The sequence below is a fragment of the Escherichia sp. TW09308 genome, from assembly GCF_000208565.1.
GTDB lineage: Bacteria > Pseudomonadota > Gammaproteobacteria > Enterobacterales > Enterobacteriaceae > Escherichia > Escherichia marmotae.
The window spans coordinates 1550830-1666172 of the sequence record NZ_AEME01000001.1; the positions used below are offsets into that span (position 1 = coordinate 1550830).

104 protein-coding genes, 5 tRNA genes and 6 pseudogenes (2 of these 115 only partly in view) are annotated in these 115343 nt (G+C 51.0%); 72 read left to right on the forward strand and 43 right to left on the reverse strand.

Going from position 1 to position 115343, the window contains the following annotated elements:
- Both ESM_RS0107570 and ptsG read left to right on the forward strand, forming a co-directional pair.
- Positions 1-10 carry the final stretch of a metal-dependent hydrolase gene (locus ESM_RS0107570; protein WP_000480281.1) on the forward strand. The gene continues 788 nt to the left of window position 1, outside the view, so the window shows 10 of its 798 coding nt (coding positions 789-798); its start codon lies off the left edge, out of view; the stop codon is at positions 8-10.
- Between the two features lie 294 nt (positions 11-304).
- Entirely contained in the window at positions 305-1738 is a 1434-nt protein-coding gene (ptsG, locus tag ESM_RS0107575; RefSeq protein ID WP_000475699.1) for a PTS glucose transporter subunit IIBC, read from the forward strand.
- Between the two features lie 59 nt (positions 1739-1797).
- Here the strand turns inward: ptsG and ESM_RS01000000124305 are convergent.
- Positions 1798-1953 (reverse strand): annotated as a pseudogene (locus ESM_RS01000000124305) (TonB-dependent siderophore receptor); the annotation flags it as partial.
- 286 nt (positions 1954-2239) lie between these two features.
- On the opposite strand from ESM_RS01000000124305, the gene hinT reads away from it, so the two are divergent.
- From hinT to ESM_RS0107620, 8 genes and pseudogenes are all read left to right on the forward strand, one after another.
- On the forward strand, positions 2240-2599 hold the full coding sequence (gene hinT / locus ESM_RS0107585; RefSeq protein WP_010377279.1) for a purine nucleoside phosphoramidase: 360 nt from the start codon (positions 2240-2242) through the stop codon (positions 2597-2599).
- A gap of 2 nt (positions 2600-2601) precedes the next feature.
- On the forward strand, positions 2602-2979 hold the full coding sequence (locus tag ESM_RS0107590) for a YcfL family protein (RefSeq protein WP_001225274.1): 378 nt from the start codon (positions 2602-2604) through the stop codon (positions 2977-2979).
- Between the two features lie 13 nt (positions 2980-2992).
- Positions 2993-3642, forward strand: a pseudogene (lpoB, locus tag ESM_RS1000000128350) (penicillin-binding protein activator LpoB).
- Positions 3623-4447 carry a thiamine kinase gene (thiK, locus tag ESM_RS1000000128355; protein ID WP_001516193.1) on the forward strand — a complete coding sequence of 275 codons (825 nt, stop codon included), beginning with the start codon at positions 3623-3625 and terminating at the stop codon, positions 4445-4447. The pseudogene lpoB and the gene thiK overlap by 20 nt, the downstream one beginning before the upstream one ends.
- A gap of 10 nt (positions 4448-4457) precedes the next feature.
- Entirely contained in the window at positions 4458-5483 is a 1026-nt protein-coding gene (gene nagZ, locus ESM_RS0107605) for a beta-N-acetylhexosaminidase (protein WP_000529327.1), read from the forward strand.
- Positions 5484-5505: 22 nt separating this feature from the next.
- Complete coding sequence (gene ycfP / locus ESM_RS0107610; protein ID WP_000587920.1) at positions 5506-6048, forward strand: alpha/beta hydrolase YcfP; 543 nt, start codon at positions 5506-5508, stop codon at positions 6046-6048.
- 386 nt (positions 6049-6434) lie between these two features.
- Positions 6435-7739 carry an NADH-quinone dehydrogenase gene (gene ndh / locus ESM_RS0107615; RefSeq protein WP_010377285.1) on the forward strand — a complete coding sequence of 435 codons (1305 nt, stop codon included), beginning with the start codon at positions 6435-6437 and terminating at the stop codon, positions 7737-7739.
- A gap of 227 nt (positions 7740-7966) precedes the next feature.
- On the forward strand, positions 7967-8506 hold the full coding sequence (locus ESM_RS0107620) for a glycine zipper 2TM domain-containing protein (protein WP_010377288.1): 540 nt from the start codon (positions 7967-7969) through the stop codon (positions 8504-8506).
- 61 nt (positions 8507-8567) lie between these two features.
- Here the strand turns inward: ESM_RS0107620 and comR are convergent, their stop codons facing one another.
- Positions 8568-9200, reverse strand: coding sequence for a TetR family copper-responsive transcriptional repressor ComR (gene comR, locus ESM_RS0107625; RefSeq protein WP_000179798.1), 633 nt, complete (start codon positions 9198-9200; stop codon positions 8568-8570).
- A gap of 240 nt (positions 9201-9440) precedes the next feature.
- Here comR and bhsA point away from each other — a divergent pair.
- Positions 9441-9699 (forward strand): annotated as a pseudogene (gene bhsA, locus ESM_RS01000000124315) (multiple stress resistance protein BhsA).
- 82 nt (positions 9700-9781) lie between these two features.
- Here the strand turns inward: bhsA and ldtC are convergent.
- The 3 genes from ldtC to ESM_RS0107645 all read right to left on the reverse strand — a co-directional run bounded on the left by ldtC (position 9782) and on the right by ESM_RS0107645 (position 15638).
- Positions 9782-10744 (reverse strand): L,D-transpeptidase LdtC, encoded by a 963-nt coding sequence (gene ldtC, locus ESM_RS0107635; RefSeq protein ID WP_010377295.1) that lies wholly within the window; start codon positions 10742-10744, stop codon positions 9782-9784.
- A 249-nt stretch (positions 10745-10993) separates the two neighbouring features.
- A complete protein-coding gene (gene mfd / locus ESM_RS0107640) occupies positions 10994-14440 on the reverse strand; it encodes a transcription-repair coupling factor (RefSeq protein WP_010377298.1) in 3447 nt (1148 codons plus the stop codon).
- A gap of 127 nt (positions 14441-14567) precedes the next feature.
- Positions 14568-15638 (reverse strand): acyltransferase family protein, encoded by a 1071-nt coding sequence (locus tag ESM_RS0107645; RefSeq protein WP_000810305.1) that lies wholly within the window; start codon positions 15636-15638, stop codon positions 14568-14570.
- Positions 15639-15899: 261 nt separating this feature from the next.
- Here ESM_RS0107645 and lolC point away from each other — a divergent pair, with 261 nt between their 5' ends.
- From lolC to cobB, 5 genes are read left to right on the forward strand one after another with little or no spacing between them, the layout of a single operon-like run.
- Entirely contained in the window at positions 15900-17099 is a 1200-nt protein-coding gene (gene lolC / locus ESM_RS0107650; RefSeq protein ID WP_000284703.1) for a lipoprotein-releasing ABC transporter permease subunit LolC, read from the forward strand.
- Positions 17092-17793 (forward strand): lipoprotein-releasing ABC transporter ATP-binding protein LolD, encoded by a 702-nt coding sequence (gene lolD / locus ESM_RS0107655; protein WP_001033706.1) that lies wholly within the window; start codon positions 17092-17094, stop codon positions 17791-17793. Before lolC ends, lolD begins: the two co-directional genes overlap by 8 nt.
- Positions 17793-19037, forward strand: a complete 1245-nt coding sequence (lolE, locus tag ESM_RS0107660; protein ID WP_001251382.1) for a lipoprotein-releasing ABC transporter permease subunit LolE — start codon at positions 17793-17795, stop codon at positions 19035-19037. The genes lolD and lolE overlap by 1 nt, the downstream gene beginning before the upstream one ends.
- Before the next feature lie 27 nt (positions 19038-19064).
- Positions 19065-19976: an N-acetylglucosamine kinase gene (gene nagK / locus ESM_RS0107665; RefSeq protein ID WP_000291243.1), complete on the forward strand. Its 912-nt coding sequence runs from the start codon at positions 19065-19067 to the stop codon at positions 19974-19976.
- A gap of 15 nt (positions 19977-19991) precedes the next feature.
- Positions 19992-20813 carry a Sir2 family NAD+-dependent deacetylase gene (cobB, locus tag ESM_RS0107670; RefSeq protein ID WP_000952722.1) on the forward strand — a complete coding sequence of 274 codons (822 nt, stop codon included), beginning with the start codon at positions 19992-19994 and terminating at the stop codon, positions 20811-20813.
- A gap of 138 nt (positions 20814-20951) precedes the next feature.
- Here cobB and ESM_RS0107675 read toward each other — a convergent pair whose 3' ends face one another.
- From ESM_RS0107675 to potA, 6 genes are read right to left on the reverse strand one after another with little or no spacing between them, the layout of a single operon-like run.
- Complete coding sequence (locus ESM_RS0107675) at positions 20952-21737, reverse strand: TPM domain-containing protein (protein WP_000732444.1); 786 nt, start codon at positions 21735-21737, stop codon at positions 20952-20954.
- Positions 21734-22189 carry a DUF3592 domain-containing protein gene (locus ESM_RS0107680; RefSeq protein ID WP_001516204.1) on the reverse strand — a complete coding sequence of 152 codons (456 nt, stop codon included), beginning with the start codon at positions 22187-22189 and terminating at the stop codon, positions 21734-21736. Before ESM_RS0107680 ends, ESM_RS0107675 begins: the two co-directional genes overlap by 4 nt.
- Before the next feature lie 58 nt (positions 22190-22247).
- A complete protein-coding gene (gene potD / locus ESM_RS0107685) occupies positions 22248-23294 on the reverse strand; it encodes a spermidine/putrescine ABC transporter substrate-binding protein PotD (protein WP_000759322.1) in 1047 nt (348 codons plus the stop codon).
- Entirely contained in the window at positions 23291-24085 is a 795-nt protein-coding gene (gene potC / locus ESM_RS0107690; RefSeq protein WP_000580316.1) for a spermidine/putrescine ABC transporter permease PotC, read from the reverse strand. Before potC ends, potD begins: the two co-directional genes overlap by 4 nt.
- Positions 24082-24939 carry a spermidine/putrescine ABC transporter permease PotB gene (gene potB, locus ESM_RS0107695; protein ID WP_000799418.1) on the reverse strand — a complete coding sequence of 286 codons (858 nt, stop codon included), beginning with the start codon at positions 24937-24939 and terminating at the stop codon, positions 24082-24084. Before potB ends, potC begins: the two co-directional genes overlap by 4 nt.
- Positions 24923-26059 (reverse strand): spermidine/putrescine ABC transporter ATP-binding protein PotA, encoded by a 1137-nt coding sequence (potA, locus tag ESM_RS0107700; RefSeq protein ID WP_000531593.1) that lies wholly within the window; start codon positions 26057-26059, stop codon positions 24923-24925. Before potA ends, potB begins: the two co-directional genes overlap by 17 nt.
- A gap of 249 nt (positions 26060-26308) precedes the next feature.
- Here potA and pepT point away from each other — a divergent pair, with 249 nt between their 5' ends.
- Positions 26309-27535, forward strand: coding sequence for a peptidase T (pepT, locus tag ESM_RS0107705; protein WP_000359467.1), 1227 nt, complete (start codon positions 26309-26311; stop codon positions 27533-27535).
- Positions 27536-27583: 48 nt separating this feature from the next.
- On the opposite strand, the gene roxA is transcribed toward pepT, so the two are convergent.
- A complete protein-coding gene (gene roxA, locus ESM_RS0107710; RefSeq protein ID WP_000456528.1) occupies positions 27584-28705 on the reverse strand; it encodes a [50S ribosomal protein L16]-arginine 3-hydroxylase in 1122 nt (373 codons plus the stop codon).
- Between the two features lie 75 nt (positions 28706-28780).
- Positions 28781-29506: pseudogene (locus tag ESM_RS01000000124325) on the reverse strand (ATP-binding protein); the annotation flags it as partial.
- On the opposite strand from ESM_RS01000000124325, the pseudogene pnuC reads away from it, so the two are divergent.
- A pseudogene (gene pnuC, locus ESM_RS1000000126420) lies at positions 29507-29695 on the forward strand (nicotinamide riboside transporter PnuC); the annotation flags it as partial.
- On the opposite strand, the gene zitB reads toward pnuC, so the two are convergent.
- Both zitB and ESM_RS0107730 read right to left on the reverse strand, forming a co-directional pair.
- Complete coding sequence (gene zitB / locus ESM_RS0107725; protein ID WP_000951311.1) at positions 29692-30627, reverse strand: CDF family zinc transporter ZitB; 936 nt, start codon at positions 30625-30627, stop codon at positions 29692-29694. The pseudogene pnuC and the gene zitB sit on opposite strands and share 4 nt — an antisense overlap.
- A 113-nt stretch (positions 30628-30740) precedes the next feature.
- A complete protein-coding gene (locus tag ESM_RS0107730; protein WP_000784357.1) occupies positions 30741-31121 on the reverse strand; it encodes a YbgS-like family protein in 381 nt (126 codons plus the stop codon).
- A gap of 315 nt (positions 31122-31436) precedes the next feature.
- Here ESM_RS0107730 and aroG point away from each other — a divergent pair, with 315 nt between their 5' ends.
- Positions 31437-32489: a 3-deoxy-7-phosphoheptulonate synthase AroG gene (aroG, locus tag ESM_RS0107735; protein WP_001109190.1), complete on the forward strand. Its 1053-nt coding sequence runs from the start codon at positions 31437-31439 to the stop codon at positions 32487-32489.
- Positions 32490-32662: 173 nt separating this feature from the next.
- Here aroG and gpmA read toward each other — a convergent pair whose 3' ends face one another.
- From gpmA to modE, 7 genes are all read right to left on the reverse strand, one after another.
- On the reverse strand, positions 32663-33415 hold the full coding sequence (gene gpmA / locus ESM_RS0107740; RefSeq protein ID WP_001295305.1) for a 2,3-diphosphoglycerate-dependent phosphoglycerate mutase: 753 nt from the start codon (positions 33413-33415) through the stop codon (positions 32663-32665).
- Positions 33416-33617: 202 nt separating this feature from the next.
- Positions 33618-34658 (reverse strand): galactose-1-epimerase, encoded by a 1041-nt coding sequence (galM, locus tag ESM_RS0107745; protein WP_000931379.1) that lies wholly within the window; start codon positions 34656-34658, stop codon positions 33618-33620.
- Positions 34652-35800, reverse strand: coding sequence for a galactokinase (gene galK, locus ESM_RS0107750; protein ID WP_000053403.1), 1149 nt, complete (start codon positions 35798-35800; stop codon positions 34652-34654). Before galK ends, galM begins: the two co-directional genes overlap by 7 nt.
- A gap of 3 nt (positions 35801-35803) precedes the next feature.
- Positions 35804-36850, reverse strand: a complete 1047-nt coding sequence (gene galT / locus ESM_RS0107755) for a galactose-1-phosphate uridylyltransferase (protein ID WP_000191515.1) — start codon at positions 36848-36850, stop codon at positions 35804-35806.
- Positions 36851-36859: 9 nt separating this feature from the next.
- Positions 36860-37876 (reverse strand): UDP-glucose 4-epimerase GalE, encoded by a 1017-nt coding sequence (gene galE / locus ESM_RS0107760; RefSeq protein ID WP_001265441.1) that lies wholly within the window; start codon positions 37874-37876, stop codon positions 36860-36862.
- A 260-nt stretch (positions 37877-38136) separates the two neighbouring features.
- Entirely contained in the window at positions 38137-39609 is a 1473-nt protein-coding gene (gene modF, locus ESM_RS0107765; RefSeq protein WP_000096852.1) for a molybdate ABC transporter ATP-binding protein ModF, read from the reverse strand.
- 67 nt (positions 39610-39676) lie between these two features.
- On the reverse strand, positions 39677-40465 hold the full coding sequence (modE, locus tag ESM_RS0107770; RefSeq protein WP_001147452.1) for a molybdenum-dependent transcriptional regulator: 789 nt from the start codon (positions 40463-40465) through the stop codon (positions 39677-39679).
- A gap of 128 nt (positions 40466-40593) precedes the next feature.
- Between modE and acrZ the strand changes: the two genes are divergently transcribed.
- The 4 genes from acrZ to modC all read left to right on the forward strand — a co-directional run bounded on the left by acrZ (position 40594) and on the right by modC (position 43433).
- Positions 40594-40743 carry a multidrug efflux pump accessory protein AcrZ gene (gene acrZ / locus ESM_RS0107775; RefSeq protein ID WP_000891515.1) on the forward strand — a complete coding sequence of 50 codons (150 nt, stop codon included), beginning with the start codon at positions 40594-40596 and terminating at the stop codon, positions 40741-40743.
- Positions 40744-40909: 166 nt separating this feature from the next.
- Complete coding sequence (gene modA / locus ESM_RS0107780; RefSeq protein ID WP_000113007.1) at positions 40910-41683, forward strand: molybdate ABC transporter substrate-binding protein; 774 nt, start codon at positions 40910-40912, stop codon at positions 41681-41683.
- A complete protein-coding gene (modB, locus tag ESM_RS0107785; RefSeq protein WP_000604034.1) occupies positions 41683-42372 on the forward strand; it encodes a molybdate ABC transporter permease subunit in 690 nt (229 codons plus the stop codon). The genes modA and modB overlap by 1 nt, the downstream gene beginning before the upstream one ends.
- A 2-nt stretch (positions 42373-42374) precedes the next feature.
- Positions 42375-43433: a molybdenum ABC transporter ATP-binding protein ModC gene (gene modC, locus ESM_RS0107790; protein WP_000891658.1), complete on the forward strand. Its 1059-nt coding sequence runs from the start codon at positions 42375-42377 to the stop codon at positions 43431-43433.
- Here the strand turns inward: modC and ybhA are convergent, their stop codons facing one another.
- Positions 43434-44252 carry a bifunctional pyridoxal phosphate/fructose-1,6-bisphosphate phosphatase gene (gene ybhA / locus ESM_RS0107795; protein ID WP_000213424.1) on the reverse strand — a complete coding sequence of 273 codons (819 nt, stop codon included), beginning with the start codon at positions 44250-44252 and terminating at the stop codon, positions 43434-43436.
- A gap of 154 nt (positions 44253-44406) precedes the next feature.
- Here ybhA and pgl point away from each other — a divergent pair, with 154 nt between their 5' ends.
- Positions 44407-45402, forward strand: coding sequence for a 6-phosphogluconolactonase (gene pgl, locus ESM_RS0107800; protein WP_000815435.1), 996 nt, complete (start codon positions 44407-44409; stop codon positions 45400-45402).
- Between the two features lie 41 nt (positions 45403-45443).
- On the opposite strand, the gene ESM_RS0107805 is transcribed toward pgl, so the two are convergent.
- Positions 45444-46397, reverse strand: a complete 954-nt coding sequence (locus ESM_RS0107805) for a LysR family transcriptional regulator (RefSeq protein ID WP_001516019.1) — start codon at positions 46395-46397, stop codon at positions 45444-45446.
- A gap of 183 nt (positions 46398-46580) precedes the next feature.
- Between ESM_RS0107805 and ESM_RS0107810 the strand changes: the two genes are divergently transcribed.
- The 4 genes from ESM_RS0107810 to ESM_RS0107825 all read left to right on the forward strand — a co-directional run bounded on the left by ESM_RS0107810 (position 46581) and on the right by ESM_RS0107825 (position 51640).
- Positions 46581-47633, forward strand: a complete 1053-nt coding sequence (locus ESM_RS0107810; protein ID WP_000723670.1) for a 4-oxalomesaconate tautomerase — start codon at positions 46581-46583, stop codon at positions 47631-47633.
- A gap of 75 nt (positions 47634-47708) precedes the next feature.
- On the forward strand, positions 47709-49142 hold the full coding sequence (locus tag ESM_RS0107815; protein WP_001036492.1) for an anion permease: 1434 nt from the start codon (positions 47709-47711) through the stop codon (positions 49140-49142).
- 67 nt (positions 49143-49209) lie between these two features.
- Complete coding sequence (locus tag ESM_RS0107820; RefSeq protein ID WP_000593965.1) at positions 49210-51471, forward strand: hydratase; 2262 nt, start codon at positions 49210-49212, stop codon at positions 51469-51471.
- A gap of 93 nt (positions 51472-51564) precedes the next feature.
- Positions 51565-51640, forward strand: a tRNA-Trp gene (locus ESM_RS0107825).
- Positions 51641-51735: 95 nt separating this feature from the next.
- Here the strand turns inward: ESM_RS0107825 and hdfR are convergent.
- Entirely contained in the window at positions 51736-52575 is an 840-nt protein-coding gene (gene hdfR, locus ESM_RS0107830) for an HTH-type transcriptional regulator HdfR (protein WP_000379233.1), read from the reverse strand.
- A gap of 118 nt (positions 52576-52693) precedes the next feature.
- Here hdfR and maoP point away from each other — a divergent pair, with 118 nt between their 5' ends.
- Complete coding sequence (gene maoP / locus ESM_RS0107835; protein ID WP_000841001.1) at positions 52694-53032, forward strand: macrodomain Ori organization protein MaoP; 339 nt, start codon at positions 52694-52696, stop codon at positions 53030-53032.
- A 25-nt stretch (positions 53033-53057) separates the two neighbouring features.
- On the opposite strand, the gene ESM_RS0107840 is transcribed toward maoP, so the two are convergent.
- Positions 53058-54578 carry a YifB family Mg chelatase-like AAA ATPase gene (locus ESM_RS0107840; RefSeq protein ID WP_000059010.1) on the reverse strand — a complete coding sequence of 507 codons (1521 nt, stop codon included), beginning with the start codon at positions 54576-54578 and terminating at the stop codon, positions 53058-53060.
- 350 nt (positions 54579-54928) lie between these two features.
- Between ESM_RS0107840 and ilvL the strand changes: the two genes are divergently transcribed.
- The 7 genes from ilvL to ilvA all read left to right on the forward strand — a co-directional run bounded on the left by ilvL (position 54929) and on the right by ilvA (position 61483).
- Complete coding sequence (ilvL, locus tag ESM_RS01000000124340; protein ID WP_001311244.1) at positions 54929-55027, forward strand: ilv operon leader peptide; 99 nt, start codon at positions 54929-54931, stop codon at positions 55025-55027.
- Between the two features lie 86 nt (positions 55028-55113).
- Positions 55114-55164: a peptide IlvX gene (gene ilvX, locus ESM_RS1000000128360; protein WP_001387183.1), complete on the forward strand. Its 51-nt coding sequence runs from the start codon at positions 55114-55116 to the stop codon at positions 55162-55164.
- A 2-nt stretch (positions 55165-55166) separates the two neighbouring features.
- A complete protein-coding gene (gene ilvG / locus ESM_RS0107845) occupies positions 55167-56813 on the forward strand; it encodes an acetolactate synthase 2 catalytic subunit (protein WP_001012639.1) in 1647 nt (548 codons plus the stop codon).
- Positions 56810-57073, forward strand: coding sequence for an acetolactate synthase 2 small subunit (ilvM, locus tag ESM_RS0107850; RefSeq protein WP_000983255.1), 264 nt, complete (start codon positions 56810-56812; stop codon positions 57071-57073). The genes ilvG and ilvM overlap by 4 nt, the downstream gene beginning before the upstream one ends.
- Before the next feature lie 19 nt (positions 57074-57092).
- On the forward strand, positions 57093-58022 hold the full coding sequence (ilvE, locus tag ESM_RS0107855) for a branched-chain-amino-acid transaminase (protein ID WP_000208520.1): 930 nt from the start codon (positions 57093-57095) through the stop codon (positions 58020-58022).
- Between the two features lie 63 nt (positions 58023-58085).
- On the forward strand, positions 58086-59936 hold the full coding sequence (ilvD, locus tag ESM_RS0107860; protein WP_001127407.1) for a dihydroxy-acid dehydratase: 1851 nt from the start codon (positions 58086-58088) through the stop codon (positions 59934-59936).
- 2 nt (positions 59937-59938) lie between these two features.
- Entirely contained in the window at positions 59939-61483 is a 1545-nt protein-coding gene (gene ilvA / locus ESM_RS0107865; RefSeq protein WP_000785507.1) for a threonine ammonia-lyase, biosynthetic, read from the forward strand.
- 51 nt (positions 61484-61534) lie between these two features.
- On the opposite strand, the gene ilvY is transcribed toward ilvA, so the two are convergent.
- Positions 61535-62428 (reverse strand): HTH-type transcriptional activator IlvY, encoded by an 894-nt coding sequence (gene ilvY, locus ESM_RS0107870; RefSeq protein WP_000365754.1) that lies wholly within the window; start codon positions 62426-62428, stop codon positions 61535-61537.
- Between the two features lie 149 nt (positions 62429-62577).
- Here ilvY and ilvC point away from each other — a divergent pair, with 149 nt between their 5' ends.
- Positions 62578-64053 carry a ketol-acid reductoisomerase gene (ilvC, locus tag ESM_RS0107875; protein ID WP_000024954.1) on the forward strand — a complete coding sequence of 492 codons (1476 nt, stop codon included), beginning with the start codon at positions 62578-62580 and terminating at the stop codon, positions 64051-64053.
- A 131-nt stretch (positions 64054-64184) separates the two neighbouring features.
- Here the strand turns inward: ilvC and ppiC are convergent, their stop codons facing one another.
- Positions 64185-64466, reverse strand: a complete 282-nt coding sequence (gene ppiC, locus ESM_RS0107880) for a peptidylprolyl isomerase PpiC (RefSeq protein ID WP_001140258.1) — start codon at positions 64464-64466, stop codon at positions 64185-64187.
- A gap of 86 nt (positions 64467-64552) precedes the next feature.
- Between ppiC and rep the strand changes: the two genes are divergently transcribed.
- A complete protein-coding gene (rep, locus tag ESM_RS0107885) occupies positions 64553-66574 on the forward strand; it encodes a DNA helicase Rep (protein WP_001238901.1) in 2022 nt (673 codons plus the stop codon).
- 62 nt (positions 66575-66636) lie between these two features.
- Here rep and gppA read toward each other — a convergent pair whose 3' ends face one another.
- Positions 66637-68121 (reverse strand): guanosine-5'-triphosphate,3'-diphosphate diphosphatase, encoded by a 1485-nt coding sequence (gene gppA, locus ESM_RS0107890; protein ID WP_001517408.1) that lies wholly within the window; start codon positions 68119-68121, stop codon positions 66637-66639.
- 135 nt (positions 68122-68256) lie between these two features.
- Positions 68257-69522, reverse strand: coding sequence for an ATP-dependent RNA helicase RhlB (gene rhlB, locus ESM_RS0107895; RefSeq protein ID WP_000047512.1), 1266 nt, complete (start codon positions 69520-69522; stop codon positions 68257-68259).
- A 130-nt stretch (positions 69523-69652) separates the two neighbouring features.
- Between rhlB and trxA the strand changes: the two genes are divergently transcribed.
- The 19 genes from trxA (at position 69653) to ESM_RS0107985 (ending at position 86192) form a co-directional block, all read left to right on the forward strand.
- Positions 69653-69982, forward strand: coding sequence for a thioredoxin TrxA (trxA, locus tag ESM_RS0107900; protein WP_001280776.1), 330 nt, complete (start codon positions 69653-69655; stop codon positions 69980-69982).
- 139 nt (positions 69983-70121) lie between these two features.
- The gene (gene rhoL / locus ESM_RS01000000124345; protein ID WP_001445787.1) at positions 70122-70223 is read left to right on the forward strand and encodes a rho operon leader peptide RhoL; all 102 of its coding nucleotides are present in this window, start codon (positions 70122-70124) and stop codon (positions 70221-70223) included.
- A gap of 84 nt (positions 70224-70307) precedes the next feature.
- Complete coding sequence (gene rho, locus ESM_RS0107905) at positions 70308-71567, forward strand: transcription termination factor Rho (protein ID WP_001517407.1); 1260 nt, start codon at positions 70308-70310, stop codon at positions 71565-71567.
- 239 nt (positions 71568-71806) lie between these two features.
- A complete protein-coding gene (gene wecA, locus ESM_RS0107910; protein WP_001050950.1) occupies positions 71807-72910 on the forward strand; it encodes a UDP-N-acetylglucosamine--undecaprenyl-phosphate N-acetylglucosaminephosphotransferase in 1104 nt (367 codons plus the stop codon).
- 11 nt (positions 72911-72921) lie between these two features.
- Positions 72922-73968 carry an ECA polysaccharide chain length modulation protein gene (gene wzzE / locus ESM_RS0107915; RefSeq protein WP_000193465.1) on the forward strand — a complete coding sequence of 349 codons (1047 nt, stop codon included), beginning with the start codon at positions 72922-72924 and terminating at the stop codon, positions 73966-73968.
- A gap of 55 nt (positions 73969-74023) precedes the next feature.
- Positions 74024-75154 (forward strand): non-hydrolyzing UDP-N-acetylglucosamine 2-epimerase, encoded by a 1131-nt coding sequence (gene wecB, locus ESM_RS0107920; RefSeq protein ID WP_001517404.1) that lies wholly within the window; start codon positions 74024-74026, stop codon positions 75152-75154.
- Entirely contained in the window at positions 75151-76413 is a 1263-nt protein-coding gene (gene wecC, locus ESM_RS0107925) for a UDP-N-acetyl-D-mannosamine dehydrogenase (RefSeq protein WP_000006637.1), read from the forward strand. The genes wecB and wecC overlap by 4 nt, the downstream gene beginning before the upstream one ends.
- 40 nt (positions 76414-76453) lie before the next feature.
- The gene (rffC, locus tag ESM_RS0107930) at positions 76454-77128 is read left to right on the forward strand and encodes a dTDP-4-amino-4,6-dideoxy-D-galactose acyltransferase (RefSeq protein ID WP_001145165.1); all 675 of its coding nucleotides are present in this window, start codon (positions 76454-76456) and stop codon (positions 77126-77128) included.
- A gap of 4 nt (positions 77129-77132) precedes the next feature.
- Positions 77133-78263 carry a dTDP-4-amino-4,6-dideoxygalactose transaminase gene (gene rffA / locus ESM_RS0107935; RefSeq protein ID WP_000612024.1) on the forward strand — a complete coding sequence of 377 codons (1131 nt, stop codon included), beginning with the start codon at positions 77133-77135 and terminating at the stop codon, positions 78261-78263.
- A gap of 1 nt (position 78264) precedes the next feature.
- Positions 78265-79515, forward strand: a complete 1251-nt coding sequence (gene wzxE, locus ESM_RS0107940; RefSeq protein WP_000050280.1) for a lipid III flippase WzxE — start codon at positions 78265-78267, stop codon at positions 79513-79515.
- Positions 79512-80591 (forward strand): TDP-N-acetylfucosamine:lipid II N-acetylfucosaminyltransferase, encoded by a 1080-nt coding sequence (gene rffT / locus ESM_RS0107945; RefSeq protein ID WP_000217208.1) that lies wholly within the window; start codon positions 79512-79514, stop codon positions 80589-80591. The genes wzxE and rffT overlap by 4 nt, the downstream gene beginning before the upstream one ends.
- Complete coding sequence (gene wzyE / locus ESM_RS0107950; RefSeq protein ID WP_000055110.1) at positions 80588-81940, forward strand: ECA oligosaccharide polymerase; 1353 nt, start codon at positions 80588-80590, stop codon at positions 81938-81940. Before rffT ends, wzyE begins: the two co-directional genes overlap by 4 nt.
- A 2-nt stretch (positions 81941-81942) precedes the next feature.
- Entirely contained in the window at positions 81943-82683 is a 741-nt protein-coding gene (wecG, locus tag ESM_RS0107955; protein WP_001064030.1) for a lipopolysaccharide N-acetylmannosaminouronosyltransferase, read from the forward strand.
- 202 nt (positions 82684-82885) lie between these two features.
- A complete protein-coding gene (thrP, locus tag ESM_RS0107960; RefSeq protein ID WP_000774725.1) occupies positions 82886-84271 on the forward strand; it encodes a bifunctional threonine/serine APC transporter ThrP in 1386 nt (461 codons plus the stop codon).
- A 102-nt stretch (positions 84272-84373) separates the two neighbouring features.
- Positions 84374-84450 (forward strand) — tRNA-Arg (locus ESM_RS0107965).
- A gap of 58 nt (positions 84451-84508) precedes the next feature.
- Positions 84509-84584 (forward strand) — tRNA-His (locus ESM_RS0107970).
- Positions 84585-84604: 20 nt separating this feature from the next.
- Positions 84605-84691 (forward strand) — tRNA-Leu (locus tag ESM_RS0107975).
- Positions 84692-84733: 42 nt separating this feature from the next.
- Positions 84734-84810: transfer RNA gene (locus ESM_RS0107980), tRNA-Pro, on the forward strand.
- A 146-nt stretch (positions 84811-84956) separates the two neighbouring features.
- Positions 84957-86192, forward strand: coding sequence for an anaerobic sulfatase maturase (locus tag ESM_RS0107985; protein ID WP_000941500.1), 1236 nt, complete (start codon positions 84957-84959; stop codon positions 86190-86192).
- Between the two features lie 177 nt (positions 86193-86369).
- On the opposite strand, the gene aslA is transcribed toward ESM_RS0107985, so the two are convergent.
- The 5 genes from aslA to hemC all read right to left on the reverse strand — a co-directional run bounded on the left by aslA (position 86370) and on the right by hemC (position 92804).
- Positions 86370-88025, reverse strand: a complete 1656-nt coding sequence (aslA, locus tag ESM_RS0107990; protein ID WP_000395851.1) for an arylsulfatase AslA — start codon at positions 88023-88025, stop codon at positions 86370-86372.
- Positions 88026-88705: 680 nt separating this feature from the next.
- Positions 88706-89902, reverse strand: a complete 1197-nt coding sequence (hemY, locus tag ESM_RS0107995; RefSeq protein ID WP_000921776.1) for a protoheme IX biogenesis protein HemY — start codon at positions 89900-89902, stop codon at positions 88706-88708.
- A 2-nt stretch (positions 89903-89904) separates the two neighbouring features.
- Positions 89905-91104, reverse strand: coding sequence for a uroporphyrinogen-III C-methyltransferase (gene hemX, locus ESM_RS0108000; protein ID WP_000138986.1), 1200 nt, complete (start codon positions 91102-91104; stop codon positions 89905-89907).
- A gap of 21 nt (positions 91105-91125) precedes the next feature.
- Complete coding sequence (gene hemD, locus ESM_RS0108005) at positions 91126-91866, reverse strand: uroporphyrinogen-III synthase (RefSeq protein WP_000026081.1); 741 nt, start codon at positions 91864-91866, stop codon at positions 91126-91128.
- Complete coding sequence (gene hemC, locus ESM_RS0108010; RefSeq protein WP_010377386.1) at positions 91863-92804, reverse strand: hydroxymethylbilane synthase; 942 nt, start codon at positions 92802-92804, stop codon at positions 91863-91865. The genes hemD and hemC overlap by 4 nt, the downstream gene beginning before the upstream one ends.
- A gap of 385 nt (positions 92805-93189) precedes the next feature.
- Here hemC and cyaA point away from each other — a divergent pair, with 385 nt between their 5' ends.
- Positions 93190-95736, forward strand: coding sequence for a class I adenylate cyclase (gene cyaA, locus ESM_RS0108015; RefSeq protein ID WP_000281664.1), 2547 nt, complete (start codon positions 93190-93192; stop codon positions 95734-95736).
- A 39-nt stretch (positions 95737-95775) separates the two neighbouring features.
- Here the strand turns inward: cyaA and cyaY are convergent, their stop codons facing one another.
- Both cyaY and ESM_RS0108025 read right to left on the reverse strand, forming a co-directional pair.
- A complete protein-coding gene (gene cyaY, locus ESM_RS0108020) occupies positions 95776-96096 on the reverse strand; it encodes an iron donor protein CyaY (RefSeq protein WP_000999948.1) in 321 nt (106 codons plus the stop codon).
- 47 nt (positions 96097-96143) lie between these two features.
- A complete protein-coding gene (locus tag ESM_RS0108025; RefSeq protein ID WP_010377391.1) occupies positions 96144-98171 on the reverse strand; it encodes a hypothetical protein in 2028 nt (675 codons plus the stop codon).
- 188 nt (positions 98172-98359) lie between these two features.
- Here ESM_RS0108025 and lptM point away from each other — a divergent pair, with 188 nt between their 5' ends.
- The 6 genes and pseudogenes from lptM (at position 98360) to uvrD (ending at position 103981) form a co-directional block, all read left to right on the forward strand.
- The gene (lptM, locus tag ESM_RS0108030) at positions 98360-98563 is read left to right on the forward strand and encodes an LPS translocon maturation chaperone LptM (RefSeq protein ID WP_000799886.1); all 204 of its coding nucleotides are present in this window, start codon (positions 98360-98362) and stop codon (positions 98561-98563) included.
- Between the two features lie 36 nt (positions 98564-98599).
- Entirely contained in the window at positions 98600-99424 is an 825-nt protein-coding gene (gene dapF, locus ESM_RS0108035; protein WP_001160644.1) for a diaminopimelate epimerase, read from the forward strand.
- A pseudogene (locus tag ESM_RS1000000128365) lies at positions 99421-100127 on the forward strand (DUF484 domain-containing protein). Before dapF ends, ESM_RS1000000128365 begins: the two are co-directional and overlap by 4 nt.
- Positions 100124-101020, forward strand: a complete 897-nt coding sequence (gene xerC, locus ESM_RS0108045) for a tyrosine recombinase XerC (protein ID WP_000566225.1) — start codon at positions 100124-100126, stop codon at positions 101018-101020. Before ESM_RS1000000128365 ends, xerC begins: the two are co-directional and overlap by 4 nt.
- A complete protein-coding gene (gene yigB / locus ESM_RS0108050; protein ID WP_001213593.1) occupies positions 101020-101736 on the forward strand; it encodes a 5-amino-6-(5-phospho-D-ribitylamino)uracil phosphatase YigB in 717 nt (238 codons plus the stop codon). Before xerC ends, yigB begins: the two co-directional genes overlap by 1 nt.
- Before the next feature lie 82 nt (positions 101737-101818).
- Positions 101819-103981 carry a DNA helicase II gene (gene uvrD / locus ESM_RS0108055; RefSeq protein ID WP_000383447.1) on the forward strand — a complete coding sequence of 721 codons (2163 nt, stop codon included), beginning with the start codon at positions 101819-101821 and terminating at the stop codon, positions 103979-103981.
- A 156-nt stretch (positions 103982-104137) separates the two neighbouring features.
- On the opposite strand, the gene ESM_RS0108060 is transcribed toward uvrD, so the two are convergent.
- A complete protein-coding gene (locus ESM_RS0108060) occupies positions 104138-104872 on the reverse strand; it encodes a phosphodiester glycosidase family protein (protein ID WP_228988318.1) in 735 nt (244 codons plus the stop codon).
- 191 nt (positions 104873-105063) lie between these two features.
- Here ESM_RS0108060 and ysgD point away from each other — a divergent pair, with 191 nt between their 5' ends.
- Both ysgD and corA read left to right on the forward strand, forming a co-directional pair.
- On the forward strand, positions 105064-105120 hold the full coding sequence (gene ysgD / locus ESM_RS1000000129055; protein WP_211180520.1) for a protein YsgD: 57 nt from the start codon (positions 105064-105066) through the stop codon (positions 105118-105120).
- A 151-nt stretch (positions 105121-105271) separates the two neighbouring features.
- Entirely contained in the window at positions 105272-106222 is a 951-nt protein-coding gene (corA, locus tag ESM_RS0108070) for a magnesium/cobalt transporter CorA (protein ID WP_000947160.1), read from the forward strand.
- 42 nt (positions 106223-106264) lie between these two features.
- On the opposite strand, the gene ESM_RS0108075 is transcribed toward corA, so the two are convergent.
- The 4 genes from ESM_RS0108075 to yigI form a co-directional block, all read right to left on the reverse strand.
- Positions 106265-106645, reverse strand: coding sequence for a DUF2628 domain-containing protein (locus ESM_RS0108075; RefSeq protein WP_000032592.1), 381 nt, complete (start codon positions 106643-106645; stop codon positions 106265-106267).
- Positions 106646-106659: 14 nt separating this feature from the next.
- On the reverse strand, positions 106660-107040 hold the full coding sequence (locus ESM_RS01000000124365) for a hypothetical protein (protein ID WP_001517380.1): 381 nt from the start codon (positions 107038-107040) through the stop codon (positions 106660-106662).
- Between the two features lie 94 nt (positions 107041-107134).
- Positions 107135-108025, reverse strand: coding sequence for an EamA family transporter RarD (gene rarD / locus ESM_RS0108080; protein ID WP_000380004.1), 891 nt, complete (start codon positions 108023-108025; stop codon positions 107135-107137).
- Between the two features lie 217 nt (positions 108026-108242).
- A complete protein-coding gene (yigI, locus tag ESM_RS0108085) occupies positions 108243-108710 on the reverse strand; it encodes an acyl-CoA thioesterase YigI (protein WP_001277134.1) in 468 nt (155 codons plus the stop codon).
- 165 nt (positions 108711-108875) lie between these two features.
- Here yigI and pldA point away from each other — a divergent pair, with 165 nt between their 5' ends.
- The 3 genes from pldA (at position 108876) to rhtC (ending at position 112390) form a co-directional block, all read left to right on the forward strand.
- Positions 108876-109745 (forward strand): phospholipase A, encoded by an 870-nt coding sequence (pldA, locus tag ESM_RS0108090; RefSeq protein ID WP_001259597.1) that lies wholly within the window; start codon positions 108876-108878, stop codon positions 109743-109745.
- A 131-nt stretch (positions 109746-109876) separates the two neighbouring features.
- Complete coding sequence (gene recQ / locus ESM_RS0108095; RefSeq protein WP_010377407.1) at positions 109877-111706, forward strand: ATP-dependent DNA helicase RecQ; 1830 nt, start codon at positions 109877-109879, stop codon at positions 111704-111706.
- Between the two features lie 63 nt (positions 111707-111769).
- On the forward strand, positions 111770-112390 hold the full coding sequence (gene rhtC, locus ESM_RS0108100) for a threonine export protein RhtC (RefSeq protein WP_000928833.1): 621 nt from the start codon (positions 111770-111772) through the stop codon (positions 112388-112390).
- Between the two features lie 59 nt (positions 112391-112449).
- Here rhtC and rhtB read toward each other — a convergent pair whose 3' ends face one another.
- A complete protein-coding gene (gene rhtB, locus ESM_RS0108105) occupies positions 112450-113070 on the reverse strand; it encodes a homoserine/homoserine lactone efflux protein (protein ID WP_000142511.1) in 621 nt (206 codons plus the stop codon).
- A 110-nt stretch (positions 113071-113180) separates the two neighbouring features.
- Here rhtB and pldB point away from each other — a divergent pair, with 110 nt between their 5' ends.
- From pldB to bioP, 3 genes are all read left to right on the forward strand, one after another.
- Positions 113181-114197 (forward strand): lysophospholipase L2, encoded by a 1017-nt coding sequence (pldB, locus tag ESM_RS0108110; RefSeq protein ID WP_000487633.1) that lies wholly within the window; start codon positions 113181-113183, stop codon positions 114195-114197.
- Positions 114198-114212: 15 nt separating this feature from the next.
- The gene (yigL, locus tag ESM_RS0108115; RefSeq protein WP_000285344.1) at positions 114213-115013 is read left to right on the forward strand and encodes a sugar/pyridoxal phosphate phosphatase YigL; all 801 of its coding nucleotides are present in this window, start codon (positions 114213-114215) and stop codon (positions 115011-115013) included.
- Positions 115014-115088: 75 nt separating this feature from the next.
- Positions 115089-115343: the 5' portion of a biotin transporter gene (bioP, locus tag ESM_RS0108120; RefSeq protein ID WP_001196250.1), read on the forward strand. It continues 645 nt past the right edge of the window; only the first 255 of its 900 coding nucleotides appear in the window; the start codon lies at positions 115089-115091; the stop codon falls past the right edge of the window.

The window sequence follows — 115343 nt, forward strand, 5'->3', positions numbered from 1 at the left end:
CATCTGTTGAATGAATTTTTTTTAAGCTCGTAATTAATGGGTAAAACGAGTAAAGTTCACCGCCGCAAATTGGGCGGTGGATAACCACGTTTGAAATATCTTGACATATGTTTTGTCAAAATGTGCAACTTCTCTCATGACCAGAAGTTGAAACGTGATAACCGTCAAACAAATCAACATTGAATTATTTTACTCTGTGTAATAAATAAGGGGCGCTTAGATGCCCTGTATACGGTAAGGCTCTCCCCCCTTGCCACGCGTGAGAACGTTAAAAAAGCACCCATACTCAGGAGCACTCTCAATTATGTTTAAGAATGCATTTGCTAACCTGCAAAAGGTCGGTAAATCGCTGATGCTGCCGGTATCCGTACTGCCTATCGCAGGTATTCTGCTGGGCGTCGGTTCCGCGAATTTCAGCTGGCTACCCGCCGTTGTATCGCATGTTATGGCAGAAGCAGGCGGTTCCGTCTTTGCAAACATGCCACTGATTTTTGCGATTGGTGTTGCCCTCGGCTTTACCAATAACGATGGCGTATCTGCGCTGGCCGCAGTTGTTGCCTATGGCATCATGGTAAAAACCATGGCCGTGGTTGCGCCGCTGGTACTGCATTTACCTGCTGAAGAAATTGCCGCTAAACATCTGGCGGATACAGGCGTACTCGGGGGGATCATCTCCGGTGCGATTGCAGCGTACATGTTTAACCGTTTCTACCGTATTAAGCTGCCTGAGTATCTTGGCTTCTTTGCCGGTAAACGCTTTGTGCCGATCATTTCTGGCCTGGCTGCCATCTTTACTGGCGTTGTGCTGTCCTTCATTTGGCCGCCAATTGGTTCCGCAATCCAGACCTTCTCCCAGTGGGCTGCTTACCAGAACCCGGTAGTTGCGTTTGGTATCTACGGCTTCATCGAACGCTGCCTGGTACCGTTTGGTCTGCACCACATCTGGAACGTACCTTTCCAGATGCAGATTGGTGAATACACCAATGCCGCAGGTCAGGTGTTCCACGGCGATATTCCGCGTTATATGGCGGGTGACCCGACTGCGGGTAAACTGTCTGGCGGCTTCCTGTTCAAAATGTACGGTCTGCCGGCTGCCGCGATTGCTATCTGGCACTCTGCTAAACCAGAAAACCGCGCTAAAGTGGGCGGTATCATGATCTCCGCGGCACTGACCTCGTTCCTGACCGGTATCACCGAGCCGATCGAGTTCTCCTTCATGTTCGTTGCGCCGATCCTGTACATCATCCACGCGATTTTGGCAGGTCTGGCATTCCCAATCTGTATTCTGCTGGGGATGCGTGACGGTACTTCGTTCTCGCACGGTCTGATTGACTTTATCGTACTGTCTGGTAACAGCAGCAACCTGTGGCTGTTCCCGATTGTCGGTATCGGTTATGCGATTGTTTACTACACTATCTTCCGCGTGCTGATTAAAGCTCTGGATCTGAAAACGCCGGGCCGTGAAGACGCAACTGAAGATGCGAAAGCAACCGGTACTAGCGAAATGGCACCGGCTCTGGTTGCCGCATTTGGCGGTAAAGAAAACATCACTAACCTCGACGCATGTATTACCCGTTTGCGCGTCAGCGTTGCTGATGTGTCCAAAGTGGATCAGGCTGGCCTGAAAAAACTGGGCGCAGCGGGCGTAGTGGTTGCTGGTTCTGGTGTTCAGGCGATTTTCGGTACTAAATCCGATAACCTGAAAACTGAAATGGATGAGTACATCCGTAACCACTAATCCGTAAGATGTTGGGGAGACTAAGGCAGCCGAATGGCTGCCTTTTTTATTGGCGCCAATCAGAACGGGTACGTTCCGGTAATGCTGAAATTACGCGGTATACCGTAGACGATAGAACCTTCTACGTTGGTATCATAGGTTTTATCGAACAGGTTATTGACGTTCCCCTGTAACGAGAAGTTTTTTGTCACCTGATAACGGGTGAACAGATCAACTGTCGTTTTCGGCGCGAAAGAATAATGCCAACGCAATACAGGCGGGTAACAATGGCGGCTGTGTATCCCTGTTTAATATATAAACTAAAGAGAAATCATGTTTTCGGTTCATTAGCAGGCGGAAATGGGAATAATAGCGATGTATGCGGCAGTAAAGCGATTTTTTGCTTAATAAATCGTGAGTTAAGGTTGAAAGAGCGGGTTTAACTCGACCATACTCTATACTCGCAGTGTGGCGCGGCGTAGCATGGCGCAACGCATGGCTATTATGAAAAAGGAAAATGTCGTGGCAGAAGAAACTATTTTCAGCAAAATTATTCGTCGTGAGATCCCCTCCGATATCGTTTACCAGGATGATCTGGTAACGGCGTTTCGCGATATTTCGCCGCAAGCGCCAACACATATTCTGATCATTCCTAATATCCTCATTCCTACCGTGAATGACGTGTCAACCGAGCATGAGCAGGCGCTGGGGCGCATGATCACCGTGGCGGCAAAAATCGCTGAGCAGGAAGGGATTGCCGAAGATGGTTACCGTTTGATCATGAATACCAACCGTCATGGTGGACAAGAGGTGTACCACATCCATATGCACCTGCTGGGTGGCCGTCCGTTGGGGCCAATGCTGGCGCATAAAGGTCTGTAACGATGAGAAAAGGATGCTTTGGGCTGGTGTCTCTGGCGCTGTTATTGCTGGTGGGTTGTCGCTCACATCCGGAAATTCCGGTGAATGATGAACAATCTCTGGTGATGGAGTCATCACTTCTGGCTGCTGGTATCAGCGCAGAAAAGCCTGTTTTTTCAATGTCTGACATTCAGTCTTCAGCATCCTCGACGCTCTATAACGAAAGGCAAGAACCCGTTACCGTTCATTATCGTTTTTATTGGTATGACGCCAGAGGGCTGGAGATGCATCCTCTGGAAACGCCACGCAGTGTCACGATTCCCGCGCGTTCAGCGGTGACTCTGTACGGCAGCGCCAATTATCTTGGGGCGCACAAAGTCAGACTTTATATTTATTTGTAAGGGGTGAATCTTGATGACAAAAATGAGTCGCTACGCCTTAATCACCGCGCTGGCGATGTTTCTCGCCGGGTGTGTGGGGCCACGTGAACCCGCACCGGTAGAAGAGGTGAAACCTGCGCCGGAGCAACCTGCCGAGCCGCAACAGCCAGTACCCACGGTGCCATCGGTGCCATCGGTGCCGACGATCCCGCAGCAGCCAGGGCCAATTGAGCACGAAGATCAAACCGCGCCTCCTGCACCGCATATTCGTCATTATGACTGGAATGGCGCAATGCAACCAATGGTCAGTAAGATGCTTGGGGCTGATGGCGTGACTGCGGGGAGCGTTCTGCTGGTTGATAGCGTTAACAACCGTACTAACGGTTCGCTGAATACCGGAGAAGCGACTGAAACGCTGCGTAATGCGCTGGCCAATAACGGTAAATTTACCCTTGTTTCCGCTCAGCAGCTTTCTATGGCTAAGCAGCAGCTTGGTTTGTCGCCGCAGGACAGCTTAGGCACGCGTAGTAAAGCCATAGGCATTGCTCGCAATGTCGGAGCTCATTACGTGCTTTACTCCAGTGCCTCTGGCAACGTCAATGCACCGACCCTACAAATGCAACTGATGTTGGTGCAGACGGGCGAAATATTTGGTCAGGTAAAGGTGCCGTTCAGCAGCAATAATCCCATCACGCGCGACGAATTACTGTCGCGCTATTTTCCGCAGTATCATCCCGTCGCGACGTTTAATCATGGGCTTAGCGGCGGGAGTTTTCTCATTGAATATAAGGATCAGCGTTTTGTTGTGCGTCAGCCGCACGATCCTGATGCGTCGCAGTCCGCGTTTTTACGTCAGTATCGGGTGTTATCACAATTACCTGCATACCTTGCGCCAAAGCCGCATTTATATCTTCGTGGCTGGATGGTGGTTGACTATTTACCCGGCGAGGTAAAAACGCAATTGCCAGATACCGACGAACTGGCTGGCTTGCTGTATTATTTGCATCAACAACCGCGTTTTGGCTGGCGAGTAACGTTGTTGCCGCTACTGGAACTGTACTGGCAGCAAAGCGATCCTGCGCGGCGAACAACGGGGTGGCTGCGAATGTTGAAACGTCTGCGCAAAGCGCGGGAACCACAGCCACTACGCCTGAGTCCGTTGCATATGGATGTTCATGCCGGAAACCTGGTGCATAGCGCGTCAGGGTTAAAACTCATCGACTGGGAGTATGCCGGTGATGGCGATATCGCGCTGGAACTGGCGGCGGTGTGGGTGGAAAATACTGACCAGCACCGACGGTTGGTTAATGATTATGCCGTGCGGGCGAAGATTAATCCGGCGCAATTGTGGCGTCAGGTCAGGCGCTGGTTTCCCTGGTTGCTGATGCTGAAAGCAGGGTGGTTTGAGTACCGCTGGCAACAAACCGGCGATCAACAATTTATCAGGCTGGCCAATGACACCTGGCGGCAGCTATCAATAAAACAATAAGGAGAGCAGTGTGGGTCCAGTAATGTTGGATGTTGAAGGTTACGAACTGGACGCGGAAGAGCGTGAGATTCTCGCGCATCCGCTGGTCGGAGGGCTGATTCTCTTTACGCGTAACTATCACGATCCAGAGCAGTTACGCGAACTGGTGCGTCAGATCCGAGCAGCTTCGCGCAATCACCTGGTGGTGGCGGTGGATCAGGAAGGTGGGCGTGTGCAGCGTTTTCGTGAGGGTTTTACCTGCTTACCGGCGGCGCAATCATTCGCTGCACTGCTGGGAATGGAAGAGGGTGGCAAACTGGCGCAAGAGGCGGGTTGGTTAATGGCCAGCGAAATGATCGCTATGGATATTGATATCAGCTTTGCGCCAGTGCTGGACGTAGGGCATATCAGCGCGGCGATTGGTGAGCGTTCTTATCATGCTGATCCAGAAAAAGCCCTCGCAATCGCCAGCCGATTTATTGATGGTATGCATGAAGCCGGAATGAAAACCACCGGTAAACACTTTCCTGGTCACGGCGCAGTAACTGCTGACTCACATAAAGAGACGCCGTGTGATCCGCGTCCGCAAGCGGAAATTCGTGCCAAAGATATGTCAGTCTTCAGCACGTTAATTCGCGAAAATAAACTCGACGCCATTATGCCTGCGCATGTGATCTACAGTGATGTTGATCCGCGTCCGGCGAGCGGATCTCCCCACTGGCTTAAGACCGTTTTACGTCAGGAACTGGGTTTTGACGGTGTGATTTTCTCTGACGATTTATCGATGGAAGGCGCAGCGATTATGGGCAGTTATGCTGAACGTGGGCAGGCATCACTGGATGCGGGTTGCGATATGATCCTGGTCTGCAATAATCGTAAAGGGGCCGTCAGCGTGTTAGATAATCTGTCACCGATCAAGGCAGAACGTGTTACACGTTTGTATCATAAAGGTTCATTTTCGCGACAGGAACTGATGGACTTGGCTCGCTGGAAAGAGATCAGCGCCCGTCTGAATCAGTTACATGAACGCTGGCAGGAAGAGAAAGCAAGTCACTAACCCTGGCTTATGTGAGGAAGCGATGATTATCTATTTACACGGTTTTGACTCTAACAGTCCGGGTAACCACGAAAAAGTCTTACAATTGCAGTTTATTGATCCCGATGTACGGCTGATAAGCTACAGCACTCTGCACCCGAAACACGATATGCAGCATCTGCTCAAAGAAGTGGACAAAATGCTGCAACTGAATGTTGACGAGCGCCCGTTAATTTGCGGTGTTGGGCTGGGTGGTTACTGGGCGGAGCGGATTGGTTTTCTCTGTGATATCCGCCAGGTGATCTTCAACCCTAATCTGTTCCCTTATGAAAACATGGAAGGGAAGATTGATCGCCCGGAAGAGTACGCTGATATTGCTACTAAGTGTGTGACCAACTTCCGCGAGAAGAATCGCGATCGTTGCCTGGTGATCTTGTCGCGTCACGATGAAGCGCTTAATAGCCAGCGGACATCTGAAGAGTTGCATCATTATTACGAGATTGTCTGGGACGAAGAGCAGACGCACAAGTTCAAAAACATCTCCCCGCATTTGCAGCGTATTAAAGCGTTCAAAACCCTCGGTTAAAAGCTATCATCGGTCGCATCAGGTAACCTTGCCGCTATCTGATGCGCCCCGGATTCTGTAGGTCGGATAAGGCGTCCACGCCGCATCCGACAGCCGTGCACCAATGTCTGATGTGCATCTTATCAGGCCTAACACCTCACCCTGTTTCACTCTCCCGAAGCTGCTTGAACAATAAACAAAGCACTGTGTTTTTTGATCTCATCCGGTAAATCCGATTATCTTTTCAGCAACAAAACTTGATTCACATCAATTTTGGTATGACCAATGCACCATTCATGTTATTCTCAATAGCGAAGAACATTTTCATCACTGTAACCTGCTGTTAATTAAGGGCTATGATCATAACCATTAATTAACAATTGGTTAATAAATTTAAGGAGGTCACGTTGACTACGCCATTGAAAAAGATTGTGATTGTCGGCGGCGGTGCTGGTGGGCTGGAAATGGCGACACAGCTTGGACATAAGTTGGGGCGCAAGAAAAAAGCCAAAATTACGCTGGTAGATCGTAACCACAGCCATCTGTGGAAACCGCTGCTGCACGAAGTGGCGACTGGATCGCTCGATGAAGGCGTTGATGCGCTGAGCTATCTGGCCCATGCACGTAATCATGGTTTCCAGTTCCAGTTAGGTTCTGTGGTTGATATCGATCGTGAAGCGAAAACAATCACCATTGCTGAACTGCGCGACGAAAAAGGCGAACTGCTGGTGCCTGAACGCAAAATTGCCTATGACACGCTGGTAATGGCATTGGGCAGCACCTCCAACGATTTCAATACGCCGGGTGTAAAAGAGAACTGCATTTTCCTCGATAACCCGCACCAGGCGCGTCGTTTCCACCAGGAGATGCTGAATCTGTTCCTGAAGTACTCTGCTAATTTGGGCGCCAATGGCAAAGTGAACATTGCGATTGTCGGCGGCGGCGCTACTGGCGTGGAACTCTCTGCCGAACTGCACAATGCGGTGAAACAACTACATAGTTACGGTTACAAAGGGCTGACTAACGAAGCCCTGAATGTAACGCTGGTGGAAGCGGGCGAGCGAATTTTGCCAGCATTGCCGCCACGTATCTCTGCTGCGGCTCACAGTGAGTTAACGAAACTGGGCGTTCGCGTACTGACGCAAACGATGGTGACCAGTGCCGATGAAGGCGGTTTGCACACTAAAGATGGCGAATATATTCAGGCCGATCTGATGGTGTGGGCTGCCGGAATTAAAGCGCCGGATTTCCTGAAAGATATTGGTGGGCTGGAAACCAACCGTATCAACCAACTGGTGGTGGAACCGACGCTGCAAACCACGCGCGATCCAAACATTTATGCCATTGGCGACTGTGCGTCGTGTCCGCGTCCGGAAGGGGGCTTTGTACCGCCGCGCGCCCAGGCCGCACATCAGATGGCTACCTGCGCAATGAACAATATTCTGGCGCAGATGAACGGTAAACCACTAAAAAATTATCAGTATAAGGATCACGGTTCGCTGGTATCACTGTCGAACTTCTCTACCGTTGGTAGCCTGATGGGTAACCTGACCCGAGGTTCGATGATGATTGAAGGACGTATTGCGCGTTTTGTGTACGTTTCTCTGTACCGCATGCATCAGATTGCGCTGCATGGCTACTTTAAAACGGGGCTGATGATGCTGGTAGGTAGCATTAACCGCGTGATCCGTCCGCGTCTGAAACTGCATTAATTGGCTTGTACTGGCGGATGTGGTGTGAACGCCTCATCCGCCCTTACAGGAAGAGGACGATTTGTGAGCCTGATAAGACGCGTTAAGTGTCGCATCAGGCATCCCTTCAGACTCATCTGAATCATTCAGTATTTCCTGCTATTCCCGCGTTTTTCATCTTCTGTCTGATAGCGGCTTTTCCTCTTCGCTTGCATGATTGGCATAACTGCAAAGAAGGAGGTGTTCCCGTGAATAAATCAATGTTGGCGGGTATCGGGATTGGTGTCGCGGCTGCGCTCGGCGTAGCGGCAGTAGCCAGTCTGAACGTGTTTGAACGTGGCCCGCAATACGCTCAGGTTGTTTCTGCAATCCCAATCAAGGAAACAGTTAAAACACCGCGCCAGGAGTGCCGCAACGTCACGGTGACTCACCGCCGACCGGTGCAGGATGAAAATCGCATCGCCGGTTCGGTTCTGGGCGCTGTGGCGGGCGGGGTTATAGGGCATCAGTTTGGCGGTGGGCGCGGTAAAGATGTTGCCACCGTTGTGGGGGCGCTTGGTGGTGGGTATGCCGGTAATCAGATTCAGGGCTCTCTCCAGGAAAGCGATACTTACACGACCACCCAACAGCGTTGTAAAACGGTATATGACAAGTCAGAAAAAATGCTGGGATATGACGTGACCTATAAGATTGGCGATCAGCAGGGCAAAATCCGCATGGGTAGCGCTCCGGGCACACAAATCCCATTGGATAACAACGGACAACTGGTTCTGAATAACAAAGTATAAAAAAGCTGTACTCTGCAATTTAGCCCCTCATTCGCTCAGGCTGAGGGGCTTTTTTTGCGTCTTATTTCACCAGCGCTGGCCATAAGCGCAATGTTGTCCGCGAAATCTGCATTAGTTTTTCCAGCGATGCGCCTTCCCGGGCACTGATCGACATCCCCTGAATTATACAATTAAGAAATTCCGCAAGATGCGTTACGTCACAGTGGGCAGGAATTTCCCCGCGAGCCTGGCGTTGACATAAAAACTGTTGCAAGGTGCGTTCCTGCATCGCGTGGCGTGACTTTACGGTATGGGCGATATCTCCAGAATCCGGGGAGAGCGTGGCGCAGTTGTTAATCATAAAGCAACCTGCAGGGGTGTCTTTACTGGTAAAACAGCTCGCGATGGCGGCGAAATAGTCTGCCAGTGCAGACTCCACGCTTTTCTCTTCACAAAACAATTGCGCTTCGTGCTTTGCGGCAAAACGGTCGATATACCGGTCAAGTACGGCGCGGAATAATCCCTCTTTGTTGGTGAATTCCGCATACAGCGTCGGCGCTTTGGCTCCGGTCGCTTCGACGAGATCGGCAAGGGAAGTTGCTTCATAACCGTGCAGCCAGAACAGTTTCATAGCCTTATCAAGCGCGGCTTCCCTGTCGAACATTTTGGGGCGGCCACGGCTTTTTTTTACACAATGTGCTGAGTCAGTTGCCATGATGCCGTTGTACCTTGTAGCTGTGAATGAATGATTATTATAAAAATAATCACCACCGTTCACCAGTCCAGAGAGCAGAAAAATAATTGCTCTCTATTTAACTGAAATTTAAAGAGTTTTAATTTAATTAATGAGTGTTATAAAAAATATCTTGTATGTGATCCAGATCACATCTATCATTTAGTTATCGATCGTTAAGTAATTGCTTGCGACGCCATTCATCTGCATAAGGTCACTATTATGAAAAACGTAAAAACCCTCATCACTGCGGCGATTTTAAGCTCCATGTCATTTGCCAGCTTTGCGGCTGTCGAAGTTCAGGCAACACCAGAAGGTCAACAAAAAGTGGGTACTATCAGTGCTAACGCGGGGACAAATCTGGGATCGCTGGAAGAACAACTGGCACAAAAAGCGGATGAGATGGGCGCAAAATCTTTCCGTATTACTTCAGTAACCGGCCCGAATAACCCTTCATGGAACGGCAGTAATTTATAAATAAGCATTAACCCTCATTAATGCCCGCTACTGCTGCTTTTTTTCCCCGCGACATGCCGTGCCGCGGGGATTTTTTTATCCGGTATTTACAACGCTTGTTGGTTCACTTGATGACGACGTACATCCACCGGCATTCCTGAACGTACATCCATTACATGCTGCATTACTTCGGCGTCAGTTTGCGCTGCATTTTTAAATGCCTGCATCGCACTATTGAGCGTAATCGGCAACAATTGCGGATCGTCATCAATCTTCTCTGACAGAGGCTGATGCACTTCTACCAGGCGTGTGCCATTTGGCTCGGCAGAGACTTTAATCGGTGTGTTGATAATGTTCACTTTGGTGCCAGGGGTGACCTGGCTGAAAAGTGTTTTGATATCGTCATCGCGCAGACGAATACAGCCGGAACTTACCCGCATACCAATGCCGAAATCGGCGTTTGTACCGTGAAGTAAATAAACGCCGTCATAGGCCGCCAGACGGATCGCATGATGACCCATCGGATTATCCGGTCCTGCCGGAACAACAGCCGGAAGTTCGATGCCCTGGGCTTTATAACGGGCGCGGATGTTTGCGGTAGGTGTCCATGTTGGGTTAGCTCGCTTGTCCGAAACGGTAGTTACCATTGTTGGCGTCAATGTGTCTCCGCCTAACTGGCCAATGCCGATCGGATATACGGTCACCGAATTTTTACCCGGTGGATAATAATAGAGACGTAACTCTGCAATATTGATCACAATGCCTTCACGTGGCGCATCCGGCAGCAGCGTTTGCAACGGAATCGTTAACACGCTTCCGGCTCGTGGTACATACGGATCAACGCCAGGGTTGGCCTGTAACAGCGCCAGGAAACCGACGTTATATTTTTTGGCGATGGCTTCCAGCGAACCACCGTCATTCTCCACCACATGAAATTTGTTTTCACCAACCAGACGACTACCCGCAGGCGGCAGCGGCCAGGTATTGGCTTTTGCCGGTAGCGCCAGTGCTACGGCTGCGGCGAACGTAAAATACGTCAGCCAGCGAGAAAAACGCGTTTTGATCATCACCAAAAATCCATAAAAAATATAATGTTATTGTAATAAAAAGATAAGTATGAATTATGAATGGTGGCAGTGTCGGGTAGTGCAGGGAAGTGCAAAGAATTTGTAAATATTAGGAGAGATGCTGGTTCATGCCCGATGCGGTGTGAACGCCTTATCCGCCTGCAAATTCAATACACGGTAGGCCTGATAAGCGTAGCAAATTTTGTTTATGCTTTGTGTCTAAAGGGGGCATAACCGCCCCCCGATTTACTACTACGCGATGGCGTTCTCTTCCAGCTCACGCATAAACTGGCGCACCCAGTCGATACGTTGTTTCCGCTCGCTCAAATCCTGAATAAACTTCAGGCGCGTCGGGCCATCGAGACGATAGTGCTGCGGCTGTTTTTGCAGCAAACCAATCAACCAGGCTGGATTCACGTGATTCTTCTCGGCAAATTCGATCACGCCGCCTTTCTCATTCCCCTCCAGCTTCCGGATCCCCAGCTTCTGCGCTTGCTGGCGCAGGCGGGCAATCTCCAGCAGAGTACGTGCCGGATCCGGCAGCAGGCCGAAGCGATCGATAAGCTCTACTTTGATCTCTTCCAGTTCATTTTCCGTTTTGGCGCTGGCAATGCGTTTATAGAACGACAGACGTGTATTCACGTCAGGGATGAAATCGTCCGGCAGTAGCGACGGCATCCGCAGTTCGACTTCCGTTTGCTGGCTGGTGAGATCTTCCAGCGACGGCTCGCGTCCGGCTTTCAGCGCATCAACGGCGTTTTCCAGCAACTCCATATACAGCGAGAAACCGATGGTTTCCATCGAACCACTTTGTTCTTCACCGAGCAGTTCACCCGCACCGCGAATCTCCAGATCGTGAGTTGCCAGCGCAAAGCCCGCGCCAAGGTCTTCCAGAGACGCAATCGCCTCGAGACGTTTTTGCGCATCGGGAGTCATCGCTTTCGGATGTGGCGTCAGCAGCCACGCATACGCCTGATGGTGTGAGCGTCCGACGCGACCGCGCAACTGGTGCAACTGCGCCAGACCGAAATGATCCGCGCGTTCAATGATAATGGTGTTGGCGGTAGGAATGTCGATCCCGGTTTCGATAATTGTGGTACAAACCAGCACGTTGAAACGCTGGTGATGGAAATCATTCATCACCCGTTCCAGTTCGCGCTCACGCATCTGCCCGTGACCGATGGCAATTCGTGCTTCTGGCACCAGTTCCGCCAGCCGTTCGGCGGCTTTCTGGATGTTTTCCACGTCATTGTAGAGATAATAAACCTGTCCCCCACGCAAAATTTCACGCAGGACGGCCTCCCGGACGACCAGGCTGTCGTACTCGCGGACAAACGTTTTGACCGCCAGACGACGGGCGGGCGGTGTGGCGATAATTGACAGATCGCGCATTCCACTCATTGCCATGTTCAGCGTGCGCGGAATTGGTGTCGCGGTGAGCGTCAGTATGTCGACGTTCGCGCGCATCGCTTTAATGCGTTCTTTATGACGGACACCAAAGCGGTGTTCTTCATCGACAATCAGCAAGCCCAAATCTTTAAACTTGACGTCGTTTTGCAGCAGTTTGTGCGTGCCGATCAAAATATCGATTTTCCCTTCCGCCACTTCCGTAAGGATTTGCGCCTGTTCTTTGGCGCTGCGGAAACGGGAGATCATTTCGATGCGCACCGGACAGTTAGCAAAACGGTCGCGGAAGTTGTCGTAGTGTTGTTGGGCGAGGAGGGTGGTTGGCACCAGCACTGCCACCTGCTTGTGGTTTTCCACCGCCAGGAAAGCGGCACGCATCGCCACTTCCGTTTTACCAAAGCCAACGTCACCGCACACCAGACGATCCATTGCCAGTGGCCGACACATGTCGCTAAGAACTGCGTTGATGGCCTGCGCCTGATCCGGCGTGGTTTCGAACGGGAAGCTGTCGCAGAACAATTGATATTGTTCGCGATCGTGTTTAAACGCGAAGCCTTCTTTGGCAGCGCGTTGGGCGTAGATATCCAGCAGTTCCGCTGCCACATCACGCACTTTTTCCGCCGCTTTCTGCCGCGCCCGTGACCACACATCTCCGCCAAGTTTATGCAGCGGAGCGTTTTCTTCTGCGCCACCGGCGTAACGGCTAATCAGGTGCAGCGATGACACCGGAACATACAGTTTGGCGTCGTTGGCGTAGGTGAGCATCAGATACTCGCCCGTAATGCCGCCAGCCTCCAGCGTGGTCATTCCGGCATAGCGCCCGACGCCATGTTCCAGGTGAACAACCGGCTGGCCGATATGCAGCTCCGCGAGGTTGCGGATCAGCGTGTCTGGGTTGATGGCGCGACGAGAGTCCTGACGACGACGGGCAACACGTTCACCGAGCAGATCGCTTTCACAAATCAGCGCCAGATGACGTACTGTATCGATAAAACCATGTTCGGCAGCACCGATCATCAGATAACGTCCACGCTCGCTGGCCTCATCGAGACGCATAATGCGTTGCGGGGCAATTTTGATTCGGGCGAGCAGTTCCCCGAGTGCTTCGCGGCGGCCTTCACTTTCTACCGAGAACACCACCGGGCCATCGAAGGATTCGAGAAATTTACGCAGCGCATCCAGCGGCGCTTTTTGTTGCGCCTGAATGGCCAGGTCTGGCAGTTTCTGAAAACCTAAATTGGCATTCGCTGCTTTCGTCGGTAAATGCTCGGTTTTAAGCTGCACGCGAGGCCAGTTTTTTAACGCCGAGAAAAGTTCATCCACTCGCAGCCAGAGCGATTGTGGCGGCAATAGCGGTCGCATCGGATCGACGCCGCGACTTTCAAAACGCGCCAGCGTATCGGCCTGGAAACGTTCGGCACTGTTTTCCAGATCGCCGGTATTCACCAGCAACGTATTGGCCGGGAAATAACTGAACAGTGGCGGCAGCGGTTCGCTGAAGAACAGCGGCTGCCAGTATTCGATCCCGGCAGGCAGCGTGCCTTTACTCACTTGCTGGTAAATATGTTCCGGATCGCGTTTCACCTCAAAAGTATCGCGCCACTGACTGCGGAACAGCTCAATCGCCGCTTTATCGGTCGGAAATTCATGCGCGGGCAGCAGGTTGATGGCTTCCACTTCTTCCAGCGTGCGCTGGCTGTCGACGTCAAATACCCGCAGGCTGTCGATTTCATCATCAAAAAAATCAAGACGATAAGGCAGTTCGCTGCCCATTGGGAAAAGATCCAGCAACGCACCACGCGTGGCGTATTCGCCGTGCTCCATCACCTGATCAACATGGCGATAACCGGCGCTGTCCAGTTGGGTACGCAATGCATCGCGCGATAACCGCTGACCTTTTTTCATTACCAGCGCATGGCCGTGGAGAAAACTGTGCGGGCAAACGCGCTGCATAAGCGTATTCACCGGAACAATCAGTACGCCACGCTGCATTGATGGTAACTGGTAAAGGGTGGAAAGACGCGAGGAGATAATGTCCTGATGAGGCGAAAAACTGTCGTAGGGGAGGGTTTCCCAGTCCGCCAGGTTCATCACCATCTGGTCGGTGAACTGGCTGATTTCATCGTGCAAACGCAGGGCATTTTGCATATCTGGTGCAATAAGCACCACCGGTCCGGCGTGACGTTCGGCAATTTCGGCTACCAGCGTCGCGCAGGCAGCTCCGGTTAACTCGCCCAGCAGACGCTGCTCACCCGCTTTGACGGGCAGCGTATAACGATATTGTTCAGGCATAACAGTTGTCAGAGTCTCGTTAGGATATGCCTCAACATATGGGGGCATATCTCTGATAAGCAATGCTGTTCATTATCCGGAATCGACATGGTTTAGCAAATTGAATCGCCCCGGCTGGGGCGATGGCTTAGCGAGAGTAACTGGTTGCAGGCAGAGAAGGCGGGGAGAACAACAGATCGTTGAATGCGCGTTGTGAAAATTTTCGCACCAGCAAGCCAGCCAGTGTGCAAATCAACAAACTGACAAAGGGATAAACCAGCAGGAGCGCCAGTTCGATTGGCGGCGACCAGCGCGCCGCGTTTATTTGCGGAATCAGACTTAAGCTGAATATCTCTACCAGAATGCGATGGGTGGTGTAGATGGCGATGGTGTTGGAACCAATCACATTCAACAGGCTGAGGGAACGCAGACCGAAGCGCTGCTCGAACTGATAAAACAGCTTCATAATCACCACAATCGACACCAGCGACAGTAGTAGCGACACGTTCAACAACCAGGCTCCGATCGCCAGAACAGCCAGCAGCACTGCTATCAACAGATGGCGACGTAGCGGCACCTCTTTAACGTAGGTCATCAACGTTGAGCCAAACCATGCGCCAAGACTGTAATAAGGCAAATTGCGGATCACACTGTTCATCCCCCACCACGGTGTGGGAACGAAATTAACAGCCACGCTCATCAGTACAAACAGGGCGAATAACGGCAGTGCCTGGCGGTTAAAAGCTTTACACACCACGAAATAGACGATTAAGGCATACAGATACCACAAGCTGGTGCTGGCGGTGGCCATCCCATGCAGGAACTCGCCGGTGGAATCGGCATAAGCAGCATTGGCGGTATTGTTTAAATCGCGCTCTGGTGCCAGCCATTGGTTGAGCGCGCTCAACGCCAGCCACTGGACAATGCCCCAAAGCGCCAGCACCCAAAAGATGCTCCAGATGCGTTTATCGACACAATTACCCCACGGCACGCTGTCGATGTAGCGGCGAATCAAATAGCCGGATATAAAGAAAAAGACCGGCATCCGAAAGGGTGCAAGGTAAAGATTGAAATAGATCCAGCATTTGCTCAAGACTTCCGATAACGGATGCTGGAAAGTGGTCAGATGCGGATAAAAGGTAACAACCGAGTGATAAACCACCACCAGGCAAATACATAACCCTTTGATCTGATTAATCCATAGCTCTTTTTGTTTCATCAGGACAACGCGCTCATAAAATTTAACATGCCGTTGATCCTGCGGGGTGAGCGGCGTGGTGTAATGCGTATCTGTCTGTATTTGGTTATTTTTCAGATAAAGATCAGGTTACAAGGCAGATGAGAAAACGAGACACTTTAGCCGATTGATTTACTGATACTTTTCAGATTAGCCCTGACGATCACTTACAGTTCAGGCGTTTACCCATCCTGCTTTCGCTTATATACTCGTGTCTTTGCTAACAGCAACCAGACGGATTTCATGTACCAACCTGTCGCTCTATTTATTGGCCTGCGTTACATGCGTGGGCGTGCAGCGGATCGCTTCGGTCGTTTCGTCTCCTGGCTTTCTACCATCGGCATTACCCTCGGGGTGATGGCGCTGGTCACGGTATTGTCAGTGATGAACGGTTTTGAGCGCGAACTGCAAAACAACATCCTTGGCCTGATGCCACAGGCAATTCTCTCTTCGGAGCATGGCTCCCTTAACCCGCAACAACTCCCGGAGACTGCGGTCAAACTTGACGGCGTAAATCGTATTGCGCCTCTCACTACAGGTGATGTGGTGCTGCAAAGCGCGCGCAGCGTGGCGGTCGGGGTGATGCTGGGTATCGACCCGGCGCAAAAAGATCCGCTAACCCCGTATCTGGTCAATGTGAAGCAAGCCGACCTCGAACCGGGGAAATATAATGTCATCCTCGGTGAACAACTTGCCTCACAGTTAGGTGTCAATCGCGGCGATCAAATCCGTGTGATGGTGCCGTCTGCCAGCCAGTTTACGCCGATGGGGCGTATTCCAAGTCAGCGTCTGTTCAATGTGATTGGCACTTTTGCTGCCAACAGTGAAGTCGACGGCTATGAAATGCTGGTGAATATTGAGGATGCCTCGCGTCTGATGCGTTATCCGGCGGGTAATATCACCGGCTGGCGTCTGTGGCTGGATGAGCCGCTGAAAGTCGACTCTTTAAGCCAGCAAAAACTGCCAGAAGGCAGCAAGTGGCAGGACTGGCGCGATCGTAAAGGCGAGTTGTTCCAGGCCGTGCGCATGGAAAAAAATATGATGGGTCTGCTGCTGAGTCTGATTGTCGCCGTTGCAGCGTTTAACATTATTACATCGCTGGGGCTGATGGTAATGGAGAAGCAGGGCGAAGTGGCGATCCTACAGACACAAGGCTTAACTCCACGACAAATCATGATGGTCTTTATGGTACAAGGAGCCAGCGCTGGCGTTATCGGTGCGATCCTGGGCGCTGCGCTTGGTGCACTGCTTGCCAGCCAGTTAAATAATCTGATGCCGATAATCGGCGTCCTGCTTGATGGCGCAGCGTTACCGGTCGCTATCGAACCTTTACAGGTCATTGTTATTGCGCTGGTGGCGATGGCTATCGCGCTGCTTTCTACGCTTTACCCTTCCTGGCGCGCTGCCGCCACTCAACCCGCTGAGGCTTTACGTTATGAATAAGATCCTGTTGCAATGCGACAACCTGTGCAAACGCTATCAGGAAGGCAGTGTGCAAACCGACGTGCTGCACAATGTCAGTTTCAGCGTGGGCGAAGGCGAAATGATGGCCATTGTCGGTAGCTCCGGTTCTGGCAAAAGTACCTTGCTGCATTTACTGGGCGGGCTGGATACGCCAACCTCCGGTGATGTGATTTTTAGCGGTCAGCCGATGAGCAAACTGTCGTCGGCGGCGAAAGCGGAACTGCGCAACCAGAAGTTGGGCTTTATTTATCAGTTCCACCACCTGCTGCCGGACTTTACCGCGCTGGAAAACGTCGCTATGCCGCTGCTGATTGGCAAGAAAAAGCCTGCTGAAATTAACAGTCGGGCGCTGGAAATGTTAAAAGCTGTGGGGCTGGAGCACCGGGCGAATCACCGCCCGTCAGAACTTTCTGGCGGTGAGCGTCAGCGTGTGGCGATTGCCCGGGCGCTGGTTAATAACCCGCGTCTGGTGCTGGCGGATGAACCTACTGGTAACCTCGATGCGCGTAACGCTGACAGCATCTTCCAGTTGCTCGGAGAATTGAATCGCTTGCAGGGCACTGCCTTTCTGGTGGTTACTCACGATCTGCAACTGGCGAAACGTATGAGCCGTCAACTGGAAATGCGTGATGGTCGTCTGACGGCGGAACTGAGCCTGATGGGGGCGGAGTAATGGCGATGCCTTTATCGTTATTAATTGGCTTGCGTTTTAGTCGCGGACGGCGACGCGGCGGCATGGTGTCGCTGATCTCCGTTATTTCTACCATTGGCATTGCCCTGGGCGTGGCAGTATTGATTGTCGGTTTAAGTGCGATGAACGGCTTCGAACGTGAACTGAACAACCGCATTCTGGCAGTGGTGCCGCATGGTGAAATTGAAGCGGTGAATCAGCCGTGGACGAACTGGCAAGAAGCACTGGATAAAGTGCAGAAAGTGCCGGGTATTGCCGCCGCTGCGCCATATATCAATTTCACGGGGCTGGTGGAGAGCGGTGCAAATTTGCGCGCTCTGCAGGTAAAAGGTGTTGACCCACAGCAGGAACAGCGACTGAGCGCGCTGCCATCGTTTGTCCAGGGAGATGCCTGGAACAATTTTAAAGCCGGTGAACAGCAGATTATTATCGGCAAAGGCGTGGCGGATGCGTTGAAAGTGAAGCAGGGCGATTGGGTGTCGATCATGATCCCGAACTCAAACCCTGAGCATAAGCTGATGCAGCCGAAACGTGTGCGCTTGCAAATTACCGGAATTTTGCAGCTAAGCGGTCAACTTGATCACAGTTTTGCCATGATCCCGCTGACGGACGCTCAACAATATCTTGATATGGGTTCCAGTGTGTCAGGTATTGCCCTTAAAATGACGGATGTTTTTAACGCCAACAAGTTGGTACGCGATGCGGGTGAAGTGACCAACAGCTATGTCTATATCAAGAGCTGGATCGGTACTTACGGCTATATGTATCGGGATATCCAGATGATCCGCGCCATTATGTATCTGGCAATGGTACTGGTGATTGGCGTAGCCTGTTTCAACATCGTCTCCACCTTAGTGATGGCGGTGAAAGACAAGAGCGGCGATATCGCAGTATTGAGAACGCTGGGTGCTAAAGACGGTTTAATTCGCGCTATTTTCGTCTGGTATGGACTACTGGCGGGGCTGTTTGGCAGCCTGTGTGGCGTGGTTATCGGCGTGGTGGTTTCGCTGCAACTTACTCCGATTATTGAGTGGATTGAAGGTCTGATCGGTCATCAGTTCCTCTCCAGTGACATCTATTTTATTGACTTTCTGCCATCGGAATTACACTGGCTGGACGTCTTCTACGTACTGGTCACAGCATTGTTGCTGAGTCTTTTGGCAAGTTGGTATCCGGCGCGGCGCGCCAGTAATATTGACCCTGCGCGAGTCCTTAGCGGCCAGTAAGGCAGTACATTAAAACAAGGAGTGGCAATGTATTACGGGTTTGATATTGGTGGGACGAAAATTGCGCTTGGCGTGTTTGATAACAATCGGCAACTGCAATGGGAAAAGCGGGTGTCGACGCCGCGTGACAGCTATGACGCATTTTTAGATGCGGTGTGCGAGTTGGTGACCGAAGCTGACCTGCGTTTTGGCTGTAAAGGTTCTGTTGGCATTGGCATTCCTGGAATGCCGGAAACGGAAGATGGCACTTTGTATGCCGTCAATGTTCCTGCTGCCAGCGGTAAACCGCTGCGTGCCGACCTGAGCGCACGTCTTGATCGCGAGGTGCGCCTTAATAACGATGCCAACTGTTTTGTCCTTTCTGAAGCCTGGGATGAGGAATTTACCCAATATCCGTTGGTGATGGGGTTAATTCTTGGTACTGGCGTTGGTGGCGGGCTGGTATTCAACGGTAAACCGGTGACGGGAAAACGCTATATTACCGGCGAGTTTGGGCATATGCGTCTGCCGGTCGATGCGTTAACCATGATGGGACTGGATTTCCCGTTACGCCGTTGCGGTTGTGGCCAGCATGGCTGTATCGAGAATTATCTTTCTGGTCGCGGTTTTGCGTGGCTGTATCAACATTATTATCATCAACCGTTGCAGGCTCCAGAGATTATTGCGCTTTACGATCAAGGCGATGAGCAGGCAAGGGCGCACGTTGAGCGTTATCTGGATTTATTAGCGGTTTGTCTGGGAAATATCCTGACTATCATTGACCCTGATTTGCTGGTCATTGGTGGCGGGTTATCCAATTTCCCGGCAATCACAACGCAACTAACGGACAGGTTGCCTCGTCATCTCTTACCTGTAGCTCGTGTCCCACGCATTGAGTGTGCGCGTCACGGGGATGCAGGAGGAATGCGTGGAGCTGCCTTCTTACATCTTACCGATTAATCAATAGAGGTTGCTATGCTGTCGCGTCGGGGTCATCGGTTAAGTCGTTTTCGTAAAAACAAACGCCGCCTGCACGAGCGTTTGCGTCAGCGTATTTTTTTCAGAGATAAAGTGGTGCCGGAAGCAATGGAAAAAACAAGAGTACTCGTACTGACAGGGGCAGGCATTTCTGCGGAATCAGGTATTCGTACCTTTCGCGCTGCAGACGGCCTGTGGGAAGAACATCGTGTAGAAGATGTCGCGACACCAGAAGGCTTTAACCGCGATCCTGAACTGGTACAGGCATTTTATAACGCCCGTCGCCGTCAACTACAGCAGCCAGAAATTCAACCTAACGCTGCGCATCTTGCATTGGCAAAACTGCAAGACGCCCTGGGCGATCACTTTTTGCTGGTGACGCAGAATATCGATAACCTGCATGAACGCGCGGGCAATACCAATGTGATTCATATGCATGGGGAATTGCTGAAAGTACGCTGTACGCAAAGCGGGCAGGTGCTCGACTGGACGGGCGATGTCACGCCAGAAGATAAATGCCATTGCTGCCAGTTTCCGGCACCGCTGCGCCCACACGTGGTGTGGTTTGGTGAAATGCCGTTCGGTATGGATGAAATCTATATGGCGTTATCGATGGCGGATATTTTCATTGCTATTGGCACGTCCGGGCATGTTTATCCGGCAGCAGGATTTGTCCACGAAGCGAAGCTGCATGGCGCGCATACGGTTGAACTGAACCTTGAACCGAGCCAGGTTGGCAATGAGTTTGCCGAGAAATATTACGGCCCGGCAAGTCAGGTCGTGCCAGAGTTTGTTGAGAAGTTGCTGAAGGGCTTATAAAGCAGAAGTCATTGCCTGATGCGCTACGCTTATCAGGCCTATAAAAGGGCACAATTAATTGAATTTGTGGGTTTTGTAGGCCGGATAAGGCGTTCACGCCGCATCCGGCATAATACACGCGCATTTTACCGACCTCTTTTAACTTTTACTCGGCCATAACAGCGCGGCAAAAAACGTACAGACACCAATCAGCACCGCCCAGAGCGGCGATATTCTGGCAATCGTAAAGCTATTATCGATACACAGGCATAAAGCCTGATAGCCCATATTGGCAACAGTCATAGCTACTGCAAATTTTAGCGCATAAATAAAACGTGTCGTGTAGTAAAAGATCCTGGAAAATAAGACAAACGCTGCAGCCCAGGAGATAAAACCTAATGTCGAGGTGCTGCCTGGCGGATCACTCTCATGCTTTTGTTCGGGATGCGGATAATATGTCAGTGGCGGCGTCGGTTGTTTTAATATCTGTGCTTGTAAAATATCCAGTGCATTATTCATACCCTGATACCAGAGATCAGCATTTAAATAAGCCAGTGTGTAATTTTCTATCAGCCGTCCCAGATGTTTATCGTCCATACTGCTTTCAACCTGGCCGTTGGTTATCACAATTAACCGTGGCTCCCGGGTAGTAAAGATTAACAGAACACTCCCTTTTACATCAGTCAATGAAGATGACGCATGCACCAGCATCGCTTTGCCATTTTTCCTGAGACTGGTTTCATTAATGTCAGGAACAACCACGATAAATGGCGCAATCCCGGTTTGTTGACGAAAGATCTCCGCTTTACGCGCGATATCCTCGCCATCGGGAACGGTGCCAGTGGTATCCGTAAAGAATGTTTTCATTACGGGTATTACAGGCTGGCTTATTCCCGCCAGTGGCAGAAAAATCAGTAAGTAAAGCAATATAAATAACTTTTTCATTGACGGGATTTCCTTTTCCTGCGCGTCTTTTTAGAGGAGGGCATACTGATTAATAAACCGACGGCGATAAAAATAACGCCCATCATGCCGATAAATCCCCATTTGAAAAAATTAACCCACGGGTTATTTATTTCAGCCTTTTCAGGATGTCCTGGAGGATAATAAACATTAACTTTATCGCCTTCGCTGTCTTCATAAAAAGTACTACCGATACTCGAATTGAAAATGAGCGTGTAGTCTGGCGTAGGACGAAATGCGACAACAGGATGCCATGAACCATCATTACCGATCTGGCGTGAATTGTGCCAGACGGTATCAACAATGATCCCTTCGGTATGTACAGTATTTTTGCTGTAGGTGAACTGGTTATAAAAGATAACAATAGAAATAAGGAGGAGTATCAGACCGACTCCAGGGAAAACGCGGGATAAAATTTGATTGTCCTGACTCATAAGCAACATCCTTGCTTAATAAAAAAGCGGGCGGTAATAACTCCGCCCGCTTGCTGAATTAACGTCCTGCTTTCAGCTTCTGATAATACTCTTCATAAATGCTGCTGGCTGAGCCAACGTCACTCTGCCATTCGCCATTTTTGATGGTTTCGGCATCCGGGTAGAGGGTCTTGTCGTTCGCCACTTCCGGGCTTAACAGTTTACGTGCGGCGAGGTTTGGTGTTGGATAACCAATAGTTTCCGCAACCTGTTTTGCCACATCCGGACGTAGCAGGAAGTTGATCAGTTTCAGCGCGCCTTCTTTGTTTTTGGCATTTGCCGGAATAGCCAGGCTGTCCATCCAGAAAATGCCGCCTTCTTTCGGCCAGACCACGTCAATTGGCGTGCCTGCCTGACGGGCAACGAAAGCAGAACCGTTCCAGATCATGCCGAGGTTAACTTCGCCTTCCATGTACGGGTTAGCCGGGTTATCGGAGTTAAACGCCGCTACGTTTGGCATCAGCTTTTTCAGCTCGTTATACGCGGCTTCAATCTCTTTCGGATCGGTGGTGTTGCCAGAATAACCCAGCTTACGCAGTGCCATCTGGAACACTTCACGGGCGTCGTCGGTCAGCAGCAGGCTGCCTTTGTATTCAGGCTTCCACAAATCGGCCCAGCTCGTCACGGATTTCGGATCAACCGCATCACCGTTAACGCCAATCGCCGTCGCGCCCCAGATATACGGAATGGAGTAATCGTTATTCGGGTCAAATGGCTTGTTGAGCATTTCTGGATCGAGGTTGCTGAAGTTCGTTAACTTCGACTTGTCGATCTTCTGGATCATCCCTTCTTTACGCATTTTATCGACGTAATAGGTTGAAGGAACCACCAGGTCATAAGCACCGTCTTTGTACGTTTTCAGCTTGGCGTACATGGTTTCATTCGACTCATAAGTCGAATAGATAACTTTAATGCCGGTTTCTTTAGTGAACTGTTCCAGCAGTCCTGGCGGTACGTACTCGGTCCAGTTGTAGAAATACAGCGTGTTGTTGTCATCGGCGTGAGCGGCGCTCATGCCCAGTGCCAGAGCACCCGCCGCGAGCAGGTGGCGTGACCATTTTTTCATTTAACGTCCCCTGTGTTACCTTTCGTTTTATCACGAGCAATAAGCTGGCTGGCAATCACCATCACCAGCGACAGCACCAGTAAAATGGTTGCCAGCGCGTTAACTTCCGGCGATACGCCGACTTTGACCATCGAATAAATTTTTAACGGCAGAATTTCATAGCTCGGCCCGGTGACAAACGACGAAACTACCACATCGTCCATGGACAGGGTAAAGCTTAACACCCAACCCGCCGCCACCGCTGGCATTGCCAGTGGCAGAATGATTTTCCGCAGAATGGTGAACTCGCTGGCACCGAGATCTTTCGCTGCTTCCAGCATCCGCACATCAAAGCCTTTCAGACGCGAATACACCGTCACCACCACAAATGGCAGGCAGAAGGTAATGTGTGAGAACAGCAGCGACCAGAAGCCAAGCTGAATACCCAGCAGCATAAACAGCACCAGCAGGGAAATCGCCATCACGATATCTGGCGACATCATTACCACAAACAGCATCCCGCTAACGAACGGCTTACCGCGGAAGCGATAGCGGTACAGCGCAACAGCCGTCAGTGAGCCAATAAGCGTAGCGAATGTCGCTGAAAACACCGCCATCGTCAGTGAATGTTGCGCTGCTTGTAACAGACTATCGTTGTTCATCAGCAGGCTATACCATTTGGTGGTAAAACCCTGCCAGTTGATGCCAAAGCGCGAGCTGTTAAAGGAGTTCACAATCAAAATGATGATTGGAATATACAGGTACGCATAGATAGCGGTCATAAAACCGCCGCGGAGCAGTCGACCGATCATTCGAGTTCCACCTTCTTGTTCAGCAAACGAGAAGCGCGCCAGTAAACCAGCAGCATCAGACCCATTACGATAGTCAGGGTAATACTGGTCGCGGCACCAAACGGCCAGTCGCGAATGTTGAGGAACTGCACTTTGATGACGTTACCGATCAGCAGGTTTTTCGCACCGCCCATCAGGTCAGAAACATAGAACAGGCCCATTGCTGGCAGCATCACCAACAGACATCCGGCAATAATCCCCGGCATGGTCAGTGGGATGATGATGCGGATAAAAGTCTGCAACTTGCTGGCACCGAGATCGCGAGCCGCTTCCAGCAATGGTTTATCCAGCTTTTCAATACTGGAATAAAGTGGCATCACCATAAACGGCAACAGGATATATACCAGACCGATAATTACCGCGCTGGGGGTGAACATGATGCGAATTGGGGTATCAATAACGCCCAGCCACAGCAAGAACTCGTTGAGATAGCCTTTGGTGCTGAGGAAAATTTTCAGGCCATAGATACGAATCAGTGAGTTGGTCCAGAACGGCACAATCAACAGAAACAGTAACAGCGGACGCACCTTGTGTGGCAGTTTAGCCAGAAACCAGGCAAACGGGTAGCCCAGCACCAGGCAGGCTATAGTCGCGATTAGCGCCATATTCAGTGAGTGCAGCAGCACTTCAAAATAGAGCGGATCGAGCAGACGGGCGTAGTTCTCCAGCGTAAAAACCATTTTGACGAAACTGGCGTCGTCGCGGGTCAAAAAGCTGGTGCCAATGATCATCAGGTTGGGCAGAAAGACAAACAACACAAGCCAACCGACAATAGTGACAATCACTACATTCTGGAACTTACTTGTGTTCTTCATCAGCCAGTACAACCTCCCAGCTTTCTACCCAATTAATGGCCATTTTCTGGTCGAGAGAGTGGTCAAAGTCAGGATCGTCTTCATTAAAGAATTCGCTGACCATCACCATCTTGCCATTTTCCAGTTCGACAACTGATTCCAGCGTCATACCTTTGTAGTTGCGTTCGCGAACGTAGCCAATCAGCCCTTCGACGTGGTTGTCATCGTTGATTTCGTCAACGCGTAAGTCTTCCGGGCGCAGCAAAACATGCAACTTTTGCCCTGGTTCAACAGCGAAGTTAACGTAGATATTACATTCGCGGCCTTCAACGTTGGCTCGTACGCGTTGTTCGTCAAGACGCTCGATCACCGTGGCGTTGAACATATTGATTTCGCCAATGAATCCGGCAACAAACAAGTTTTTCGGCTCTTCGTAAATTTCACGCGGCGTGCCGTCTTGTTCAATGCGACCATCGCGCATCACCACAATTCTGTCCGACATGGTGAGCGCTTCTTCCTGATCGTGGGTGACGAAAACGAAAGTAATGCCAAGCTTACGCTGTAAAGCTTTCAGCTCGTTCTGCATCTGTTTACGCAGTTTGTAATCCAGCGCGGAGAGCGATTCATCCAGCAGCAACAGGCGAGGCTTGTTAACCACCGCGCGGGCAATGGCTACGCGTTGCTGTTGACCGCCAGAGAGTTGATGCGGTTTGCGTTGAGCGAAGGTCTCCAGTTGCACCATCCGCAGAGCCTCCATCACGCGAGGCGTAATTTCAGCAGCGGGGGTTTTTTGCATACGCAAGCCAAAGGCCACATTTTCGAACACGGTCATGTGGGGGAATAGCGCGTAGCTTTGGAAAACGGTGTTCACATAGCGGTTTTCCGCCGGAACGTGGGTGATGTCCTCGTTATCCAGCATGATGCGTCCAGAATCAACAGTTTCCAGACCTGCAATCAGGCGAAGAACGGTTGTTTTACCGCAGCCAGAAGGGCCAAGCAGCGTAAGGAACTCGCCATTGTTGATAGTCAGATCCAACTGGGGAATGACTTCTTTACCATCAAAGCATTTGCGAATTCCCGCCAATTGCACCAGCGGTGAAAGCGAACTCGGTTGTTTATTCAATTTTTTACTCTGTCCCATGTAAACGCAACGGATGGCTTACCGATGCGGGGTTTGTGGTTAACCACCTTGGTGACTCTTAATGAGGGCGGTAATTCTACGGCAAACCATCGTAATCGCCAATCCTTGTTGTGAATTACTGGCTTAGCTTTATATTGATTAAGGTAATGTTGATAAATATTCCCGCTTGCAGGGGTAAAAGTGACCTGACGCAATATTTGTCTTTTCTTGCTTCTTAATAATGTTGTCACGAAAAGTGAGGGTGACTACATGGATAAACTACTTGAGCGTTTTTTGAACTACGTGTCTCTGGATACCCAATCAAAAGCGGGGGTGAGACAGGTTCCCAGCACGGAAGGCCAGTGGAAGTTATTGCATCTGTTGAAAAATCAGCTTGAAGAGATGGGGCTTATCAATGTGACCTTAAGTGAGAAGGGCACATTGATGGCGACGTTACCGGCTAACGTTCCAGGCGATATTCCGGCGATTGGCTTTATTTCTCATGTGGATACCTCTCCGGATTGCAGCGGTAAAAATGTAAATCCGCAAATTGTTGAAAACTATCGCGGTGGTGACATCGCGCTGGGCATCGGTGATGAAGTCTTATCACCGGTGATGTTCCCGGTTCTGCATCAACTATTGGGGCAGACGTTGATCACCACCGATGGTAAAACCTTGTTAGGTGCAGATGATAAAGCGGGTATCGCAGAAATCATGACCGCGCTGGCAGTATTGCAGCAGAAAAACATTCCACACGGCGATATTCGCATCGCCTTTACGCCAGATGAAGAGGTGGGCAAAGGGGCAAAACACTTTGATGTTGAAGCCTTTGATGCTCGTTGGGCTTACACCGTTGATGGCGGTGGCGTAGGTGAACTGGAGTTTGAAAACTTTAATGCCGCATCGGTGAATATCAAAATAGTCGGCAACAACGTTCACCCTGGCTCGGCAAAAGGCGTGATGGTTAATGCGCTGTCACTGGCAGCACGCATTCATGCGGAAGTTCCGGCGGATGAAAGCCCGGAAACTACCGAAGGTTATGAAGGTTTTTATCACCTGACGAGCATGAAAGGCACCGTTGAGCGTGCCGATATGCACTACATCATTCGTGATTTCGACCGTAAACAGTTTGAAGCGCGTAAACGTAAGATGATGGAAATTGCCAAGAAAGTGGGCAAAGGGCTACACCCTGACTGCTACATTGAACTGGTGATTGAAGACAGCTACTACAATATGCGCGAGAAAATCGTTGAGCATCCGCATATTCTTGATATCGCCCAGCAGGCGATGCGCGATTGCGATATTGAACCGGATCTGAAACCGATCCGTGGCGGCACCGACGGTGCACAGTTGTCATTTATGGGATTGCCGTGCCCGAACCTGTTTACCGGCGGTTATAACTATCATGGTAAACATGAGTTTGTGACCCTGGAAGGAATGGAAAAAGCGGTACAGGTGATCGTGCGTATTGCCGAGTTAACGGCACAACGGAAGTAAGCGAAAAGGGATGCGGCATGTGATGCCGCATCCGGCTTAGATTCAAACTTATCCTTCGAAGAACCAATACCCGCTATTGACCAGCGCCGCGAGCATCGCGAGGAACGATGGATCTTCCAGCGCATCGCCAAAATTCTCGGCGGTCAGAGCAATATTGCTGGCGAGTGCCTCCAGCGCCGGACGGTGTGGAGAATCGATCTTTTCACCATTAGCATATACTTCATCACCAATACGCAACACGCGCAGACCACCCAGACGTACCAGTACATCACCTTGTTTCAGCGCGTCGTATATTTCATCCGGTTGATAAGGCGGTTCTGGCGGAGCGATATCCAGTTCATGCCGTGACTGGGAGATAAACTCGCCAAACCACTGTTTAAAGTGTTCTGGCTGGTTGATCAATTCAAGCATCATCTCACGCAGTTTATCCATCTCCTGCGGCAGAACGTCCGCCGGATGGGCGCGAGGAGGGATATCCGGATCACTGTAATAATTACCGCCCAGCTCACGTTGCAGAACATAATCGGCAAAACCGCTGATCAGCTCCCGCGTATTCGGTGCACGAAAACCGACAGAATAGTTCATCGCATTTTCCAGCGCGTAGCCTTCGTGCGGGAATCCTGGCGGAATATAAAGAATATCGCCTGGCTCCAGTTCTTCGTCGATAATTGCTTCAAACGGCTCGACCTGTAGCAGATCCGGATGCGGGCAGTGTTGCTTCATCTGCAGCTTTTCACCCACCCGCCAACGACGACGACCGGTGCCCTGAATAATAAAAACGTCGTACTGATCGAGATGTGGACCGACGCCGCCGCCAGGTACGGAAAATGAGATCATCAGGTCGTCAATGCGCCAGTCTGGTAATTCACGGAACGGACGCATCAGCGCGGCGGTTGGCTCATGCCAGTGATTCACTGCCTGCACCAGCAATGACCAGTTGGTCTCACCGAGATGATCGTAGCTTTCGAATGGACCGTGGCTGACCTGCCATTTGCCATCCTGATGACTGACCAGCCGACTGTCGACTTCCGTTTCCATTGCCAGACCTGCCAGCTCGTCTGGAGAGATCGGGTCAATAAAATTATTAAAGCCGCGTTTTAACACCACCGGACGTTTCTGCCAGTGGCGTTTAAGAAAATCGGGCCAGTTAAGGGTAAGTTGGTATTCCATATTAAGCGTCCATAGGCGGGTATCTGCAACCGATTATAACGGATGCTTAACGTAATGCGTGAAGAAAGGGCATATTTATTCACCCTTTGGTGCAGAATGCTGGCGACCAAAAATGACCTCCATTCGTGCGCCGCCGAGCATACTCTCTCCGGCGATGATTTTTCCGTCGTATTGCTCGGTAATTTCACGGGCGACAGCCAGACCAACACCTTGTCCGGGACGCAAAGTATCTATACGTTGGCCGCGGTCGAAAATGACTTCACGCTTGCTTAATGGAATTCCCGGGCCGTCATCCTCGACCACAATATAGAGATGATCTTCGGTTTGCCTCGCTGAAATTTCCACGAACTCAAGACAGTATTTACAGGCGTTATCCAGTACGTTGCCCATCACTTCGACAAAGTCATTCTGCTCGCCAACAAAACTGATTTCTGGCGAAATATCGAGAGAAATATTGACCCCTTTACGCTGATACACTTTGTTCAGCGCCGAGGTGAGATTGTCCAGTAACGGGGCAACGGGATGCAGTTCGCGGCTAAGCAGCGTTCCACCGCGCATACTGGCGCGATGCAGGTAGTAGCCGATTTGTTGTGAAATACGGCTGATTTGTTCCAGCATTACCGGCTCAGCATCACTGACGCTCATCTTTTCACTACGCAAAGAACGCAGCGTACTTTGCAGTACCGCCAGTGGTGTTTTCAGGCTGTGCGTCAGGTCGGTGAGCGTTGTGCGGTATTTGTCGTAACGTTCACGCTCACTCTTTAATAGCCGGTTCAGGTTACGCACCAGACTGGTCAGTTCTCACGTAAATACGTCGAAAACTGGTTACTGTGGGTCATTATTAACGTGATCAGCGTGGTGATTTTCGCCTTGCAGGGGGTTTATGCCATGTCGCTGGAGTATCTGATCCTGACCTTTATTGCCCTGAACGGCAGCCGGATGTGGATAAACAGCGCACGCGAAAGAGGTTCACGCGCGCTGTCTCATTAATGGTGATGATGTGAATGGCCGGAAACCCCTTGATTAAGGTGGCAATCCGGCCCATGACAAGGCTGATATTCCATCTGAATCGTGGCGTGCTCAATCTGATAGTTGTCCATCAGATAGTGTTGGATCTTGTCCAACAATGCGTCGTGATCGTGTGGCGGGATCACCTGCACATGCAGCGTCATTACTGGCTTCTCGCCCACCATCCACACGTGTACATGATGCACATTGCGCACTTCCGGGATTTCCCGGCACATGCGGCGCTTCAGTTCAGCGATATCCAGCGAAACCGGCGCACCTTCAAGTAATTCATTCACGCTGTCTTTCAATAATCGCCAGGCACTGCGCAGAACCAGAAGTGAAACGAGAATGGAAAGAATAGGGTCAGCAGGCGTCCAGCCGGTCCAGATAATAATCAACGCCGCGATGATAGCGCCGACAGAACCCAGCAGATCCCCCAGGACATGCAACGCTGCCGCGCGTACATTGAGATTTTTCTCTTCACTGCCACGATGCAGCAACCAGAAAGAAAGCACATTCGCCAGCAATCCAGCCACGGCAATAGTCATCATCATACCGCCTTCAACCGGACGTGGCGTGCGGAAGCGTTCTATCGCCTCCCAGACAATCAAAATAGTAATCACCACCAGGGCGATGGCATTTACAAACGCCGCGAGGGTGGTCAATCGAAGCCAGCCGAAAGTATGGCGAATGGTGGGGGGACGACGGGAAAATTGAACGGCAAGTAGGGCGAAAAGCAGGGCGGCAGTATCGGTCAGCATATGACCCGCATCGGCCAGCAATGCCAGAGAACCGGAAAGAAAGCCGCCAATAACTTCAACCAGCATAAAACCGGCGGTAACGCTGAAAGCATATAACAAGCGACGAGCATTATTATCTTCTGGCAGATGTGCGGAAGTGTGTGAGTGCGCCATGACGAGTCATCCCTTAATTAATCTCACTTAACTTTATGACATCATACTGCTTTTAGAAGGGAAAAATTAAAAGGGAGAGACTCCGCTCTCCCTGTATTGGCTTTATTGCAGGATTACTGTGTTGTACCGTCGGTTTTGGTATCGACATCATTGTTGATGCCATCACCGGTTTGGACTTTTTTATTGATGTCCGGACAGCGACCATCTTTGCACATCGTATTTTTGTGCTCTTCATCTTTGGTCATGCCATCATTATCCATTGATGAACCGTTCGGGTGCAGCATGGTGCCGCCCGAGTTGCTATTAACCCCGCTATTATCGACGTTATTTGGCGCGACATTTTCACGGGCATCTGGGGCAACCTGGCCCGCATCAGCCGCAGCGTTTGCCTGGCCGTTATTAGTTTGTGCGCCGCTATCGGCAGCCAGTGCAGCTCCGCTGGCAAGACTAAGAGTGGCAGTCAGAAATAGAGTGGCCAGTTTTGTCATTTTCATACGATGCTCCTGTTATGGTCGTTATGTCGGATAACCTCTTCCAACAGTGCATTTGCAGGTGATTGTCAGGCAATGGTTTAAGATTTCAGCCAGAAGAATAAATCCAGCAGAGAATCTTGAAAAAATTAATAAACAAAGAAGTTACAGTTAGAAATTGTAGGTGAGATCTCGTTTTTCGCGACAATCTGGCGTTTTTCTTGCTAATTCCAGGATTATTCCGTTCATAGTGTAAAACCCCGTTTACACATTCTGACGGAAGATATAGATTGGAACTATTGCATTCACTAAATTAAGTATGGCAACACTGGAACAGACATGAATTATCAGAACGACGATTTACGCATCAAAGAAATCAAAGAGTTACTTCCGCCTGTCGCATTGCTGGAAAAATTCCCCGCTACCGAAAATGCCGCGAATACGGTTGCCCATGCCCGTAAAGCGATCCACAAGATCCTGAAAGGTAATGATGATCGCCTGTTAGTGGTGATTGGCCCTTGTTCAATTCATGATCCTGTAGCCGCTAAAGAGTATGCAACCCGCTTGCTGGCGCTGCGTGAAGAGCTGAAAGACGAGCTGGAAATCGTCATGCGTGTCTATTTTGAAAAGCCGCGTACGACAGTGGGTTGGAAAGGGTTGATCAACGATCCGCATATGGATAACAGCTTCCAGATCAACGACGGTTTGCGCATTGCTCGTAAATTGCTGCTCGACATTAACGATAGTGGCCTGCCAGCAGCAGGTGAGTTTCTCGATATGATCACCCCGCAGTATCTGGCCGACCTGATGAGTTGGGGCGCAATTGGCGCACGTACAACCGAATCGCAGGTTCACCGTGAACTGGCGTCTGGTCTTTCTTGCCCGGTAGGATTCAAAAATGGCACCGATGGCACGATTAAAGTGGCTATTGATGCCATTAATGCTGCTGGTGCGCCACACTGCTTCCTGTCAGTGACCAAATGGGGTCATTCGGCAATTGTGAATACCAGCGGTAACGGCGATTGCCATATCATTCTGCGCGGCGGTAAAGAGCCTAACTACAGTGCGAAACACGTTGCTGAAGTGAAAGAAGGGCTGAAAAAAGCGGGTTTACCGGCGCAGGTTATGATTGATTTCAGCCATGCAAATTCGTCCAAACAATTCAAAAAGCAGATGGAAGTTTGCGCTGATGTTTGCCAGCAGATTGCCGGTGGTGAAAATGCCATTATTGGCGTGATGGTGGAAAGTCACCTGGTTGAAGGGAACCAGAGTCTGGAAAGCGGTGAGCCGCTGGCCTATGGCAAGAGCATCACCGATGCCTGCATTGGCTGGGAAGATACCGACTCTCTGTTACGTCAACTGGCGAACGCCGTAAAAGCACGTCGCGGATAAGGTTTATAGTCCCGACCTGCGAATCGCCATGACTGTACGTTTGTAGGCCTGATAAGACGCGTAGCGTCGCATCAGGCAATGTGCTCCGTTGTTAGTTACGTACGCCTTGTGCAAAAACAAAAAAAAGCCGACTCACTTGCAGTCGGCTTTCTCATTTTTTCAACGGATTACGCTTACTTTGCTTTACCCTGGTTCGCAACGGCCGCTGCTTTCGCCGCGATCTCGTCAGCATTACCCAGGTAATAACGTTTCAGAGGTTTGAAGTTTTCGTCAAACTCATACACCAGCGGTACGCCAGTCGGGATATTCAGCTCAAGGATCTCTTCTTCACTCATGTTATCGAGATATTTCACCAGCGCACGCAGGGAGTTACCATGTGCCGCGATGATCACGCGCTCACCGCTCTTCATGCGTGGCAGAATGGTTTCATTCCAGTAAGGGATCACGCGGTCAATGGTCAGTGCCAGGCTTTCCGTCAGCGGCAGCTCTTTTTCGCTCAGTTTAGCGTAACGCGGATCGTGGCCCGGATAACGCTCATCATCTTTAGTCAGTTCCGGCGGAGTTACCGCAAAACCACGACGCCACTGTTTCACCTGCTCGTCGCCATATTTTTCAGCGGTTTCCGCTTTGTTCAGACCCTGCAACGCACCGTAGTGACGTTCGTTCAGTTTCCAGGATTTCTCAACGGGCAGCCATGCCTGATCCAGTTCGTCCAGCACATTCCACAGAGTATGGATAGCGCGCTTCAGCACAGAGGTGTAAGCAAAGTCAAAGCTGTAACCTTCCTCTTTCAGCAGCTTGCCTGCTGCTTTTGCTTCGCTTACGCCTTTCTCAGACAGATCCACGTCGTACCAACCGGTGAAACGGTTTTCTTTATTCCACTGGCTTTCGCCATGACGAACCAGAACCAGCTTAGTTACAGCCATATACTTACTCCTCAAATCATTATTTAATGATAATAATTCTCATTATATTGCCGTGGGATAACAACAGCAATGCTTACGCATAACCATAGCGAAAATAGTGTCGCAGTGTAAGGTTGTTGTGAATATTGAGTTGCAAATATGTCTTCATTTGCTGGCAAGATGAACGATACGATGAGAAAGCCCTCATATTGAGGGCTTGAAGTCACTGTGCAATAAACTGATATTCCGTCTGGCTGGAATACTCTTCGCCTGGGCGTAAGAAACAGTCCGGCTGTGGCCATTCAGGATGGTTCGGGCTGTCCGGCAAAAACTCGCTTTCCAGCGCCAGACCTTGCCAGTCGGCGTAAGGTTCTGTTCCCCGTGAGGGTGTGCCACCAAGGAAGTTGCCGGAGTAAAATTGCAAAGCCGGAGCGGTGGTGTAGACCTTAAGCTGCAATTTCTCATCTGCTGACCAGACATGCGCTGCCACTTTCTTGCCATCGCCTTTGGCCTGCAACAAGAACGCGTGATCGTAACCTTTCACTTTGCGCTGATCTTCGTCGGCAAGAAACTCACTGGCGATGATTTTGGCGCTGCGGAAATCAAAAGACGTACCGGCAACAGATTTCAGTCCGTCGTGCGGAATACCGCTTTCATCTACCGGCAGATATTCGTCAGCCAGAATCTGCAGCTTGTGATTACGCACGTCAGACTGTTCACCGTCGAGGTTGAAATAGACGTGGTTAGTCATATTCACCGGGCAAGGTTTATCAACCGTGGCGCGATAGGTGATAGAGATACGGTTATCATCGGTCAGACGATACTGCACCGTCGCGCCGAGATTACCCGGAAAGCCCTGATCGCCATCTTCTGAAGTCAGGGCAAACAGCACCTGACGATCGTTCTGATTTACAATCTGCCAGCGACGTTTATCGAATCCTTCCGGGCCGCCGTGTAGCTGGTTGACACCCTGACTTGGCAACAGCGTGACAGTTTCGTCGTCAAAGGTATAACGGCTATTGGCGATACGGTTGGCATAGCGACCAATAGAGGCCCCCAGAAATGCGGCCTGATCCTGATAGCATTCCGGGCTGGCACAGCCGAGCAGCGCCTCGCGGACGCTGCCATCGGAAAGCGGAATACGGGCGGAAAGTAAAGTTGCACCCCAGTCCATCAGCGTGACTACCATCCCTGCGTTGTTACGCAAAGTTAACAGTCGGTACGGCTGACCATCGGGTGCCAGTGCGGGAGTTTCATTCAGCACTGTCCTGCTCCTTGTGATGGTTTACACACGTAAAAAGTCTCTTTAATGCCTGTTTTTGCTTCATATTGTTCAGCAACAGCGTGCTGCACTGCAGGCACCAGTTCTTCCGGGATCAGCGCAACAATACAGCCGCCAAACCCACCACCGGTCATGCGCACGCCCCCTTTGTCGCCAATCACTGCTTTTACGATTTCTACCAGGGTGTCAATTTGCGGTACGGTGATTTCGAAGTCATCGCGCATAGAGGCATGAGACTCCGCCATCAACTCACCCATACGTTTCAGGTCGCCTTGCTCCAGCGCGCTGGCAGCTTCAACGGTACGGGCGTTTTCGGTCAGAACGTGACGCACGCGTTTTGCGACGATCGGATCCAGTTCATGCGCTACGGCGTTGAACTCTTCAATGGTGACATCGCGCAGGGCTGGCTGTTGGAAGAAACGCGCACCGGTTTCACACTGTTCACGGCGGGTGTTGTATTCGCTGCCGACCAGAGTGCGTTTGAAGTTACTGTTGATAATCACCACCGCCACACCTTTCGGCATGGAAACAGCTTTAGTCCCCAGTGAGCGGCAGTCGAGCAATAATGCATGATCTTTCTTGCCCAGAGCGGAAATCAACTGATCCATGATCCCGCAGTTACAGCCCACAAACTGGTTTTCAGCTTCCTGACCGTTAAGCGCGATTTGTGCGCCGTCCAGCGGCAGATGGTAAAGCTGTTGCAATACAGTACCGACTGCGACTTCCAGCGAAGCGGAAGAACTTAACCCGGCACCCTGCGGCACGTTGCCGCTGATCACCATGTCCACGCCACCAAAGCTGTTATTGCGCAGTTGCAGATGTTTCACCACGCCACGGACATAGTTGGCCCATTGGTAGCTGTCATGCGCGACAATGGGCGCATCAAGGGAAAACTCGTCAATCTGATTTTCATAATCGGCAGCCATAACGCGTACTTTGCGATCATCACGCGGCGCACAGCTAATTACCGTTTGATAATCAATCGCGCAGGGCAGAACAAAACCATCGTTGTAGTCGGTGTGTTCGCCAATTAGATTCACGCGGCCAGGCGCCTGAATGGTATGAGTGGCAGGGTAGCCAAATGCGTTGGCAAACAGAGATTGTGTTTTTTCTTTCAGACTCATTTCTTACACTCCGGATTCGCGAAAATGGATATCGCTGACTGCACGCAAACGCTCTGCTGCCTGTTCTGCTGTCAGGTCTCGCTGGGTTTCTGCCAGCATTTCATAACCGACCATAAATTTACGCACGGTGGCAGAGCGTAACAGAGGGGGATAAAAGTGCGCGTGCAACTGCCAGTGTTGGTTCTCTTCGCCATTAAACGGCGCACCGTGCCAGCCCATCGAGTAAGGGAAGGAGCACTGGAAAAGATTGTCATAACGACTGGTCAGCTTTTTCAACGCCAGTGCCAGATCGCTGCGCTGGGCGTCGGTCAAATCGGTGATCCGCAGAACATGGGCTTTGGGCAGCAGCAACGTTTCGAACGGCCAGGCAGCCCAGTAAGGCACCACGGCTAACCAGTGTTCGGTTTCAACAACGGTACGGCTACCATCAGCCAGTTCACGCTGGACATAATCCACCAGCATGGGGGATTTCTGTTGGGCGAAATATTCTTTTTGCAGGCGGTCTTCGCGCTCAGCTTCGTTAGGCAGGAAGCTATTTGCCCAAATCTGTCCGTGCGGATGCGGGTTCGAGCAGCCCATTGCCGCCCCTTTGTTTTCAAACACCTGCACCCACGGGTACGTTTTTCCCAGCTCTGCGGTTTGTTCCTGCCAGGTTTTGACGATTTCCGTCAACGCGGCAACGCTTAACTCTGGCAGCGTTTTACTGTGATCCGGTGAAAAGCAGATCACCCGGCTGGTGCCACGTGCGCTCTGGCAACGCATCAGCGGATCGTTGCTTTCTGGTGCATCTGGCGTGTCAGACATCAATGCCGCAAAGTCATTGGTGAAAACGTAAGTCCCGGTGTAATCGGGGTTTTTATCGCCTGTAACCCGCACATTACCTGCGCAGAGGAAGCAATCAGGATCGTGCGCAGGCAACACCTGTTTAGCTGGCGTTTCCTGCGCCCCCTGCCAGGGGCGCTTTGCGCGATGCGGTGAAACCAGAATCCATTGCCCGGTGAGCGGGTTATAGCGGCGATGTGGATGATCAACGGGATTAAATTGCGTCATGGTCGTTCCTTAATCGGGATATCCCTGTGGATGGCGTGACTGCCAGTGCCAGGTGTCCTGCGCCATTTCATCGAGTGTGCGCGTTACGCGCCAGTTCAGTTCGCGGTCGGCTTTGCTGGCATCCGCCCAGTAGGCCGGGAGGTTGCCCGCACGACGCGGTGCAAAATGATAGTTAACCGGCTTGCCGCAGGCTTTACTGAAGGCATTAACCACGTCCAGTACGCTGCTGCCTACGCCTGCACCGAGGTTGTAGATGTGTACGCCTGGCTTGTTCGCCAGTTTTTCCATCGCCACGACGTGACCGTCCGCCAGATCCATTACGTGGATGTAATCGCGAACACCAGTGCCATCTTCGGTCGGATAATCGTTACCAAAAATAGCCAGAGAGTCGCGACGGCCTACAGCAACCTGGGCGATATATGGCATCAGGTTATTCGGAATACCTTGCGGATCTTCGCCCATATCGCCCGACGGATGCGCACCAACCGGGTTGAAGTAGCGCAGCAGGGCAATGCTCCAGTCCGGCTGGGCTTTTTGCAGGTCGGTAAGGATCTGTTCCACCATCAGCTTGCTTTTGCCGTAAGGGCTTTGCGGTGTGCCGGTCGGGAAGCTCTCAACGTAAGGAATTTTGGGTTGATCGCCATAGACGGTGGCGGAGGAACTGAAGATAAAGTTTTTGACGTTCGCGGCGCGCATGGCGCTAATCAGACGCAGGGTGCCATTGACGTTGTTATCGTAATATTCCAGCGGTTTTTGTACCGACTCGCCAACGGCTTTCAGCCCGGCGAAGTGGATCACGGTATCGATAGCGTGATCGTGCAGGATCTCGGTCATCAACGCTTCGTTGCGAATATCGCCTTCAACAAATGTCGGATGTTTGCCGCCTAAACGCTCGATAACAGGCAGTACACTGCGCTTACTGTTACAGAGGTTATCAAGAATGATGACATCATGACCGTTTTGCAGTAATTGCACACAGGTATGACTTCCAATGTAACCGCTACCACCGGTAACCAGAACTCTCATAATTCGCTCCATCAGGCTTATGGTATGAAATAACCATAGCATAACAAAGATGCGAAAAGTGTGACATGGAATAAATTAGTGGAATCGTTTACACAAGAATTTAGCCATCTTTTATGTGCGATTAAGCGATTATAAAACAGAGAGTTGGTGAATGATTGCGTCTTTTATCTGAAAAAAGAGGTGTTTTCATGCCTGGATGTGTCTAACCGTAGGCCGGATTAGGCGTTTACGCCGCATCCGGCACAGTCAGCATTACAGACTTAGCTTATTTTTGTCAGCGCATAGCGATAGAGGTCGCCATCCGGCACGAACTCCAGCCGATGGGTAATACAGGCTGGTGCATCTTCAGCGTGGTGCGAAACAAACAACAACTGCGTTTCACCTTCGCTAATCAGTATATCCACAAAACGGCGGATAAGCTGGCGATTCAGCGGGTCAAGCCCTTGTAAAGGTTCATCGAGAATAAGCAATGTAGGATGCTTCACCAACGCCCGCACGATTAACGCCAGACGCTGCTGTCCCCAGGAAAGACTATGGAAGGGCGCGTCAGCGGTGCGTTTATCAATGCCGAGAATATCCAGCCACTGTTGCACCAGTTTTTTCTGGCGATCTGAAACGGCCTGATAAATGCCAATGGAATCAAAATAACCAGAAAGGATCACGTTGCGCACGGTAGTACTGACGCGGTAATCCAGATGCAAACTACTGCTGACGTAACCGATATGCTTTTTGATATCCCAGATGGTTTCACCGCTGCCGCGACGCCGTCCGAAAAGCGTCAAATCGTTGCTGTAACCTTGCGGATGATCGCCAGTAATCAGGCTTAATAACGTCGATTTTCCCGCGCCATTTGGCCCGACAATTTGCCAGTGTTCACCAGGATTCACCTGCCAGCTAAGGTTGTTAAGAATAGGGCGATCGTTATAAGAAACCACGCCGTTGTTTAGTACAATTCGTGGTTCGCTGGCGGGTAAGGTGTGACGTGCTGAAGGCTCATCCGGCTCTGGTAGATGCACGCCATCAAGCCGCTCACTGTGTGCCAGTTGGGCGACGAGAGCCTGCCGGAGCAGTTCCTCTTTAGCGCCAGTTTCCGTTAATGTGCAATCCGCCAGCACACCGGCAAACTGGACAAATTCCGGGATCTCATCGAAGCGATTGAGTACCAATACCAGAGTAATCCCTGACTGATGTAACGAAGCGAGTAGTTCTGCCAGTTGCTGACGTGAGGCAACATCAAGACCATCGAACGGTTCATCTAAAATCAGCAAGTCAGGCTCCGACATCAGCGCCTGACACAAAAGGGTTTTGCGCGTTTCGCCAGTAGAAAGATATTTAAAACGTCGGTCGAGGAGAGCGGTAATGCTGAACTGTTGCGCCAGTTGAGCGCAACGCTGAGTATCCTTAACTTCATCCTGAATGATCTCTGCCGTGGTGCGCCCGGTGTCATCTTCGCCAGGGCTGAGCATATCGGTGTTATTACGCAGCCATTCATCGCTGACGAGCTTTTGCAATTGCTCGAAGGAGAGACGAGTGATGTGGGAAAACTGGCTTTGCCGTTCGCCTTTCAATAGCGGAAGTTCACCTGCCAGCGCGCGAGCCAGCGCCGACTTCCCGCTACCGTTAGAACCGACAAACGCCCAACTATCACCCGCGTTTAAATTTAGCTGATGCAATTGCAGCGTTTTTGTGTCGCTAAGACGAAACGTGCCTTGCAAAATTTGCAACGATGACATTTTGTATCCCATTTTGTGCAGCGATTACTGACAGGGATACGTGTTTCATAACAAATTGTCAACACGCTTAACACAGCGTGGCGATAATCACACTGTCGGCGTTAAAGTAAGCCGTGACATTTTGCCCTTGCTTAAGAGATGCGGCTTCATTTACCGGCACCGTGGCGCACAGGGTTTGCCCGTCTGGTAACGCCATTAATACTTCGCACTGTTCCGCGCCGCGCTCAATATGACTAATAATACCCGGTAATTGGTTGTCGGCACCCTGGGCCACCGTGTCATCCTGGGTAATGTTCACCCACGGCGCTTTCAGCAGAATCAACACTTCTTTGCCTTCATCCAGCCCCAGACGCGCGCCACTTTGCGCGGTAATTGCGACTTTTAACCGTGTTTTGCCGTCGGCCAGTAAGACATCAACATGTTGTTGAACGTCATCATGATCGCGTGCGGTGATGGTGCCGAACCATTGGTTACGGGCGCTGGTTTGCAGTGAGAAACGTGAGATAGCTGCCAGCAGGCTGTTCAGCGGCAGGGCGTCATCGTCACTTAACACATCAAAGGCTTTTTGTTGGATCTGGGCGAGAAGATCGTAAAGCTGAATCAGCCGCTGACCATAGCGGGTCAGTACCGCACCGCCGCCGCCTTTTCCACCCGTTGCACGCTCAACCAGCGTATGCTCACTTAACTGATTCATCTCGTTAATGGCATCCCAGGCGCTTTTATAGCTGATACCGGCATCTTTTGCCCCCTGGCTGATGGAACCGGAAAGCGCGATGTGCTTTAGTAGCGAAATGCGGCGTGGGTCGGCAAAGAGCTTTTGTTGAAGCTTAAGAGTGAGAAGGATTTCGGCCTGCATAACAATGTCCTGGCAAAAGTCTTATTGTGACGGAAAATGAGCGCCACGCAAAGCTGACCGCACAAAAGGGGAGTGCTTTTCTGTGCTTAGCGGTTAGAATAATGACAGGACTATATCTGGAGTTGACCATGTTAGAGTTATTAAAAAGTCTGGTATTCGCCGTAATCATGGTACCTGTCGTGATGGCCATCATCCTGGGTCTGATTTACGGTCTTGGTGAAGTATTCAACATCTTTTCTGGTGTTGGTAAAAAAGACCAGCCCGGACAAAATCATTGATTCCATGAATGCCCGCTCGGTCGGGCATTTTCTTTTTCCTCAACTTCCTGCTTTTCCTGCCGATATTTTTTCTAACTACCTCTCAAAGGTTAACAATAACTGCTGGGAAAATTCTGAACTTGCCGTTATATTGACGCCTACATAACGTTAAATAAAGGGGTTACAAATGGCTCGTAAATGGTTAAACCTGTTTGCCGGGGCGGCGCTCTCTTTCACCGTTGCTGGCAACGCGTTGGCGGATGAAGGGAAAATCACGGTTTTTGCTGCAGCATCACTGACCAACGCGATGCAGGATATCGCCACACAGTATAAAAAAGAGAAGGGCGTGGATGTCGTTTCTTCTTTTGCCTCTTCTTCTACCTTAGCTCGTCAGATTGAAGCTGGCGCACCAGCGGATCTGTTTATTTCTGCCGATCAGAAATGGATGGATTATGCAATTGATAAAAAAGGGATTGATACCGCCACGCGTCAGACATTGCTCGGCAATAGCCTGGTCGTTGTAGCACCGAAATCCAGCGAGCAGAAAGAGTTCACCATCGATAGCAAAACTAACTGGACCACTTTACTGAATGGCGGTCGCCTGGCTGTTGGTGATCCGGAACATGTTCCGGCTGGCATTTATGCGAAAGAAGCTCTGCAAAAACTGGGTGCATGGGATACCCTCTCCCCGAAACTGGCTCCGGCAGAAGATGTTCGCGGGGCACTGGCGCTGGTTGAACGCAATGAAGCACCGCTGGGCATTGTTTACGGTTCTGACGCGGTTGCCAGCAAAGGGGTAAAAGTGGTTGCTACCTTCCCGGAAGATTCGCATAAAAAAGTGGAATATCCGGTTGCTGTCGTGGAAGGGCATAACAATGCGACAGTGAAAGCATTTTACGATTATCTGAAGGGACCGCAGGCAGCGGAAATCTTTAAACGTTACGGATTTACAACTAAGTAATGATACTGACCGATCCAGAATGGCAGGCAGTTTTATTAAGCCTGAAAGTTTCTTCCCTGGCTGTGCTGTTTAGCCTGCCGTTTGGGATCTTTTTTGCCTGGTTACTGGTGCGCTGCACGTTTCCGGGCAAAGCTCTGCTCGACAGTGTACTGCATCTACCTCTGGTGTTACCGCCAGTGGTCGTCGGTTACTTGCTGTTAGTTTCGATGGGGCGGCGCGGATTTATCGGTGAACGTCTGTATGACTGGTTTGGCATTACCTTCGCGTTTAGCTGGCGTGGCGCAGTCCTCGCTGCCGCAGTCATGTCTTTTCCACTGATGGTGCGGGCGATTCGTCTGGCGCTGGAAGGGGTTGATGTCAAACTGGAACAGGCCGCAAGAACGCTGGGGGCCGGGCGTTGGCGCGTTTTCTTTACTATTACCTTACCGCTGACGTTGCCGGGAATTATCGTCGGTACGGTACTGGCTTTCGCACGTTCGCTCGGTGAATTTGGCGCCACCATCACCTTTGTTTCGAACATTCCTGGCGAAACGCGGACCATTCCTTCTGCCATGTATACCCTGATCCAGACTCCTGGCGGCGAAAGCGGCGCGGCAAGACTTTGTATTATCTCTATTGCGCTGGCGATGATCTCCCTGCTGATCTCGGAATGGCTGGCCAGAATCAGTCGTGAACGGGCGGGGCGTTAATCATGCTGGAATTGAATTTTTCCCAGACTTTGGGCAACCATTGCCTGACCATTAATGAAAAGCTGCCAGCTAATGGCATCACCGCTATCTTTGGTGTTTCCGGTGCGGGAAAAACCTCGCTAATTAACGCTATCAGTGGGCTGACTCGTCCGCAAAAAGGGCGAATTGTCCTCAATGGTCGGGTATTAAATGATGCCGAAAAAGGTATCTGCCTGACGCCGGAAAAGCGTCGCGTTGGCTATGTTTTTCAGGATGCGCGGCTGTTTCCGCATTACAAAGTGCGTGGCAATCTGCGCTATGGCATGGCGAAAAGCATGGTCGATCAGTTCGACAAACTGGTGGCGCTTTTAGGTATTGAACCCTTGCTTGACCGCTTACCGGGCAGTCTTTCCGGGGGCGAAAAACAGCGCGTGGCGATTGGTCGGGCCTTGCTGACGGCTCCGGAATTACTGTTACTGGATGAACCGCTGGCGTCGCTGGATATTCCGCGTAAACGCGAACTGTTGCCTTATTTGCAACGTTTGACGCGGGAAATCAACATTCCAATGCTCTATGTCAGCCATTCACTGGATGAGATCCTCCATCTGGCAGACCGGGTTATGGTGCTGGAAAACGGTCAGGTGAAAGCCTTTGGTGCACTGGAAGACGTCTGGGGCAGTAGCGTGATGAATCCGTGGCTGCCGAAAGAGCAACAAAGCAGCATTCTGAAAGTGACGGTACTGGAGCATCACCCGCATTATGCGATGACCGCGCTGGCGCTGGGCGATCAGCATTTGTGGGTTAATAAGCTGGACGAACCGCTGCAAGCCGCGCTACGGATTCGCATTCAGGCATCCGATGTCTCTCTGGTTTTACAACCACCGCAGCAAACCAGCATCCGCAACGTGTTGCGCGCAAAAGTGGTCAACAGTTATGACGATAACGGTCAGGTGGAAGTCGAACTGGAAGTCGGCGGTAAAACGCTGTGGGCGCGTATTAGCCCGTGGGCCAGGGACGAACTGGCAATCAGACCGGGTCTGTGGCTGTACGCGCAAATTAAAAGTGTGTCGATAACTGCCTGATTAAATCAGGTGGCTATAAATGAACTGGGCAATGCTGTCAGTGGTATTGTCACCAATCACAATGTTGGCGCGAGCTTTTACCGCGTCATCAGCATTGCCCATTGCCACACCTGTGCCAGCAGCTTCCAGCATACTGATATCATTAAAGTTATCGCCAAATGCAATCACGTTTTCCATTGACCAGCCTTGTGCTTCAATCCATTTCGTCAGACGTTTGCCTTTACTATTACCGCCGCGCGCAATATCAACCTGATCGTGCCAGGACCATTCACACTCCAACCCCAACTCGTGTTCAACATGTTTACCAAAATGCTGCAATTGCGGCAGATCATCGTGCGTCAGAGCGAATTTCCACACCGCATTAACTTCTTGTGCCGTCTCGGCCAGTGAGGCGACCTGGGTAAAAGTCGGACGTTGTTCCGGTGGCAGTGTCTGTGCCCAGTTAGAGGTACGAATAACATGCCCGGTCGGGTGCTCATAAACCATCGCATCATCCACATACATCAGACCGTGAATGTGGTGTTCATTCAACATCTCAATGAGTTGCAAGGCCTTGTTGACGGGCATTGGGTCAGCTTCCAACACAGTTTTTGCATGATAATCATACAAATAGGTGCCATTACAGCAAATAGCAGGTGTATCCAGCGCCAGTGCCTGATAAAAAGGGTGGATAGCGACGTGATGGCGACCCGTGACGATAATCAATTGATAGCCAGCCTCGCGAGCGCGGGCAAGTGCTTCTATTGATGAAGGAAGTAGGGTCTTTTTCGGGGTCAATAAGGTGCCGTCTAAGTCGAGAGCAATCACGCGTGTGGTCATGGCGTTTTCCAGATTAAGGTTAAGAATTTTCGTCTAAGTGAATGGTACACCGATACCACTATCGGACAAAATTCTGCGCTTTAATTCAGCATTCACCGCCAAAAGCGACTAATTTTAGCTGTTACAGTCAGTTGCTAAATGCAAAGGAGCATTCATGAAGCAAACCGTTTATATCGCCAGCCCTGAGAGTCAGCAAATTCACGTCTGGAACCTGAATCATGAAGGCGCACTGACGCTGACACAGGTTGTTGATGTCCCGGGGCAGGTGCAGCCGATGGTGGTCAGCCCGGATAAGCGTTATCTCTATGTTGGCGTTCGTCCGGAGTTTCGCGTACTGGCGTATCGCATTGCACCAGACGATGGCGCACTGACATTCGCCGCAGAGTCGGCGTTGCCGGGTAGCCCGACCCATATTTCCACCGATCATCAGGGACAATTTGTTTTTGTCGGCTCTTACAACGCAGGCAATGTAAGCGTAACGCGTCTGGAAGATGGCCTGCCAGTGGGCGTGGTCGATGTGGTTGAGGGACTGGACGGCTGCCATTCCGCCAATATTTCGCCGGATAACCGCACGCTGTGGGTTCCGGCATTAAAGCAGGATCGTATTTGCCTGTTTACGGTCAGCGATGACGGTCATCTGGTGGCGCAGGATCCGGCAGAAGTGACTACCGTCGAAGGTGCCGGCCCACGTCATATGGTGTTCCATCCAAACGAACAATATGCTTATTGTGTCAATGAATTAAACAGCTCAGTTGATGTCTGGGAACTGAAAGATCCGCACGGCAATATCGAATGTGTACAGACCCTGGATATGATGCCGGAAAACTTTTCCGACACCCGTTGGGCGGCTGATATTCATATCACTCCGGATGGTCGACATTTATATGCTTGTGACCGTACCGCCAGCCTGATTACCGTCTTCAGCGTCTCGGAAGATGGCAGTGTGTTAAGTAAAGAGGGCTTCCAGCCAACTGAAACCCAGCCGCGCGGCTTTAACGTCGATCACAGCGGCAAGTACCTGATTGCTGCCGGACAAAAATCTCACCACATCTCAGTGTACGAAATTGTCGGTGAGCAGGGGCTGCTGCATGAAAAAGGTCGCTATGCGGTCGGACAGGGGCCAATGTGGGTAGTGGTGAACGCACACTAACCGTTGACCTACCCGGCGCTGAATCTATTGCGCCGGGTGTATTAACTCATCTCCTGTAACGCATGTCTCTGGCGTTCGACGATATTGGTCCACAAATTGTCTTTATCGTCAGTCCACAAATTAATCAGTAAGGCAAAAAAGCGTTCTGCCGCTGGAGAAAGTACGGCATCTTTGCGGCGAATAATCCCCAATGTCCGACGAATAACCGGTTCCACCAGCGGAATACCGATGATAGAAGAATAGGGCGCATGGGGCATTGCCAGACCAGGAAGCGCCGAAATCCCCAACCCCGCCTCAACCAGTCCTAATGACGTCGAAAGATGACGCACTTCGTAAAACCAGTCCAGCTTCCAGGGCTTGTCGGCCAGTTTTTGCTCAATCAGCAGTCGGTTGCCGCTGGAGGAGCGTACACCAATCATTTTGTAACCCGCCAGTTCCTGCCATTCCACTAGCTGCTTTTTGGCTAATGGATGGTCACGCCGACAGGCCAGCACGAACGGCTCGTTGACCAGTGGGGTAAAATCAATGGATGAATTTGTGATGTTGTTCATGTTTATGCCAAAGTCAGACTCGTTACATAGCACCGACTCCATGCAATTATTCGTGCCTTGTTCCAGAATCCGCACTTTAATATTGGGATATAGCTCATTAAATTTGCCGATCGCCAGCGGTAAAAAATAGAACACCGCGGTTGGAATACACGCTAATGTCACCATTCCTCGATGATGAGCATTCATGCCGCGAATATTAAAAAGAGTTTCATCAAATTTATTTATTAATCCCCGAGCCTCTGGTAGCAGCATTTTTCCCGCTTTTGTTAAAGTAACCTTGCGAGTTGTACGCTCAAAGAGCTGGATATGTAAATCCTCTTCCATCTTTTTTATTCTGCGTGTTAATGCAGGTTGCGTAATATTAAGTAATTTAGCGGCGTTGTTAAATGAACTGGACTCTGCCAGCGTGACAAACGCCTTCATACTTGATAATTCATGCTTCATTACTACTCCGAAAAATGGAACCTGTGCTTTTTAGTAATTTACAGTTAAACAGTTTAACTGCAATTTAATTACTTAAATTAATGAAAAAATGTTATTAATCGTTGAGCTAAAGTCATTAGAGATGCTTTGCCCTTAATGTGACCATATCGCAATAAGTTATGTTTTTAAATTGAGGGCATTATTATGAAAAAAATACCCTGCGTGATGATGCGAGGTGGAACCTCGAGGGGGGCGTTTCTGTTAGCGGAACATTTACCCGAAGATCAAACGCAGCGCGATAAAATATTGATGGCAATTATGGGTTCCGGGAATGATCTGGAAATTGACGGCATCGGCGGCGGTAATCCGCTGACCAGTAAAGTCGCCATTATTAGCCGTTCCAGCGATTCGCGTGCTGATGTCGATTATTTGTTTGCACAGGTAATCGTCCATGAGCAGCGTGTCGATACTACGCCTAACTGCGGCAATATGTTGTCTGGCGTTGGGGCATTCGCGATTGAAAATGGTTTGATCACTGCAACGTCACCGGTTACTCGCGTGCGTATCCGCAACGTCAATACTGACACACTCATCGAAGCTGATGTGCAAACGCCAAATGGTGTCGTCGAGTACGAAGGTAGCGCCAGAATTGACGGCGTGCCAGGAACTGCCGCACCGGTCGCGCTCACTTTCCTGAATGCCGCAGGGACGAAAACTGGAAAAGTTTTCCCGACGGATAAACCGATTGATTATTTTGACGATGTTCCGGTGACCTGTATCGATATGGCCATGCCGGTGGTCATTATTCCTGCTGAATATCTTGGAAAAACAGGCTATGAATTGCCTGTGGAATTAGATGCTGATAAAGCATTATTAGCCCGTGTTGAATCTATCCGTCTGCAAGCCGGTAAAGCGATGGGGTTAGGAGATGTCAGTAATATGGTAATTCCTAAACCCGTGCTTATTTCCCCAGCGCAGAAAGGCGGTGCGATTAATGTACGTTATTTTATGCCGCATTCTTGTCATCGCGCGCTGGCGATAACCGGAGCTATTGCCATATCCAGTAGCTGTGCGCTGGAAGGCACGGTCACCCGGCAAATTGTTCCTTCAGTGAGTTACGGCAATATCAATATTGAACACCCCAGTGGTGCGCTTGACGTTCATTTAAGTAATGAAGGTCAGGATGCCACAACGTTACGTGCATCTGTTATTCGGACGACCAGAAAAATATTTTCCGGTGAAGTTTATCTTCCCTGAAAAATTTCTTTGCCGTGATAAGGACAATCAATAAAGGAATTCTGTATTAATAATACAGAAAGTGCAGGATATTAAATGAATAAAAAATCATTATGGAAGCTAATTCTGATATTAGCGATCCCGTGTATTATTGGCTTTATGCCAGCCCCGGCAGGATTAAGTGAACTGGCGTGGGTGCTTTTTGGTATTTATCTGGCAGCAATTGTAGGGCTGGTCATCAAGCCTTTCCCGGAACCTGTCGTGCTGTTAATTGCGGTTGCTGCCTCGATGGTGGTGGTGGGTAACTTATCTGGTGGAGAGTTCAAAACCACCGCCGTACTAAGTGGATACTCTTCCGGTACAACCTGGCTGGTATTCTCTGCGTTCACCTTAAGCGCCGCGTTTGTTACCACCGGCTTAGGTAAACGTATCGCTTATCTGCTGATTGGTAAAATTGGTAGCACTACCCTGGGACTGGGTTACGTTACCGTATTCCTCGATCTGGTACTGGCTCCGGCAACACCGTCTAACACCGCGCGTGCTGGCGGTATCGTATTGCCGATTATCAACAGCGTGGCGGTGGCTCTGGGTTCTGAACCGGAAAAAAGCCCGCGTCGTGTTGGGCATTACCTGATGATGTCCATTTACATGGTCACCAAAACCACCAGCTATATGTTCTTTACCGCAATGGCGGGGAACATCCTGGCGCTGAAAATGATCAACGACATTCTGCACCTGCAAATTAGCTGGGGTGGGTGGGCGCTGGCTGCCGGTTTGCCTGGCATCATTATGCTGCTGGTCACTCCACTGGTGATTTACACCATGTATCCACCAGAAATCAAAAAAGTGGATAACAAAACCATCGCCAAAGCGGGTCTTTCTGAACTGGGGCCGATGAAAATTCGCGAAAAAATGCTGCTCGGTGTATTTGTGCTGGCGCTGCTGGGGTGGATTTTCAGTAAGACTCTCGGGGTTGATGAATCTACCGTGGCTATTGTTGTTATGGCGACCATGCTGCTGCTGGGTATTGTGACCTGGGAAGACGTGGTTAAAAATAAAGGCGGCTGGAATACCTTAATCTGGTATGGCGGTATTATCGGCTTAAGCTCACTATTATCGAAAGTAAAATTCTTTGAATGGTTAGCCGAAGTCTTTAAAAATAATCTGGCATTTGATGGTCACGGTAACGTTGCCTTCTTCGTGATTATTTTCCTTAGCATCATTGTGCGTTATTTCTTCGCTTCCGGTAGTGCCTATATCGTAGCTATGTTACCGGTATTTGCCATGCTGGCGAATGTCTCCGGTGCACCGTTAATGTTAACCGCGTTGGCTCTGCTGTTCTCCAACTCCTACGGCGGCATGGTCACTCATTATGGCGGCGCGGCAGGTCCGGTCATCTTCGGCGTGGGTTACAACGATATTAAATCCTGGTGGTTGGTCGGTGCGGTACTGACGATATTAACTTTCCTGGTACATATCACCCTCGGTGTATGGTGGTGGAATATGCTGATCGGCTGGAACATGCTGTAAATATTCTCAAATATCCCTTCATTATCTTTCTGCGCACTTTACGGTGCGCAGATATCTGGAGTCTCTGATGATCAAGTTGTCTGAAAAAGGCGTGTTTCTCGCCAGTAATAACGAAATAATTGCCGAAGAATATTTCACTGGCGAAATAAAAAAAGAAGAAGCCAAAAAAGGCACGATTTCCTGGTCTATTCTCTCTTCCCATAATACGTCAGGAAATATGGACAAACTTAAAATTAAGTTTGATTCATTGGCCTCACACGATATTACCTTTGTCGGGATTATTCAGACCGCCAAAGCCTCCGGGATGGAGCGTTTTCCGCTGCCGTATGTGCTGACCAATTGCCATAACTCATTGTGTGCAGTGGGTGGCACTATTAATGGCGATGACCATATTTTTGGTTTATCGGCAGCTCAGCGTTATGGCGGTATTTTTGTGCCTCCGCACATTGCGGTAATCCATCAATATATGCGTGAGATGATGGCAGGCGGCGGAAAAATGATCCTCGGGTCAGACAGCCATACCCGCTACGGTGCGTTAGGTACGATGGCGGTTGGTGAAGGCGGCGGCGAGCTGGTTAAGCAACTGCTGAACGACACCTGGGATATCGACTATCCGGGCGTAGTAGCGGTACATCTGACCGGCAAACCAGCCCCCTATGTCGGGCCGCAGGATGTGGCGCTGGCGATTATCGGCGCGGTGTTCAAAAACGGTTATGTCAAAAACAAAGTGATGGAGTTCGTGGGGCCGGGTGTTGCGGCTCTCTCTACCGATTTCCGTAACAGCGTTGACGTGATGACCACTGAAACCACCTGTTTAAGCTCCGTCTGGCAAACTGATGACGAAGTGCATAACTGGCTGGCGCTGCACGGTCGCGGTGAGGATTACAGCCAGCTTAATCCACAGCCAATGGCTTATTACGACGGCTGTATTAGCGTTGATTTAAGCGCCATCAAGCCAATGATTGCGCTGCCATTCCATCCGAGCAACGTCTATGAAATTGACACGCTGAACCAGAATCTGACTGACATTCTGCGTGAGATTGAAATTGAGTCCGAACGTGTAGCGCATGGTAAAGCCAAACTCTCGCTGCTGGATAAAGTGGAAAATGGTCGCCTGAAAGTGCAGCAGGGGATTATTGCGGGTTGCTCTGGCGGTAACTATGAAAACGTCATCGCCGCAGCAAATGCGCTGCGCGGTCAATCTTGTGGCAACGACACTTTCTCGCTGGCGGTTTACCCGTCATCACAGCCGGTGTTTATGGATTTAGCCAAAAAAGGCGTAGTGGCGGATTTGATTGGCGCAGGCGCAATCATCAGAACCGCATTCTGCGGCCCATGTTTTGGCGCGGGTGATACGCCAATCAACAACGGTTTGAGTATTCGCCACACCACGCGTAACTTCCCGAACCGTGAAGGCTCTAAGCCAGCCAATGGCCAAATGTCAGCGGTGGCGTTGATGGACGCTCGTTCTATCGCCGCAACTGCCGCAAACGGTGGGTACTTAACTTCTGCCAGCGAACTCGACTGCTGGGGCAACGTGCCGGAGTACGCCTTCGATGTAACTCCGTATAAAAACCGTGTTTATCAGGGCTTTGTGAAAGGGGCGACTCAGCAACCGCTGATCTACGGGCCGAACATCAAAGACTGGCCAGAATTAGGTGCGCTGACTGACAATATCGTCCTTAAAGTGTGTTCGAAGATCCTCGACGAAGTGACCACTACCGACGAATTGATTCCTTCCGGTGAAACCTCTTCGTATCGTTCAAATCCGATTGGTCTGGCGGAGTTTACTTTGTCACGCCGCGATCCGGGTTATGTCGGCAGAAGTAAAGCCACTGCCGAGCTGGAAAATAAACGTCTGGCGGGGAACATCAGCGAGCTGGCAGAGGTGTTTGCGCGTATTAAGCAGATTGCTGGTCAGGAAAATATTGATCCGCTGCAAACTGAAATTGGCAGCATGGTCTATGCGGTCAAACCAGGCGATGGTTCTGCGCGTGAACAGGCGGCAAGCTGCCAGCGTGTAATTGGCGGTCTGGCGAATATTGCTGAGGAATATGCGACTAAACGTTACCGTTCTAACGTCATCAACTGGGGGATGTTACCGCTGCAAATGGTGGAAGTGCCGAGCTTTGACGTGGGGGATTACATTTATATTCCAGGCATTAAATCGGCGCTGGATAATCCCGGTACGACGTTCAAAGGTTACGTGATCCATGAAGATGCGCCGGTAACGGAGATTACACTCTATATGGAGAACCTGACTGCCGAAGAGCGCGAAATTATCAAGGCGGGGAGTTTGATTAACTTCAATAAAAACCGTCAGATGTAAAAAGCGTCATGTGAATGTAGGCCGCATCCGGCACTTATTGTCGGATGCGATGCTTGCGCATCTTATCCGACCTACGAATCGCATCGCCTAATTAGGGGCGTAGTTCAATTGGTAGAGCACCGGTCTCCAAAACCGGGTGTTGGGAGTTCGAGTCTCTCCGCCCCTGCCAGAAATCATCCTTAGCGAAAGCTAAGGATTTTTTTTATCTGTAATAAACTCATCCAAAGTAAAACCTTCTTCCGGCATCCTTGCCAGCTATTTTAATTAATACACATCATCCAGAACGTTAATTTTCAATAGATCGCGAATCAACGCGTGTTTATCACTATTTTGCAGCCATATAGCATAGAGAGGACGTGAAAGCGTTGTGCTGTCGACAACAGTATGCAATCCGCCTTTTTTGCGAGCCCAACTTACTGGTAGCCAGGTACAACAATTAAGCATTGCAATCTGTTGCTGTGCCAGTTCGGCAGAACTGGTTGTCAGGATTGGAACTTCATCAGCACCGATTAAACCGGCCTCATGTTGTTGAAAATCTGGCCCCCATTCCAGTCGCAGATAGTTAAGATCTCCTTTTAATTTAGAAGGGGTGCTGGCATAAAGTGCCAAAGTAAAATGCCCCAGCAACTGGCTACTAAACTCGTCCATTTTGGGTGCTTCAGTGGTAATAAGAAGATCAAGCTGACGTTCATGCAGTTGTTTTACCAGTGACTGCCGTTGGGCGATCCGCGCTTCGAACTGCAACCCTGTGTGGGCATCCTGATTTTGATACAAACGTCCCAGCCACTGATTAAGCATACATTCCCACAACGAGGCGCTGGCACCGATGGAGAACTCATTATGTCGTGAGGTATGTGCCACTTCCTTACGGGCGGCCTGCCAGGTACTCATGAGCGTTTCTGCATAAGGCAGGAGCTTTTCTCCTGCAGCGGTCAAACGGATATTATTCCTGTGGCGGGTGAAAAGGTTCACACCCAGTTGATTTTCCAGTTGCCTGATCCGAAAACTCACAGCTGATTGGGTCAGATAGAGCGATTCAGCCGCTCGACCAAAGTGACGTGTTCGGCTAACTTCCAGGAAAGTTTTTAACAATTCCGTATCCACAGTGCTCTCCGCAAAATTATTTGTCGTTATGATTTAAATGTTTTGTTTTACACTCTGTCAAGCGTAACTAATACTCCGCGCCATAACTAGCTCGGTCAAAGAATTAGGAGCGTGCAGGATGGCGGAAAGCTTTACGACGACTAATCGATATTTCGACAATAAACATTATCCACGTGGGTTCTCTCGTCATGGTGATTTCACCATCAAAGAGGCACAACTGCTTGAACGTCATGGTTATGCCTTCAATGAGCTGGATCTCGGTAAACGCGAGCCGGTGACCGAAGAAGAGAAACTCTTCGTAGCAGTATGCCGTGGCGAACGTGAGCCAGTGACAGAAGCAGAACGCGTGTGGTCTAAATATATGACGCGTATCAAGCGTCCAAAACGTTTTCACACTCTTTCCGGCGGTAAACCGCAGGTCGAAGGTGCTGAAGACTACACCGATTCCGACGATTAATAAAAAAGGGCGAAATGCCCTTTTTTTATGCCAGTAGTTTTTGCAAATGGATTAACAAGCGGTCGATAGCTCGATAGCTAACCGCCTCCTGCAGATGCGGGCGTGTGATGGTCTCAGACTGATCAATATCCGCAATGGTTCTTGATACTTTCAGTAACCGCTGCCAGGCACGAATAGATAATCCCAGATGGATCAGCGTTTCTTCCAGCCACTGTGCGTCTTCACTCTCAAGCTTGCAGAATTGTCGTATTTCTGGGCTATCCAGCCAGGCATTCAGTTTATTCTGCCGCTTAAATTGGCGCTCTCTGGCAGCTATTACGCGTTGTTTAACGGTGGCGCTGTTTTCCCCCAGAACTACCGCTTTACTCAGAATACCGGGCGGTGGGAGAGGGATCTCCAGTGAGAGATCAAAGCGGTCGAGAAAGGGACCTGAGAGTCGGTTGAGATAACGTAATGTTTGTTCTGGCGTACAGCGGTTATGGTTCCCCTGATAATGTCCGGTAGGGCTGGGATTCATCGCCGCGACAAGCTGGAAACGTGCCGGATAGGTTATTTTCGCTCGCGTGCGTGAAAGATGGATCTGGCCTGACTCTATGGGCTCCCGCAAGGCATCCAATGTACGCCGTTCAAATTCAGGTAGCTCATCAAGAAAAAGCACGCCGTTATGCGCCAGCGAAATTTCACCAGGCCCGGGAATTGCACCACCGCCAACCATCGCAGTTAACGACGCACTGTGATGTGGTGAACGGAACGGGCGTTGCCGCCACTGTTTTTGTACCGATTCGGCATTTACCAGACTTAATATCGCAGCACTCTCCAGTGCCTCTTCATTACTTAAATCTGGCAACAGACCATTAATACGGCTGGCGAGCATTGTTTTACCCGTTCCCGGCGGCCCAATCAGTAAAAGGTTGTGCCCGCCAGCGGCGGTAATTTCCAGCCCTCGCTTTCCTTGCTCCTGACCGACAACATCACTGAGATCATGTTGTAATACCCAGGATTCCGCATCTGTTGGTTTCGGGCGTTCGAGAGCATGTTTACCTTCCAGAAATGCACAGACCGCTTGTAGATGATCGGCTATCAGGCATCCTTCACCGTTAATTAGCCCTACTTCCGCTTCATTGTCTTTCGCGACGATAATCTTTCTGCCCGACTTAATAGCTTCAGTTGCACTGGAGATTGCGCCGGGAACGCCACGCAAAGCGCCTGTAAGCGCCAGTTCCCCAACTAATTCATATTCATCCAACTTATTGGCTGTAAGCTGTTCAGAGGCAGCCAGCAACGCAATGGCGATAGGTAAATCATATCTTCCACCTTCTTTCGGTAGATCGGCAGGCGCAAGATTTATGGTGATTTTTTTCGACGGATATTCATATCCGCTATTGATAATGGCGCTACGCACGCGATCGCGTGCTTCTTTTACCGTTGTTTCTGGTAAGCCCACCATCGTTAATCCGGGTAGACCTTTACTGATATGTACCTCAACAGTGATCGGCGGAGCGTTTACTCCCAGCGCGGCACGGGTATGAACAATTGACAGTGACATAAGTCCTCCTTAAGTCACCATTATGAACATAAGAGATCGCTGCTGTAGCCTGCTAAATTGTGTTATTGGGCGGTAGATTCCTGTTTATTTATGCAAAGTGATTTGAGTTGTATTAGCGATGGATTAACGCTCGCAAAAATGAGGCGTGCAAGAATTAGTCTTTAAGAAAGGGCAAGAATTATACGGAAATTGAATTTTTTTCATTCACTATTTTTTATATAAAAAACAATGGTTTTTATAGAAATTATTATATTTGTCATAAAAAGCGACCAAAAAATATCTTGTGCCATTCGCAAAATCTATGGTAACTCTTTAGGTATTCCTTCGAACAAGATGCAAGAAAAGACAAAATGACAGCCCTTCTACGAGTGATTAGCCTGGTCGTGATTAGCGTGGTGGTGATTATTATCCCACCGTGCGGGGCTGCACTTGGACGAGGAAAGGCTTAGAGATCAAGCCTTAACGAACTAAGACCCCCGCACCGAAAGGTCCGGGGGTTTTTTTTGACCTTAAAAACATAACCGAGAAGCAGACAATGAATAACAGCACAAAATTCTGTTTCTCAAGATTCAGGACGGGGAACTAACTATGAATGGCGCACAGTGGGTGGTACATGCGTTGCGGGCACAGGGGGTGAATACCGTTTTTGGTTATCCGGGTGGCGCAATTATGCCGGTTTATGATGCATTGTATGACGGCGGCGTGGAGCACTTGTTGTGCCGACATGAGCAAGGGGCGGCAATGGCAGCTATCGGCTATGCTCGTGCTACCGGCAAAACCGGTGTATGCATTGCCACGTCTGGCCCTGGTGCAACCAATCTGATCACCGGACTGGCGGATGCGCTGTTAGATTCTGTTCCGGTTGTTGCCATCACCGGTCAGGTGTCCGCACCGTTTATCGGCACCGACGCATTTCAGGAAGTGGATGTACTGGGATTGTCGTTAGCCTGTACCAAACACAGCTTCCTGGTGCAGTCGCTGGAAGAATTACCACGCATCATGGCGGAAGCGTTTGATGTCGCCAGCTCAGGTCGTCCCGGCCCGGTTCTGGTTGATATCCCAAAAGATATTCAGTTAGCCAGTGGCGATCTGGAACCGTGGTTCACCACCGTTGAAAACGAAGTGACTTTTCCACATGCAGAAGTTGAGCAAGCGCGACAGATGCTGACTAAAGCGCAAAAGCCGATGTTGTATGTCGGCGGCGGTGTCGGTATGGCGCAGGCTGTTCCTGCTCTGCGTGAGTTTCTCACGACCACAAAAATGCCTGTCACCTGTACGTTGAAAGGGCTGGGCGCAGTCGAGACGGATTATCCGTACTATCTGGGAATGTTGGGGATGCACGGCACCAAAGCGGCGAACTTCGCGGTACAGGAGTGTGATCTGCTGATCGCCGTGGGTGCACGTTTTGATGACCGGGTTACCGGCAAACTGAATACCTTCGCACCACATGCCTGCGTGATCCATATGGATATCGACCCAGCAGAAATGAACAAACTGCGTCAGGCGCATGTGGCATTACAGGGCGATTTGAATGCTTTGTTACCGGCATTACAGCAGTCGTTAAATATCAATGGCTGGCAGCAATATTGCGCACAACTGCGTGATGAACATGCCTGGCGCTACGATCACCCCGGAGAGGCTATCTACGCGCCGTTGTTGTTAAAACAACTGTCGGATCGTAAGGCTGCGGATTGTGTTGTGACCACGGATGTGGGACAGCATCAGATGTGGGCCGCGCAGCACATTGCCCATACTCGTCCGGAAAATTTCATCACATCCAGTGGGTTAGGCACCATGGGTTTCGGTTTACCAGCGGCGGTTGGCGCGCAAGTCGCGCGACCGAACGATACCGTTGTTTGTATCTCCGGTGACGGCTCTTTCATGATGAATGTGCAAGAGTTGGGCACCGTAAAACGCAAGCAATTACCGTTGAAAATCGTCTTACTCGATAACCAACGGTTAGGGATGGTTCGACAATGGCAGCAACTGTTTTTCCAGGAAAGATACAGTGAAACCACCCTTACCGATAACCCCGATTTCCTCATGTTAGCCAGAGCCTTCGGTATCCCTGGCCAACACATCACCCGTAAAGACCAGGTTGAAGCGGCACTCGACACCATGCTGAACAGTGATGGGCCATACCTGCTTCATGTCTCAATCGACGAACTTGAGAACGTCTGGCCACTGGTGCCGCCTGGTGCCAGTAATTCAGAAATGTTGGAGAAATTATCATGATGCAACATCAGGTTAATGTATCGGCTCGCTTCAATCCGGAAACCTTAGAACGTGTTTTACGCGTGGTGCGCCATCGTGGTTTCCATGTTTGCTCAATGAATATGGCTGCCGCCAGTGATGCACAAAATATAAATATCGAATTGACCGTTGCCAGCCCACGGTCGGTCGACTTACTGTTTAGTCAGTTAAATAAACTGGTGGACGTCGCACACGTTGCCATCTGCCAGAGCACAACAACATCACAACAAATCCGCGCCTGAGCGCAAAAGGAATATAAAAATGACCACGAAGAAAGCTGATTACATTTGGTTCAATGGGGAGATGGTTCGCTGGGAAGACGCGAAGGTGCATGTAATGTCGCACGCGCTGCACTATGGCACCTCGGTTTTTGAAGGTATCCGTTGCTACGACTCACATAAAGGACCGGTTGTATTCCGTCATCGTGAGCATATGCAGCGTCTGCATGACTCCGCAAAAATCTATCGCTTCCCGGTTTCACAGAGTATTGATGAGCTGATGGAAGCCTGCCGCGACGTAATCCGCAAAAATAATCTCACCAGTGCCTATATCCGTCCGCTGATTTTTGTCGGTGACGTTGGCATGGGCGTAAACCCGCCTGCGGGATACTCCACCGACGTGATTATCGCCGCTTTCCCGTGGGGTGCGTATCTGGGCGCAGAAGCGCTGGAGCAGGGGATCGATGCGATGGTTTCCTCCTGGAACCGCGCAGCACCAAACACCATCCCAACTGCGGCGAAAGCGGGTGGTAATTACCTCTCTTCCCTGCTGGTGGGTAGCGAAGCGCGCCGCCATGGCTATCAGGAAGGTATCGCGCTGGATGTGAATGGTTACATCTCTGAAGGTGCAGGCGAAAACCTGTTTGAAGTGAAAGATGGCGTGCTGTTCACCCCGCCGTTTACCTCATCCGCATTACCGGGCATTACCCGTGACGCCATCATCAAACTGGCGAAAGAGCTGGGAATTGAAGTGCGTGAGCAAGTTCTGTCGCGCGAATCACTCTATCTGGCAGATGAAGTCTTTATGTCCGGTACTGCGGCTGAAATCACGCCAGTGCGCAGTGTAGACGGTATTCAGGTAGGCGAAGGTCGTTGTGGCCCGGTTACCAAACGTATTCAGCAAGCCTTCTTTGGCCTCTTCACCGGCGAAACCGAAGATAAATGGGGCTGGTTGGATCAAGTTAATCAATAAATACAAAAATGGGATGGCACGCACCGTCCCATTTACGAGACAGACACTGGGAGTAAATAAAGTATGCCTAAGTACCGTTCCGCCACCACCACTCATGGCCGTAATATGGCGGGGGCTCGTGCGCTGTGGCGCGCCACCGGAATGACCGACGCCGATTTTGGCAAACCGATTATCGCGGTTGTGAACTCGTTCACCCAATTTGTACCGGGCCACGTCCATCTGCGCGATCTCGGTAAACTGGTCGCTGAACAAATTGAAGCGGCTGGCGGTGTTGCCAAAGAGTTCAACACCATTGCGGTGGATGATGGGATCGCCATGGGCCACGGGGGCATGCTTTATTCACTGCCATCTCGCGAACTGATCGCTGATTCCGTTGAGTATATGGTGAACGCCCACTGCGCCGACGCGATGGTCTGTATCTCCAACTGCGACAAAATCACCCCAGGGATGCTGATGGCCTCCCTACGCCTGAATATTCCGGTGATCTTTGTTTCCGGTGGTCCGATGGAGGCCGGAAAAACCAAACTGTCCGATCAGATCATCAAACTTGATCTGGTTGATGCGATGATCCAGGGGGCAGATCCGAAAGTCTCTGACTCCCAGAGCGATCAGGTTGAGCGTTCAGCCTGCCCAACTTGCGGCTCCTGCTCCGGGATGTTCACCGCCAACTCGATGAACTGCCTGACCGAAGCGCTGGGCTTGTCGCAGCCGGGTAACGGCTCACTGCTGGCAACCCACGCTGACCGTAAGCAATTGTTCCTTAACGCCGGTAAACGCATTGTCGAGCTGACCAAACGTTACTACGAGCAAAACGATGAAAGCGCCCTGCCGCGTAATATTGCCAGCAAAGCGGCATTTGAAAACGCCATGACGCTGGATATCGCGATGGGTGGTTCCACTAACACCGTTCTCCATCTGCTGGCAGCGGCGCAGGAAGCAGAAATCGATTTCACGATGAGTGATATCGATAAACTTTCACGCAAAGTCCCGCAGTTGTGCAAAGTTGCGCCGAGCACTCAGAAATACCATATGGAAGATGTTCACCGTGCTGGTGGCGTTATCGGTATCCTCGGGGAACTGGATCGCGCGGGATTACTGAATCGCAATGTGAAAAACGTGCTCGGTCTGACGTTGCCGCAAACGCTGGAACACTACGACGTCATGTTGACCCAGGATGATGCGGTAAAAAATATGTTTCGTGCAGGCCCGGCGGGTATCCGTACCACCCAGGCGTTCTCGCAGGATTGCCGTTGGGACTCCCTCGATGACGACCGTGCTAACGGTTGTATCCGCTCACTGGAACACGCCTACAGCCAGGACGGTGGTCTGGCTGTACTTTACGGTAACTTCGCGGAAAACGGCTGTATTGTTAAAACCGCGGGCGTCGATGACAGCATCCTGAAATTTACCGGTCCGGCGAAAGTGTATGAAAGTCAGGACGACGCGGTAGAAGCGATCCTCGGTGGCAAAGTTGTGGCAGGCGACGTAGTCGTGATCCGCTACGAAGGGCCGAAAGGCGGTCCGGGGATGCAAGAAATGCTCTACCCAACCAGCTTCCTGAAATCGATGGGCCTCGGTAAAGCCTGTGCACTGATCACCGACGGTCGCTTCTCTGGCGGCACCTCTGGCCTTTCCATCGGTCACGTCTCACCGGAAGCGGCAAGTGGCGGCAGCATTGGCCTGATTGAAGACGGTGACCTGATCGCCATCGACATTCCGAACCGCAGCATTCAGTTACAAGTAAGTGATGCAGAACTGGCGGCACGTCGTGAAGCGCAGGAAGCCCGTGGTGATAAAGCCTGGACGCCGAAAAACCGTGAACGTCAGGTCTCCTTTGCTCTGCGCGCTTACGCCAGCCTGGCGACCAGTGCCGACAAAGGTGCGGTACGCGATAAATCGAAACTGGGGGGTTAATAATGGCAGACTCACTACCCCTGTCTGGCGCACCGGAAGGCGCTGAGTATTTACGGGCGGTGCTACGCGCGCCGGTCTATGAAGCGGCGCAGGTCACGCCGCTGCAGAAAATGGAAAAACTCTCGTCGCGTCTTGATAACGTCATTCTGGTAAAGCGCGAAGACCGCCAGCCAGTGCACAGCTTTAAGCTGCGCGGCGCATACGCCATGATGGCGGGCCTGACGGAAGAACAGAAAGCGCACGGCGTGATCACTGCTTCTGCGGGTAACCACGCGCAGGGCGTTGCGTTCTCCTCCGCACGATTAGGCGTGAAGGCGCTAATCGTCATGCCAACCGCCACCGCTGATATCAAAGTTGATGCGGTACGCGGCTTCGGCGGCGAAGTGTTGCTTCACGGTGCGAACTTTGATGAAGCAAAAGCCAAAGCGATTGAACTGTCGCAGCAGCAGGGCTTCACCTGGGTTCCGCCATTTGATCATCCGATGGTGATTGCCGGACAGGGCACGCTGGCGCTGGAATTGCTCCAGCAGGACGCCCATCTTGATCGCGTATTTGTGCCGGTCGGCGGCGGCGGTCTGGCGGCGGGTGTGGCGGTGCTGATCAAACAACTGATGCCGCAAATCAAAGTGATAGCCGTGGAAGCGGAAGATTCAGCCTGCCTGAAAGCGGCGCTGGATGCAGGTCATCCTGTTGACCTGCCGCGCGTAGGTTTGTTTGCTGAGGGGGTCGCGGTCAAGCGCATTGGTGACGAAACGTTCCGTCTGTGTCAGGAGTATCTCGACGACATCATCACCGTTGATAGCGATGCCATCTGTGCGGCGATGAAAGACCTGTTCGAAGATGTGCGCGCGGTGGCGGAGCCGTCTGGCGCGTTGGCGCTGGCGGGAATGAAAAAATATATCGCCCAGCACAACATTCGTGGTGAGCGCCTGGCGCATGTGCTCTCGGGAGCTAACGTCAATTTCCACGGCCTGCGCTACGTCTCGGAACGTTGCGAACTGGGTGAACAGCGCGAAGCATTGCTGGCGGTGACCATTCCGGAAGAAAAAGGCAGTTTCCTTAAATTTTGCCAGCTACTCGGTGGGCGCTCGGTCACAGAGTTCAACTATCGCTTTGCAGATGCCAAAAATGCCTGCATTTTTGTCGGCGTGCGCTTAAGCCGCGGCCTTGAGGAGCGCAAAGAAATTTTGCAGATGCTCAACGAAGGCGGCTACAGCGTGGTTGATCTCTCCGATGACGAAATGGCGAAGCTGCATGTGCGCTATATGGTCGGCGGGCGTCCATCGCATCCGTTGCAGGAACGCCTCTACAGCTTCGAATTCCCGGAATCACCGGGCGCGCTGCTGCGCTTTCTTAACACGCTGGGTACGCACTGGAATATCTCTTTGTTCCACTATCGCAGTCATGGCACCGACTACGGGCGCGTACTGGCGGCGTTCGAACTTGGCGACCATGAACCGGATTTCGAAACCCGGCTGAATGAGCTGGGCTACGATTGTCACGACGAAACCAATAACCCGGCGTTCAGGTTCTTTTTGGCGGGTTAGGGAAAAATGCCTGATGGCGCTTCGCTTATCAGGCCTACCCACGCGTCAACGTTATTTGTGGTTGGGTAAAATCTTCCAGAACGCCTCAATCAGCGGCTCATGTAGCCGCTTTTTTTGTGCGCAAACGCCCAGTTCAAACGGTGTTTTCTCATCGCTGCGATCAAGAATCATCACACGGTTGCGTACAGGTTCAGGACTATTATCCAACACAACTTCCGGTAACAATGCCACGCCACAGCCTAGCGCCACCATCGATACCATCGCTTCATGCCCGCCGACCGTGGCGTAAATCATCGGGTTGCTGATTTTATTGCGTCGGAACCACAGTTCAATGCGGCGGCGCACTGGTCCCTGATCGGCCATGATAAACGGCACCGTCGACCAGTCCGGCTTCTCTACAGATACCTGATTACGAACCGGGCAGGGCAGCGCAGGTGCGATCAGCACTACCGCCAGATTCTCCAGCATCGAAAATGCCACTGCACCGGGTAACGTCTCTGGCTTACCGGCAATCGCCAAATCCGCTTCGCCGGTGACAACTTTTTCCATCGCATCCGCCGCATCACCGGTGGTGAGCTTGATCTCCACCGACGGGTGTTCCGCGCGGAAGCGATCAAGAATCGGCGGAAGATGGCTGTAAGCAGCGGTCACCGAGCAGAAAATATGTAACTCGCCAGAGAGCGACGGCCCTTGCTGGTCGATGGTGTGGCGCAGTTGCTGATATTGCAACAGCGTTTGCTGGGCGAAAACACGCAGCTCTTCGCCCGCTTCGGTCAGCGTTACCGTCCGGTTATCGCGTATAAATAGCGGTTGGCCGAGATCTTCTTCCAGGCGCTGAATCTGCCGTGAAAGTGTCGATGGGCTGACGTGCATCGCCCGCGCGCTGCGCCCAAAATGACGGCTTTCCGCCAGATGTAGAAACATTTTCAGATCGCGTAAATCCACAGGCACAGCCCTCGATTTTGACGTTGCAGAAATTGCAATGTGACGTTGTGAATATATCAATTTCCGCAATAAGTTTCCTGACATATAGTGAATTTAATCTCGCAAACGCGAACCGAACAATAAGAAGCACAACATCATGAGGAATCACCATGGCTAACTACTTCAATACACTGAATCTGCGCCAGCAATTGGCGCAGTTGGGTAAATGTCGCTTTATGGGCCGCGAAGAATTCGCTGACGGCGCGAGCTACCTTCAGGGTAAAAAAGTAGTCATCGTCGGTTGTGGTGCACAGGGCCTGAACCAGGGCCTGAACATGCGTGATTCTGGTCTGGACATCTCTTATGCCCTGCGTAAAGAGGCGATCGCTGAGAAACGCGCTTCCTGGCGTAAAGCGACCGAAAACGGTTTTAAAGTCGGCACTTACGAAGAGCTGATCCCGCAGGCGGATCTGGTGGTTAACCTGACGCCGGATAAGCAGCACTCCGACGTAGTGCGTTCTGTTCAGCCGCTGATGAAAGACGGTGCGGCGCTGGGTTACTCCCATGGCTTCAACATCGTAGAAGTGGGTGAGCAGATCCGTAAAGACATCACTGTGGTGATGGTTGCACCGAAATGCCCGGGCACTGAAGTGCGTGAAGAGTACAAACGTGGGTTTGGCGTACCGACGCTGATTGCCGTTCACCCGGAAAACGATCCGAAAGGCGAAGGTATGGCGATTGCCAAAGCCTGGGCTGCGGCTACCGGTGGTCACCGTGCGGGCGTGCTGGAATCCTCCTTCGTTGCGGAAGTGAAATCTGACCTGATGGGCGAACAAACCATACTGTGCGGTATGTTGCAGGCTGGTTCTCTGCTGTGCTTCGACAAGCTGGTGGAAGAAGGCACCGACCCGGCATATGCAGAAAAACTGATTCAGTTCGGTTGGGAAACCATCACCGAAGCTCTGAAGCAGGGTGGCATCACCCTGATGATGGACAGGCTCTCTAACCCGGCAAAACTGCGTGCTTATGCGCTCTCTGAACAACTGAAAGAGATCATGGCACCGCTGTTCCAGAAACATATGGACGACATCATCTCCGGCGAATTCTCCTCCAGCATGATGGCTGACTGGGCCAATGATGATAAGAAACTGCTGACCTGGCGTGAAGAGACCGGCAAAACCGCGTTCGAAACCGCGCCGCAGTTTGAAGGCAAAATCGGTGAGCAGGAGTACTTCGATAAAGGCGTACTGATGATCGCGATGGTAAAAGCAGGCGTTGAACTGGCGTTCGAAACCATGGTTGATTCCGGCATCATTGAAGAGTCGGCTTACTACGAATCACTGCACGAACTGCCGCTGATTGCCAACACCATCGCCCGTAAGCGTCTGTACGAAATGAACGTCGTTATCTCTGATACCGCCGAGTATGGTAACTACTTGTTCTCTTACGCCTGCGTGCCGCTGCTGAAACCGTTTATGGCAGAGCTGCAACCGGGCGATCTGGGTAAAGCTATTCCGGAAGGTGCCGTTGATAACGCGCAACTGCGTGATGTGAATGAAGCCATTCGCAGCCATGCTATCGAGCAGGTAGGTAAGAAACTGCGTGGCTATATGACGGATATGAAACGTATTGCGGTTGCAGGCTAAGCGGCTACATACGGTGCCGGATGGCGGCGTAAACGCCTTATCCGGCCTACAAAAAGTGCACGTTCTGTAGGCCTGATAAGCGCAGCGCCATCAGGCAAAAACCCGGTGTTCAAATGCACCGGGTTTTTTTGTTAGTTACGGTACAGCACCTTAATGATGTGATAGCCGAACTGGGTGTGCAGCGGGCCGGTTGGCTCCAGTACCGGACAAGAGAAAACCACTTTATCGAATGCCGGAACCATCTGACCCTGGCGGAACTCACCTAAATCACCGCCGCGTTTGCCTGACGGGCAAATGGAGTGCTTCTTCGCCAGCTTGCCGAAATCAGCGCCGTTCTTAATCTGTTCCAGAAGTTCCAGAGCCAGTTTCTCTTCTTTTACAAGGATATGCAGTGCTGCTGCCGTTTTTGCCATGATCGTGCCTTGAGTGGTATGGATGAGGCTGGCTATACTACCACGCTGTTATTTTCCCCTCCCGACTTTCATTGAGCGATTTTTCTATGCGTCTAAACCCCGGCCAACAACAAGCTGTCGAATTCGTTACCGGCCCCTGCCTGGTGCTGGCGGGCGCGGGTTCCGGTAAAACTCGTGTTATCACCAATAAAATCGCCCATCTGATCCGCGGTTGCGGTTACCAGGCGCGACATATTGCAGCGGTGACCTTTACCAATAAGGCGGCACGCGAGATGAAAGAGCGTGTTGGGCAGACGCTGGGGCGCAAAGAGGCGCGTGGGTTGATGATCTCCACCTTCCATACATTAGGGCTGGATATCATCAAGCGTGAATATGCGGCGCTGGGAATGAAAGCGAACTTTTCGCTGTTTGACGATACCGATCAGATGGCGTTGCTCAAAGAGCTGACCGAGGGTCTGATTGAAGATGACAAAGTTCTCCTGCAACAGTTGATTTCGACCATCTCTAACTGGAAGAACGATCTGAAAACTCCGGCGCAGGCGGCGGCAGAGGCAAAGGGCGAGCGGGATCGTATTTTTGCCCATTGTTATGGACTGTATGATGCGCACCTGAAAGCGTGCAACGTTCTCGACTTCGATGACCTGATTTTGCTGCCAACGTTGTTGTTGCAACGCAATGAAGAAGTACGCGAACGCTGGCAGAACAAAATTCGCTACCTGCTGGTGGATGAGTATCAGGACACCAACACCAGCCAGTATGAACTGGTGAAACTGCTGGTGGGTAGCCGCGCGCGCTTTACCGTGGTGGGCGATGACGATCAGTCAATCTACTCATGGCGTGGTGCCCGTCCGCAAAATCTGGTGCTGTTGAGCCAGGATTTCCCGGCGTTGAAGGTGATTAAGCTGGAGCAGAACTACCGCTCTTCCGGACGTATTCTGAAAGCGGCCAACATCCTTATCGCCAATAACCCGCACGTCTTTGAAAAGCGCCTGTTCTCCGAACTGGGCTACGGCGCGGAGCTAAAAGTATTAAGCGCGAATAATGAAGAACATGAAGCCGAGCGCGTTACTGGCGAGCTGATTGCGCATCACTTCGTCAATAAAACACAGTACAAAGATTACGCCATTCTCTATCGCGGTAATCATCAGTCGCGAGTGTTTGAAAAATTCCTGATGCAAAACCGCATCCCGTACAAAATTTCCGGCGGTACTTCATTCTTCTCCCGCCCGGAAATCAAGGATTTGCTGGCTTATCTGCGTGTGCTGACTAACCCGGACGATGACAGTGCGTTCCTGCGTATCGTCAACACGCCGAAACGAGAGATTGGCCCGGCAACGCTGAAAAAGCTGGGCGAGTGGGCGATGACCCGCAATAAAAGTATGTTTACCGCCAGTTTTGATATGGGATTGAGTCAAACACTGAGTGGGCGTGGTTATGAAGCGTTGACTCGCTTTACTCATTGGCTGGCGGAAATCCAGCGTCTGGCGGAGCGGGAGCCGATTGCTGCGGTGCGCGATCTGATCCACGGCATGGATTATGAATCCTGGCTGTACGAAACATCGCCCAGCCCGAAAGCCGCCGAAATGCGCATGAAGAACGTCAACCAACTGTTTAGCTGGATGACGGAGATGCTGGAAGGCAGCGAACTGGATGAGCCGATGACGTTAACCCAGGTGGTGACGCGCTTTACTCTGCGCGACATGATGGAGCGAGGTGAAAGCGAGGAAGAACTGGATCAGGTGCAACTGATGACTCTCCACGCATCGAAAGGGCTGGAGTTTCCCTATGTTTTCATGGTCGGTATGGAAGAAGGATTTTTACCGCACCAGAGCAGCATCGATGAAGACAATATTGATGAGGAGCGGCGGCTGGCCTATGTAGGGATCACCCGCGCCCAGAAGGAATTGACCTTTACGCTGTGTAAAGAGCGTCGTCAGTACGGTGAACTGGTGCGCCCGGAGCCGAGTCGCTTCCTGTTAGAGTTACCGCAGGATGATCTGATTTGGGAGCAGGAGCGCAAAGTGGTCAGCGCGGAAGAACGGATGCAGAAAGGGCAAAGCCATCTGGCAAATCTGAAAGCGATGATGGCAGCAAAACGAGGGAAATAGTTAAGGGGCACGGAATTATCGCCGGATAGAATGCGTTAGCATCGCATCCGGCACATTACTCGTTAATATACTTCCAGCGGCCAATGAACATAACTCTGCCATTGGCTTTCTTGCTCGATAATCTCTTTACCCAGCGGATGTTGGGCTAACCACCCTTGCGGCAGCGTCAAGGTCAACTGTTCATGGCTGGCCTGTAATTGAATCTTCGGCACTAAATCGTCACGGCGACGGCTGGCAAAAATGATGGCCAGGCGCAGTAAACGACAGAGTTGTTCCGCAACGCGCGGAGGGACGGCATTTTGTTGATGCAGCGATGAGAGATCGACCGGATTAGTTTGGTTGAGCAACAGCGTCGCCAGCAGCTTTTTCTGCGCGGGAGTAAAACCAGGAAGATCCAGGTTTCGCACCAGATAAGCAGCATGTTGCGGCGCTTGTTTGAAATCAACGCTCAGGCCAATTTCATGAAGTTGACAGGCACTGATTAGCAAATCGCGGCTAATTGCTTCAAGATGCCATGCATTTTCCACCTGATCGAAGAAGTTAGCCGCAACGCTGGCTACGCGCTGTGCCTGATCAATATCGATCATAAAGCGGCGCTGAATATTACGCAGCGTACGGCTGCGAATATCCTGCTCGACGGCCAGATGCAACATGCCGTAAACCAGGCCTTCACGCAGTGCGCCGCCAGCCAGCGTCATACACTGAATATTCAGTTCGGTAAAAATGGCTATCAGGATCGCCAGACCACTCGGGAATACTAACGCGCGTTCCAGCGTCAGCCCGTCGATCTCCAGCTCCTCCAGCCGACCGCAATGAATGGCGCGCTGTTTCAGTTGTTGCAACTTTTCCAGGGTAATGCGTTCATCCATTCCCTGCGCCATCATGATTTCTTGCAAGGCCTGCACGGTGCCGGAAGCGCCAACGCACACTTTCCAGCCGTGATAACGCAATTCATCGGCAACCGGACGTAACACTTCGCGTGCCGCTTTTTCTGCGGCATCAAAATTTTCCTGCCCCAGATTACGATCGGCAAAATAGCGTTCCAGCCAGGTGACGCAGCCCATCGACAGACTGAACAGAGAGGTGGTTTGTGCACCCGTGCCGGTTACCAGTTCAGTACTGGCTCCCCCGATATCCACCACCAGGCGCTGATCGGCTCCACCGGTAGTGTGAGCAACGCCCTGATAAATCAGACGAGCTTCCTCTTCACCGCTGATCACCTGCACCGGACAACCAAGAATTTCCTGCGCTTTGGCAATAAAATCACCAGCGTTGACAGCAAGACGTAACGTCGCCGTAGCAACAACGCGAATTTGTGAAGGAGGGATATCTTGCAGACGTTCAGCAAACAGGCGCAGGCATTGCCAGCCGCGCTCCATTGCTTCATTAGACAGGGCATTTTCGCTGTTCAGACCAGCAGCCAGACGTACTTTGCGTTTAATTCGCGTCAGCGTCTGGATACTACCAGCCACCTCGCGCACAACCAGCATATGAAAACTATTCGAACCGAGATCAATGGCTGCATAAAGCGACGAGGTGGAACTCATACTCTTCATCCTTCAATCTGTCTCTGCGTTGGCTGTGTTCTTTCACCCGAATCACTTACTACAGTAAGCTCATCGGGATTCATTCTCTTGCCATCTTGATGCAGTTTGAATGATTTTGAGTATGACATTATTTATTTAACCTGAACGACGACGATTACGTGGAGCGCCTGTACGACGCGGACCGTTGCCTGTGCGCGGGCGCGTCAAGCGTAGCGGTTTTGGCAGATCGGTCATCAATGCGTCCGGATTGTATTTGCTTACCGGAATAGAATGACCAATATAGGTCTCAATGGCAGGCAAATTCAATGCATACTCTTCACACGCCAGGCTGATGGAATGACCACTTGCACCAGCGCGGCCAGTACGGCCGATACGGTGAACGTAATCTTCACAGTCATCGGGTAAATCGTAGTTAAAGACGTGGGTTACGGCCGGAATATGCAAACCACGTGCGGCTACGTCGGTAGCAACCAGAATATCCAGATCGCCACGGGTAAATTCATCAAGAATACGCAGACGTTTTTTCTGCGCCACATCGCCCGTCAACAGCCCGACACGATGACCATCTGCCGCCAGGTGACCCCAGATCTCTTCGCAACGATGTTTGGTGTTGGCGAAAATAATCGCTCTGTCTGGCCACTCTTCTTCGATCAGCGTTTGCAGCAAACGCATTTTTTCTTCGTTAGAAGGGTAGAAAAGCTCTTCTTTAATGCGGTGGCCCGTTTTCTGTTCCGGTTCCACTTCGATGTATTCGGCGTTATTCATCTGCTCGAACGCCAGTTCACGTACCCGGTACGAAAGCGTGGCGGAGAACAGCATGTTGAGGCGCTGATTTGCTGGCGGCATACGGCGAAACAGCCAGCGAATATCTTTAATAAAGCCCAGATCGTACATACGATCGGCTTCGTCCAGCACCACGACCTGAATAGCGCCAAGGTTAATGTGATTCTGTTTGGCGTAGTCGATTAAACGACCCGTGGTGCCAATCAGGATGTCAACGCCGCTTTCCAGCACTTTTAGCTGTTTGTCGTAGCCGTCGCCGCCATAAGCCAGGCCCAGCTTCAGACCGGTAGCTTGCGCCAGCGGCTCCGCGTCGGCGTGGATCTGCACGGCAAGTTCACGCGTCGGTGCCATAATTAAGGCACGTGGCTGGTTCACCTTGCGATCGGCAATGGTGGGATGAGAGAGAAGGTAATGAAACGTTGACGTCAGGAACGCCATCGTTTTCCCAGTACCGGTTTGCGCCTGCCCGGCTACGTCACGACCTTCCAGCGTTAGCGGAAGGGCCAGTGCCTGAATGGGCGTACAGTTATGAAACCCTTTTTTTTCAAGGGCTTCTACAACTTTCGGATGCAGGGCGAAGTCGGAAAACTTCTGTTCTGTTAAATGTGTTTTGCTCATAGTGTGATAGAATATCAGCTTACTATTGCTTTACGAAAGCGTATCCGGTGAAATAAAGTCAACCTTTAGTTGGTTAATGTTACACCAACAACGAAACCAACACGCCAGGCTTATTCCTGTGGAGTTATATATGAGCGATAAAATTATTCACCTGACTGACGACAGTTTTGATACGGATGTACTCAAAGCGGACGGGGCGATCCTCGTCGATTTCTGGGCAGAGTGGTGCGGTCCGTGCAAAATGATCGCCCCGATTCTGGATGAAATCGCTGACGAATATCAGGGTAAACTGACCGTTGCAAAACTGAACATCGATCAAAACCCTGGCACTGCGCCGAAATATGGCATCCGTGGTATCCCGACTCTGTTGCTGTTCAAAAACGGTGAAGTCGCGGCAACCAAAGTGGGTGCACTGTCCAAAGGTCAGTTGAAAGAGTTCCTCGACGCCAACCTGGCATAAGGGAACGTCATGTTCGGGTGCCCCGTCGCTAAAAACTGGACGCCCGGCGTGAGCCATGCTAACTTAATGTTGACTTCGTATTAAACTTACCTTATTAAGTTTGAATCTTGTAATATCCAACGCTTCCCGTTTTTATCTAATGCGAAGTGAACAGATTTCTGGTTTGTCACTCAATCCGTCTTGTCGTTTCAGTTCTGCGTACTCTCCTGTGACCAGACAGCGAAAAGACATGAGTCGATGACCGTAAACAGGCATGGATGATCCTGCCATACCATTCACAACATTAAGTTCGAGATTTACCCCAAGTTTAAGAACTCACACCACTATGAATCTTACCGAATTAAAGAATACGCCGGTTTCTGAGCTGATCACTCTCGGCGAAAATATGGGGCTGGAAAATCTGGCCCGTATGCGTAAGCAGGACATTATTTTTGCCATCCTGAAGCAGCACGCAAAGAGTGGCGAAGATATCTTTGGTGATGGCGTACTGGAGATATTGCAGGATGGATTTGGTTTCCTCCGTTCCGCAGACAGCTCCTACCTCGCCGGTCCTGATGACATCTACGTTTCTCCCAGCCAAATCCGCCGTTTCAACCTCCGCACTGGTGATACCATCTCTGGTAAGATTCGCCCGCCGAAAGAAGGTGAACGCTATTTTGCGCTGCTGAAAGTTAATGAAGTTAACTTCGACAAACCTGAAAACGCTCGCAACAAAATCCTCTTTGAGAACTTAACTCCGCTGCACGCAAACTCTCGTCTGCGTATGGAACGTGGTAACGGTTCTACTGAAGATTTGACCGCACGCGTGCTGGATCTGGCTTCACCAATCGGGCGTGGCCAACGTGGTCTGATTGTGGCACCGCCGAAAGCGGGTAAAACCATGCTGCTGCAGAACATCGCCCAGAGCATTGCTTACAACCACCCAGACTGTGTGCTGATGGTTCTGCTGATCGACGAACGTCCGGAAGAAGTAACCGAGATGCAGCGTCTGGTTAAAGGTGAAGTTGTCGCTTCTACCTTCGACGAACCGGCATCTCGCCACGTTCAGGTTGCGGAAATGGTGATCGAGAAGGCAAAACGCCTGGTTGAGCACAAGAAAGACGTTATCATTCTGCTCGACTCCATCACCCGTCTGGCGCGCGCCTACAACACTGTTGTTCCTGCGTCTGGTAAAGTGCTGACCGGTGGTGTGGATGCTAACGCACTGCACCGTCCGAAACGCTTCTTCGGTGCGGCGCGTAACGTAGAAGAGGGCGGCAGCCTGACCATCATCGCGACGGCGTTGATCGACACCGGTTCCAAAATGGACGAAGTTATCTACGAAGAGTTTAAAGGTACAGGTAACATGGAACTGCACCTTTCTCGTAAGATCGCAGAAAAACGCGTCTTCCCGGCTATCGACTACAACCGTTCCGGTACGCGTAAAGAAGAGTTGCTCACCACTCAGGAAGAGCTACAGAAAATGTGGATCCTGCGCAAAATCATTCACCCGATGGGCGAAATCGATGCAATGGAATTCCTCATTAATAAACTGGCAATGACCAAGACCAATGACGATTTCTTCGATATGATGAAACGTTCATAAATTTGTCTTATGCCAAAAACGCCACGTGTTTACGTGGCGTTTTGCTTTTATATCTGTAATCTTAGCGGCATGCCTGTGATAGTGGGAAAATTCCTGGTTATTGCGGGTATTTTATACAATTTTTATGGTGAATGATTAATTTTTGCACAGGGCTGATGGGTTCAGAAAGGAGTTTCCCTTCTGAATAAAGGTCTCCGTGGGTATACTTCTGCTAATAATTTTCTCTGAGAGCATGCATTGTGAATTTACTGACAGTGAGTACTGATCTCATCAGTATTTTTTTATTCACGACACTGTTTCTGTTTTTTGCCCGTAAGGTGGCAAAAAAAGTCGGTTTAGTGGATAAACCTAACTTCCGCAAACGTCACCAGGGATTGATACCGCTCGTTGGGGGTATTTCAGTTTTCGCAGGGATTTGCTTTACGTTCGGAATTGTTGATTACTACATTCCGCATGCAGCTCTCTACCTCGCCTGTGCGGGCGTCCTGGTGTTCATCGGCGCACTGGATGACCGTTTCGATATTAGTGTAAAAATCCGTGCCACCATACAGGCTGCTGTTGGCATCGTTATGATGGTGTTTGGCAAACTTTATCTCAGTAGCCTGGGCTATATTTTTGGCTCCTGGGAGATGGTGCTTGGGCCGTTTGGTTATTTCCTGACGCTGTTTGCCGTCTGGGCGGCAATTAATGCTTTCAACATGGTTGATGGCATTGATGGTCTGCTGGGTGGGTTGTCCTGCGTCTCGTTTGCGGCAATTGGCATGATTTTGTGGTTCGACGGGCAAACCAGCCTCGCTATCTGGTGCTTTGCGATGATCGCCGCCATCCTGCCATACATCATGCTCAACCTCGGTATTCTGGGGCGTCGCTACAAAGTGTTTATGGGCGATGCGGGCAGTACATTGATTGGTTTTACCGTAATCTGGATCCTGCTTGAAACTACTCAGGGCAAAACACATCCGATTAGCCCGGTGACTGCATTATGGATTATCGCTATTCCGCTGATGGATATGGTGGCGATTATGTATCGTCGCCTGCGTAAAGGCATGAGTCCATTCTCGCCTGATCGCCAGCATATTCATCATTTGATCATGCGTGCCGGCTTTACTTCTCGTCAGGCATTTGTGCTGATTACCCTTGCTGCTGCACTGCTTGCTTCCATTGGCGTACTGGCAGAATATTCTCATTTTGTCCCTGAATGGGTCATGCTGGTGCTCTTTTTGCTAGCATTCTTCCTCTATGGCTATTGCATTAAGCGCGCCTGGAAGGTTGCTCGCTTTATTAAGCGTGTGAAACGCCGACTGCGCAGAAATCGTGGTGGCAGCCCCAACTTAACCAAATAAACGAGGATGTAATGACGCAACCAATGCCTGGGAAACCAGCCGAAAATGCTGAAAATGAACTGGATATTCGTGGGTTGTTTCGTACCTTGTGGGCTGGGAAGCTGTGGATTGTTGGCATGGGGCTGGCGTTTGCGTTAATTGCGCTGGCGTATACATTTTTCGCCCGTCAGGAGTGGAGCGCGACGGCGATTACCGATCGTCCAACGGTCAATATGCTGGGCGGATACTACTCGCAGCAGCAGTTTCTACGTAACCTGGATGTTCGTTCGAACATGGCTTCTGCCGATCAACCATCGGTCATGGACGAAGCCTATAAAGAGTTTGTTATGCAACTGGCGTCGTGGGACACCCGCCGCGATTTCTGGTTGCAGACCGACTATTACAAACAGCGGATGGTTGGCAACAGCAAAGCAGATGCGGCTCTGCTGGATGAAATGATCAACAACATCCAGTTTATTCCCGGTGATTTCACCCGAGCGATCAACGATAACGTTAAATTGATTGCTGAAACTGCCCCCGATGCCAATAATCTGCTGCGTCAATATGTCGCATTCGCCAGTCAGCGCGCGGCCAGCCATCTGAATGATGAGCTGAAAGGTGCATGGGCAGCGCGCACTATCCAAATGAAAGCCCAGGTGAAGCGTCAGGAAGAAGTCGCGAAAGCGATCTACGACCGCCGGGTAAACAGCATTGAGCAGGCACTCAAAATCGCTGAGCAACATAATATCTCTCGCAGCGCGACAGATGTCCCGGCGGATGAATTGCCTGATTCAGAAATGTTTTTGTTGGGTCGCCCGATGCTGCAGGCGCGATTAGAAAATTTACAGGCCGTCGGCCCGGCCTTTGATCTCGACTATGATCAGAATCGGGCCATGTTAAACACCCTTAATGTTGGTCCAACCCTGGATCCGCGTTTTCAGACCTATCGCTATTTGCGTACACCGGAAGAACCGGTAAAACGCGATAGCCCACGCCGTGCCTTCCTGATGATTATGTGGGGCATTGTCGGGGGGCTGATCGGGGCTGGTGTCGCATTAACCCGCCGTTGCTCGAAATAGCAACACAGTTGCGGTGAGCACAAAGGCGCTCGCCGCTTATTCAAAGAGAATCGATGTGAAAGTACTGACTGTATTTGGTACGCGCCCGGAAGCCATCAAGATGGCGCCGTTGGTGCATGCGTTGGCAAAAGATCCTTTTTTTGAGGCTAAAGTTTGCGTCACTGCGCAGCATCGGGAGATGCTCGATCAGGTGCTGAAACTCTTTTCCATTGTACCTGACTACGATCTCAACATAATGCAGCCAGGACAGGGACTGACAGAGATAACCTGTCGAATTCTTGAGGGATTAAAACCTATTCTTGCCGAGTTCAAACCAGACGTTGTACTGGTACACGGCGATACCACCACGACGCTGGCCACCAGTCTGGCGGCGTTTTATCAGCGCATTCCTGTTGGTCACGTTGAGGCCGGGCTACGCACGGGCGATCTTTACTCGCCGTGGCCGGAAGAAGCTAACCGCACGCTGACCGGTCATCTGGCAATGTACCATTTCTCCCCAACTGAGACCTCACGGCAAAACCTGCTACGTGAAAACGTCGCTGATAGCCGAATCTTCATTACCGGCAATACAGTTATCGACGCTTTGTTGTGGGTGCGCGATCAAGTGATGAGCAGCGAGATGCTGCGTTCAGAACTGGCGGCAAATTACCCGTTTATCGACCCTGATAAGAAGATGATTCTGGTGACCGGTCACAGGCGTGAAAGCTTCGGTCGTGGCTTTGAGGAGATTTGCCATGCGCTGGCAGAAATAGCCACCACTCATCAGGACATCCAGATTGTTTATCCGGTACATCTCAACCCGAATGTCAGAGAACCGGTTAGTCGCATTCTGGGGCACGTAAAAAACGTCATTCTGATCGATCCCCAGGAGTATTTACCGTTTGTCTGGCTGATGAATCACGCATGGTTGATTTTGACTGACTCTGGCGGTATTCAGGAAGAAGCGCCTTCGCTGGGTAAACCGGTGCTGGTGATGCGTGACACCACCGAGCGCCCGGAAGCTGTTACCGCTGGAACGGTGCGTCTGGTGGGGACGGATAAACAACGGATCGTTGAGGAAGTGACACGTCTTCTCAACGACGACAACGAATATCAAATGATGAGCCGCGCCCATAACCCCTATGGTGATGGTCAGGCATGCTCTCGCATTCTGGAAGCGTTAAAAAATAATCGGATATCACTATGAGTTTTGCGACCATTTCTGTCATCGGACTGGGTTACATTGGGCTGCCGACAGCCGCTGCGTTTGCCTCACGGCAAAAACAGGTGATTGGTGTCGATATCAACCAACAAACGGTTGATACTATCAATCGTGGAGAAATCCATATCGTCGAGCCTGATTTGGCGAGTGTAGTAAAAACTGCCGTAGAAGGTGGCTTTTTGCGAGCGAGCACAACGCCCGTTGAGGCTGATGCCTGGCTGATTGCTGTACCAACGCCGTTTAAAGGCGATCATGAGCCGGATATGGCTTACGTCGAATCGGCTGCCCGCTCCATTGCGCCAGTGCTGAAAAAAGGTGCGCTGGTGATCCTTGAGTCCACCTCTCCGGTGGGTTCAACCGAGAAAATGGCAGAATGGTTAGCAGAAATGCGTCCGGACCTGACTTTCCCGCAGCAGGTGGGCGAACAGGCCGACGTGAATATTGCCTATTGCCCGGAACGCGTGTTACCGGGGCAGGTGATGGTCGAGCTGATTAAAAATGACCGTGTAATAGGTGGCATGACACCGGTTTGCTCGGCGCGCGCCAGTGAACTGTACAAAATTTTCCTCGAAGGTGAGTGTGTTGTCACTAACTCCCGGACGGCGGAAATGTGTAAGCTCACCGAAAATAGCTTCCGCGATGTGAATATCGCGTTTGCTAACGAACTGTCGCTGATTTGCGCCGGGCAGGGAATTAACGTCTGGGAGCTGATTCGTCTGGCGAATCGCCACCCTCGCGTCAATATTCTTCAGCCAGGCCCTGGCGTGGGCGGTCACTGTATTGCCGTTGATCCGTGGTTTATCGTAGCGCAGAACCCGCAGCAGGCGCGGCTTATCCGTACTGCCAGGGAAGTGAACGATCACAAACCTTTTTGGGTAATTGATCAGGTGAAAGCGGCGGTTGCCGATTGCCTGGCCGCTACCGATAAACGCGCCAGCGAAGTGAAAATTGCCTGCTTTGGGCTGGCATTTAAACCGAATATTGATGACCTGCGCGAAAGCCCGGCGATGGAAATCGCTGAACTGATCGCCCAGTGGCATAGCGGCGAGACGCTGGTCGTTGAACCGAACATTCACCAGTTGCCGAAAAAACTGGCCGGGCTTTGCACGCTGGCGCAGCTTGACGAAGCGCTGGCGACGGCAGACGTGCTGGTGATGTTGGTCGATCACAGTCAGTTCAAAGCCATCAGCGGCGATCATGTTAAGCAGCAGTATGTAGTCGATACCAAAGGGGTCTGGCGCTGATACAGATTGCAGTGAATGACTGTTTTGAGGGAGCCACACTATGCCCGTCCGCGCCAGTATTGAGCCACTCACCTGGGAAAATGCCTTCTTTGGTGTTAATAGCGCCATCGTGCGTATTAACCCTGACGCGCCACTCCTGACACCAGACGCCTTAGCGCCGTGGTCACGGGTGCAGGCCAAAATAGTCGCATCAAATATCGGTGAACTGGATGCCCTGCAACAGTTGGGATTCTCACTGGTAGAAGGTGAAGTTGATTTGGCGCTACCCGTGACCAGAGCCAGTGATAGCGGCGCAGAAGTGGCACAAGAGACAGATATTCCAGTACTACGCCAGTTAGCGAGTGAGGCATTTGCGCAAAGCCGTTTTCGTGCACCGTGGTATGCGCCTGAAGCCAGTGGGCGCTTTTATGCGCAGTGGATTGAAAACGCCGTGTACGGCACCTTTGATCATCAATGTCTGATCTTACGCATGCCATCCGGCGATATTCGTGGCTATGTCTCTTTACGTGAGCTCAATGCGACAGACGTGCGTATTGGCCTGCTGGCAGGACGCGGTGCAGGTGCAGAGCTGATGCAAACGGCGCTAAACTGGGCGTATGCTCGCGGTAAAACAACATTGCGGGTGGCGACCCAGATGGGCAACACCGCCGCGCTTAAACGATACATAAAAAGTGGTGCAAATGTAGAAAGCACCGCGTACTGGTTATACAGGTGATCACATGATTCCATTTAACGCACCGCCGGTGGTGGGAACCGAACTCGATTATATGCAGTCGGCAATGGGTAGCGGCAAACTGTGTGGCGATGGTGGTTTTACCCGTCGCTGCCAGCAGTGGCTGGAGCAACGTTTTGGCAGCGCCAAAGCGCTGTTGACGCCGTCCTGCACCGCTTCTCTGGAGATGGCGGCGCTGTTGTTGGATATCCAGCCTGGCGATGAAGTGATCATGCCGAGTTATACCTTTGTCTCCACCGCCAACGCCTTCGTGCTGCGTGGAGCGAAAATCGTTTTTGTGGATGTTCGCCCGGACACTATGAACATCGACGAAACGCTGATTGAAGCGGCGATCACCGACAAAACGCGCGTTATCGTGCCGGTGCATTACGCGGGCGTGGCCTGTGAAATGGACACCATTATGGCGTTGGCGAAAAAATATAACCTGTTTGTGGTGGAAGATGCCGCTCAGGGGGTGATGTCCACTTACAAAGGGCGTGCGCTGGGAACCATTGGTCATATTGGCTGCTTTAGCTTCCATGAAACCAAAAACTACACCGCGGGTGGTGAAGGCGGCGCTACGTTGATTAATGATAAAAAATTGATTGAGCGCGCCGAGATCATCCGTGAAAAAGGCACTAATCGTAGCCAGTTCTTCCGTGGTCAGGTGGATAAATACACCTGGCGCGATATCGGCTCCAGCTATTTGATGTCCGATCTGCAAGCCGCATATCTGTGGGCGCAACTGGAAGCAGCGGATCGTATCAACCAGCAGCGTCTGGCGCTGTGGCAAAACTATTACGATGCACTGGCACCACTGGCGAAAACCGGGCGTATCGAACTACCGTCGATTCCGGATAGCTGCGTGCAGAACGCGCATATGTTCTACATTAAGCTGCGTGATATTGATGACCGGAATGCGTTGATTAACTTCCTGAAAGAAGCAGAAATCATGGCGGTGTTCCATTACATTCCGCTGCACGCAAGCCCGGCGGGTGAACGGTTTGGTGAGTTCCACGGTGAAGATCGCTACACCACCAAAGAGAGCGAGCGCTTACTGCGTCTGCCGCTGTTCTACAATCTGTCGCCCGTCAATCAACGCACGGTAATTGCGACCTTGCTGAACTACTTCTCCTGATATGTCGCTGGCGAAAGCGTCCTTATGGACGGCGGCCAGTACGCTGGTCAAGATTGGTGCCGGGTTACTGGTCGGTAAGCTGCTGGCGGTATCATTTGGTCCGGCAGGGCTGGGGCTGGCGGCTAACTACCGTCAGTTGATTACCGTACTCGGCGTGCTTGCCGGGGCGGGCATTTTTAACGGCGTAACCAAATACGTTGCCCAGTATCATGATAATCCGCAGCAGCTACGTCGTGTGGTGGGTACATCATCAGCGATGGTGCTTGGTTTCTCCACGCTGATGGCGCTGATTTTTGTGCTGGCAGCCGCTCCGATCAGCCAGGGATTGTTCGGGAATACTGACTACCAGGGGCTGGTACGTTTAGTGGCGCTGGTGCAAATGGGTATCGCCTGGGGCAACCTGTTGCTGGCGCTGATGAAAGGCTTTCGCGATGCCGCGGGTAATGCGTTATCGCTGATTGTTGGCAGCCTGATTGGTGTTATCGCTTACTACGTCAGTTACCGTTTTGGTGGCTATGAAGGCGCGTTGCTTGGGCTGGCGCTGATTCCTGCGTTGGTGGTAATTCCGGCTGCCATCATGTTGATCAAACGTGGCGCTATCCCGTTAAGCTATCTGAAACCCAGTTGGGATAGCGGTCTGGCGGGGCAGTTGAGTAAGTTCACGTTAATGGCGTTGATTACTTCGGTGACCTTGCCCGTTGCTTACATCATGATGCGTAAGTTGCTGGCGGCGCAGTATAGCTGGGATGAGGTGGGGATCTGGCAAGGCGTAAGTAGTATTTCCGACGCCTACCTGCAATTCATTACCGCCTCTTTTAGCGTGTATTTACTGCCCACTCTGTCGCGGCTAACGGAAAAGCGCGATATCACCCGCGAAGTGGTGAAGTCGCTGAAATTCGTTCTACCGGCGGTGGCAGCGGCGAGTTTTACAGTCTGGTTGCTGCGTGACTTTGCCATCTGGCTACTTTTATCGAACAAATTTACCGCCATGCGCGATCTCTTTGCCTGGCAGTTGGTTGGCGATGTGTTAAAAGTGGGCGCTTATGTCTTTGGTTATCTGGTGATCGCCAAAGCGTCGCTCCGGTTTTATATTCTGGCGGAAGTCAGTCAGTTCACGTTGTTGATGGTATTTGCCCACTGGTTGATCCCCGCGCATGGCGCGCTGGGCGCGGCGCAGGCATATATGGCAACCTATATCGTCTATTTTTCTCTTTGTTGTGGCGTGTTTTTACTCTGGCGTAGGCGGGCATGACTGTACTGATTCACGTTTTGGGATCGGATATCCCTCACCATAACCAAACCGTTTTGCGGTTTTTCAACGACGCGCTGGCTGCGACAAGCGAGCACGCGCGCGAGTTTATGGTTGCAGGCAAGGACGACGGCTTAAGTGATAGCTGTCCGGCGCTCACTATCCGCTTTTTTGCAGACAAAAAATCACTGGCTGAAGCGGTTATCGCGAAAGCGAAAGCTAACCGTCAACAGCGGTTTTTCTTCCATGGCCAGTTCAATCCAAAACTATGGCTGGCGCTGCTTAGCGGCGGAATCAAGCCCAGCCAGTTTTACTGGCATATATGGGGCGCTGATTTGTATGAACTTTCCAGTGGCTTGAGATATAAGCTCTTTTATCCGCTGCGCCGCCTGGCACAAAAGCGGGTGGGCAGTGTATTTGCCACTCGGGGAGACTTGAGCTTTTTTGCCAGAACGCATCCAAAGGTGCGAGGCGAACTGATTTACTTCCCAACCCGGATGGATCCTTCTCTCAATACGATGGCTAACGATCGGCAACGTGAAGGGAAAATGACTATTCTGGTGGGGAACTCCGGCGATCGCAGTAATGAACACATCGCTGCCTTACGCGCTGTGCATCGGCAGTTTGGCGATACGGTGAAAGTGGTGGTGCCGATGGGATATCCGGCCAACAACGATGCGTATATCAACGAGGTTCGTCAGGCGGGGCTGGAATTATTCAGCGAAGAAAATCTGCAAATTCTGAGCGAAAAAATGGATTTTGACGCTTATCTGGCACTACTTCGCCAGTGCGATCTCGGCTACTTTATTTTTGCCCGTCAGCAAGGTATCGGTACGCTGTGCTTGTTGATTCAGGCTGGTATTCCCTGCGTACTTAATCGGGAAAACCCGTTCTGGCAGGATATGACGGAGCAACATTTGCCGGTGCTGTTTACCACTGACGATCTCAATGAGGATATTGTGCGTGAAGCGCAGCGCCAGTTGGCGTCGGTAGATAAAAACCACATTGCCTTCTTTAGTCCAAACTATCTGCAAGGCTGGCATCGGGCGCTGGCAATTGCCGCTGGGGAGGTCGCATGAGCCTGCTGCAATTCAGCGGCCTGTTTGTTGTCTGGCTGCTCTGTACGCTGTTTATCGCCACGCTGACCTGGTTTGAGTTTCGCCGCGTGCGGTTTAACTTCAATATCTTCTTTTCATTGCTTTTTTTGCTGACGTTTTTCTTCGGATTTCCGCTGACCAGCGTACTGGTATTCCGCTTTGATGTTGGTGTCGCGCCGCCAGAAATCTTGTTGCAGGCGTTGCTTTCTGCGGGCTGCTTTTACGCGGTTTATTACGTCACCTACAAAACCCGCTTACGCAAAAGTGTTGCCGATGCACCGCGCCGTCCAGTGTTTACCATGAATCGCGTGGAAACCAATCTTACCTGGTTTCTCCTGATGGGCATCGCGTTGGTCAGTGTCGGCATCTTCTTCATGCACAACGGCTTTTTGTTGTTCCGACTTAACTCCTACAGTCAGATCTTTTCCAGTGAAGTCTCCGGCGTGGCGTTAAAGCGCTTCTTTTACTTTTTTATCCCGGCGATGCTGGTGGTCTATTTTCTGCGCCAGGACAGCAAAGCGTGGCTGTTTTTCCTCGTCAGTACCGTTGCCTTTGGATTGCTGACCTACATGATTGTCGGTGGCACTCGCGCCAATATCATTATCGCGTTCGCTATCTTCCTGTTTATCGGCATTATTCGCGGTTGGATTTCACTGTGGATGCTGGCAGCGGCAGGCGTGCTGGGGATTGTCGGTATGTTCTGGCTGGCGCTAAAACGCTACGGAATGAACGTGAGCGGTGATGAAGCTTTCTACACGTTTCTCTATCTCACCCGCGACACTTTCTCGCCGTGGGAGAATCTGGCGTTGCTATTGCAGAACTACGACAACATCGACTTCCAGGGGCTGGCACCGATTGTCCGTGATTTCTATGTCTTTATTCCTTCCTGGCTGTGGCCGGGTCGGCCCAGTATGGTGCTGAACTCCGCCAACTATTTCACCTGGGAAGTGCTGAATAATCACTCCGGGCTGGCTATCTCACCTACGCTTATCGGCTCACTGGTGGTGATGGGCGGTGTGTTGTTTATTCCGCTTGGGGCGATTGTGGTTGGCCTGATTATAAAATGGTTCGACTGGCTGTATGAGCTGGGCAACCGCGAAACCAATCGCTATAAGGCAGCGATTTTGCACAGTTTCTGCTTTGGGGCGATCTTCAATATGATCGTGCTGGCGCGAGAAGGACTGGATTCATTTGTCTCGCGGGTGGTCTTTTTTATCGTGGTCTTCGGTGCAAGCCTGATGATTGCAAAACTACTGTACTGGCTTTTTGATAGCGCCGGACTCATTCATAAACGAATAAAATCATCGCTCCGGACGCAGATTGAAGGATAACAATGAATAACAACACCACAGCACCGACCTATACGCTGCGTGGCTTACAGTTGATCGGTTGGCGTGATATGCAGCATGCCCTCGATTATCTGTTCGCTGATGGGCAGCTTAAGCAGGGAACGCTGGTTGCCATTAATGCCGAAAAAATGCTGACCATTGAAGATAACGCCGAGGTCAGGGCGTTAATTAACGCTGCCGAATTTAAATATGCCGATGGCATTAGCGTCGTGCGTTCGGTACGTAAAAAATATCCTCAGTCACAGGTTTCCCGCGTAGCTGGAGCCGATCTCTGGGAAGAGCTGATGGCTCGCGCAGGAAAAGAAGGGACGCCCGTTTTTCTTGTTGGCGGCAAACCTGAAGTACTGGCGCAGACCGAAACTAAACTGCGCGGCCAGTGGAATGTGAATATCGTTGGCAGCCAGGATGGTTATTTCAAACCCGAGCAGCGTCAGGCGCTGTTTGAGCGTATCCATGCCAGTGGCGCGCAAATCGTCACTGTCGCAATGGGATCGCCAAAACAGGAAATCTTCATGCGCGACTGCCGTCAGGTGCATCCTGATGCGCTTTATATGGGCATTGGCGGAACGTACGATGTTTTTACTGGCCATGTGAAACGCGCGCCGAAAATCTGGCAAAAACTGGGGTTGGAGTGGCTCTATCGCCTGCTTTCGCAGCCGAGTCGCATTAAGCGTCAGCTCCGTTTACTGCGCTATTTACGCTGGCATTACACCGGCAACCTCTGATTTTCCCTCTCTTGCTGGCGGCATAAGTGTTCACAATGTCGCCTGTTCTTCACCTTTCTGCTGTTTTATTACACAAAGCATTCAAATTTTTAATGCTTCATTTGCCATTTCTCCTGAATTACGAAAACATTCGCAACACTCGATGTACCCATAACGATAACCGGTAACACCGGAAAAACATGCAAACACAACACGAGGATTTATGGCAGATAATAAACCAGAGCTACAGCGTGGGCTGGAAGCTCGACATATCGAACTCATCGCCCTGGGGGGCACCATTGGCGTTGGTCTGTTTATGGGGGCCGCCAGCACCCTAAAATGGGCTGGGCCATCTGTATTGTTGGCCTATATCATCGCCGGGCTGTTCGTCTTTTTCATCATGCGCTCAATGGGCGAAATGTTATTCCTTGAGCCGGTTACCGGTTCGTTCGCCGTCTACGCACATCGTTATATGAGCCCGTTTTTTGGCTATCTCACTGCCTGGTCTTACTGGTTCATGTGGATGGCGGTGGGGATCTCGGAAATCACTGCCATTGGCGTCTACGTCCAGTTCTGGTTCCCGGAGATGGCACAGTGGATACCTGCATTGATCGCGGTGGCGCTGGTGGCGCTGGCGAATCTGGCGGCGGTCAGACTGTATGGTGAAATCGAGTTTTGGTTCGCGATGATCAAAGTCACCACGATCATCGTTATGATAGTCATTGGCCTGGGCGTGATTTTCTTTGGCTTTGGCAATGGCGGGCAGTCGATTGGTTTTGGCAATCTCACTGAGCATGGCGGTTTCTTTGCGGGTGGCTGGAAAGGGTTCCTGACGGCGCTGTGTATCGTGGTGGCGTCCTACCAGGGTGTGGAGCTGATTGGCATTACTGCCGGTGAAGCGAAAAATCCGCAGGTGACGTTGCGCAGTGCGGTAGGCAAAGTGCTGTGGCGAATCCTTATTTTCTACGTAGGCGCGATCTTCGTTATCGTCACCATCTTCCCGTGGAATGAAATTGGCAGCAATGGCAGCCCGTTTGTACTGACTTTCGCCAAAATTGGCATTACCGCAGCCGCGGGTATTATCAACTTTGTGGTACTGACGGCGGCGCTTTCTGGCTGTAACAGCGGTATGTACAGTTGCGGACGTATGCTTTATGCACTGGCGAAAAACCGTCAGTTACCGGCGGCGATGGCAAAAGTTTCTCGTCACGGCGTGCCGGTTGCGGGAGTAGCGGTATCCATTGCCATCCTGTTAATTGGCTCGTGCCTGAACTACATCATTCCCAATCCGCAGCGTGTGTTTGTTTACGTCTACAGCGCCAGCGTGCTGCCGGGGATGGTGCCGTGGTTTGTGATCCTGATAAGCCAACTGCGTTTTCGTCGTGCGCACAAAGCGGCGATTGCCAGCCATCCGTTCCGCTCCATTCTGTTCCCGTGGGCAAATTATGTGACAATGGCGTTCCTTATTTGCGTTTTGATCGGCATGTACTTTAATGAAGATACTCGTATGTCGCTGTTTGTCGGCATCATCTTCATGCTGGCGGTGACGGCGATTTACAAAGTTTTTGGGCTTAATCGCCACGGTAAAGCGCATAAACTGGAGGAATAAGCAGCAAAATGCGCAAAGCGTAACCAAACGCGCATTTTATTTAAAAAGGGACTAGACAGAGGGGTGGGAAGTCCGTATTATCCACCCCCGCAACGGCGCTAAGCGCCCGTAGCTCAGCTGGATAGAGCGCTGCCCTCCGGAGGCAGAGGTCTCAGGTTCGAATCCTGTCGGGCGCGCCATTTAGTCCCGGCGCTTGAGCTGCGGTGGTAGTAATACCGCGTAACAAGATTTGTAGTGGTGGCTATAGCTCAGTTGGTAGAGCCCTGGATTGTGATTCCAGTTGTCGTGGGTTCGAATCCCATTAGCCACCCCATTATTAGAAGTTGTGAAAATGCGAAGGTGGCGGAATTGGTAGACGCGCTAGCTTCAGGTGTTAGTGTCCTTACGGACGTGGGGGTTCAAGTCCCCCCCCTCGCACCACGACTTTAAAGAATTGAACTAAAAATTCAAAAAGCAGTATTTCGGCGAGTAGCGCAGCTTGGTAGCGCAACTGGTTTGGGACCAGTGGGTCGGAGGTTCGAATCCTCTCTCGCCGACCAATTTTGAACCCCGCTTCGGCGGGGTTTTTTGTTTTCTGTGTATTCCATCACTCTCCCTTCGCAATAAACGCCCGTAGTAACTCATTGCCACACGGTATGATTTCGCCCTTAACTTATTGAAGGACGATTTCAGGCAAGGAGCGACTATGCTGCAACAGGTTCCAACGCGTGCTTTTCATGTGATGGCGAAACCGAGCGGTTCCGATTGTAATCTGAACTGTGACTACTGTTTTTATCTCGAAAAACACTCTCTCTACCGCGAACATCCTGTCACACATATGGACGATGACACGCTGGAAGCGTATGTCCGCCACTATATCGCTGCCAGTGAACCACAAAACGAAGTTGCTTTTACCTGGCAAGGCGGAGAGCCAACGCTGCCGGGGTTGGAATTTTACCGCCGCGCTGTGGCACTACAGGCAAAATATGGTGCAGGCAGGCGGGTAAGTAACAGCTTCCAGACTAACGGCGTGCTGCTGGATGACGAATGGTGTGCGTTTCTGGCAGAAAATCATTTTCTGGTTGGCTTATCGCTGGACGGCCCGGCAGAGATCCATAATCAATACCGCGTTACCAAAGGCGGCAGACCAACGCATAAACTGGTGATGCGCGCGCTTAAACTACTGCAAAAATATCACGTTGATTATAATGTTCTGGCGTGCGTCAATCGCACCAGCGTGCTGCAACCGTTGCAGGTCTATGGCTTTTTGCGTGATGCGGGCGTTGAGTTCATCCAGTTTATTCCGGTGGTGGAACGTCTGGCAGATGAAACAGCAGCCCACGACGGACTGAAATTACGAGCGCCTGGCGATATTCAGGGGGAACTGACGGAATGGTCGGTGCGCCCGCAAGAGTTCGGTGAATTTCTGGTGACGATTTTCGATCACTGGATCAAACGCGACGTCGGTAAGATTTTCGTGATGAATATCGAATGGGCATTTGCCAATTTTGTCGGCGCGCCTGGCGCGGTTTGCCATCATCAGCCAACCTGCGGGCGTTCGGTGATTGTTGAGCACAACGGCGATGTTTACACCTGTGATCACTTTGTCTATCCGCAATATCGACTGGGGAATATGCTTCAGCAGACGATTGCAGAAATGGTAGATTCCCCGCAACAGCAGACGTTTGGTGAAGATAAATTCAAGCAGTTACCGGCGCAGTGCCGCAGTTGCAACGTGTTAAAAGCGTGCTGGGGAGGCTGCCCGAAACATCGCTTTATGCTCGATGCCAGCGGTAAACCGGGGCTGAATTATTTGTGTGCCGGATATCAACGCTATTTCCGCCATTTGCCTCCGTATCTTAAAGCAATGGCTGATTTGCTGGCGCACGGCCGCCCGGCCAGCGACATTATGCAGGCGCATTTGATGGTGGTGAATAAGTAAAAATCGGCGGCCATTTTGTGGCCGCCTGCGGTTGATTGCCGGATGCGATGCTGACGCATCTTATCCGGCCTACAGGACGCTGCAATTTATTGAATTTGCACGATTTCGTAGGCCGGATAAGGCGTTCACGCCGCATCCGGCAAGAGCAGTGCAGCCCGATTTAGCGATAGCGCCGGCTTAGTCAGATTTAATCTGCGCGCGTGGCGGATATTTTTTCAGGATCTCCATATACGCATGCATTTCGGTCTGTAGCGGTACTCCCATCGGAATATGCCGCACGCCGATGGAGTCGCTTTCCTGCGGATCGGTGTACAGGTTAAACACCGACGACCCCGCCGTTTGCATTACTGTGCCGGTGAATCCACCCTGATATCCGCTCTGGGTATAAGCGTAAGGTTGCTGAATCAGTACGTGATACTTGAACTCATCCATACGCACAGCAGAAAGTTTGCCGTTGAGGAAGTAGTGCTCGGCCTTACGGTTAGACTGACCGTTTGTTCCGAGGAAGAAAGAGGTCTGGTCTACGCCATCGATAAAGGTCGTTTTCGGCACTAAATTCGCCACTTTCGCTCCAGGATGCCCTGCCAGATCCAGCGAGGTTGGGAAGAGATCGGCCAGATCGACAATACCGTCGGATTTACGCGGTTGGATCATGCCTTTCCAGTACACGAAGGTGGGTACGCGAACGCCGCCTTCCCAGGTAGAACCTTTCGCGCCACGGAACGGTGTGCGACCGTGCGGTGGCACTTCGGCTTCCGGACCGTTATCGGAGGTAAAGACAATCAGCGTGTTATCAAGCTGACCATTTTTCTCCAGTGCTTTATAGAGATTAGCGAACACATCGTTCATTTCTACCATGCAGTCGCCGTAAGAGGTGCGTGCCGGAGAACTACCGGCATATTTGGCATTCGGGTAGTTATCGAAGTGGCAGCCGCGCGTACCGTAATACAAGAAGAATGGTTTATCGCTCTTCGCCATTTTGTCGAGGAACTTAACGCCATATTCCATCCAGCGTTGATCAAGATCTTCCATATACTTCGGCGTAATATCGGCAATGGCTTGCTGCTCACCGCCGCGCACCGCATGAACGTCATCTTTGCTGAACGGTAATTGCTTGATGTACTCAGAACGGTCCGGACTCAGGGCGACTTCCGGATTGACGTGAACATCGCGCCATTCGGTATACATATCAGACACCGAGTTAAAGCCGCGGAAATCATCAAAGCCGACGTTCTGTGGCTGCGACTCTTTGTTTTCTCCCATATGCCATTTACCGATGGCCTGAGTGACGTAACCTTGATCATGCAATAATTGCGGCAGGGTAGTTAACCCTTGCAGACCACCTGGTTGTCCGTACATCGGCGGCATCAAAATGCCGTGGTGGATAGAATACTGTCCGGTGAGAATCGTCGCGCGGGTTGGTGAAGAACTGGGTTGAGAATACGCGGAGGTTAAAATCAGCCCCTGGCTGGCAACGGCGTCAATATCTGGTGTTGGGTTACCCACCGCCACACCGCCACCATTAAAGCCAACATCCATCCAGCCCACGTCATCCAGCAAGAAAATAACCACATTCGGTTTCTTACCGGTTTTTTTCTCTAATTCTGCCAGCTTCTGCTGAGTTTCTTTATCCTGCGCCGGATGCTGCATTACCGGCATCATATTATCGGCAATGGTGGTTGCCGGTTTAACCAGGTATTGATTTGGGTGATCGTAACCAGCAAATCCTTTGCGTGCGGTGGCGGTTGACGGGGTATCTGCAGCGCTGGCCATTAATGGAAGAGCGGCGGCGACAGCGACAACAAGAAGCTTGGGTGAGAACGAAAATTCCATGCAAAATGCTCCGATTTAATGTCATCAAAATGATGGCGTAGTTAAGCATTGATAATTGAGGTCCCTCTCCCTGACAGGATGATTTCATAAATAATGATGATGAAAATAAATTATCTATTTATCTTAAGAATAAATTGAAATATCAGGAGAGCGTTTTCAATCCTACCCCCCGTGCATGCGATATGTAAGGCGTGTTTATTATATCGCGTTGATTATTGATGCTGTTTTTAGTTTTGTTTGTAATTAATATGCGTGTCATTAATTGCTTATATTTAATCATTCATATCACATATAAAAAAGCATCAGGCTAAGGGAAGGATTTACTCGGTAATTTATTAAATATGAAGAAAAAAGGGTTACAGATTTTTCTCATAACAAGTATTAGGGGATGTTATTACCCCATCCTCTGTGGCATAATAACTGAGTAGATGCTCATTCCATCTCTTATGTTCGCCTTAGTGCCTCATAAACTCAGGAATGACGCAGAGCCGTTTACGGTGCTTATCGTCCACTGACAGATGTCGCTTTTGCCTCATCAGACACCATGGACACAACGTTGAGTGAAGCACCCACTTGTTGTCATACAGACCTGTTTTAACGCCTGCTCCGTAATAAGAGCAGGCGTTTTTTTATCTATTCAGGAAAGGCCCGGAGGCTCTGCGCCTCCAGGTGAGAAAGGATTACTGCGGCGGGTTGTTCTGCAACGTCAACATCAAGCCGTCGCGGCGCATCGCTGCGGCTTCTTCCGGCTTGTGCAGTCTGTCCAGCACGTCGGCAAGCCATGCATAATCATAAGCGTCCGGGCGTTGTTTCAGTGCCGCGCGGAAGGCGAGGGATGCTTCCTGCCATTCGCCATGCTTCATCAGCGACTGACCCAATGTGCTCCATAACAGCGGGCGGTCGCCCACGTTTTTGATCTGTTGGCGCAGCACTTTTTCCAGTTGTTCTGGATTATTGGTTTTCAGGCGTGGGATCGGCAGTAGCAAACGATCGTCATACTGGCGTTTCAGGCCGTCGATGATAATTTGCTGGGCGGTGTCATGATCGTCACACTCAATAAGATGTTCTGCCATTGCCACCTGCAACGCCACCTGATGACGCGTTTTCCGGCTTTGATTTTTCCACCAGTTTCGCAAACCTTCACTACCGTCATCAGCACGAGCCTGATCCATCAGGCCAATCCATGCCTGTTGTTCCAGCATTGCGCGATGTTCTTCATCACCAACGTGAGCTTTTGCCATTGACGGGATGATGTCCAGCAGCGAACTCCACGCACCGGTGCGGATATAAGCTTGTTCCGCCAGACGCAGCACTTCAGGATGGCGTGGCGTGACTTCCAGCAACTTATCTACGCCGTGGCGTGCAGCATGATTTTCATTGCGTGCCAGTTGCAGGCGCACGCGGGCAATTTCTACCGGAATGGTGTCATTGCCTGCAAGTTCTGCTGCGCGTTCCAGATGCTGATTGGCGCGCGCTTCATCGCCGCGTTGTTGTGCGGCTTCAGCTGCCAGCAGGTAGTTCACTACCGGTTGTTCAGCGTGATCGGCATTTTTCGCCATCAGCTTTTCAACCTGCTGGTAATCACCTTCCGCCAGTTTCAGCAGCGCCTGTTCGGTCTGCTTACGTGCGCGGCGGCGTTTACGCCCGACAAACCAACCGCGGGTGTGCGCGCCGGTGCGGAAAATCCGTCGCAGTAGCCACTCGATAGCAAACAGCACCACCATTGCCAGTATAAAAATGATCGCCAGACCCGTGACGCTGGTTTCGATATTGTAGTTGTCGGTTTGAATCAGTACGTAACCCTGATGCCCGGCAATCATCGGACCAACCACGATCCCCGCAATAAGCAGAACAAAGAGTAACAACACTTTTAGCATGGTTATTCTCCTTGCGGCGCGGCTGCCGGAGTATCAGCTTGCGGTGCAGGTGCAGGTGCAGGTGCAGGTGCAGATTTAGCTTCCGTTGCTGGTGCTACAGGCTGTGCCAACAGATTACGCACGCGGGTTTGCATCAGCTTTTCCAGCATTGCCTGGCTTTGCAGGGTTTCCGGGAGATCCATCGAAATATTCTGCTGACTTAGCTGATCCACTTCGTCGAGAAACGCTTTGGTAGTGGCATCGTCAGTGTCGTAATAAGCACGTACCCAGGTAGAGACGTTTTCCAGCGCCTGGCGGTAGGTTTCTTCCTGATGACGCGGTACAGCTTGTGCTGCGACCAGCAGACGGGAACGAATATTTTCGCGCAGGTAGATATCTTGATTCGGCGCTAACAGGGGTACGGCGGTGTCATCACGACGCCGAATCGTAATGAAGTTATCCATAAAGTTCTGCCAGCTCTTTTGCAGATTGATACGCCATTCGCTGATGGAGCTGGAAAGCTCTTCACCATTGGAATCCATTGGTGAACCGTCACTGTCATTGTCGGCCAGACGCAGGTTATCTACCTGATTAGAAAGTTGATTCAACTTGAGGATGATACCGTCATAATCGACCTGTGATACCGCAGAAAGGCTGGCGATGTCATCGGTAATTGCCCGGCGAACGGTAATAAGACTTGGGTCATTCATATCGGCCAGGCTGGCATCTGCGCTTTTCAGTAGCGCAGCGGCGGTGGTGACATCCTGATCGCTCCACAGCTTACGTCCGGCGAGCTTCACCAGAAAATCTGCCTGCGCCAGCAGCCAGGTTTTAGCATCGCTTCCGGAAATGGTGGCGACCTTTTGTTGAACTTCATCCAGTTGTTTTGCTAACGCTTCTTGCTGACGGTTTGCCTGCTCTAACTGCGTAGCCTGTTGTTTGATGATACCTTCCAGTTCTGCTTTTTGGCTCTCCTGGGCTTTTTGTAGCGCAGTGAGCTGGTTAGCGAGGACATCGCTGGTGGCCGTCTGATTGACGGCCTGTTGTTTACCCCAGCCATACAAACCGACACCTGCAGCCAGAGCAATAGCGATAGCCACCGCACTTAAAATCAGAGCAGTACTGTTATTACTCTTTTTTTCTACTGTGACAGATTGTGGCGTGGTGTCCACGGCCTCCCTGGTCTCTTCAACCACGGCGGAGGTTTTTTCTTGTTCCGTCATTATGGCTTCCTGTTATGAGAGTTATTGTAATGCCCGTAAAAGCGCATCGTTGTCAGCGTTATCAGCGACCTGAATGTCTTGCCAACCCAGTTCCCGGGCGAGTTTCGCCAGACGCTCGCTGACGACCAGTAGTCGACAGCGTAGTAACCAGTGCTCACGATACCATCGTGGAATCAGCGACCAGAGCTGTTGCAACATTTCACCGCTGGTAACAACGACCGTTGTCACTTCGCGGGACTGCCAGCGCATCGCTTCTTCTGCACCATCGTAATGAATGGCGCATCGTTGATAACATTCGCAAAAAGTAACTTCAGCCTCGCGTGCCGTCAGGGTTTCCCCAATCAGCTCACGACCGCCGTTGCCACGTAAAATTAGCGCACGTTTTCCCGCAATATTTTGTAATTCAGGTAATTGTAGCAAGACTTCACTGATTTCCCGATCATGCGGATAACGAACTTCATGTCCGCTCACGGTATGCAGCGCCAGCGCCGTGGTACGGCCAATAGCGAAATAAGTGGGTAGGGTGGGCCACTTAAGACCTTGCTGATGTAGCTGTGACTGGGCAAAAGCTACGGCATGTTGCGAAAGGGCAAACAACAGATCGCCTTCGCTCAGCTCCGCCAGCCGGTCGGCAAGTTGTGGCAATTGCCGACCAGGGGAAAATTCAATCAGCGGAAAATGCCAGGCCACCTGCCCCAGTGTGCGCAGACGGCTCACTAACTCTTCTCCAGCGGGAGACGGGCGGGTGACCAGGATACTCATGCCGGAGCGTCTCCGTTATAGACTTCAGCAAGGATTTCACGTGCGCCGTTATTCAATAGCTCTTCTGCCAGCGAAATGCCCATTTGCCCGGCATCTTGCGGCGCACCACGGCGTTCACCGCGAATAATCTGCGAACCGTCCGGTGCGCCGACCAGTGCACGCAGCCAGATTTCGCCATCAATAAGTTCGGCGTAGCTACCAATCGGCACCTGGCAACCGCCTTCAAGACGGGTATTCATGGCGCGTTCGGCGGTGACGCGCAGTGCAGTTTCGTGGTGATTGAGCGCGGCAAGAAGCTCGCGGGTGCGCGTATCATCAAGGCGGCATTCAATGCCCACCGCACCTTGTCCTACAGCCGGAAGAGAAACTTCTGGCGGCAGCGCGGCGCGAATGCGTGACTCCAGCCCTAAACGTTTTAAGCCAGCCACGGCAAGAATAATGGCATCGTATTCGCCATTATCCAGTTTACTCAGACGAGTACCGACATTGCCGCGCAGAGAACGGATAATGAGATCCGGACGGCGTTCAGCCAGTTGGCACTGACGGCGTAAGCTGGAAGTTCCGACGATGCTGCCCGCAGGTAACGCATCCAGACTGTCATAGTTATTGGAGACAAAGGCATCGCGAGGATCTTCACGCTCGCAAATGGTGACCAGCCCAAGACCTTGCGGAAATTCAACCGGCACATCTTTCATTGAATGTACGGCGATATCGGCACGGTTTTCCAGGAGCGCGACTTCCAGCTCTTTCACAAATAAGCCTTTCCCGCCTACCTTCGCCAGCGGCGTATCAAGAATCACATCGCCGCGCGTCACCATCGGCACCAGTTCAACCACCAGCCCTGGATGGCTCGCCATCAACTTGTCTTTGACATAATGTGCCTGCCAGAGTGCAAGTGGGCTTTGGCGTGTGGCAATTCTTAAAACATTGTCTAACATGCTTGTTACCGTCATTATCATCCATGGTCCATCCTAACATCCTTGCCGGAGCGATGTCAGTGTTGTGGTGAAACGTAGATGCCTGAGCAAAACGTAAAATATAGCCAGGCGGTGGATCCTGACAGGCGCTTCAAGCCGTCGTAATAAGGAATTTACAGAGAATAAACAGTGCTACACTTGTATGTAGCGCATCTTTCTTTACGGTCAACCAGCAAGGTGTTAAATTGATCACGTTTTAGACCATTTTTTCGTCGTGAAACTAAAAAAACCAGGCGCGGAAAGTGGTACGGTTACCTTTGACATACGAAATATCCCGAATGCCGCGTGTTTCCGTTGATGTTGCCGGAATCACAGACATGACGGGTAGCAAATCAGGCGATACGTCTTGTACCTCTATATTGAGACTCTGAAACAGAGACTGGATGCCATAAATCAATTGCGCGTGGATCGCGCGCTTGCTGCTATGGGGCCTGCATTCCAACAGGTCTACAGTCTGCTGCCGACATTGTTGCACTATCACCATCCGCTAATGCCGGGTTACCTTGATGGTAACGTTCCCAAGGGCATTTGCCTTTATACGCCTGATGAAACCCAACGCCACTACCTGAACGAACTGGAACTGTATCGTGGAATGTCAGTACAGGACCCGCCAAAAGGCGAGCTTCCAATTACTGGCGTATACACAATGGGCAGCACCTCGTCCATAGGGCAAAGTTGTTCCTCTGATCTGGATATCTGGGTCTGCCATCAATCGTGGCTGGATAGCGAAGAGCGTCAGTTACTGCAACGTAAATGCAGCTTGCTGGAAAGCTGGGCCGCCTCATTGGGGGTGGAAGTTAGCTTCTTCCTGATTGATGAAAACCGTTTCCGCCACAACGAAAGTGGCAGTCTGGGGGGCGAAGATTGTGGCTCCACCCAGCATATACTGCTACTTGATGAATTTTACCGTACCGCCGTGCGTCTCGCCGGTAAGCGTATTCTGTGGAATATGGTGCCGTGCGACGAAGAAGAGCATTACGATGATTATGTAATGACGCTTTACGCGCAGGGCGTACTGACGCCAAATGAATGGCTGGATCTCGGTGGTTTAAGCTCGCTTTCTGCTGAAGAGTACTTCGGTGCCAGCCTTTGGCAGCTCTACAAAAGTATCGACTCCCCGTACAAAGCGGTGCTGAAAACACTGCTGCTGGAAGCCTATTCCTGGGAATACCCTAATCCACGCCTGCTGGCGAAAGATATCAAACAGCGTTTGCACGACGGCGAGATAGTGTCATTTGGCCTCGATCCGTACTGCATGATGCTGGAGCGCGTTACCGAATATTTGACGGCGATTGAAGATTTCACCCGTCTGGATTTGGTGCGCCGCTGCTTTTATTTAAAAGTGTGCGAAAAATTAAGCCGCGAACGCGCCTGCGTGGGTTGGCGTCGTGAAGTGTTAAGCCAACTGGTGAAAGAGTGGAGTTGGGACGAATCTCGCCTGACGATGCTGGATAACCGTGCTAACTGGAAGATTGATCAGGTGCGTGAAGCGCACAACGAACTGCTCGATGCGATGATGCAGAGTTACCGTAATCTGATCCGCTTTGCGCGTCGCAATAACCTTAGCGTTTCTGCCAGCCCGCAGGATATCGGTGTGCTGACGCGTAAACTGTACGCTGCGTTTGAAGCATTACCGGGGAAAGTGACGCTGGTAAACCCGCAGATTTCACCGGATCTTTCCGAGCCAAATCTGACCTTTATTTATGTACCGCCGGGGCGTGCTAATCGCTCTGGCTGGTATCTGTATAACCGTGCGCCGACAATTGAGTCGATCATCAGCCATCAACCGCTGGAATATAACCGTTACCTGAACAAATTGGTGGCGTGGGCATGGTTTAACGGACTGCTGACCTCGCGCACCCGTTTGTACATTAAAGGCAACGGCATTGTCGATCTGCCTAAGCTGCAAGAGATGGTGGCTGATGTGTCGCACCATTTCCCGTTGCGCTTACCTGCGCCGACACCGAAAGCGCTCTACAGTCCTTGTGAGATCCGCCATCTGGCGATTATCGTCAACCTGGAATATGACCCGACGACAGCGTTTCGTAATCAGGTAGTACATTTCGATTTCCGTAAGCTGGACGTCTTCAGCTTTGGCGAAGAGCAAAAATGTCTGGTGGGTAGTGTTGACCTGCTGTATCGCAACTCATGGAATGAAGTGCGCACGCTGCATTTCAACGGCGAACAGTCGATGATTGAAGCCCTGAAAACCATCCTCGGCAAAATGCATCAGGACGCTGCACCCCCTGATAGCGTGGAAGTGTTCTGTTATAGCCAGCATTTGCGCGGATTAATCCGTACTCGCGTGCAGCAACTGGTTTCTGAGTGCATTGAACTGCGTCTTTCCAGCACCCGCCAGGAAACCGGGCGCTTTAAAGCGTTGCGCGTTTCTGGCCAGACCTGGGGTTTGTTCTTCGAACGCCTGAATGTATCGGTACAGAAACTGGAAAATGCCATCGAGTTTTATGGCGCGATCTCGCATAACAAACTGCATGGTTTGTCAGTGCAGGTTGAGACTAATCACGTTAAATTACCGGCGGTGGTGGACGGCTTCGCCAGCGAAGGGATCATCCAGTTCTTCTTCGAAGAAACACACGATGAGAACGGCTTTAATATCTACATTCTCGACGAAAGTAACCGCGTTGAGGTGTATCACCACTGCGAGGGCAGCAAAGAGGAGTTGGTGCGTGATGTCAGTCGCTTCTACTCGTCATCGCACGATCGTTTCACTTACGGCTCCAGTTTCATCAACTTTAACCTGCCGCAGTTTTACCAGATTGTGAAGGTCGATGGTCGCGAACAGGTCATTCCGTTCCGTACCAAATCTATCGGTAACATGCCGTCTGCCAATCAGGACAACGACACGCCGCTGTTACAGCAATATTTTTCGTGATGGATGTGCCGGAAAGCGAGGCTTATCCGGCATGCCATCTTAATGGAAGCTTACCGCCTCTCCCGCCTGCTGCGTTGCAGCCTGCTCCAGCAAATCCCAGAAGGTTTCGCCGCTACGATCGCAAACCCACTCGTCGCCTTTCAGGTCAAAATGGTAGCCGCCCTGTTTGGTCGCAAGCCACACCTGGTGCAGCGGTTCCTGACGGTTGATAATGATTTTGCTGCCGTTTTCAAAGGTAATGGTCAGCACGCCGCCGTTGATTTCGCAGTCGATATCGCTGTCACCATCCCAGTCGTCCAGACGCTCTTCAATGGTCAGCCACAGTTGGTCAGCCAGGCGATGAAATTCACTGTCGTTCATTGTTGTATCCTGTTTTTAAGTGATGGCGGCAGTATAGCGGCATGGTGTCAGGGCTTCAAAGTTTGCCCAATGTCTGGTGTTTTGCGACACTCTTTCTCTGTCTTCAAGATGATGATGTCATCATTGGATGAAAACATGTTCTGATTCAAATTACGTGTCTTTGCCGGACAGGGCGATGCGGTTCGATAAAGTTGGTTGCCGTTCCAGGTATAAACATAGCGATTGTCATAAGCGAAGCGTTCGGTGGTCTTCAATGATCCATCAATGGCAAAAATTTGAATATCGTCGCGTAAACGGGAAGAGCGCATAAAGTAGCCATGGTCTTCCCCGGCGTTAATTCGTTGGTTCAGGAAAGGTGCAGAAGAATCGAGCGTTAGAATTTCCAGTGTGTCCTCACCGAAAGGCGATAATTTCGCAACGTACAGATTATTTTTGTACTGCGCGATACGCTTGGTGATTGGATGAAATTCTTTTGGGTCAATATCGGGGAGTTTTTCCCATTGACTCCATTGCTGGTCTGTAGAGCGAAGCTTACGCCAGAGAATACCGGTTTCGTTGATGAGAAAAGAGCTTTCGCCATTGGAATATTGCGCAAGGTTAACGGATGAGTTATAGGAAATTCCCGTTGGAATAAACACGCCGTTCTCAAGAAGTCTGCCGTCAAGATTACCACTGCGGTAGTTTGCCCAATAGCCATATCCTGAATCTTCGGTTTTCCATTTCACCCGCACGGCTTTGGTATTGGGCGTTGGGTAGCGCCAGAGCTGTGAGCCATCGAATGTGTAAATATAACGATCGTCGTGCGCGTACCATTTCTTGTAATGGGGGCTATCGCCAAGGTGAGCCTCACGTTCATCGGGAACACGATAATCCATCAGGATAAGCGGCCCGGAAGACTCGAATACCTGGAGTCCATCTTCTTCTTCACCATCAATTTGTAATTTGGTCAGTAAATAGCCGTGGGTTCTCCCTGCGTTAAAGCGTTTATCTATCACCAAATTAGGGTTATCCAGCGTGACGATATCCAGCCTGTTTTCACCAAATTCCGTTTTTTTGATGACGTACAGCTTGTCCTGATATTGCGCGACGGTTTTACTAAGAGGGTGAAATTGTTCTGGATCGAGACCGGGTAGTATTTCTTGCTGGCATTTTGGCCCTTTACGCCATGAAACGTTGTGTTCCTGTAAATTGAACGCTGCACAGTTCTTTGCCATATCTTTATCCAGATTACCCTGATTCAGTACATTACGCTGCAGCCCGTTTTTATCACGCCAGGTCAAGAGTGAGCCGGGCATCCAGCGCACGACGGAAAAGGTGTCCGGGTCGGCATCAAGCTGTTCACCATTGATTATAATTTTCGTGTGTGTACGGGCCAGCGTATCCCAGGGGCCGAACGGCACAGCAACGCAGGGGTTAAAAGCGGTGGAAAACTTTCCTCGCTGATCCCAGGTCTTTTGCGCCAGTACGCGGAAACTATCGGGATCTGCAAGGCGATGCCCATCGACATATAAGAAATTAGCGTCACGTAATATCAGCCCCAGAAAGTCAGGTTTCCAGGGGAAACGGAATTTCACCTGATGCAGCGTTTTAATATCTAAACTATTTTCTCCGCCATTGTCATCGGTGCGCTTGCCTTCGAAATAGAGACTGTTTTTATCTGCGGCAAAATCTCCCCATGCCTTGAATGAGGCGACATCAACGGGTGGTTTGTCTGGAGGGGTTTGCACAACTTTACCCGCGTAGAGGATATAGCGGCCATCGCTATGCCAGGCGTAATGAGGATACCAGGCCTGTGCGCCCTCATAGAGGTAGTCAGTTGTTAGATCAGTCAGAGGTGGTTCTTTATTCCATTCGTCTTGTGTTGTTGGGTTTATTAATAAATTGGGTAAACGACGTAATCTTTTGTAATTTACGCCAGGAAGAGAAAGATTTGTTTCTTCATAAGGGCGCAAGTACACCACGCCTTTTTCCTGTTGCTGGTAAATATTATGTTCAGGCTCATCAAGCCGACATCCCCATGCTGACGATAAGAACAGCGAACAAGACAACAAACAAACCACATTGCGATAGTGCATAAAGCCATCCTGGCGCGAGGTGTCGATCACGAAACCACCAGCAAAACATAAATCCCTGCGTGTAAGCGTTATACTCGCAGCAATTCCTCACTTTTCAGACTTCATAAAGAGTCGCTAAACGCTTGCTTTTACGTCTTCTCCTGCGATGATAGAAAGCAGAAAGCGATGAACTTTACAGGCAATCCATAATGAAAAACGTGTTTAAGGCACTCACTGTATTACTGACTCTTTTCAGCCTGACGGGCTGCGGTCTGAAAGGTCCGCTCTATTTCCCGCCCGCAGATAAAAACGCGCCACCGCCGACCAAACCGGTAGATACGCAAACGCAATCCACGTTGCCGGATAAAAACGACCGCGCCACTGGCGATGGCCCATCTCAGGTGAATTACTAAAAGTCAGTTTCTGTACCCGCGTGAATGGAGTAGATAATGCAGTTCTCGAAAATGCATGGCCTTGGCAACGATTTTATGGTCGTCGACGCGGTAACGCAGAATGTCTTTTTTTCACCGGATCTGATTCGTCGTCTGGCGGATCGGCACCTGGGTGTGGGTTTTGATCAGCTATTGGTGGTCGAGCCGCCTTACGATCCAGAACTCGATTTCCACTATCGTATTTTTAATGCTGACGGTAGTGAAGTGGCGCAGTGCGGCAACGGCGCACGCTGCTTTGCCCGCTTTGTACGCCTGAAAGGGCTGACCAATAAGCGCGATATTCGCGTTAGCACCGCCAATGGTCGGATGGTGCTGACCGTCACCGATGATGATCTGGTGCGGGTAAATATGGGCGAACCAAATTTCGAACCTTCCGCCGTGCCGTTTCGCGCCAACAAAGCGGAAAAGACCTATATTATGCGCGCCGCCGAGCAGACAATCTTATGCGGCGTGGTGTCAATGGGTAATCCACACTGCGTGATTCAGGTCGATGATGTCGATACTGCGGCGGTAGAAACACTAGGCCCTGTTCTGGAAAACCACGAACGCTTCCCGGAACGTGCCAATATCGGTTTTATGCAAGTGGTTAAGCGCGAGCATATTCGTTTACGAGTCTATGAACGTGGGGCAGGAGAAACTCAGGCCTGTGGCAGCGGCGCGTGTGCGGCAGTAGCGGTAGGGATTCAGCAAGGTTTGCTGGCCGAAGAAGTACGTGTGGAACTCCCTGGCGGTCGCCTTGATATCGCCTGGAAAGGTCCGGGTCATCCGTTATATATGACGGGTCCGGCAGTACATGTTTACGACGGATTTATTCATCTATGAAGCAACCAGGGGAAGAACTACAGGAAACACTCACGGAGCTTGATGACCGAGCGGTTGTCGATTATCTGATTAAAAATCCTGAGTTTTTTATCCGCAATGCGCACGCAGTAGAGGCAATTCGGGTGCCGCATCCGGTACGTGGCACCGTTTCGCTCGTCGAATGGCATATGGCCCGCGCGCGTAACCATATTCATGTTCTGGAAGAGAATATGGCGCTGTTGATGGAACAGGCTACCGCCAACGAAGGCCTGTTTTACGCTTACTTTATCTGCAGCGCACTCTCACTGCTGCCAGCAGTCTCGACGATATGCTAATGCGCTTTCACCGTTGGGCACGCGATCTCGGTCTGGCGGGCGCGAGTCTGCGTCTGTTCCCGGATCGCTGGCGTTTAGGCGCGCCGTCGAACTATACCTATCTGGCATTGAGTCGTCAGGCTTTTGAACCACTGCGTATTCAGCGTCTGGGGCAGGAACAGCATTATCTGGGGCCGCTTAACGGGCCTGAACTGCTGGTGGTGCTGCCGGAAGCGAAAGCGGTGGGATCAGTAGCGATGTCGATGTTGGGAAGTGATGCTGATTTAGGTGTCGTACTGTTCACCAGCCGGGATGCCAGTCACTATCAACAAGGGCAAGGAACGCAGTTACTCCATGAAATTGCGCTGATGATGCCGGAGCTTCTGGAGCGTTGGATTGAACGCGTATGATCGATTTACATACCGATGTGGAACGCTATCTACGCTATCTGAGCGTGGAGCGTCAACTTAGCCCGATAACTCTGCTTAACTACCGACGCCAGCTTGAGGCGATCATCAATTTTGCCAGTGAAAACGACCTGCAAAGCTGGCAACAATGTGATGTGACGATGGTGCGTAATTTTGCTGTACGCAGTCGTCGTAAAGGGCTGGGAGCAGCAAGCCTCGCATTACGCCTCTCTGCGCTACGTAGCTTTTTTGACTGGCTGGTCAGCCAGAACGAACTCAAAGCCAACCCGGCGAAAGGTGTTTCGGCACCGAAAGCGGCACGCCATCTGCCAAAAAATATCGATGTCGATGATATGAATCGGCTGCTGGATATCGATATCAATGATCCCCTCGCCGTGCGCGACCGGGCAATGCTGGAAGTGATGTACGGTGCAGGTCTGCGTCTTTCCGAACTGGTGGGGCTGGACATCAAACACCTCGACCTGGAGTCCGGTGAAGTATGGGTGATGGGTAAAGGCAGCAAAGAACGTCGTTTGCCGATTGGTCGCAACGCGGTGGCGTGGATTGAGCACTGGCTTGATTTGCGTGACCTGTTTGGTTGCGAAGACGATGCGCTTTTCCTGTCGAAACAGGGGAAACGCATATCCGCGCGTAATGTGCAAAAACGCTTTGCTGAATGGGGCATAAAACAAGGGCTGAATAATCACGTTCACCCGCATAAATTACGTCACTCGTTCGCCACGCATATGCTGGAGTCGAGCGGCGATCTTCGTGGTGTGCAGGAGCTGCTGGGCCATGCCAACCTCTCCACCACGCAAATCTATACTCATCTTGATTTTCAACACCTTGCCTCGGTGTACGATGCGGCGCATCCACGCGCTAAACGGGGGAAATAATGCGTTTTTACCGGCCTTTGGGGCGCATCTCGGCGCTCACTTTTGACCTGGATGATACCCTTTACGATAACCGTCCGGTGATCCAACGTACCGAGCAAGAAGCACTTATCTTTGTGCAAAATTATCATCCGGCGCTGCGTAGCTTCCAGAATGAAGATCTGCAACGTCTGCGCCAGGCGGTACGGGAAGCGGAACCAGAGATTTATCATGATGTGACGCGCTGGCGTTTTCGTTCTATCGAACAAGCCATGCTCGACGCCGGGCTGAGTGCCGAAGAGGCCAGTGCAGGCGCACACGCGGCGATGATCAACTTTGCTAAATGGCGCAGCCGTATTGATGTGCCGCAGCAAACTCACGACACCTTAAAACAACTGGCGAAGAAATGGCCGCTGGTGGCGATCACCAACGGTAACGCCCAGCCTGAATTGTTTGGCCTGGGCGATTACTTTGAGTTCGTGCTGCGTGCTGGCCCGCACGGGCGCTCGAAACCGTTCAGCGATATGTACTTTCTGGCGGCAGAAAAACTCAATGTGCCGATCGGTGAGATCCTGCATGTTGGCGATGATCTCACCACCGACGTTGGTGGGGCAATTCGCAGCGGAATGCAGGCGTGCTGGATCAAACCGGAAAATGGCGATCTGATGCAAACCTGGGACAGCCGTTTACTGCCGCATCTGGAAATTTCCCGGTTGGCATCTCTGACCTCGCTGATATAATCAGCAACTCTGTATATATACCCAGCTTTTTGGCGGAGGGCGTTGCGCTTCTCCGCCCCAACATTTTTACGCGGCGGTGCCAATGGACGTTTCTTACCTGCTCGAAAGCCTTAATGACAAACAGCGCGAAGCGGTGGCCGCGCCACGCAGCAATCTTCTGGTGCTGGCGGGCGCGGGCAGTGGTAAGACGCGCGTTCTGGTGCATCGTATTGCGTGGCTGATGAGCGTGGAAAACTGCTCGCCGTACTCGATTATGGCGGTGACGTTTACCAACAAAGCGGCGGCGGAAATGCGCCATCGCATCGGGCAATTGATGGGCACCAGCCAGGGCGGCATGTGGGTTGGCACCTTCCACGGGCTGGCGCACCGCCTGCTGCGTGCGCACCATATGGACGCTAACCTACCGCAGGATTTCCAGATCCTCGATAGCGAAGACCAACTGCGCCTGCTCAAGCGTTTGATCAAAGCGATGAACCTCGACGAGAAGCAGTGGCCGCCGCGCCAGGCAATGTGGTACATCAACAGCCAGAAAGACGAAGGCCTGCGGCCGCATCATATTCAGAGCTACGGTAACCCGGTAGAGCAAACCTGGCAGAAGGTTTATCAGGCGTATCAGGAAGCGTGTGACCGCGCGGGCCTGGTGGACTTCGCTGAACTGCTGCTGCGCGCCCACGAACTGTGGCTTAACAAGCCGCATATCCTTCAGCACTACCGCGAACGTTTTACCAATATCCTTGTGGACGAATTCCAGGATACCAACAACATTCAGTACGCGTGGATCCGCCTGCTGGCGGGTGATACCGGCAAAGTGATGATCGTCGGTGATGATGACCAGTCAATTTATGGCTGGCGCGGTGCGCAGGTCGAGAATATTCAGCGTTTCCTCAATGATTTCCCTGGTGCCGAAACTATTCGTCTGGAGCAGAACTATCGCTCCACCAGTAACATTCTGAGCGCCGCCAACGCCCTGATTGAAAACAACAATGGACGCTTAGGTAAAAAATTGTGGACCGATGGCGCGGACGGTGAGCCGATTTCCCTTTATTGTGCCTTTAACGAACTCGATGAAGCGCGTTTTGTGGTTAACCGCATCAAAACCTGGCAGGACAATGGCGGGGTGCTCGCTGAGTGCGCCATTCTCTACCGTAGCAACGCCCAGTCGCGTGTGCTGGAAGAGGCCTTATTGCAGGCCAGTATGCCGTACCGTATTTATGGCGGTATGCGCTTCTTCGAACGCCAGGAAATCAAAGATGCGCTCTCGTATCTGCGCCTGATTGCCAACCGTAACGATGACGCGGCATTTGAGCGCGTGGTGAATACGCCAACGCGGGGTATTGGTGATCGGACGCTGGACGTAGTTCGCCAGACATCGCGCGATCGCCAGCTAACTCTCTGGCAGGCGTGTCGTGAACTGTTACAGGAAAAAGCCCTCGCTGGGCGCGCTGCCAGCGCCTTGCAACGGTTTATGGAACTGATTGACGCCTTAGCGCAAGAAACTGCCGATATGCCGCTGCATGTACAGACTGACCGGGTAATTAAAGACTCTGGCCTGCGTACCATGTATGAACAGGAGAAAGGCGAAAAAGGCCAGACGCGTATTGAAAACTTAGAGGAACTGGTGACAGCAACGCGCCAGTTCAGCTACAACGAAGAAGATGAAGATTTAATGCCGCTGCAGGCTTTCCTCTCGCATGCGGCACTGGAAGCGGGTGAAGGGCAGGCGGATACCTGGCAGGATGCGGTGCAGTTGATGACTTTGCACTCAGCGAAAGGGCTGGAGTTCCCGCAGGTATTTATCGTCGGTATGGAAGAGGGAATGTTCCCCAGCCAGATGTCGCTGGATGAAGGTGGGCGTCTGGAAGAAGAACGTCGTCTGGCCTACGTTGGGGTAACCCGTGCGATGCAGAAACTGACGCTGACCTATGCGGAAACTCGCCGTCTGTATGGCAAAGAGGTTTACCATCGCCCGTCGCGCTTTATTGGTGAGCTGCCGGAAGAATGTGTGGAAGAGGTGCGATTACGCGCTACGGTGAGTCGTCCGGTCAGTCATCAGCGTATGGGTACGCCACTGGCTGAGAACGACAGCGGCTACAAACTCGGCCAGCGTGTGCGCCATGCCAAGTTTGGTGAAGGGACTATCGTCAATATGGAAGGCAGCGGCGAGCATAGCCGCCTGCAGGTGGCGTTCCAGGGCCAGGGTATTAAATGGCTGGTGGCGGCTTACGCCCGGCTGGAGACGGTGTAATTTACGATTCCGTTGCCGGATGCGGTGCTGCGCACCTTATCCGGCCTACAAAATCATGCAGATTCAATAAATTGCAACGTCATGTAGGCCGGATAAGGCGTTTACGCCGCATCCGGCATCTGCACCATATTCAGTATCTGACATAAAACTATCGTTCTAACTTTTCCGCTCGACGGAAATCATGGTGACGAAGGGATAACGTTGCCAGGGGATCGTGCCGCCTTTCACATACATATGTGAGATAGTGCCATCAAGATAAAGCAACTGCCCGACATCCAGTTTCGCTTTGGCATAGCAGGCAAAATCATAAAAGTTTGTCGCCTGCTGACTGAGCAAAAATACGGCGTTACCTTGTTTATTAATCCCTACACCGTTACGGATTTTGCGCGACGCGACGTTGGGGTGAATACGCGAATTTATCACGCCATTCTCCAGCAATATCGGCCCCGACTGCACCGCAAACTGAATATCTTTACTGGCTTTAAATGCCTGCAGCGGAACGATAGCGGCTTTATCTCCCGCAACATAAAACACACCGCCAGGACGAATAAAGAAATTACCTTCCCCCGAGGCGAGATTTAACGCTACCTTCTGTTGACCGTTTTCGATGTACAAACCGAGAGGCGCATAACCTTCATCATAAATACCTCCGTTCATCACCATCTGCACTTGCCCCAGGCTGTCAACATCAGCCAGCAGCGCATGAAATGTTCCCCACGCTTCGCCATTAGTTTTTTGCCAGTACATTTTCACCCGTTCTGTCTGGGGATTGACGGTATACGCTTGTACGGTCAGCGTCGGATCGGAGAGCGTGCAGTCATCAGCGGCAACAGCAAACAAGGGGAGTAAGGTGAGAGTGAGAAAAATCCGTTTGAGATTCAAGGTGATCATTCCTTTACCAATGAGTAGTCAATGCGCCATTATAGGTTCTGGATGTGGGATTTTTTTATCCTGTTAATGACCTTGACGAGTACCGAAAAGCGCGAAGTTCAACTATTGTTCTGTGGTGTTCCGTTGCGTGTTGACGGCAAAATTTTGCTGGCGTAACATGCGCGCACGATCACTCTAAGAGGACATTCGCCTTGGACACACCCAGTAGATACTGGCTCACTATCCTGTCATCCAGGATCAACTCCTAAGGCTATCCCCTTTTGCTGATAGCCTTAGCGGTTGTCAGCGACCTCAATTTTTCCCGTCGCGCTGAGTCAGGCTGTTTAATGGTCTGAAACCCAATATGTTTCTGTGTGCCCACCGAACTGTCCGATATTTTAAGCATTGGGAGTCCCGGTCATGCTGAGCGCATTTCAACTGGAAAATAACCGACTGACCCGGCTGGAAGTCGAAGAGTCACAACCCCTTGTCAATGCAGTATGGATTGATCTTGTCGAACCGGATGACGACGAGCGACTGCGCGTACAATCTGAACTTGGCCAGAGCCTGGCAACTCGCCCGGAACTGGAAGACATCGAAGCATCGGCACGTTTCTTTGAAGACGATGACGGCCTGCATATTCACTCCTTCTTCTTCTTTGAAGATGCGGAAGATCACGCCGGTAACTCCACCGTGGCATTTACCATCCGTGATGGCCGCCTGTTTACCCTGCGTGAGCGTGAGTTGCCTGCATTCCGTCTGTATCGTATGCGCGCCCGTAGCCAGTCGATGGTTGACGGTAACGCCTACGAGTTACTGCTGGATTTGTTCGAAACCAAAATTGAACAGTTGGCAGATGAAATTGAAAACATCTACAGCGATCTGGAGCAACTGAGCCGGGTGATTATGGAAGGGCGTCAGGGCGATGAGTACGACGAGGCGCTCTCCACGTTGGCAGAACTGGAAGATATCGGTTGGAAAGTTCGCCTGTGTCTGATGGATACCCAGCGTGCGCTCAACTTCCTGGTGCGCAAAGCGCGCTTACCGGGTGGGCAACTGGAGCAGGCGCGCGAGATCCTGCGAGATATCGAATCCCTGTTGCCACATAACGAGTCTCTGTTCCAGAAGGTGAACTTCCTGATGCAGGCGGCGATGGGCTTTATCAACATCGAGCAGAACCGCATCATCAAGATCTTCTCGGTGGTATCCGTTGTGTTCCTGCCGCCGACGCTGGTCGCTTCCAGCTACGGGATGAACTTCGAGTTTATGCCGGAACTGAAGTGGACTTTCGGCTACCCGGGCGCAATTATCTTTATGATCCTCGCGGGCCTGGCGCCGTATCTGTACTTTAAGCGGAAGAACTGGTTGTAAAAAACGAGAATGGTGGTTTAGCCAGGCTAAGCCACCGGTCATTCAAAGGCTCCAGGTATTTAATCCTTTTACCTCTTTCTCATAGAACCATTTATTCGTGTTAACAGCAACATAGGCTACTACAACAATTCCCAGAATGTTAACGCCAATTAATGCACCGACAAATAGAGATAAAATGCCAAGTAATAGAACTATAATCGCTTTTTTCCATAACCCGAGAACAAATAAATATATCCAAGAAAAGAAGAAAGCAATAAAATTCATTTGAATAGTTAATCGTTGTCTTATTTTTAATTCTTTATATGCTGTTTTATATTCAGGTGTTGCTCCCCAGAATCCAGGAAAACCATGTTTTTCATAAAAATTAAATCGAAATTTCCATTTTTCAGTTAATGAACCATCGTTCATATATTCCTTACTCATAAATACTCCCTTAACTATTGTTTTGATGAATCAGTAGGTGCAAGCATTAGCATACTGAAAGTGGAAAAGTAGCAAATTAAGAAAATCATCGAACCAGTGCCTGAACAGTCAAAATGTTCGGCAATCATTGTGATGAAAGAGACGATATAGACTGCTAATGTACCAAAAATATAAGTTTTTATATACGTGAACCCACTATCACGGAGTCGTTGGCAACTCATGTTGATGACGAGATAATGGAGTAAGAGAGTAGAGGCTATAACAAGAAAATTTGCTTCCACATTTGCAAAGAAGACAATAAGGAAGGTGCAAATTAGGTTTGTCAAAGTAAATGACAATATATAATGGCGTCTTGAAATCCTACCATCAGATGTTGGAATAAATACACGTAACATTAATTTTACATCCTTGTCTTAATCTCCTGCCAGCATGACAATATGCCCACTCTCGTGCAAGAGCAGGCATATTTTTTCAGAATATATTTATTTTTTATTTGGTCGTTCTACGCTGCGTATAAATCGCATCCATTACAAAAATCGCCAGTGCCACCCAAATAAAGGCAAATGTCACCATTTTATCGGCACCCGGTTTTTCACCATAAAACGTTACTGCCAGCAGGAACATTAGCGTCGGGCCAATATACTGGAAAAAGCCCAGAGTGGAGAGACGCAGGCGCGTGGCGGCGGCGGTAAAGCACAACAGCGGAACGGTGGTGACAACTCCAGCAGCGATCAGCAGTAAATTCAGCGACATTGGGTTTTGCCCCATATGGCTGGTAGAACTGTCAGCAATAGCAAACAGATAAATCGCCGCCACGGGCAGCAGCCACATGGTTTCGATTAACATGCCAGTTTGTGCTTCTACCGCTATCTTCTTACGCACCAGACCATAGAAGGCAAAGCTAAATGCCAGACCCAGCGCGATGATTGGCAGCGAACCAAAAGTCCAGAGCTGGACCAGCACACCACACACCGCCAGAATTACCGCCAGCCACTGCATCCGGCGGAACCGCTCACCGAGGAAAATCATTCCCAGCACAATGTTCACCAACGGGTTAATAAAGTAACCGAGACTCGCCTCCAGCATATGGTGATTGTTCACTGCCCAGATAAACAGTAGCCAGTTGCCACCAATCAGCACAGCAGAGACTGCCAGCATAAAGATTTTCTGTGGCGTCTGAATCAGGGTTTTTAAATAGGACCACTGGCGGCTGATGCTCATCAGCACCACCATAAAGAAAAACGACCAGATTACACGATGCGTCAGGATCTCATCAGCAGGTACGTAATAAATCAGCTTGAAGTACGCAGGAGCAATACCCCAAATAAAATAAGCGGCAAGAGCGAGTAATACGCCCTGCCGCGTTTGTTTGGTATCCATTGGAAAAACTCATTTTTAATTGTTAACGGCAGCTTACCTGCTCAGATTGCTGACAAAGTGCGCTTTGCCCATGCTGGATGCGGTGTTAACGCCTTATCTGGCCTACAAAATCATGCAAATTCAATATATTGCATTTCTCTGGTAGGCCTGATAAGCGTAGCGCATCAGGCAATTTGCGTTTGTTATCAGTCTCAGCAGTTTACCTGCTTTTAGATTTTCAACCCACCATATAGGTGGCGGTAGCACTGGCAATATAAAGTTGTTCTTCATTGTGCAGTTCAACGCGGGCGACGGCGACTTTATTACCCGCACGTAACAGGCTGCTGGTGGCTGTAAAACGCTCGCCTCTGCCTGGGCGCAGATAATCGACGCGAAGATCAATGGTTCCCATCCGCGATAACCGCTGGCGCAGTTCATCTTCACTGATGGTTTCGTGGCGGGTTAAGGTACTACCTACACATACCAGGCCAGCGGCGACATCCAGCGCCGACGCAATCACCCCGCCGTGCAAAATGCTTTGTGCCCAGTTACCAACCATCATTGGCTGATTGTTAAAGGCCAGTTGCGCAAATTCTTTCTCGTAACGCTCCAGTTCCATCCCCAATGCCCGATTAAACGGCATGTGATAAACAAACATCTCACCCACTAATTTCAGGGCTTTTTCGGCAGTCAGTACGGCAGACATATCATCCTTACACTTCAGTGGTTAATGAAATGTTGATTTTATGCTTCTTTGTTGTTGGTTTCTACTTTAGGAAGGGATAACTAACGGCAATTGAGTTAAGTATGTAAAATAGCCCGCAGAAAAAATATTCATCTAATCAATAATTCGTTACGGAGAACACGATCGATGCGGACTCTACTGGGCTGCTTGTTGCCGGTGTGTATGCTGCCGATAGTGGCAAATGCGCAAGAGGCAACGGTGAAAGATGTGCATGATGCGCCTGCAGTACGTGGCAGCATTATCGCCAATATGTTGCAGGAGCATGATAATCCTTTCACCCTTTATCCTTATGACACCAACTACATCATCTATACCCAGACCAGCGATCTGAATAAAGAAGCGATTGCCAGCTACGACTGGGCAGAAAACGCGCGTAAGGATGAAGTGAAATTCCAGTTGAGTCTGGCGTTTCCGCTGTGGCGGGGGATTTTGGGGCCAAACTCTGTACTGGGCGCTTCCTACACCCAGAAATCCTGGTGGCAGCTTTCTAATAGCGAAGAGTCATCGCCGTTTCGTGAAACCAACTATGAACCGCAATTGTTCCTCGGTTTTGCTACCGATTACCGTTTTGCAGGCTGGACACTGCGCGATGTGGAGATGGGCTACAACCATGACTCGAACGGTCGTTCTGACCCGACGTCCCGTAGCTGGAACCGCCTTTATACCCGCCTGATGGCAGAAAACGGTAACTGGCTGGTAGAAGTGAAGCCGTGGTATGTGGTGGGTAATACGGACGATAACCCGGATATCACCAAATATATGGGTTACTACCAGCTTAAAATCGGCTATCACCTCGGTGATGCGGTATTGAGCGCGAAAGGGCAGTATAACTGGAACACCGGTTACGGCGGCGCAGAGTTAGGCTTAAGTTACCCAATCACCAAACATGTGCGTCTTTATACTCAGGTCTACAGCGGTTACGGCGAATCACTTATCGACTATAACTTTAACCAGACCCGCGTCGGTGTGGGGGTTATGCTAAACGACCTGTTCTAATGCGAGTTGAGCGGCAGGCAAAACTGGAATCTTACTTCCAACGTTATCCATCCTGGCGCTAAAAGCATTGCAGTTTCTCGCTCAGGCGCTGAAAATAGCGCCTGTTTTTATTTCAGGCAATCGGGGTGAATGTGGCGCAGGCGGAAGTGTTGAATCTGGAGTCCGGAGCTAAACAGGTTTTACAAGAAACCTTTGGCTACCAACAGTTTCGCCCAGGCCAGGAAGAAATTATCGACACCGTACTTTCCGGTCGCGATTGCCTCGTCGTTATGCCAACCGGCGGCGGCAAATCTCTGTGTTATCAAATTCCTGCGTTGTTATTGAACGGCCTGACCGTTGTTGTTTCACCACTGATTTCGTTGATGAAAGACCAGGTGGATCAACTGCAAGCCAACGGTGTGGCGGCGGCGTGCCTTAACTCAACGCAAACCCGCGAGCAGCAGCTTGAAGTGATGACTGGCTGCCGTACCGGGCAAATTCGCCTGCTGTATATCGCACCAGAACGCCTGATGCTGGATAACTTCCTTGAGCATCTGGCGCACTGGAATCCTGTCTTATTAGCCGTTGATGAAGCGCACTGTATTTCCCAATGGGGACACGATTTCCGCCCGGAATATGCTGCGCTTGGTCAACTGCGCCAGCGTTTCCCGATGCTGCCATTTATGGCGCTGACAGCCACCGCCGACGACACCACGCGACAAGATATTGTGCGCCTGCTCGGGTTGAACGATCCGCTGATTCAAATCAGCAGTTTTGACCGCCCGAATATTCGCTACATGTTGATGGAGAAGTTCAAACCACTCGATCAACTGATGCGTTACGTGCAGGAACAGCGGGGTAAGTCCGGCATTATTTACTGTAACAGTCGGGCGAAAGTGGAAGACACCGCCGCGCGTCTGCAAAGCAAGGGGATTAGCGCAGCAGCGTATCACGCCGGACTGGAAAACGATGTCCGCGCCGATGTGCAGGAGAAATTCCAGCGCGATGATCTGCAAATTGTCGTGGCGACCGTGGCGTTTGGCATGGGCATCAACAAGCCTAACGTTCGCTTCGTGGTGCATTTTGATATTCCGCGCAACATTGAATCCTATTATCAGGAAACCGGTCGCGCCGGGCGTGATGGCCTGCCAGCGGAAGCGATGCTGTTTTACGATCCGGCCGATATGGCGTGGCTGCGTCGTTGTCTGGAAGAAAAGCCACAAGGGCAGTTGCAGGATATCGAGCGCCATAAACTCAATGCGATGGGCGCATTTGCCGAAGCGCAAACCTGTCGCCGTCTGGTGTTGCTGAACTATTTTGGCGAAGGTCGTCAGGAGCCGTGCGGTAACTGCGATATCTGCCTCGATCCGCCGAAACAATACGACGGTTCAACCGATGCGCAGATTGCGCTTTCCACCATTGGCCGGGTGAATCAGCGTTTTGGTATGGGCTATGTGGTGGACGTGATTCGCGGTGCCAATAACCAGCGTATCCGCGACTACGGTCACGACAAACTGAAAGTCTATGGCATGGGGCGTGAGAAAAGCCATGAGCACTGGGTGAGCGTAATTCGCCAACTGATTCACCTCGGTCTGGTGACACAAAACATCGCCCAGCATTCTGCCCTACAACTGACAGAAGCCGCGCGCCCGGTGCTGCGTGGCGAATCCCCTCTGCAACTCGCCGTGCCGCGTATTGTGGCGCTTAAACCGAAGGTGATGCAGAAATCATTCGGCGGCAATTATGACCGCAAGCTGTTCGCTAAATTACGCAAACTGCGGAAGTCTATTGCTGATGAAAGCAATGTTCCGCCATATGTCGTGTTTAACGATGCAACGCTGATTGAGATGGCAGAGCAGATGCCGATCACCGCCAGCGAAATGTTGAGCGTTAACGGTGTCGGGATGCGTAAGCTGGAACGCTTTGGCAAACCGTTTATGACGCTGATCCGCGCGCATGTCGACGGCGACGACGAAGAGTAGTCATCGGCATAAAAAAGTGCCAGGATGAATATTCCGTAAACGTTTTCCCCACGAGTCAAATGTATGTTGATGTTATTCCTCACCGTTGCCATGGTGCATATTGTGGCGCTTATGAGTCCCGGTCCCGATTTCTTTTTTGTCTCTCAGACTGCCGTTAGTCGTTCCCGTAAAGAAGCGATGATGGGCGTGTTGGGTATTACCTGTGGTGTAATGGTTTGGGCAGGGATCGCGCTGCTTGGCTTGCATCTGATTATCGAAAAAATGGCCTGGCTGCATACGCTGATTATGGTTGGCGGTGGGCTGTATCTCTGCTGGATGGGTTACCAGATGCTGCGCGGCGCACTGAAAAAAGAGACGGTTTCCGCGCCTGCACCACAGGTGGAACTGGCGAAAAGTGGACGCAGTTTCCTGAAAGGTTTGCTGACGAATCTCGCCAATCCTAAAGCGATTATCTACTTTGGTTCGGTGTTCTCGCTGTTTGTCGGTGATAACGTCGGCACCACCGCTCGTTGGGGCATTTTCGCGCTGATCATTATCGAAACGCTGGCGTGGTTTACCGTCGTTGCCAGCCTGTTTGCTTTGCCGAAGATGCGCCGTGGTTATCAGCGCCTGTCGAAGTGGATCGATGGTTTTGCCGGAGCGTTATTTGCCGGATTTGGCATACATTTGATTATTTCGCGTTGATACCTGACGCGTCATCAGAGTAAGTCGGATAAGGCGTTTCGCCGTATCCGACATGATTTTCAGGCATGTCTGGCCGATGCCAACAGTGCTCCCACCAGCATAAACAACGAGCCGAAAATCTTATTCAACGCCTTCATTTGTTTTGGCCCTTTAATCCAGAGTGCAATCCGTTGGGCGAGGGTGGCGTAACCGATCATCACAATAATATCGACCACAATGGTGGTGACGCCGAGCACGATATACTGCATCAGTTGTGGCTGCTGGGGCATGATGAATTGTGGAAATAGCGCCGCCAGAAACACAATACTTTTGGGATTAGTAAGATTCACAAACACGGCTCGCTGAAACAAATGACGGCGAGATTGGGTTGGGGACAGCGACTTGAGGTCGATAGCTCCGGCGGCGCGCCATTGCTGAATTCCCAGCCAAATCAGGTAGGCGGCACCTGCCCATTTTAATATTTCAAAAGCAATAACCGAGCGTGAAAATAGCGTACCCAAACCCACACCAACCAATACAATATGAATCGCCAGTCCGGTTTGCAGTCCAGCGATAGACGCTAACGCACCGCGATAACCGTGGTTAAGTGAGGTCGTCATGGTGTTGATTGCGCCAGAGCCTGGCGAGAGGCTTAAAATGATCGATGTCAGCAAGTAGGCGAACCACCATTCAAAGGTCATGGGAATCTCCCGGATAGTCTATTTTTGTGCCACAATACGCTACTGTCGCGGCGTTGTGTCAGACACGCTTAAAAAAACGATTTTACGTGGTTTAAGAGGCAGATTACCCGATGTTTCAGCAGCAAAAAGACTGGGAAACAAGAGAAAAAGCGTTTGCTGCTTTTACGATGGGGCCACTGACTGACTTCTGGCGTCAGCGTGACGAGGCAGAGTTTATTGGCGTGGATGATATTCCGGTGCGCTTTGTCCGTTTTTGCGCTCCGCAACATGACCGGGTAGTCGTCGTTTGTCCGGGGCGCATTGAGAGCTATGTAAAGTATGCCGAACTAGCCTATGACCTGTTCCATCTGGGGTTTGATGTGTTAATCATCGACCATCGAGGGCAGGGACGCTCCGGTCGTCTGTTAGCCGATCCGCATCTCGGACACGTGAACCAGTTTAATGATTATGTCGATGACCTGGCGGCATTCTGGCAACAAGAGATCCAGCCAGGCCCGTGGCGTAAACGCTATATACTGGCACATTCGATGGGCGGCGCGATCTCCACATTATTTCTGCAACGCCATCCAGGTGTATGTGACGCCATTGCGCTAACTGCACCAATGTTCGGTATTGTGATTCGTATGCCGTCATTTATGGCGCGGAAAATCCTTAACTGGGCTGAAGCGCACCCACGTTTTCGTGATGGCTATGCAATAGGCACCGGTCGCTGGCGCGCGCTGCCGTTTGCCATCAATGTACTGACCCACAGCAGACAGCGATATCGACGTAATTTACGCTTCTATGCTGATGATCCAACGATTCGCGTCGGTGGGCCGACCTACCATTGGGTACGCGAAAGTATTCTGGCTGGCGAACAGGTGTTAGCCGGTGCGGGTGATGACGCCACACCAACGCTTCTCTTGCAGGCCGAAGAAGAACGTGTGGTAGATAACCGTATGCACGCCCGTTTTTGTGAACTCCGCGCCGCAGCGGGTCATCCTGTAGAAGGGGGGCGACCGCTGGTAATTAAAGGTGCGTACCACGAGATCCTTTTTGAAAAGGACGCAATGCGCTCAGTCGCGCTCCACGCCATCGTCGAATTTTTCGACCGGCATAACACATCCAGCGGAAGTCGCTCGTTATAGAGGTTTAAATTTCTTATGTATCAGGTTGTTGCGTCTGATTTAGATGGTACGTTACTTTCCCCCGACCATACGTTGTCCCCTTACGCCAAAGAAACGCTGAAATTGCTCACTGCGCGCGGTATCAACTTTGTGTTTGCGACCGGTCGCCACCACGTCGATGTGGGGCAAATTCGCGATAATCTGGAGATTAAGTCGTACATGATCACCTCCAATGGCGCGCGCGTTCACGACCTCGATGGCAATCTGATTTTTGCTCATAACCTGGATCATGACATTGCCAGCGATCTGTTTGGCGTGGTCAACGACAACCCGGACATCATTACTAACGTTTATCGTGATGATGAATGGTTTATGAACCGCCACCGCCCGGAAGAGATGCGCTTTTTTAAAGAAGCGGTATTCAAATATGCTCTGTATGAGCCGGGATTGCTGGAGCCGGAAGGCGTCAGCAAAGTATTCTTCACCTGCGATTCTCATGAAAAATTGTTACCACTTGAGCAAGCAATCAATGCTCGCTGGGGCGATCGCGTCAACGTCAGCTTCTCTACCTTAACCTGTCTGGAAGTGATGGCTGGCGGTGTTTCTAAAGGCCATGCGCTGGAAGCGGTGGCGAAGAAACTGGGTTACAGTCTGAAGGATTGCATTGCCTTTGGCGACGGGATGAACGACGCCGAAATGCTGTCGATGGCGGGGAAAGGTTGCATTATGGGCAGCGCGCACCAGCGTCTGAAAGATCTGCATCCGGAACTGGAAGTCATTGGGACTAATGCCGAAGACGCGGTGCCGCATTATCTGCGTAAGCTCTATTTATCGTAATTGTTCTTTATTTGTTCAGTTGTCAACCTGATACTTCGCTACAATGGATACTCGTTAATCAAAGAGTTTTCCATTGTGGCGCTACTAATCATCACCACTATTCTGTGGGCCTTCTCCTTTAGCTTTTACGGCGAGTACCTTGCGGGGCACGTCGACAGCTATTTTTCGGTGCTGGTACGCGTTGGCCTGGCGGCGCTCGTTTTCCTGCCGTTCCTGCGTACCCGAGGCAATAGCCTGAAAACCATTGGCCTGTATATGCTGGTGGGCGCGATGCAGCTTGGCATTATGTATATGCTTAGTTTCCGTGCCTATCTTTACCTGACTGTCTCT

Coding starts and splice junctions, on each gene's coding strand:
- rep (WP_001238901.1), top strand. CDS start 64,553: ATGCGTCTAAACCCCGGCCAACAACAAGCTGTCGAATTCGTTACCGGC.
- pldB (WP_000487633.1), top strand. CDS start 113,181: ATGTTTCAGCAGCAAAAAGACTGGGAAACAAGAGAAAAAGCGTTTGCT.
- ilvD (WP_001127407.1), top strand. CDS start 58,086: ATGCCTAAGTACCGTTCCGCCACCACCACTCATGGCCGTAATATGGCG.
- cyaY (WP_000999948.1), bottom strand. CDS start 96,096: ATGAACGACAGTGAATTTCATCGCCTGGCTGACCAACTGTGGCTGACC.
- wecC (WP_000006637.1), top strand. CDS start 75,151: ATGAGTTTTGCGACCATTTCTGTCATCGGACTGGGTTACATTGGGCTG.
- yigL (WP_000285344.1), top strand. CDS start 114,213: ATGTATCAGGTTGTTGCGTCTGATTTAGATGGTACGTTACTTTCCCCC.
- potC (WP_000580316.1), bottom strand. CDS start 24,085: ATGATCGGTCGACTGCTCCGCGGCGGTTTTATGACCGCTATCTATGCG.
- lolE (WP_001251382.1), top strand. CDS start 17,793: ATGGCGATGCCTTTATCGTTATTAATTGGCTTGCGTTTTAGTCGCGGA.
- ilvG (WP_001012639.1), top strand. CDS start 55,167: ATGAATGGCGCACAGTGGGTGGTACATGCGTTGCGGGCACAGGGGGTG.
- rhtC (WP_000928833.1), top strand. CDS start 111,770: ATGTTGATGTTATTCCTCACCGTTGCCATGGTGCATATTGTGGCGCTT.
- nagK (WP_000291243.1), top strand. CDS start 19,065: ATGTATTACGGGTTTGATATTGGTGGGACGAAAATTGCGCTTGGCGTG.
- rho (WP_001517407.1), top strand. CDS start 70,308: ATGAATCTTACCGAATTAAAGAATACGCCGGTTTCTGAGCTGATCACT.
- trxA (WP_001280776.1), top strand. CDS start 69,653: ATGAGCGATAAAATTATTCACCTGACTGACGACAGTTTTGATACGGAT.
- ESM_RS0107645 (WP_000810305.1), bottom strand. CDS start 15,638: ATGAAACAAAAAGAGCTATGGATTAATCAGATCAAAGGGTTATGTATT.
- pgl (WP_000815435.1), top strand. CDS start 44,407: ATGAAGCAAACCGTTTATATCGCCAGCCCTGAGAGTCAGCAAATTCAC.
- thrP (WP_000774725.1), top strand. CDS start 82,886: ATGGCAGATAATAAACCAGAGCTACAGCGTGGGCTGGAAGCTCGACAT.
- ESM_RS0108025 (WP_010377391.1), bottom strand. CDS start 98,171: ATGCACTATCGCAATGTGGTTTGTTTGTTGTCTTGTTCGCTGTTCTTA.
- ppiC (WP_001140258.1), bottom strand. CDS start 64,466: ATGGCAAAAACGGCAGCAGCACTGCATATCCTTGTAAAAGAAGAGAAA.
- hemC (WP_010377386.1), bottom strand. CDS start 92,804: ATGTTAGACAATGTTTTAAGAATTGCCACACGCCAAAGCCCACTTGCA.
- ESM_RS0107730 (WP_000784357.1), bottom strand. CDS start 31,121: ATGAAAATGACAAAACTGGCCACTCTATTTCTGACTGCCACTCTTAGT.
- maoP (WP_000841001.1), top strand. CDS start 52,694: ATGGCGGAAAGCTTTACGACGACTAATCGATATTTCGACAATAAACAT.
- modB (WP_000604034.1), top strand. CDS start 41,683: ATGATACTGACCGATCCAGAATGGCAGGCAGTTTTATTAAGCCTGAAA.
- galK (WP_000053403.1), bottom strand. CDS start 35,800: ATGAGTCTGAAAGAAAAAACACAATCTCTGTTTGCCAACGCATTTGGC.
- ESM_RS0107985 (WP_000941500.1), top strand. CDS start 84,957: ATGCTGCAACAGGTTCCAACGCGTGCTTTTCATGTGATGGCGAAACCG.
- ESM_RS0108075 (WP_000032592.1), bottom strand. CDS start 106,645: ATGAGTAAGGAATATATGAACGATGGTTCATTAACTGAAAAATGGAAA.
- rarD (WP_000380004.1), bottom strand. CDS start 108,025: ATGGATACCAAACAAACGCGGCAGGGCGTATTACTCGCTCTTGCCGCT.
- ESM_RS0107805 (WP_001516019.1), bottom strand. CDS start 46,397: ATGAAGCATGAATTATCAAGTATGAAGGCGTTTGTCACGCTGGCAGAG.
- ycfP (WP_000587920.1), top strand. CDS start 5,506: ATGATTATCTATTTACACGGTTTTGACTCTAACAGTCCGGGTAACCAC.
- ESM_RS0107820 (WP_000593965.1), top strand. CDS start 49,210: ATGATCAAGTTGTCTGAAAAAGGCGTGTTTCTCGCCAGTAATAACGAA.
- corA (WP_000947160.1), top strand. CDS start 105,272: ATGCTGAGCGCATTTCAACTGGAAAATAACCGACTGACCCGGCTGGAA.
- galE (WP_001265441.1), bottom strand. CDS start 37,876: ATGAGAGTTCTGGTTACCGGTGGTAGCGGTTACATTGGAAGTCATACC.
- ESM_RS0108060 (WP_228988318.1), bottom strand. CDS start 104,872: ATGATCACCTTGAATCTCAAACGGATTTTTCTCACTCTCACCTTACTC.
- potA (WP_000531593.1), bottom strand. CDS start 26,059: ATGGGACAGAGTAAAAAATTGAATAAACAACCGAGTTCGCTTTCACCG.
- wzyE (WP_000055110.1), top strand. CDS start 80,588: ATGAGCCTGCTGCAATTCAGCGGCCTGTTTGTTGTCTGGCTGCTCTGT.
- gppA (WP_001517408.1), bottom strand. CDS start 68,121: ATGAGTTCCACCTCGTCGCTTTATGCAGCCATTGATCTCGGTTCGAAT.
- ESM_RS01000000124365 (WP_001517380.1), bottom strand. CDS start 107,040: ATGTTACGTGTATTTATTCCAACATCTGATGGTAGGATTTCAAGACGC.
- potB (WP_000799418.1), bottom strand. CDS start 24,939: ATGAAGAACACAAGTAAGTTCCAGAATGTAGTGATTGTCACTATTGTC.
- rffA (WP_000612024.1), top strand. CDS start 77,133: ATGATTCCATTTAACGCACCGCCGGTGGTGGGAACCGAACTCGATTAT.
- acrZ (WP_000891515.1), top strand. CDS start 40,594: ATGTTAGAGTTATTAAAAAGTCTGGTATTCGCCGTAATCATGGTACCT.
- roxA (WP_000456528.1), bottom strand. CDS start 28,705: ATGGAATACCAACTTACCCTTAACTGGCCCGATTTTCTTAAACGCCAC.
- wzxE (WP_000050280.1), top strand. CDS start 78,265: ATGTCGCTGGCGAAAGCGTCCTTATGGACGGCGGCCAGTACGCTGGTC.
- modC (WP_000891658.1), top strand. CDS start 42,375: ATGCTGGAATTGAATTTTTCCCAGACTTTGGGCAACCATTGCCTGACC.
- dapF (WP_001160644.1), top strand. CDS start 98,600: ATGCAGTTCTCGAAAATGCATGGCCTTGGCAACGATTTTATGGTCGTC.
- ESM_RS0107815 (WP_001036492.1), top strand. CDS start 47,709: ATGAATAAAAAATCATTATGGAAGCTAATTCTGATATTAGCGATCCCG.
- uvrD (WP_000383447.1), top strand. CDS start 101,819: ATGGACGTTTCTTACCTGCTCGAAAGCCTTAATGACAAACAGCGCGAA.
- ilvE (WP_000208520.1), top strand. CDS start 57,093: ATGACCACGAAGAAAGCTGATTACATTTGGTTCAATGGGGAGATGGTT.
- lolD (WP_001033706.1), top strand. CDS start 17,092: ATGAATAAGATCCTGTTGCAATGCGACAACCTGTGCAAACGCTATCAG.
- modE (WP_001147452.1), bottom strand. CDS start 40,465: ATGCAGGCCGAAATCCTTCTCACTCTTAAGCTTCAACAAAAGCTCTTT.
- ilvA (WP_000785507.1), top strand. CDS start 59,939: ATGGCAGACTCACTACCCCTGTCTGGCGCACCGGAAGGCGCTGAGTAT.
- ESM_RS0107840 (WP_000059010.1), bottom strand. CDS start 54,578: ATGTCACTGTCAATTGTTCATACCCGTGCCGCGCTGGGAGTAAACGCT.
- potD (WP_000759322.1), bottom strand. CDS start 23,294: ATGAAAAAATGGTCACGCCACCTGCTCGCGGCGGGTGCTCTGGCACTG.
- lolC (WP_000284703.1), top strand. CDS start 15,900: ATGTACCAACCTGTCGCTCTATTTATTGGCCTGCGTTACATGCGTGGG.
- rffT (WP_000217208.1), top strand. CDS start 79,512: ATGACTGTACTGATTCACGTTTTGGGATCGGATATCCCTCACCATAAC.
- ESM_RS0107590 (WP_001225274.1), top strand. CDS start 2,602: ATGAGAAAAGGATGCTTTGGGCTGGTGTCTCTGGCGCTGTTATTGCTG.
- ybhA (WP_000213424.1), bottom strand. CDS start 44,252: ATGACCACACGCGTGATTGCTCTCGACTTAGACGGCACCTTATTGACC.
- ilvC (WP_000024954.1), top strand. CDS start 62,578: ATGGCTAACTACTTCAATACACTGAATCTGCGCCAGCAATTGGCGCAG.
- hemD (WP_000026081.1), bottom strand. CDS start 91,866: ATGAGTATCCTGGTCACCCGCCCGTCTCCCGCTGGAGAAGAGTTAGTG.
- ptsG (WP_000475699.1), top strand. CDS start 305: ATGTTTAAGAATGCATTTGCTAACCTGCAAAAGGTCGGTAAATCGCTG.
- xerC (WP_000566225.1), top strand. CDS start 100,124: ATGATCGATTTACATACCGATGTGGAACGCTATCTACGCTATCTGAGC.
- aslA (WP_000395851.1), bottom strand. CDS start 88,025: ATGGAATTTTCGTTCTCACCCAAGCTTCTTGTTGTCGCTGTCGCCGCC.
- ilvL (WP_001311244.1), top strand. CDS start 54,929: ATGACAGCCCTTCTACGAGTGATTAGCCTGGTCGTGATTAGCGTGGTG.
- modA (WP_000113007.1), top strand. CDS start 40,910: ATGGCTCGTAAATGGTTAAACCTGTTTGCCGGGGCGGCGCTCTCTTTC.
- yigB (WP_001213593.1), top strand. CDS start 101,020: ATGCGTTTTTACCGGCCTTTGGGGCGCATCTCGGCGCTCACTTTTGAC.
- galT (WP_000191515.1), bottom strand. CDS start 36,850: ATGACGCAATTTAATCCCGTTGATCATCCACATCGCCGCTATAACCCG.
- ESM_RS0107675 (WP_000732444.1), bottom strand. CDS start 21,737: ATGAAAAAGTTATTTATATTGCTTTACTTACTGATTTTTCTGCCACTG.
- ilvM (WP_000983255.1), top strand. CDS start 56,810: ATGATGCAACATCAGGTTAATGTATCGGCTCGCTTCAATCCGGAAACC.
- yigI (WP_001277134.1), bottom strand. CDS start 108,710: ATGTCTGCCGTACTGACTGCCGAAAAAGCCCTGAAATTAGTGGGTGAG.
- comR (WP_000179798.1), bottom strand. CDS start 9,200: ATGGCAACTGACTCAGCACATTGTGTAAAAAAAAGCCGTGGCCGCCCC.
- zitB (WP_000951311.1), bottom strand. CDS start 30,627: ATGGCGCACTCACACACTTCCGCACATCTGCCAGAAGATAATAATGCT.
- modF (WP_000096852.1), bottom strand. CDS start 39,609: ATGTCATCGTTGCAAATTTTGCAAGGCACGTTTCGTCTTAGCGACACA.
- hemY (WP_000921776.1), bottom strand. CDS start 89,902: ATGCTAAAAGTGTTGTTACTCTTTGTTCTGCTTATTGCGGGGATCGTG.
- wzzE (WP_000193465.1), top strand. CDS start 72,922: ATGACGCAACCAATGCCTGGGAAACCAGCCGAAAATGCTGAAAATGAA.
- ESM_RS0107680 (WP_001516204.1), bottom strand. CDS start 22,189: ATGAGTCAGGACAATCAAATTTTATCCCGCGTTTTCCCTGGAGTCGGT.
- wecG (WP_001064030.1), top strand. CDS start 81,943: ATGAATAACAACACCACAGCACCGACCTATACGCTGCGTGGCTTACAG.
- lptM (WP_000799886.1), top strand. CDS start 98,360: ATGAAAAACGTGTTTAAGGCACTCACTGTATTACTGACTCTTTTCAGC.
- hemX (WP_000138986.1), bottom strand. CDS start 91,104: ATGACGGAACAAGAAAAAACCTCCGCCGTGGTTGAAGAGACCAGGGAG.
- aroG (WP_001109190.1), top strand. CDS start 31,437: ATGAATTATCAGAACGACGATTTACGCATCAAAGAAATCAAAGAGTTA.
- ESM_RS0107810 (WP_000723670.1), top strand. CDS start 46,581: ATGAAAAAAATACCCTGCGTGATGATGCGAGGTGGAACCTCGAGGGGG.
- gpmA (WP_001295305.1), bottom strand. CDS start 33,415: ATGGCTGTAACTAAGCTGGTTCTGGTTCGTCATGGCGAAAGCCAGTGG.
- pldA (WP_001259597.1), top strand. CDS start 108,876: ATGCGGACTCTACTGGGCTGCTTGTTGCCGGTGTGTATGCTGCCGATA.
- rffC (WP_001145165.1), top strand. CDS start 76,454: ATGCCCGTCCGCGCCAGTATTGAGCCACTCACCTGGGAAAATGCCTTC.
- rhlB (WP_000047512.1), bottom strand. CDS start 69,522: ATGAGCAAAACACATTTAACAGAACAGAAGTTTTCCGACTTCGCCCTG.
- rhtB (WP_000142511.1), bottom strand. CDS start 113,070: ATGACCTTTGAATGGTGGTTCGCCTACTTGCTGACATCGATCATTTTA.
- rhoL (WP_001445787.1), top strand. CDS start 70,122: ATGCGAAGTGAACAGATTTCTGGTTTGTCACTCAATCCGTCTTGTCGT.
- pepT (WP_000359467.1), top strand. CDS start 26,309: ATGGATAAACTACTTGAGCGTTTTTTGAACTACGTGTCTCTGGATACC.
- mfd (WP_010377298.1), bottom strand. CDS start 14,440: ATGCCTGAACAATATCGTTATACGCTGCCCGTCAAAGCGGGTGAGCAG.
- cobB (WP_000952722.1), top strand. CDS start 19,992: ATGCTGTCGCGTCGGGGTCATCGGTTAAGTCGTTTTCGTAAAAACAAA.